Raw genomic sequence first — 115343 nt, 5'->3', positions numbered from 1 at the left:
GGACCATCTCTCCGTCTATTATGTGCATTGGATGATGACCGGCATAGCCGGTCTCAGTCTTCTGGTGTACGTCGTGAAGATACGTGCCAACCTCTCCTCCCGGCATGGGGGCCTCACCGCCGCCGATGCGGGTGAGGCACCGGCCGAACCCTCCCCGCTCACCTTCTAAGCGGGGGACATGCCAAAAAAACCTTCACAACCACGCATCTGCGTCTGGTTGTGGAGGTTTTTTGGATGCTGCGGCCTGCTCCCAGGCCGCCATAACTCAGCGGCCGCGCCGGCCGCCGCTGCGGCCTTGCCCGCGACCGCCGCTCTGCGCACTGCGGCCTTGTCCGCCGCGGCTCTCGCGGCGCTCGCCGCCCTGCGCGCTGCGGCCTTGTCCGCCGCGGCCGCGCGGGCCGTTCCCGCCCCGTGCCGGCCGGCGGGAATCCTTCCCGTCCGCTGCGGCCGGACGGGATGTGCGCCGCGGTGCTTCGTCCGCGGCCTCACGCCCTTGCTGACCGTACTGGGTACGGTTCAGCGATTGGCCGGTGGCCTGCTCGATCTTCTGCAGGCCAATCCGGTCGCGCGGTGAAGCAAAGGTCACCGCGAGCCCTTTGCCGCCCGCGCGGCCTGTGCGGCCGATGCGGTGGATGTAGCTCTCCGCGTCCAGCGGCATGTCATAGTTGAAGACGTGGGTCACGCCTTCAACGTCCAGGCCGCGAGCGGCTACATCCGTAGCGACGAGAAGCTGCAGCTTCGCTTCGCGGAAGGCCTTCATGACCTGCTCCCGCTTGTTCTGGGACAGGTCCCCGTGCAGCTCGGCGCTCTCGTAGCCGGCTTCCTGCAGCGCTTCATTCAGATCGGCTGCCCGGCGCTTGGTACGGCAGAAGATAATCGCCAGGTACGGGCGGTATTTCTCAATGTGCTCCTTCAGCGCAGCCTGCTTATTGCGGTCAGATACCTCAACCACGATCTGGCGGATATGATCGACCGGGATCGATGAGGATGCCTTGACCTTCACATCCTGCGGCTCCAGCATGTAATTGCGGGCCAGGTTGCGGATCGCGGGCGGCATCGTTGCCGAGAACAGCATTGTCTGGCGGCGGTACGGCAGCTCGCTGATCAGTCGCTCTACTTCCTCAAGAAAGCCCATATGCAGCATCTGGTCAGCTTCATCCAGAACCAGCATTTTCACCCGGTCCAGCTTCAGGGTGCCGCGGCGCACATGATCCAGCAGACGGCCAGGTGTACCAATAATCAGCTGCGCTCCGCCTTCCAGCTTGCGCATCTGCTTGTCCACATCCTGTCCGCCATAAACGGCGAGCAGCCGGATGCCTTCCGTGGTGGCAGCCAGCTTATTGGCTTCCTCTGTAATCTGCAGGGCCAGTTCCCGGGTTGGCGCGATCACAAGCGCCTGCGGGTACAGCTCCTCGCGTCTCAGCTTATGCAGAATCGGCAGCATGAACGCCAGCGTTTTACCTGTTCCTGTCTGCGCTTCGGCAATGACGTCCTTGCCATCCATCAGCAGCGGTATCGACTGCTCCTGAACCGGTGTCGGCACAGCAATCCCTTGTTCCTTCAGCGCCTTCACCCAATGCGGATTAACGCCCAATGTTGAAAAATCCTTCAATCTCTTCACTTCTTCCTATGCTTTTTTATATGATGATGGAATTAGCATTCCACATTCTATCCCTGTACCACTCGCTAAAAACTCTTAAGGTATTCCGGACAGATTGACTTATAGTGGCAGGGATAAGCAGCATCACTGCATATAAGATTCCCTCCGGCCAAAGCTCACTTAAGTATACGCGAAGCCGACCCTCTTTCCAAACCTTAAAAAACAGGCACGGGACCGTCCCGCGCCTGTTTTCCTAACCCGGCATGCACGTCTCCTTCTAGTGGCCTGATGATCCGGACGTGCCGATCCGGTTCAGCAGCGAGCTGCTTTCATCATTCAGCCCGCGAAGAACCGCCTTTTTGCCGTTACGTTCATATTTATCAACAACTTTATGAATCGCAGTGACTGCCGAGTGATCCCAGATATGTGAATGGCTGAAGTCGATGATCACTTCCTCCGGATCCTCGTTGACCGAGAACTGCTCCGTAAAATGCGTGGTGGAGCCAAAAAACATCTGCCCGGACACGTGGTACACCTTGCTCGCTTTCTCCTGTTCTGTCGTCACCTTGATCTTGGCCATCTTCCAGCCAAAATGCAGCGCGCTTAGCAGCACACCGACCATAACCCCTTTGGACAGGTCGTTGGTATACACCACGATAACGACCGTGACCACCATAATCATCGCTTCAGCCCGCGGAATTTTGTGCAGGTTCATGACTGATTTCCAGTCAAACGTACCCATCGATACCATGAACATGACGCCGACCAGCGCAGCCATCGGCACAGACTTGACGACACCTCCCAGAACCAGCAGCAGGAATGCCAGGAACACACCTGCCGTGAACGTGGACAATCTGCCCCTTCCGCCAGACTTCACGTTAATGACAGACTGTCCGATCATCGCACAGCCGCCCATCCCGCCGAAAAACCCGTTCACGAAGTTGGCAATCCCCTGACCTCGCACTTCACGGTTCTTGTTGCTTCTTGTCTCCGTGGCTTCATCCACAATCGTGGCTGTCATCAAGGATTCCAGCAGGCCGACCAGAGCCATGGTGAAGGAATACGGGAAAATGATCGACAGTGTCTTCCAGCTCCATTCAATCTGCGGCAGATGGAACATCGGCAGAGAGCTCTCCAGGTGGCCCATGTCCCCTACCGTTTTCAGATTAAGATTCAGCAGCAGACTGAGGACGGTCATAATAATGATCGCTACCAGCGGGGAAGGTACCGCCTTCGTAAACCTCGGCAGAATATAGATAATCGCCAGTGTTCCCGCTACCATCGCGTACATCACCCAATTGGCCCCCTGGAAGTGAACCAGCTGCGCCATAAAGATAAGAATCGCCAGCGCGTTCACGAAGCCGGTCATGACCGACTGCGGGACGAAGCTGATAAACCGCCCGACCTTGAATATGCCCAAAATAAATTGAATAATTCCCGTCAAAACGGTCGCAGCGAACAGGTACTCAACGCCATGGTCCTTGACGAGCCCAACCATTAAGACGGCCATGGCTCCGGTGGCTGCCGAGATCATGCCCGGCCGCCCCCCAGCAATAGAGATCACGATTGCAATCGTGATGGAAGCATACAGTCCCACCATCGGATCTACTCCAGCGATAATAGAAAATGCGATGGCTTCGGGAATGAGAGCCAAAGCTACCGTAATGCCTGCCAGTATGTCGCCCCGGATGTTACCGAGCCATTGTTGTCTGAGATTCATAATGTAGTATGAAATCCTCCTTCTGTATCCATATGTAATATAGATTCATCCAACCGCCGACGAAGACGTCCGGAATTCCCTTAATCTGTCAGGCTGTCCATAAACCGCAGAAAAAATAAAGATACGCATCACCCCGATCCTGCCTGGGCAGGGTCCGTATCCGGTCTGATGTCTCTCGCATCCTAATCTGGCTTTTTGTTAAAATCATGACTCCTCCCTCTCAGAGGAATCTCCCGTTGTACACTGGAGATATATTATACCTAAGGCACAGCATGAGCACAATCCTTATTTTCAACAGCATCGGCCGGTTTCATGAAATGCTCCTTGCCTATGCAGGGAACCTGCGTGGAGTATTCATGAAGGCATAACAAACAGCCCCCAGAAGAAGGCGGAGAGTAGGAGAATCTCACGCCTGTTCAGGGGGCTCGCAGGAAATGCTGCTGCTTATTCGGGGAACCAGACCACCTCTCCACGCTGACCGTCAGGATCCCAGTAGTGGAAGAATCGAACCCCCGTTTCATTATGTATTTCAGATACCGTAACCTGCTGTTCTTTCATGATCCGGTGAGATGCCTCAATGTCAGGCGTATAGAAGTTAAACGCAGGATGAGAGTGCGGCTCCGTTTCACTGCTCTGGTACAATGTTAAGGCAGCCGTGCCAGGACCGGAGCGGGCAAAACGGAATCCCACATAAGATCCATCCTCACTGCGGTAAATCAACTCCAGATCAAACAGGGAGGCATACCATGCGGCAGACCGGGTTACATCGCGTACCGGAACGAATACGGTATCAATCCGCGCAGCCGGGACCTTGCTTTGACTAACTGGTTCACTCATCAACAATCTCTCCTTTGGGATGGGATATGTTTTCATTATAAATAACGCAGCAATCTGGTGATTGGCGCAGGTGAACCGCTTTTAATTTTGGAGGATGGCTCGAAACGTTGCACATCTCGCCGCAGTATCTGGTCAGCAAAAAAGCGGCAGCCCTATGGCTGCCGCTTGATACAGGCTTCAAAACCTGCCTGATTTGAATATGGAATATAACAGGAACGCCACCATCAGAATAGCAACGACAAAACCGATCTCAATCACAGGAATATCCCACAGCATCGTGGATTGATGGGTTAATGACGATCCAATGATCAGACCGACCATAATGATGCTGAATGCGAGCAGCACGATACTGAAGGACAGCCGGTTGCTGATCTGGTCAAGTCTGCGCAGCAGTGATTCAAGCTCAGGTACGGTAACCTCAACCTTAAGCTTTCCCTTGCTGATGACTGACGCTAGATGACGCGCCTGTCCGGGCAGCTCCAGCAGCGTCTCCGCCAGCTCGGCTGCTCCGCCGACCAGCTTGCCGCGAATCCGGCTGCGGCTGAAGCGCTCCCGGAGCAGCTTGCGGCCAAAAGGTTCTGCCATGCTGATGATGCTAAGTTCCGGGTCCAGACTCTCGATCACCCCTTCCATCGTCAGCAGGGCTTTACCGAGCAGTACGATATCGGGAGAGATCGAAATGTTATGCTTCTGCGCCACCGAGAACAGATCGTTAAGCGCGCTCGCCACACTGACCTGCGAGAACGGCACATCCCCGTATTCATCTCGCAGCCGCTCCAGATCGTTTCGCAGAGCACTCATATCTATATCGTCCGGCACCAGGCCAAGACGCTGGATGGCCCGGATCATCCCCTCTGTATTCCTGCGCATCAGGGAGATGATCAGTGAAGAGAGGTGGGTCTTCATCTCCTCACTCAATCGGCCGGCCATCCCGAAATCCAGATAAACGAGACTGCCGTTCTTGGATATCATCAGATTGCCCGGATGAGGATCTGCATGAAAGAATCCGCCAATAAACATCTGCTGCAGCATGCTGTTCACCAGCCGCTCTGCGATTTCCTTGAAATCATGCCCGGAGCGTCTCAACTCCTCCCTCTGGTTCAGCGTGATTCCTTGGACATATTCCATGGTCAGCACCCGTGCTGAGGTATGCTCCCAATAAATTTTGGGGATGACAATCTTGCGGTCCTCTGTGAACTGCTGGGCAATCTTCTCCGAATTACGTCCTTCATGGCTGTAGTCCAGCTCCTGAAGAAGTGACTTGGCCAGCTCCTCGACCATTTCCTGCAGTCTGTAGCGCTGAACCCATTCCCATCTTCTCCCGGCGAGTGCTGTCAGATCCCGCAGAATGTCCAGGTCGCGGCGGATAACCCGCTGCACACCCGGCCTTTGAATCTTGATGGCGACAGCCTCACCGCTCTTCAGCTGGCCCAGATGGACCTGGCCGATCGAAGCGGCCGCAACCGGCGTATCATCAAAGCGTGCAAGGACATCTTCGAGTCCAGCGCCGAGCTCCTGCTCCAGAATGCCGCGAGCGGTACTGGGTGAGAATGGCGGCACACGGTCCTGCAGCTTCACCAGCTCCTCAATGATGGGCTGGGGCAGCAGGTCCGCACGGGTGCTCGCCAGCTGTCCCAGCTTCACGAAGGCAGGCCCGAGATCCTCCAGAACGAGCCGGATCCGCTCGCCCAGCGTCTTGGTCTCCGGTGTTTCCCGTGTTACCCATCTCTTCGGCAGCGCCAGCACCTGGAAGAGACCCATTTCTTCGACCATATAACCAAAGCCATGACGCACCAGCGCCATGGCAATCTCTCTATACCGGCCGGCTTGTTTTATGCGAACGGCCATTTATTCAGGCTGTACCCGTTCCGGTTCATTCCTTGCAGGCTCCATATTGGCATGTTCCCGCTCGGCCGGTTCCGGTTGGCGCTGATTTTTCTCTAATTCCTCTACCTTGTTCTCAAGCACGGCAATCCGCTGCTCCAGACTGGCGACATCCGTCTCGGACGGCACGTCCAGCTCCTGCAGGATCCGGCGCACCTGCTCGCGGAACAATGACTTCATCTGCGTCTGTTCCTCTTCTCCACGCTCAACCAGCCGTTCCACGAATGCCTTGGATTCCGAAGGTGCGAGCTCTCCGCGCTTCACCAGATCGTCCACGGCTTTCTCGACCTTTTCTTTGCTAACAACAGTGAGGCCCCATCCTAACGAGATTGCTTTTTTAAACAAATCGCTCATGATTTCTTCCTCCTCTTGCCTGGATTCCCTACATTATACCCTGTTTTGGAGCCATGGAGAAATCGCAGGCATTCTGCTGCGCTTATGAAACGCCGGCGCTGCTCCGGCTTATCCCGGAAAGCGCCCTGCCCAGCGGGCAGCCTGCAGCAGCAGACGACGCACCGCTGGGTGTTGGAAGGATGCTACATGATGGCCCGGCATCAGATATACGACCCGTCCGAGCCCATAGGACTGAGCCCATGCTGCCGGGAAGGTCCCTTCTTCGTCACGGTATTCCATCAGGATCGTGCGCTCTCCGAACAGCTCAAATTCAAACCGGTAGGGTTCTTCCTCCAGCGTAAACGCCTCAATTCCTTCCATCACCGGGTGATCCGGCTCCTTGACCGTAAAATCAAGCGGTGCATAAGGCGGATGCCCTTTAAATTTGGCCCCGATCATCTGGGCGATTTCATAACGGTTCTGCATGGAAATGGCATTGTGCATCACAACCAGGCCGCCGCCGCTGCTCACATAGGACAGCAGTCCGGCCGTCTGTCTGGGCGAGACCGGCTCGCGCCACTCATCCAGGTAAGAAATGCAAAGGTCAAACGCCCCCAGATTTTCCAGCAGCAGCATTTTCCGGTTCTCGCTGCAGGATACCGTGCTCCAGTCGCTCAGAATGTGGCTGATCTCAGCATCCACGCCCTGAAGCGGATGGAAATCGGGATGCGTATAGTCGCCGAGCAGCAGTGTTTTTTTCTTATGATCCATGGTTCAGCGAATCCTCCTCTTCAATTGCATATTAGGGTTCGACAGGGAGTGCTACCACGGCAGTGAATTGCCCTCGTAATCAACAAATACCGGTTTGTCACCTCTGTAATCGGCATGCCGCTCAATCTGGCCTATAATATAATGGGCCGCTTCATCGGGCGTCAACTGGCCATGCTTGTCAAGCACTCCGCGCATATAGGTTTTCATATGGCCCGGATGGATGACCATCACCTGGCCTCCGTCTTTAACAATTCCGTTGTGAACAAGATGGGATTGCATATTCAGGGCCGATTTGGACATGCAGTAGGCAAACCAGCCATCACGCCCACACTGTCCGGTACTTCCGGCTTCCGAAGAGATGTTAACAATCAGCTTGCGCTCGCCCTTCATAATCAGCGGCAATAGCGCCTGGGTCATCCGCAGAGGTCCCAGCGTGTTTACATTATACACTTCGGCCATATTATCAAAATTGAGCTCCCCATAGATATGATCCCCAATTTCACCCAGTACAGCCGCATTATTAATCAGCATGTCCAGATCGCTGGTCATTCCTTTGATTGTATTGACTACCTCGTTTACAGATTCATCATCACCGATATCCAGCTCCATTTTGACGAGACGGTCCGGGTACATCTGACACAGACGCTTGACTCCGTCCGAACGATTCATGTCCAGCCCTGCCGCAACAACCCGGCAGCCCATTTCAAGCCACTTTCTCGTCAGGCTGAGTCCAAGCCCCCTTGCTGCCCCTGTAATGCATACTGTTCGATCCATAATGGCTCCTCCTCCCGGTTATGGCCAGAATCCACACCGGTCACAGTTTTTTTACCCTAGTCCTATATAAAACATTCAACACCCACGTGAAAAAAACCTTGCACCGGGTAAACATTTTGACGATAAACGAAAATATGGCTGCAAAAACGAAAGGATCTCCTAATGTTTTGGATGCGCTTACAAGAAATGGATTAAGCTATTTTAAAATATGCAAAACCTCATGAATTTCGTGTATATTTTCCTGATTTTGGCCGATGTAATTTTACAATTTTATGGTATACTTTTACAAACTTTATTGAAATGGGGAGGTTTCAGGCTATGAAAAGGACAGGGATGACGCGGCCGCTGGACAGCCTTGGACGAATTGTGCTTCCTAAAGAAATGCGCATGACCATGGAGATTGAAATCGGTGATCCCCTCGAATTTTTTATTGAGGGCAAGACGCTGATGCTGCGCAAATACAAGTCAACCAACTGTATTTTCTGCGGCTCCATTCAGACCGACACCTATTTCAAGGAGCAGTTTATCTGTTCTGACTGCGCCGAAGAAATGAAGGAAGCCAAGTTCGTTCCGCTCGAAATGACCAAGCCTTCCGAAGTGGAGCAGCAGACACCTCCCAAGAAGGTGTACCGCCGTACAGATGATATTCTGGGACAGATGAAAACCCTTATGGAGGAACATCCTCATTCATCCCAAAAGCAGCTGGCTGCGATGCTCGGGATCAGCCAGGGCCGGGTATCGCAGCTAAAGAAGCTAATGTAGTCCCCAGGCCGCCGGCTGTGCCCGCCGCATCTGTCTGGTGAACGTCCTCCTCTCAGAACCAGCAGACCATTGGCTCCTGTCAGGAGGGGTACCCGTTCACCGGCACAGATTGGCCCAACTGCTGCAGCAGCAGCTCCGGATCATCGGATGCCAGAATCAGATCCATACTTCCCGAAGGGGTGAACCCTTCTTCAATACTGTGTCTCATCATCGCCAGCAGCGGATCGTAGTACCCATTCATGTTCAGCAGCCCGATAGGCTTGCGGTGGATACCGATCTGCGCCCAGCACAGCACCTCGAACAGCTCCTCAAATGTGCCCAATCCGCCGGGCAGCGCGATGAATGCATCTGCACTTCGACCCATCTTGGCCTTCCGTTCATGCATATCCGCCACTTCGATAAACTCTGTCAGACCGGGGTGTACAATCTCAGCCAGAAACAACGAAGTCGGCATAATTCCGGTCACCTGTCCGCCATGAGCCAGCACAGCATTCGCCGTCTCCCCCATCAATCCCAGCTTGGATCCGCCGTATACCAGACGCAGTTCCTGCTCCGCCATCAGTCTGCCCAGCCGCGCAGCACTTTCTATATATATTGTTGACGTCCCTGTCCGGGAGGCCGCGAATACACAAATTGATTTCATAATGATCCCCTCCTTATTATCATCTTTCCAACCAAATAAAGCCTTGGCAAGGCGATCATCGCCGCAGCCTAAGGCTTTATTCTCTTCTCTAGGCCAGACCATACCCGTTTACGGCTTCAGTGCCGGCAAAATACCGCCCTAACTCGACCATCATGCTGCCCATACGCTCCTCGCCGGGGACGACAATACGTTTGATACCTTCTTCAAGCATCCCATTAGCCGTCACTTTACCGACAGCTGCAGCGATAATCTGATTCTCCAGTGCAGCCAGCATCGCTTCCTTTTTCCCTTGGGAGGCAGCATACTCTGCCAGAAAGCGAATTTGCGGTGCACTTGTGAAGGTAACCGCATCAATCTGGCCCTCCAGAATGTCATTCAGCAAAGCAGCCAGATCCTGTTCCTCAGGCGGAACGTGCCGGTAAGGAAGCACCTGTCTGACCGCAGCTCCCTGCTCCTGCAGCCAGGAGACGAGCAGTGGTGCCGCATCGCCATGCAGCTGCAGGATGACATCCTTCCCTCTCATATCATACGGTGCGAATGAGCGAATCAGACCTGCCGAACTGCCGTCATCGTCCCGTACATCCGGAATGATGCCGCGCTTCTTCAAGGCGTTGACCGTTTTGTAGCCGCGTGCTGCTACAGACCCGCGGGACAGCAGCGACTCCAGCTGTGCGCCAATACCCATCTCGGCACTCATGTCTAGAATGGCCTCGAGACCGATCCCCGTCGTCAGTATGGTCCAATCGGGCGGCTGTTCCACCCAGCTCTTCAGGCTGCTTCTGAGCTCCTGATCATCGAGAAATACAGTGCCCTGAGCAGGACGCAGCACCGGTGTCCCTCCCATTTTCTCCACCAGCTTGGACATTTCTGCCGCCTTGCGCGGGCCGGTAATTGCAATTTTTTTACCTGCCATATGCTGTGCCAATCTGTCATCCCCTTTGCTACGAACCTTCTTGTCCCCAGTATAGCGTCTGTCTGCAGACAGGGGAAGGGTTAATCAGCTGGCCGGGGCCTTGTGGCGGGGGTGAAGGAACAGAAACAGCAGCAGCGGAAGCAGGACATGAAAAAGGAGTACGAACAGCGTCCAGGTCCGGCTGAAATGAAAAAGCTGCATCACATTTTTGTAACAGCAGAACGAGCAGACAAATCCCATCAGCCCAAGCGGAGAGGCCATGACCTGTCCGGAGATTCCGGGGAGCAGGCGCTTCAGGGCTACGCAAAGTACGTAAAGATCAAAACCGACCTTCGTAATAAACACGGGGGAAGTAATCGCACTGATTATCAAATCAAACCGGTCCAGAAAATCGGTCAGCTGCAGCTGACGGGACAGCTCATAGGAAGGATAGAGCAGCCGGCTCGTGATCGGAATACCGAGCTCCATCAGGGTAAGCATCAACAGCAGGACCAGCAGCGCCGTCCCCAGCGCCAGTCCGCCCCAGCCGGCTTTGCGGCTGTAAGCATTTCCCGACAGCACAAAGGGAAGCATAATCATATCACCAGCATAGGCAAACAGATTCCAGCTGCCCTCCCCGATCCCCTGCCAATTCAAATGATTGAACGGCTTGATCAACCCGAGGTCCATCGTCCGGCCCAGCACGACAGGCATGGTCAGCAGCACGAAGATCAGCACAGGCATATAAATTTCAACCATACCGATCAGACTTCGCAGTCCACCTTTGACCATGAACACCGTTGTAAATGCAAAACAACCCGCCACAATGACCATTGGCGTTGTCGGCAGCAGGGTCACATTCACATAATCGGTCAACATCCGCAGGTCCCTGCCAAGGATAAATAAGGTGAATATCATGTACAGCACAATGATCACCCGCCCGACCAGCGGAAACCGTCCGGACATGATCTGGAATACGTCCTGCCCGGGAAAACGGCGATGCACAGCCGACAGCAGCCAGACCGACATACCCAGGAGCAGGATGACAGGCACATAACTTAAATAGGCGTGCTGTCTGGCACTTTCGGCAATCTGTGCGTGAGCATGAATCAGCGTTATGGTCGACTCCATCATGGCTCCCAGCAGGACGACCTGCCGATTGGTAATGCGGTCCATGGCCTTCCTCCTCACTTGTTTTTGTCACACACGTCGCCGGAAGTTCCCCCTTCGAGCAAACCTCTTAACGAGACGGCGGTAAAATACCAGACAATGCGCGCTCGATCAACTGGGAGGGATGCATCGCTTCCGTCATCTCCGAACAGTAGATCCAGATGGCTAGACTGACTGTCAGGATCATATACAGCATCCACCGGTTTACTCGGGGCAGCCGGCGGACCGCTCCGTTCTCCCATAGCAGAATGATAATAACGGCCACCCCTACCACGAACATTTTAAGGCTCATCATATCGGATCTGATCCTCCCGTTTGCCTAACGGTTTTGATACCGTTCCCAGGTTCTCAATATGAATCAGTGTCTTGACGTCCACATCGACTTCAGGATACATTTGATCCCATTTACTGCGGAATTTCTGCCATGCCTCGGGATGCTTCGTATATATCATATTGCCCATGCCGAGAACATCGGACTTGTACGTCTTCTGGATCAGCCGGACGCTCTTCTCCACATCCTCTTTCAACTGGGCTGCAGTCTGTTGTTCCAGCCAGGACATGCTTTTATCCCGGGTTAGACTCATGGCGGATTCGTTCTCCACTACACTCCCGCGGCAGTCGATCCGGATTGTCATCCGAATCCGGTCTCCCTGGATATGCGGAATCAGCTTCGCATGATTGTCATACAGCATGACCGATATTTTTCCACTTCCATCCGGCGGGGTAACCAGAATTTCCTGGTTTCTGGACTGATTCATGGCCATCACCAGCGCCTTGGCCTGATTGCCGCGGACTGCCCCTGTCATCCGGTCTCCATGAAAGACCGCCAGACCCTCAATGGCAATCGTGGACTGGGTATTGCTCCACCCCTGCGGAACATTACTTGTAAGTCCCACCAGGGGAACCGCACTATCGACGCCTTCCTCAATCAACGTGTGAATCATGGACTTAACTGAGCGCGGCTTCTTCATATACTCGTGACTAAGTTCCCGCACCATCTCCGACGGAAATTTCTCGATCGGCGCATCTGCCTGTATCACCTTGTAGGCTGGTCCCGATGTAACGACAAGCAGGGAGGAGAGCCGGTTCTGAGGCATTCGCACCAGCACATCCATCATCTGCGATACGCCGCTGCGGGCCAAGTCTTCCCCGATCAGCAGCATCCGGCGGTGCGAGTAATGCAGCATCCGCGAGAGGCTGCGCTGCTCGCTGATTTGAGAAGCACGTATCGTTTCCCCGTAACGGGATTCAAGGTACCAGGACTTGTCACCGCTTGTGCCGCCGCCTCCCCCTTCACTGCCCGCACCGCCAAGCTGACTTGGCATCGCAATCTGCAGGGTCGTCCGGTAACCATTTGCCTCTTTATCTACGGCAGATCCCATAACAAAAGCTACATCATTGACCTCACGACGATCCCAGCATCCGCCCAGTACCAACGGAAGTAAAAGCAGGCCTGCAGCCACACTTACCCTGCGCATCTTACCATCCCTTCTCCTTATCCGCTGTTCCGTTCATATCCTGACGCATGCGTTTGCGGTCCTGATGAGACAGCCAGGATGGCCTGCGGTTCATGCTCCACCAAGGTACGCGGGAGAAAATATCTTTCTGGTCATTCCTGGAATAAGGACTTACCCCTGTCAGGTAAGGAACGCCAAACGATGTAAGCTTCGTCAGATGTACCGAGATCAGGACCGTACCGATCACAATGCCAAACAAACCCAATGCTCCAGCTGCCAGCATGAGCGGGAATCGCAGCATCCGGATCGTGATCGCAAAGTTAAAGCGGGGAATCGTAAACGAAGCAATCCCCGTCATGGATACGATAATGACCATCGGCGCCGATACAATCCCGGCCTGTACCGCAGCCTGACCGATGACCAAAGCCCCCAGAATGCTGACCGCCTGGCCCACGGTCTTGGGCAGCCGGATCCCTGCTTCGCGAAGCGCCTCGAAAGCGATCTCCATCAGAAGGGCCTCGACCAATGCGGGAAAAGGAATTGCTTCACGTGCAGCCGCGATGCTGAGGATCAGGGTAGACGGAAGCATATCCTGATGATACGTAGTTACTGCAATATATAAAGAAGGCAGGAAGAGAGCCATCAGCATACAAAACATCCGGACCCACCGGATCAGGTTACTAATAAAAAATCGTTCATAATAATCCTCGCTCGCCTGCATCATCTGCCACATCGTGATCGGACCAATCAGAGCGAACGGAGAGCCGTCTACAAATATAGCGAACCGACCCTCTAACAGGTGACCTGTGACCGTGTCGGGTCTTTCCGTATACTCCATCTGAGGAAACGGGGAAAAGGGATGATCTTCAATCAACTCTTCGATATACCCGGTCTCCAGCACGCCGTCGATTTTGATTGCCTTCAGACGCTCCTTTACGTCGGCAATCAGCTTCGGATCTGCGATCTCTTCGATGTAAGCGAGTACAACACTCGTCTTTGTTTCTTCGCCGACAGTCAGGCTGTACATCTTGAGCAGCGGCGTTTTGAGCTTAAAGCGTACCAATGCCGTGTTCACCCGAATTTGTTCCGTGAAACCCTCACGCGGTCCACGGATCACCGACTCGGTTGTAGGTTCTTCCACACCGCGGCGGACGCCGCCTTTTACACTGAAAGCATAGGCGCTGGCTGACTCTTCAACGAGCAGAATCGCGTTGGCGTCCAGCACCGCCTCCGTGATTCCTCCCCAATTGTCGATACGCTTGACCTGGGTGAGGGAGACCCGTGTCTCATCAAGCGTACCGAGATAGGCATCCCGCTCGTGCATTTCAGCCCGCAGCAGACCGACGATCACCGGCCGAAGAATATGATCCTGCAGGTCTTCGGATTTGACGGTTCCTTCAATATAGACCAGCAGTGCTCTCTGCTCCGGGGTAATTGCCATCTCCCGGTACACCATATCCGAGCAATCTTTGAAGATGGACTGCAGTACATCATGGTTATCCTTCAACCGGCTGCTGAGCGGCTGTTCCGGCATATCCGGAGAAGGCAGAGCCAGTGGCTTGCTCCCGGAGGCCGGATGGTTGACTGGGCGTTTGCTCCAGGGAAAACGGGCTTTACCCATTTTTGCTCCTCCTCTCGCTCATACGCTCTTGAGACCGTACAGTCAGTCTGCACCAGCTGAAGTAAAATTATGTACAGTAGCCATTGCACACAAAAAAGCCCTGCACTGGCAGGGCTCTTGATTCTTCTATCATCCGGCTTGTTCATCGTTATACTTACTGCTGCAGGCTAGTCAGCCCAGTAATCAGCCGGGTTGTATTCAATCTCAGAAACTGCAGTCAAGCTGAGCACATCCTGTGCCGGGTCATGCATTACCTGTTCCGGATCAATATAATACCAGTGTTTGATGATCGGGCTGCCTTCCGTCTGGACAAAGCGAAAGACATTCAATTCCGCCTTCCATCGAACGATATCCCCAGCCACAGCTGTACCCAATCCGCTGACGGTAATCTCAAATGCGGTTCCGTTCTTACGGAAGAGGTATTGCCAGCCCTGATCCTGTCTGCTATCAGCAAGCATCCGTCCGGTTACAGCGTGTTTGATCAGCAGTGTCTCATGGTGTGCCATCATTCATTCCTCCTTCTCACTCCGGCAGATCGACCAGCATGAAGAAAACCGGCTGGCCGGCTGTAAGCCCCAACTGCTCTTCCGCTTCAATCCGGGCCGTATCCCGGGTATTCAGCTCTTGTCCATGAACCATTAGAGACCCTTCGATGACAAACAGAAATACTTTACGTTCGGCAGTCTGGGTAAAATGCAGAGTCTCTCCCGACTGAAGCCGGCTGAGATAGACCGTCATATCCTGATGAATGAAAGCCTGACCCTCTCCTCCTTGTGGTGTCACTACTGGGAGAAGCTGTCCGGCCAATAGATCCGTGTCATACGTAATGGCTTCATAGGACGGCTTCAGCCCACGGGTATGCGGCGTAAACCACAGCTGCAGGAGGTTGACCTCCTCCTCGTCAGAAGCATTATGCTCGGTATGGATGACGCCACTGCCTGCTGACATGCGCTGAATACCGCCATACGTGCTGACCGCCACATTTCCCATGCTGTCCTCGTGGCGGAGTGCGCCGGAGAGTACAATGGAGATGATCTCCATGTCACTGTGAGGGTGTGCCCCGAACCCGCGCCCTGGAGCAATAAAATCATCATTACAGACACGCATCGGGCCAAAAGCCATATTGCTCTCGTCCTGATATTCGCCAAAGGCAAAGCTGTGGCTGCCGCGCAGCCAGCCCCGGTCGAAGCTGAAGCGCTCTGCTGCCGGATAAATGGTAAGCATGTCCATCCCCCTCTCTACTTATCTTATGTTACCAAAAGTAATTTACATACAAAAATTCATAAATTCAATTTCATTGTAACCGATGACTATACAAATGAAAAGTGCCCGGATTGTCATCATTGACGATCCGGGCACCAAACAGTGCATGGATTAACAATTAATCTTATTATTCAAGCTGAAACTGGCTGACGACCTGCTTCAGCTGATCAGCCATCCTGTTCAGCTCGGCAGCCGCAGAAGAGATTTCTTCAATTGAAGCCAGCTGCTCCTGCGCTGCTGCCGAGATTGATTCTGTATTCTCGGCCGATTGCGCGGATACACTGGAGACCTCAGACATGATCTCCACGACAGAAGCTGCGCGTTCAGCCATCATGCGGGCAGCTTCGGTGACCGAAGCCGAGGTGTGTCTTGCCTCAAGCACCGTCTCCGAAATAACGGAGAACGACTGCCCTGACACCTCGATTGTGTTGATCCCGCTGGCAACACGATTTTTGGCCGTCTGCATAGCTTGCTGGGCCGAAGAGGTCTCCTGCTGGATGCGCTGAATCTGGTCCTGGATGTGCTGGGCTGACTTGGCGGATTCCTCCGCCAGTTTGCGTACCTCGGTCGCTACCACAGCAAAGCCCTTGCCATGGTCACCTGCACGCGCCGCTTCAATAGAGGCATTCAGTGCCAGCAGATTGGTCTGCTTCGCAATGCCGGCGATAACGCCCACGACACCTCCGATTTCCTCCGAACGCTCCTTGAGTACGTCTACGATGCTTCCAAGTTCATTCACCGTACGATCAATCTCATGAATTTGGCGCACGGTATCAGCCGCAGCCTCATTCCCCTTCTCCGCTGATGAAGCCGCCTCTTCCATCTGACCGGACATTTGCTCCAAGCGGCCGGACATCTGATTCACATCACTGGAAACAGCCTGAATATGATGCATACCCTGTCCCACACTGCGCACTTGATGCTCGGTGCCCGAAGCCACCTCCTGAATGGAGTTGGTCACATGCTCGATCGCACGGGTAGTCTGGTCTGCCCCTGCTGCCAGCTGCTCTGCAGAACCCGAAATCTGCATCGTCGCTTCCTGGATGCCCATAATCATGGCACGCAGATTATCCACCATACGTTGGAAGTAGCGGGCCAGATCGCCGAGCTCGTCCTTACGGCTGGTATCAATGTTCTCCGCCAGATTACCACGGCTGATCCGCTTCGCCGTTCCCTGCAGCTGAAGCAGCGGACGGGTGATGGATCGGGTGATGAAATAAATAGCCACAATTGCTAAGAGCAGGGAAGCTCCCAAGACAATGAACGTAGTCATCCGGATAGTGGCTGTTGCATGGGTTACTTCATCCTGGAACATGGTCCCGGCGATTTTCCAGCCTGTCTTGGCATTCGTTACATAGGTCAACTTCTTCGCTTTATCCTCCAGCATGTAATTGAACTGTCCCTGCTCAGCCGTGTACATCTTCTGGACAAAGTCTTCCTTCGATTCGGTTCCCGGCTTGACCGTCGGATGAACAATATATTTTTGGGTATGATCCAGCATCATCACATAACCCTCGCGGCCGATCTGCAGCGCAGCCATCTCACGTACATTATCCAGATTCAGCGAGATTCCGAGTACCCCGGACTGATCTGGAAGCTGCTGGGATACGACCACAACCGGGATACCTTTGGAATTGATGTTCACCGAGGAAACGAGCGGCTTGCCCGGCTGCTTCAATGCATTCACGTACCATTCACGTGTACGCGGGTCGTAGCCGTTCTCATTGGCTTTGGGAACACCGCGGATCATCGTTCCGTCCGGGGTTCCTATAAAGATATCAACAGAATCCGGGTGAAGCCCTATATATTGTTTGAGCTTGGGCACAATCTGAGGACTATCTTTGCCCTCAATCATACTTCCGTTCAGCTGTTTCACAAAGTAGTCCACATCATTCAGCTTGCTGCCTACGAACGTATCAATGATGGTATTTACCGTTCTCACACTTTCACTGGCACTGGCCATCAGCTGTGCCTCGGCTTCTTTTTTGGAAAATTCATAGGTAACTGTCCCAATGACAAGGCTCGGTATGAGCAGAATCAGCAGGAATGAAATCAGCAGCTTTTTTCTTACAGTAAGGGTGAAAAATGCTCTCTTTTTACTTTTTCCCTTTTTGGTCATAGATGTTGATCCTCCCCAGTCTTTTGTACGGAATAACCGTATTCACTTTCCCCCGGCAAGCTGCAGCATTGATATAAACAGGTACATGTAACGTTGCGTGTATATGTATGCTTGCCCTTATGACATATATCGGCAGAAAAACGCTGTAATCACAGTCTTTGACCAAAAATTTATACCGAAAACGCTTTAAAATGACAGTCCAATTTATTCCATCCTCGCTACTCAAAAAGCCCCTCCTTTATAGGAGAGGCTTCATACACACCATGGTATGGCATTTCACATATATGCAAAAGAAACGTCAGACGGGACTGCGTTCCGCAGGGGCAGCTTTACGGCGGCCGGAACGGGAGAACAGGCTGTCCAGGGCCAGCAAAGAACTTCCTGTCAGCAGCAGCTGAACGGCCGCGGCGAGCAGCAGCAATTCATACTCCATACCTCCAACTATGGGAGCTCCGCTCTTGGCAGTCAGCAGAACGCCCGCCATAATGACCGCCAAAGCCAAACCTGCAATCCGTGTGCCTAATCCCAGGATTAATGCAATCCCGCCAGCCAGTTCAATAATGGCGACCACGGGAGCTAGTATACCCGGCAAGCCGATGCTTTCGAAGAAGCCTGACGTATTGCCGATTCCTCCCTGAAACTTCTGCCATCCATGCAGAGCGAACAGAAGTCCGGCAATGACACGGACAATCAGAATACCGATTTCACGCGTTTTGATCATGATGAATTCCTCCTATAACTTTTATTTTTAGTTTCATCAGTGAATTCATTCAAAACACTACATAATGTAGTTTAAAACTTCAGGCAAAGCACCCGTGCATGACGGGTGTCTGCTCTTCCGTCGACCGGCTACAGCAAAGCCAAGGCAAACAGTAGTGTCAGGCCGAGAATCATATGTCCTGATACCATGACAGAGGTCAGGGGCAGCTTAATCGCCGGATCCTTATGGGGATCCAGAATCCGGGAAATTCTGTAGTTGATGGAGGTCTCGGCAAAAGACGAATATGCCGTGGATGCCCGGAAAGCACGGGAAGGCGGATTGCGCAGCAGCTTAAGAAGCGCACTGCCGATCCCCGCCGGAGATCCCGTCCGCGTAATGGCTTCATTATCAGCCAGCACCTCACGGGCGGTCTTGTAATGCTTCAAAATATGACCCAGCACCGGCACATACCATATCGCAGAAGAAACAAGGCTGATCAGCCACGTCTTCAGCGGATCATAATGCCGCATATGGTGGGCTTCATGATAGACAACAGCAGCTTCCTCCTGCTTGTCCAGCATAGCCAGCAGGCCGGAGGAAAGGACAATATGAGGATTCAGCATGCCAATGGTAAATGCATAAGTCTCCTCATAATCAATCACGATAATCCTGTTTCCCAGCTCAGCATACCGCCGGTTCAGCTTTGCAGACAGCATATTGTTCTTCATCACGCTCAGCCTGGCCATAGCCTGTCGTGTAGCCAAAATCTGGCGGATCCCTTTGATCAACAGCAGGCCAAATGTATACAGGACCAGTCCGTCCAGCGCATAGATTACATATTCGATGCCGAGGGAACGAAGCATGTACCTGCAAATCTGGAATACGTTAAAGGATAAGTCTATGCCGAACAGCATGTGGGCCGTATACATCCCCATCTGGAGCAGAATAAGCCCGGAAATCCCGACACCTGCGGCAAACAGCAGTCTGGACCGATTCTTCCACATAGCTACATCCCTTTTTTCCACTGTTCGATTTTGTATTCCAGCCTTTTAATCAAATCAGGGTCGGCATCTTCCAGCGCATCCAGCATGTGATTCACGGCCAGCGTTCCGAATTCTTCGACCAGTTCATGGCTGAGTTCCTTCGATTGCGAATGCATGAATTCCTCCCTGCTCTCCACGGCACGGTAGATCGAAGTGCGGCCGCGCAGACGTTTGACCAGCAGCCCCTTCTCGACCAGACGGTTCATTACCGTCATGACCGTGTTGAAATTAATATCCTTGTCATGCTCCAGCGCTGTCTGTACTTCCTTGATGCTCCGGTCCGGATGGGCCCATATATCATCCATAATGCGGGCTTCCAGCGGACCGAAAAAGCGGTTCAAGCCTCTTTCGCCAACCTTGAAGTTCTGAATTTTCATGGAGTTACACCTCACACTACCGATTGTAGTGGATAAACCCTGACGCCGTCAAATGCCTCTTTCATAGAGAAGGGCGTTGAACGCAAAAAAGCCAGCCCGGTAGCTCCCGGGCCGGCCCTCATGACCTAAACGATTAGCGCTTGTTGTACGTGCGATCCGTGCGTGATCCATACACGCCATCCTCGGCGAGACCCGGATCATTCAGCGAATCTGCCTCCTCGGCATCTACGCTATAATTGCGTGGACGGCCGGTTGCCGGATCCAATGTCTTGTCAAAGGCTCCGTCACCGGAGACGGCAGGGGAACCGCTGCGGTCAATACGTGCTTCTTCGCGTCTTACGGTATCCTGAACTTCCTGCGTACCCTGAACCGTACGCTTGTGCGCCTCAACTTCGCCTGTCACCACATTATGCTTGGTGACATCCACCTGCTCCTCACTTACCGGAATGCGGATCGTCTCATCACGGCCAATCGGCTCGTTGGTATCCACATCGTTAACGGCTCTGCGCTCAATGACAATCTCTTCATGACTGACCGGCACCTGAATGTTCTTCTGCTCTTCCACAACTTCCTTGCGAAGCTCAACCTCGCCTGTCTGAACCTGGTTCTTGCTGATGTCCAGCTTCTCCTCATGGAGCTTCAGCTTCGCATCGCGGTCCACGTCGGTGTCCAATGTGTTCGCTGTATCCATGGTGTTCGGTGTACGGTCGACCTCACGGTCGAGCGTTGTGTCCATACTGCTCAGGCCTGCACCGGATCTTGCCGTGTGATCAACAGGCGCTGCCACACCGCGTACATCGGTATCCGTATCATCATTATAGTACTCTGTATTCACGGCATGGTTGGAGCGGAACGCATCGTAGATGCGGCTGCGCTGTGATTCGTCGCCATCAACCAATACAAGAATTTTACCCTCATTAACATTGTTGTCATAGGTTTTGGCTTCATCCTCAGGAATACCGAACCCGATCAGGCCGCCTACCAGACCGCCTGCACCTGCGCCGACCGCTGCACCCGTCAATGTGGCTGCGATTGGTCCTGCTGCGATAATCGGACCGATACCTGGAATGGCCAGTGCACCGATACCTGCGAGCAGTCCAGCTACACCGCCCAGAATACCTCCAGTCGCTGCGCCTGATGCCAATCCTTCCGGTGCCTTCGTACCGGTCTCCTCGCTAATAGCTGTAACGTCCTTACGATCTTTGGCAATCACGGAGATATCTTCTGTTCTAAAACCTTGGCTTTTTAAATTTTCAATCGCATTCGATGCATCTGTCTCCGTATTAAAAACGCCTACCAGTTTCTTATTCATGATGATACCCTCCTCGAAATGGTTGTTAGTTATCGTGGTTATCGTGGTTATCGTTGTTAGCCTTGCCTGCACTACTCTTACCCTTATGATTTTGATCCTAAACGACAATCTTGCGTAAATGCGCAAAACAATAAACTCAAAAGACTTCAAAAAAGAGACCCCGCCGCCCTTTACAGGAACGGAGAGGTCTCTCATTAATTTTTGATTAGGATTTCATAAATCCGCTAATATCAATCCCTAGACCTGCTGCCAATCTGCCGCCCAGCTGCAGATCAGCTCGGATAAAGTTGCAGACCGCGCGCAGTTGGATTTGTTCGGGTACCTGCCGCAGATCATTCAGCAGATTGCCAAGCAGATTCTCCTGCTGCTCCTGGCTGTAAGAGCGGTGCTGCTCCCCGGCCTGGGTGAAGTCATCCGGCTTCTCGATCTTCTCCCGTGTAATGTAGCCTGAAACCGGAATACGGCTATCACGGTACTGCTGATCCTCCTGCGGGGTGCCCGCCAGACTGTTCGGCTCATAGTTCACTGGTGACGGATTCTGTCTTGTGTTCATTGCACCGTCCCGCTGGTAATTGCGCACGGGTGCATAGGGGCAGTTGATTGGCAGCTGCAAATAATTGGTGCCCAGACGGTGACGCTGTGTATCCGGATAAGAGAAAAGGCGCCCCTGCAAAAGTTTGTCTTCCGAAGGCTCGATGCCCGGGACCACGGCACTCGGCGAGAAGGCTGACTGTTCGGTCTCCGCGAAGAAGTTCTCCGGATTCCGGTTCAATGTCATCGTGCCAATGATATGGAACGGCAGCCGGTCTTCCGGCCAGGTTTTCGTCGGGTCCAGAGGGTCGAAGCTGAAGCTGTCCATATCCTCCGCGTCCAGCAGCTGAACCTTCAACTGCCACTGCGGGAATTTGCCTTCGGCAATATGCGTGTGCAAATCACGGGTAGCATGGTTAAAATCAGCTCCCTGTACGTCAGCCGCTTCGGCACGTGTCAGATTACGAACACCCTGCATGGATTCCCATTTATATTTAATATAAGTCACTTTACCTTCACTGTTGATCCACTTGAAAGCATGAACACTGAACCCATCCATCTCCCGGTAGTTAGCGGGCGTACCATGGTCCGAAAACAGCCAGGTCAGCATATGGGTGGATTCCGGCGACAAGGTCATAAAATCCCAATAACGGGCTGGGTCCTGAATGTTCGTATCAGGAGCCGGCTTCAGTGAATGCACCATATCCGGGAACTTCATTGCGTCGCGGATGAAGAAGACCGGCAGGTGGTTGCCGACAATATCATAGTTGCCTTCCTGGGTATAGAATTTCACCGCAAATCCTCGTGGATCGCGCGCTGTCTCCGGTGAACCCACACCGTGAATAACGGTTGAGAATCGGACAAAGACCGGTGTCTCCTGACCCGCCTCCTGAAGAAATCCAGCCTTGGTGTATTCACGCATGCTGTTCTCCACGCGAAATACGCCGTGAGCACCTGCACCTCTGGCATGTACCACTCGTTCTGGTATACGCTCACGGTCAAAATGAGCGAGCTTCTCCAGCAGGTGGTAGTCCTCCAGCAATGTAGGTCCGCGCTGTCCAGCCGTTCTGGAATTTTGATTATCCCCAACCGGAGTGCCCTGATTCGTCGTCAAACGATGATCCATATTAAATATCCATCCTTTCGTTGATCGGCCTGAATTATGATAACCATATATTATACATATATTTAGACTGGATCTAAATTTATGTTTTTATATTATCATTCCTTACGAATACCAGCATGAGCATTACATGAGTTTTCAATGAATGAAACATGACCGTTTGATGAGCAGAACCTGAGCTAACTTCAAATAAAGTTTGAGGTGAACTTGATCCTGCTGTTCTGCATTCCCTGCTGTTCTGCATACCATGGCGTGTTTTGTTCAGGGATTTGTCACGAAGTCGGCATTCACTGTGGAACAGGTCATAGTACAATAGAGTCAGAAATCATCTTGGGAGGTAGAAACATGAGCGGCATAGGATTTATTATTTTCATCACAGTAGTTGCTTTGGTTGGTTTTGCCGGTGTTACTTGGTGGTTTGCCCAGGTTGCCCGCGACGAGGAAGCTATCGAACACTAAATAGATTCAGGGCATGTACACGATGTGCCCCTCATTACAAAGCGTTGCCTTCGGCTTCAGAAGACGACGCTTTTTTGCTTGCCATTTTTCAGTGAAAAATAAAAAAAAGAGCAGGGTTAGTCCGCCAGGCGGTACCCCACTCCTCTTACTGTTGTTATATACTTCGGCGCGGCTGCATTGTCTCCCAGCTTCTTGCGCAGGCTTTTCACATGAACATCCACGACGTTGCTGCCCCCCATAAACTGGGTATCCCAGATATCGCTCAGCATGGCCTCACGGGACACGACTTTGCCCCGGCTGTCCACCAGCATCAGCAGCAGGTCATATTCTGTCTTCGTAAGACTCAGCAGGTTCTCTCCTTGACGGACCATCATCCGGCCGCGGTCGATCCACAAATCCTTAAAGACGGTACGCTCACTGTCGATCATGGATGCCGGACGGCGTTCCATCATCCGCTGCACCCGGTACAGCACTTCAGCGGATGCCGCAGGCCATACCAGAACATCTTCTCTGGGTCCGGCTCCGCCGCCCTGCGGCATGCAAGGCTCTTTCACCAGAAAAAGACAAGGTACATCTTCAGCACCGCCTGCAGCAAGCCGACTCTTCAGCTCTGCGAATTCACTGTCACTGCGGGCAGATGTCATATCGTAGATCAGCAGCTCACCGCGCAGCTGAGCCTGCACTTCCGGCTCCCAACGGTGAAAAACAAGAACATCGTAGCAGCCGTCTGACAACGTGCGTACAAGATCCGTCACAGCACCGGGAATCGGGCTAACGAGAATCACACGTCTCGTAACAGGACAGGTATCTACCAGCCGCAGCGGTTCCCTCTCCGGAGCTGGGGCCGGCGAAGCAAAACGTGTCCGCAGGCTGTCCGGAATTGAGGCTCGGCTAATGCTGTATTTTACTTGATTCGTTTGGCTTGACATGCCCGGCACACTCCTCCGAATACGACATGGGCATGATTGATGGAATACCCGGTCTCCTGTGTGACCTGCTCCATCCAATCCTGCGGAACATCCGACATCACCTCATCTACACTGCCGCAAACCTGGCAGATAATATGCTGGTGATCATCCATCCGGGCATCGTAGCGGCTTGCCGCTTCGCCCAGTTTCAATTCCTGAATCAATTCCTTGTCCGTCAAATAACGGAGCGAGTTATACACCGTGCCATATGCTAGATTATGCCCCTGCTCCACCAGCCGGTTCATAACATCGGCCGCAGTCGGATGGTCATGAGAATTCCGGACCACATCATACACGGCTTGACGTTGGGATGTTAAATTTAAAGCTCTCACACTCAGGACTCCTTTTATCATAGTTGTATATCGAATGGCCAGGAGCCATTAACTGAATTTTATTTTGATTTAGATTAAGTATAAATCTTATTACACTCATCGTCAATGCCTGCCGGATAATATGTCTCGTAAAGTACCACACTGTGTACAACGGGGATCTGCATTCATGCTCACAGGATTGGAGACTTTCCCGAACATATTATCAAGGTGAAAGGGTGCTGACTGAATGAAAGTGACGCTGATCTTTATCTTGTTATTCACACTGATGCTGGGGATCAACTATATTCTGGATCTTGTTTTTGGGGTGTCCTCCCCGCTCAAATTCTTTGATATTAACCATTATGTGATGCGGCCTTCAGAAGAAATCGGACTTACTGCTTTTCTGCTTGTAATCATCGTTCAGGTCACTTCAAGACATATTAAAAAGGCGCTCCAGGCCGTCTATCATGCCTGGTTACGCCTGATTACGCCTCCCTCGTCTCTCCCTTCTTCTGCGCAGCAGACCGGCGATCAGCAGCAGAAACGGGAATAGGTAGACAAACAGCGGATGTACATACAGAATGGCCAGCTTGCCGAATTGAAGATGCTTCACGAAGCTCTCCGCCATGATGAATGACCAGATCAAAACAATGAATCCCATAGGAAAGAGCAGCTTCTTATACGGGATGCGAAAGATGTCTGAGGCTGCCAGCAGTGCAGCACAATAGAACAGGGATATTTTGAAAAAGGCGCCAATCATCAAGGTCATCAGCACGAGCACATCCAGCCGCTGGATAAATTCAGATACCTGAACCTTGCCAATGGTCGTAAGAAGTGGAAACACAGACCCTTCGACAATGTTATAGCCCAGCGTGGCAATATTCATAACTGTGGTATCACTCAATACCAATCCGCTCAGAATGATGGCCAGGATGCCCAGCCGCCGGCCCTTGTCAGGACTGGCCATGAATGGAATCAGCATGGTGAAACAGATCATTTCCCCGAACGGAAATACCAGTGTCTCCTGAAAAACCCCTCTCCAGATCGGTCCCCATCCCTGCTGCAAGACAGGCAGGATCCGTTCCAGCTCCAAGGAACCAGATGCAACTAACAAGCTGTTGCTGAGTATTCCGATACCCAGCATCACCGCCATAAAAACCAATGCCGTTCTTGCCAGCACCTCAATACCGTGATGAAGAACATAGATGACTATCAAAATCATGAATATGCTGATGACTAAAAAAGGAGTATGCGGAAGGGTGCTGATTGCAATCAGATTCGTGGCATCCCTCACATTCCGGCCCGCGATATACATAAAATAAATCAGATACATCACGCCAACCATTGTACCCAGAAAGCGGCCAAGCAGAATGCGGGCGTATACCGTCAGAGGGTCACGGGGATACCATTTGGCCAGTGTCCCATATCCGAAGAAGAGCATGGCTCCACCCACCATAGCAATGAAGATGGATATCCAGGCATCTTTGCGGGCCTCAATCCCGATATTAACGACTAGCGCTGTCCCCATTTCAAATAACATCATCATAGAGAGCATCTGGCCGGCACTAACCTTATCCCTGTTCATCCCGCTTCAGCTCCTTTTTCCGGGGTTTGACCAGCGCAACAACAACCAGCAGCAGAGGGATACATACAGAGAATACCGGGAAAATAGTCACCAACACCGCTTTGCCTTCTTCGTGATGCTCCTGAAAGCTCCCGGCAATAGTTAGTGAAGCGATCAGCAGGATAAATGCAAACGGCAGAATCAGCCTCTTGACCGGAATGTGAAACAATTCGGAAGCCGCCAGCAGTGCGGCCTGATAATAGATTGAAATTTTGAAGCACATGCCGATGACCGCCGTCATGATAAAAACCACGTCCAGCCTTTCAATGAAGTTTTGAATGCGAATGAGCGATATCACTGTCTGCAGCGGAAAGTCCGACCGCATCCTTAGATCCGGGCCAATGACCGTTATGGTAATAAATACAGTAACTACAAGCATCAATCCAGCCAGTACAACGGCCGTGATCCCAATTCCTGTGCCAGCCGCCTTTCCCGTCAAATAAGGGAGCAGCATGACAAAACAAATAGTCTCACCGAAAGGAAACATCCATACCTCCTGATATACCGCCTGCAGGACAGGCTTCCAGCCCTGGCCCAATATGGGCTGTATGAAGGACAAGTGAATGACGCCTGAAAAGGTCAGTAAACCCAGACTGACGGCTCCTAGTATGATAATAAGAACCAGGAACAGCATCGCCGTCCTTCCGAGCACCTCAATACCCAGATAAAGGACGTAGGCTACCGTTAAAATCATAATCATATTCACAACCCCGATCGGGGTACGGGTCAATGCCTTCATCGCGATTAATGCTCCATTATCCCGGAGATCCCGGGAAGCACCGTAGAGGAAGAACAGCAGGTAGAGAAATCCAAGCGCTTTTCCAAGATAGGATCCCAGCAGGAGCTTCGCATAACCTAAAAGTGTATATCCCGGAAAACGCGAATGCAGGAATCCATACATAAGGAAAATCAAAACCCCTGGAATAATCCCTAGCAAATTGGCTATCCAGGCATCCTGCCGCGATGCGTCCGCCTGGCTGATTACCAGTGAGGTGCCCAGCACAAGCATCATGATTAAGGCCAGCATCTCAAGAGAGCTGAGCTTGATTTTATCCATATCACACCCTCCTACTCCTGCTGTACACGGTTATACGGGTTATTTCGAGACTCGGTATGAACCAGAAAGGCATTGACATGATACTGGACATCCAGCTCCGGAAACAGCTGCGGCCACTCCTTGGACAGCTTCTTCCACTCTCTGGAATGCCCCCGTGCAATAGCCTGTCCAAAGTCCAGAACATCTGTATTCGCCTCCTGGGCAGCATGAACGGTGGCCTTCAGGATCTCTACCGTCTTCTCGGCCCAGGACCGCTGCAGAGAATCCAGAACCTTCGAATCTCTAAGGGCAAGCGCACAGTTGGACTCTCCGACGGACCCTTTTTCTTTGACATAAATGTGCATCACAGGCTTTCCGTTCACAAATTCAGCTTTTACCCTGCTCTTGATATAATAAGTCGAGATGATAACCCCCTCCCGCTTGCGGCCGCAGGAGAGCGACGTAACGGTGCTCTTGACCTTGTTGTTAATCATAGAGAGACCGATGGCCTCTTCGCCGTCCATCCATCCGGCCAGCCGGCTGTCCCGGAAAATCGCCATACCATTAGCCAGCAGCGTAGCTTTGGGTTCAATGGACTCGACGTTGGACTTGCCTGATGCCTCTTTCAAATCGCCTTCTACCGCAATACCACTGACAACCGGACCTCCGCCTTTAACCAGAAGCCCCCGGATAACAGCATCAATAGGCGTTGTATAATTCTCACCCAGCTGCCGTTCCGACACCTCCATCTTATCGGTAATATCATTAGCAGGAATGCGCCCCACCGAAGTCATCGTCTTCAGCACATCTTTCGCTTTCTCCCCGCGGGCAATCATCATATCCATCGTAATCCGTGTTTCGGGGTCCCGCTCCAGGAAATCGATAAAGTCTGCGATGCTCTTACGGGCCAGGTCTTCGCTGATGACTACGGTCCGGACATGTGCTAGCGATATCTGACGGGGCACCTTGCGCGCGATCCGGCGCAGTGCTTCCATAATGGTATCTCCCTCTTCACTGTACAAAACGACCGGTGTCGTCCCGCGCCCTTTGGCACCGGCGATCTCATCCGCGATCACGACCTGAATCGATACTTCATACCGGTCCGGCTGATCATCCGCATCTATCCCGATGGCTCCAATAACTGCCCGCTGATTCAACTCGCGCGCATCCCAGCAGCCTGACAGCAGCAGGCAGGTGAGAGTGCATATTAGTAACACATATAACATTCTCATCCTTATGAGTCTCCTTGGTTTGAAGAAGGCTGTGATTCCGAATCCGGCTGACTCCGGCTGTCCTGCTGTTGATTGCTGCTGCCCGTCGAGTCAGCCTGTCCGGACGTGCCGGCACCGCTGGATGAACCCCCTGCTTGCTGGCCTGATCCGGATGCCTCCCTCTCCACCTCTCTCTTTATTTTGCTGGCCACGAGACGAGGCCGGTTGCGCATCGCCCAAGTCGGGAAACGCAGAACGGTATCCTTGTGGACCTCTGCCACAAACGGGCTGAAGGGCATCATGTATGGAACCCCGAAGGAGCGGAGGCTGTTCATATGTGCGACCATGGCAATCAAACCGAGTGTAACGCCGTACAAACCGAAGACGGCGGCCAGTACCATGAACATGAACCGGAACAGCCTTCCTGCTACAGACATGTCATAGGATGGCAGGGCAAAGCTTGCAATCCCGGTCAGCGCGACCACAATCGTCAGCAGCGGAGTCACGATACCTGCGTCCACAGCCGCCTGCCCCAAGACTAATGCACCTACAATCGACACGGTCTGTCCGACCGCACGTGGCATGCGCACACCCGCTTCGCGTAGAATTTCGAAGGCAATCTCCAGCAGCATCGCTTCAATGAACGCAGGAAACGGAACCGTCTCCCGCTGGGCGAGCAGGCTGATGAGCAGCGGTGTGGGTATCATTTCATAATGGTAGGTCGTAAGCGCGATATAGAGTGAAGGTCCGAGTACCAGAATAATGAAGCTCATATACCGAATCAGCCGCATGAAAATAGCAATGGCAAAGCGTTCGGCATAGTCCGCTGTGCTCTTGAAGAAATGGGCAAATCCGGTCGGGACAACCAGCACAAAAGGCGAACCATCTACGATGAGGACAACCCGGCCTTCGATCAGGGAGTAGGCAGCAGCATCCGGGCGTTCTGTATTATAGACAGTTGGAAAAGGCGTAAAGGACTGGTCTTCAATCATCTCTTCAATCTGCCCGGAGTCAAATACGGCATCAATCCCGATACGCTCGATACGTTTACGTGCCTCATCCACGATCTTGGCATCGGCGATCCCCTCTACGTATACCATCAGCAGGCCGGTTCTTGACTCGAAGCCCACCTGAAACATTTCTGTACGCAGGGCAGCATTGCGGATCCGGCGGCGTATAAGGGAAATATTGGTGAAGATAGACTCTACAAAGCTGTCCTTTGGCCCGCGGATGACCAGTTGCGTGGTCGGTTCTGCAACAGACCGTTCCGGAACGCCAAAGGTGGAGCAGCCGATCACTTTCTTGATTCCATCCAGAAATACAAGTGTCTGCCCATTAAGCAGCGCATTCATCATGGCCTTCCAGTCCTCATGAATCTGGGTGTGACCAATTGCCAGCGCCTGAGCCTGCATATGACGGAACATCTGCTCCGCATCATCTGCCTGTTCTCCGGCAGTATGTCCCGGAATTCCGAGCAGGGAGTGAACGACCGATCGATCTACATAATCCTGTTTGGCCATGCTCTCCAAAAAAATAACCGCTGCCGGATAACTGGAGGGACTGCCGACCTGGAGACGGCGTATCACGACATCCTGACTGCCGCCCGTATAATTTTGAATACGCTGCAGCATTTCCTCCAAATTAGCTGTCATTTCAGCAGCAGAACCGGATGGTCCCTGCCCTTTGCCCCCTGCACTGCTCGAAGAACGCCTGCTGCCAATAGAACGATAGCGGATCATGGTGTACCTCCTTCCGATGCCTAGTCCGATATTCCAGTATTTGCGTCGGGCCCCTTTTTAATGCATCACAGGCAGATGGATAGAGGGCTGGGTAAGCCTACAGGAAAGAGAAGCATGCCAAAAAAGGCGGCGCGCCGGATGAACTCCGGCTGCGCCGCCTATCTATACTGAAATGAAATTAAGGTTTATACATCACTGCAATGCGGGCCCGGCCCATATTGCCGACGAGGTCTACTGCTTCCACGGTAAACGTGTTCGTTCCTTTGTCCAGCTGGAAGGCCTGTGTGAACGCACCATCTTTAACAGCCAGCCGGACAGCTGAATGTCCGCTCTGTTTAACTGTAACGATCCCGTCCTTCAAGAGCTCATTCACATTGCCGGAAAGGATAAAGCTGCCCGTCTTCACCCGTCCACTCTTCTGATGAAGGGTAATGGAAGGGGCCTTGCGGTCCTTCATCGGGTTATTGGTGCTGCCCCCCCTGATATTTCCGATCACAATCCCCAGACCGTTCGTACCGACATAGACACGGCCATAGACTCTCGGGTCGCCGGTTATTGTCGTATTCGCAGCGCCAAACTGGTGCTGGTCATCATTGATGCGGACCCAGCTGGAACCCCCATTATCGGAACGGTAGACACCATATTGTCCGTTGATTTTGCCATAGCTGTAGAGAGCCGGGTAAGCCTGGCCCGGCGCTGCCTTACCGAACCCGACCGTAGCTGCTTCACTGACATTGCTCAGCTTTGTGAAGGTTTTGCCGGAATCGGTAGAATGCCAGAGTCCATATGCGTTTTCCTTATGGCTGTTGTCCACCGCTGATCCCAGCCAGATATCGCCTTCTTTTCCCGGCACAGCCTTAAAGTTACTGGTCAACGACTGCGGCAGGCCACCTGCCTGCGAAGCCGAGAATGTGGCGCCTCTGTCCGTACTGATATAGAACTTGCCTTCATGGAAAGCATACAATTGGTTCGGATTAACACGGTCGGCTGATACTCTCGATTGTGCAGGCACGCCTTGGGATGGAGTCCAGGTCATCCCAAGGTCTCTGGAATAGCTCACAGGGCGGTCGCTGCCTTTGGGACTCCATACAATGGTGGAGCCATCTGCAGAAACAGCCACGGAACCGCCTTCGGTTTTATCATCCTTGGAAGCAGCCCAGGCGTTACTTCCCGGCTTCCAGGTCCTTCCGTTATCGGTTGAAATGCCGATGCGGGCAGCTTCCCCTTCCCCGTTGCCAACCCGTACTACAATGTTCGGGTTGCTCTCGGCAAAGTCGATATCCGTGCTTGTCCCGATGGTTGGATTCGTCATCATGGACGGTGCCTTGTTCAGATCCTCATGCCGGAAGCCGCCGATGTCACCCATCGCACTGAGCAAGGGAGCACCGGAAGATGGGCTGATCAAGCCAAGAACAGCAGTCTCCTCAATCCCTTCGGCTGCAACGGAGATGTTCACCTTCTCATTACGATCAAGCGCCGTCAGATTGGAGGAACCGTACAGTGTAGCCCCGGTGCCGTACAGCATCCGGTCCGAGTTAAACGGATCAATCTCTATGTCACCGATCATCCAGCCCAGCTTAGGGGAAGTCTCCGGCAAAGATTTCGTTTCGCCCCAATCCAGCCACGGAGCGAGGGAGTAATCCATCGTATAGTTGTTCTCACGGCTGGGATTCTTGGAATAATCAAGGGTCCAGAACGGCTTCCATGTCTTGCCGCCATCCGTACTGCGGTAGATGTAATCATCCGGCCACCATTTGTTCATCGTCGCTACCATCAGCGTATCCGGATGCTGAGCATCGACAGCCAGTCCGCCATACGGATTCTCGGTATTGCCAGTCGGACTGATGTCCGTCCACTCTCCGGTCTTTGTATTGAGCTTCCACACGGAACCCTTCCCGCCGGAATAAGGCCCGATAAATTCGTTATAAGTCACATAGAGATTGCCGTTCGAGGCGAGCGTACCATGATGAGGAACAAAGCCATGGTCAGGCTGGCCCGCAACCGGTGCCCATGTTTTGCCTCCATCTGTACTCTTATAGATGCTCTTATTGGTGTCCGCTACACCAACGTAGATCGTCTGGGTAGATTTTCCCTTCCTGCCTGTTGCAGGATCGAAGGTAACCCATACGACACCGGCAATATCGCCATAGTCATCTTTGACATTGCCTGCTGCGGTGAAGCTGGGAACTCTCTTCCATGTCTTCCCATAATCGTCACTCTTCCATAAGCCGTTGCCACTACGGGTACCCAAATACAGGATTCGGTTATCATTCGGGTCGACGGCCAGACGCTCGCCCATGGAGCGGCCAGGCATGTTCCCGCCCAGCTTGAAAGGAAGCTCTGTCCGCTTCCATGTATCCCCCTTGTCGGTAGAGCGCAGCAGTACGCCGTTCATGTCCGTCCAATCGTTCGTGTAGGTGCCTGAGGCGATATAGACACGGTTAGGATCTACCGGATCGGTGGCAAGACTTTCAACACCAAGCATATTCCATTCATCAAAAGCCACCGAATTCAGCAGCTGTTTCCACGTCTTTGCAGCAGGATCCCAACGATAAGCGCCTCCCATGTCCGTACGGGCATAAACCAGATCTTTTTGCTTAGCGTTATAGACAATACCAGGGATAAAACCACCGCCAACCACCTTGGCACGGCCCCAATCATAAGCCTGGCTCTGCACCTTCTGGACCGCTTGGCTTGCTGCCGGCTTGTTTGCGGATGCCGCCTTGGCATGCAGCGGGGATGCGGCTGGAACGGCAAGGGCCGTCACCAGCGCAATACTCATGAACTTTTTGAACATTTCATTCCCTCCTCAGGCTGTGATATATGAAACCTCCAAACTAATTGTTAACGCTTACAATCTTATTCGCCAAATATTGTAAACGTTTTCGGTACAGGAGGATACCTTGACTTTTAGTGATAAATTCATGTGAATATTAGATAAATATACATTCATCACGAACAGGCAGTCCCTTAGGAGGAACTGCCTGCTGCCAACATGGTAACCGATTCTAGGATAAAATGCCTTCGATCCGCTCCAGGGCATCTGCCGGCAGTTCTACCCCCGAAGCCCCGATATTTTCGCTGATCTGCTCCGGACGGCTTGCACCAACCAGTGCGCTGGAGACATTCGGCTGACGGAGAATCCAGGCCAGTGCCAGCTGTCCGACTTTCAGATCCAGCTCATCCGCTATCTGGGCCAGCTGCTGTACCGTGTGAATGGTCTCTTCGTTAATTCTGCCCTCTTTCCAGCCCAGCTTGGCCGCCCGGCTGTCTGCGGGAATGTCCTCGAGAGAGCTGTATTTGCCTGTCAGAAGTCCCTGTGCGAGCGGCGAATAAACGACCTGCCCAATGCCCTTGCGTTCTCCAAGCGGGATAATCTCCTTCTCGATGTAACGTTCGAACATATTATAGATTGGCTGGTTGACCACGATCCGGTCCAGCAGATAGCGGTCTGCCACGGCCAGCGCCGCCTCCATCTGGGCAGCAGTCCACTGGCTGACCCCGATATATAGTGCCTTTCCCTGGCGCACCAGATCATCGAGTGCCCGCAGTGTCTCCTCCAGCGGTGTCTCCTCATGAAAACGGTGGCAGTAATAGATATCAACATACTCCACACCCAGCCTTCTCAGACTGGCATGAGCCTGTTCGGTAATGTGCTTTCGCGACAGGCCTTGATCATTGGGACCGTCACCCATTTTGCCGAACACCTTGGTTGCCAGCACATAGGACTCTCTGGGATATGCCTTAAGCGTCCTCCCAAGCAGTTCCTCTGCCGCACCTCTTTCATACACATTGGCCGTATCAAAAAAGTTAATCCCCTGATCATACGCCGTCTCAATCGAGTTCACTGCATTCTCCTGCTCCACATACCCGCCATACGTCAGCCAGCTTCCCAGACTGATTTCACTGACTTTCAACCCGCTGCCACCGAGTCTCCGGTATTTCATCTTGCAGTTCCTCCTTCAGGATACATCGCCTCTGCCGCTTCCGCTCCTTGCAGTGCAGTCAGCCCAGGGCCTGTATGTATGAATTGTGAATGATTGCTCTTTTATTGTAACGCCTTCAACCTGTCATGGAAAATAAAAAGGGTTCCCCCCGGGGAACCCTCCATATTCAATCTTAATCAACTACCGGCATCCAGCCTGGCGTATTCACCAGCGCACCCCAGAGTACGTCAGGGATAACCAGTTCCTCCTGGGCCTGCTTCGAGATCGTTGTGCGGATTGAATCTTCCTTGCCGTTCTCCGCCTTCTGCACCCATTCCGGATCCATCAGCAGCGGACGGCCCAGTGCGACCAGCGGAACACCGGTTTCCAATGCCTTCACAGCTTCTTCCGGCGTATCGAGAGAGCCTACACCAATTACGGTTACACGGCTGCCGACCTTCTCATGAATCAGTACTGTACGGGATTCCGTCTGGCTGCGGTCACGGAACGAACCACCAAAGAAGTGGTTCACCGAAATATGCAGGTAGTCCATCTCCTGATCGGCCAGGCGGTCTACCAGCTGCAGCGTATCCTCGAACGTGATACCAGGCTCATGACCTTCCTCCGGAGACAGGCGGTAGCCAAGAATAAACGGACGGCGGGCATGCTTTGCGATCGCCTCTTTAACCGAATTTACCACCGCCAGCGGGAAGGCCATACGTTTTTCCAGCGTCCCGCCCCAAGCATCATCACGCCGGTTGGCATGCGGAGAGAAAAACTGCTGGAGCAGATAGCCGTTCGCGCCATGGATCTCAACACCGTCGTAACCCGCTTCGATGGCTCGGCGTGTAGCTTCCCCGTAAGCAGCAATGACACGCTGGATATCTTCTTCCGTCATTTCACGGGGTACAGGCGCATTCTCCTGCTCGGCAGGTACTGCGCTCGCACTAAGCGGTGTGCCATCTGGAATCTGATCCACCGGAGACAGACGTCCGCCGTGATAAATCTGGAGAATCGCCTTGGCACCTTCGGCATGAATGGTATCTGCCAGGCGGCGCAAGCTTGGAATCATCTCATCGGTATCCGCACCGAACTCGCCGTAGAATCCTTTGCCGTCCAGGGTTACATATACGCATGCCGTCACAACGGCACCTACACCGCCGCTGCGCACACGGTAATAAGCCAGCTCTTCGTCACTGACCTCACCGTTCTGATGGGAAGCAAAGTTAGTCATGGGAGCCATAAGCACTCTGTTCTTGACCGTTACACCGGAACGAAATGTGAAAGGCTCGAACAGCGGTTGGAATCTGGAATTCATAATTAATCTCTCCTTTATCTCTAAGTCATCTATGTCTTTTATGAGTTTCGTTCACCATGGAAACAGCCAAGCCGCTCACAGGTGCACAAAAAATACTGTGGTCATAACAACCACAGTATAATTACCGCAGACCTTAAAGTCAACATGGAATCCTCACGGTCCAGTTATAACTCCTCGACTGCTTACTTCAATTGTTTATATACCCGTTCAGACAGAGATGACAACGTATAGGAGCTCCACAGCTCCATCATAACCCGTTCACTCTCCTCCAATACATCGGATACCAGATGATTAACCTCCGTGCTGAACGGACTCTCCTCGGTATTCGTCTGAAGAATACCCGGGCATATCGAAGCATCCATGCCAACCGCCTGATAAATATCAGCAAGTGTAATCTCCGTGCCCGGACGGGTCAGATAATAGCCGCCATCCCGGCCTTCACGGGCTGCGATGAGTCCGGCCTGTACCAGGCGTGTCAGCACACGCCGTACAAGGGTTACCTCACAATGAATGCGTCCCGCAATCTCACCGCTGGCGCACAACTCCCCATTTCTTTCCAGATAAATCAGTGCCTGCAGAGCAATACCCAGCCATCTGGGCGTTACCGCGCGGGTCTTCTTAGCCATATTCAAATCAAGACACCTCTGTTGATCGCACTCCTGCCGCTGTTGCTGCCGGATGCTCTAATGTCTGCATTGTACGTGAACATCCGGCGAAGTTCAAGGCCTATCGGGCGGCCCGTTGTCTTTCTTGCAGCTGAATGGGACATGGCGCAGCCGAAACCGTTTATAATTTTTAATACAAAAACGATACATACAAATGATTGATCCTTTGATATACGGTTATCAATACTGCCGACGGTTAAGTATAGCAAATAATGATACCAAGCTTAGGTCTAACTCTCATTCCGACTATAAGCAGGAGGTAATTGTTATGTTTTTCCATGTAAAACAGACACAATATAAGTGTTCTCCGGTTATGCCGGATCCATTGTATGCGAAGAAATTGCAAGAAGTGCTTGGCGGTCAATACGGTGAGATGTCCGTGATGATGCAGTACCTGTTCCAGGGCTTCAACAGCCGTGCGGAGAAAAAGTACAAAGATATGCTGCTTGATATCGGCACCGAGGAAATCAGCCACGTAGAAATGCTGTGCACTATGATTTCGCAGCTGCTGGACGGTGCTCCTCTGGACCAGCAGGAGGAGGCCGCCAAGGATCCGCTGATCGAGGCAGCTCTCGGCGGAATCAACCCGCAGCATCTGATCGTCTCCGGGCTGGGCGCTGCGCCAACGGATAGCACGGGTTATCCGTTGAACTCCCGTTATATGGTATCCAGCGGCAATCTGCTGGCCGACTTCCGTGCCAATCTGAATGCTGAGTCCCAAGGACGCCTGCAGGTGGTCCGTCTTTATGAGCAGACGACAGATCCGGGTGTCCGTGATATGCTGTCCTTCATGATTGCAAGGGATACCATGCACCAGAACCAATGGCTGGCAGCGATCGCTGAAATTGAACAGCAGGAAGGTGTGCTGGTACCATCCAGCTTCCATGTGGAGCTGGAAGATCAGGCCATTGCGCATCAATTCATGAACTACTCTGAAGGCGAAGAGAGCAGTTCCGGCTCCTGGGCGAACGGACCGAGCCCGGATGGCCGCGGCAATCTGGAATATGTGGCCAATCCCAAAGCTTACGGCCCAGAGCCTTCGCTCCGTCCTGCACCGGATGCCATGCATTCCCGGCTTGGAATGAAGCCAACGCTCAGCAATCCCAAAGGGTGTCTTGAAGCCTGAAGAGGCGGCAGGGCACCCTTTTGCTATGCCCGATATCTGGACCAACCGCCAGCAGCTATCCGAGCTGTATGCAGTGCGGCCGGCGCCTTTTGCTGCAGCCTTCTACTATAATGGTGGGAATTATCCTGACTACGGGTTTGCCGCATCCGGGACTGTGGTAATAATGGATGACTGGAAGACTGCTGCCTGGATTTCACATCGAAGTGAATTAAAAGTTATAAATCCATTCATAGGAGGTTCCTGCTGATGTCCACCACTAATCGTTATTCCGAGCTTCCACAATTTCCGGAATCCATCTGGCGTGCCACGACCGAATTCCCGCCGTTCGAGAGACTGGCTGAAGACATTCAATCCGAAGTGACTGTTGTAGGAGCCGGAATTGCTGGCATAACGACCGCTTATTTGCTGGCGCAGGCCGGCAAGGATGTCGTCGTCCTCGAGGCGGGATCGATCCTTGATGGTACTACAGGTCATACCACGGCCAAAATTACTTCACAGCACGGCGTTATCTATGATGAGCTGCTTCGACATTTCGGCGAAGAGCAAGCCCGCCAGTATTACGAAGCCAACGAAGGAGCACTCCATTTTATCCGCAATCTGGTGAAGAGGCATGGAATCGACTGCCAGCTGAAGGATGAGGATGCCTATGTCTATGTACAGGAGGAGAAGAACCGCAAACAGCTGGAGGATGAGTTCAAGGCCTACGAGAAACTTGGTATTCCGGGCGAGTGGGTTGACCGCATCCCACTGCCGGTGATGTCCCATGGAGCTATCCGTCTTGGAGGACAAGCTCAGTTTCATCCGCTGGAGTATCTTAAATTTATGGTTCATGAACTGCAGCGCATGGGCGTACGCATCTACGAGCACACCACAGCAGATAAGATCGAGGAGCATGACGATCATGTGCGGGTGACAGTACAGCGCGGCTACCACAATATTGATAGTCAACACGTGGTCAGTACATCGCATTTCCCGTTCTATGATCCGGCCATGTACTTCGCCCGTCTGCATGCTGAACGCTCCTACGCCATTGCAATTAAACCCGAAACAACCTATGCGGGCGGCATGTACATCACTGCCGATACCCCGGACCGCTCTTTCCGCTCTGTCCTGCTGGACGGCGAGGAGCTCGTGATTGTCGGCGGCGAGAATCATAAGACAGGCCAAGGCATCTGTACGTTCGGACACTATGAGCGGCTGGAGGCATTTGCCGGACAGACGCTGGGTATCCGCCAGGCCCCTTACCGATGGTCGGCACAAGACCTGATTACTTTGGATAAAGTTCCTTATATCGGACAAATCAGCGGCGGCAAGGACCGCGTGTTTGTGGCTACTGGTTTTGCCAAATGGGGAATGACGCACGGGACCCTTGCCGGACAGATGCTGTCCTCGCAGATTCTAGGTCAGGACAATCCATATACGGATTTGTTCACCCCGTCACGTTTCAAGGCCTCACCAAGCATCAAGAACTTTGTTGTCCAGAATGCCAATGTCGCCAAAGAGCTGATCAGCGGCAAAGTCGATATTGTGCATACGCATGTTGACGACCTTGGACCGGATGAAGGCGCCATTGTCCGCCATGACGGCCGAAAAGCCGGAGCCTACCGCGATAAGGAAGGTAACCTTCATCTCGTGGATGCCACCTGCACCCATATGGGATGTGAAGTCGAATGGAATAACGGTGAGCGGTCCTGGGACTGCCCTTGTCACGGTTCCCGTTTCGGCTACGATGGCCATGTCATCGAGGGACCTGCCAAAAAGGATTTGGACAAGCTGAGCCAGTGAGCATACGCTGTTATAAAATCTCAACAGACTAAAAAGCGGCTGGTATCCGTCCACACGGAGATCAGCCGCTTTCTTCTTGCCCGCTATGAATTAGAACTCTGCTCAAATTCAGATTCTTCAATCACTTTGCGGAATTGAAAGTAATAGGAGATGCGCAGCATCGATCGGATGAACATCTGGATGCTGCCCAGAATGAAGAGGCAGGTTCCCGCCATCTTATACTGAGGATAGAACAAAAAAAGACTCCCCGCGATAAACAGCAGAGCGGTGGAAATTTCGCTGACAATATGGGCCGTTTCATAGCGGTCCTTGACTGACATTTTTTTACCTTTTCGCCGCTCCCTTACCGGCCTGCGCACACAGCGCTCCGTGTTCGAGGATGAGCCTGCTGCCCGGTGCAGGTGTAACTTCATATTAAATCCCTCCTCTCTGCCACTTACCCTTGTCATAAATACTGAATCTGTTTTACCGCATTCTATGGTTAGAAATGATTACCATTCAGTGATTGAGATACGGATTCAGGAGTGCTATATTCTAAACATTAGTGGTACCCTGTATCCGCTGCTCCGCAGACTTGTAGCCGATGGCTGCTGTACAACCTACCTGCAGGAATCCCCGGAAGGACCGCCGCGCAAGTTTTACCGCATAACCCCTGTAGGTGAAGCCTATATGAAGGAACAGCTGCAGGTATGGAATCAATTCGTATACAGTGTTGCCCATTTGATTGAGGAAGGGCATATTCACTGGAACATGAGCTGCAGCCGCGGCCGCTATCGGAACATGAAGAGCTGTCAACTGACGATGTACTGCACTTTGTGTTCGGTCTTCAGCAGAGGAAGACTGAACAGGATATCGCCCGGGAATCCGGAAATCGTCTACTTGGTTGTTTCACCGGTCCTGGGAACGGTTGATTGGTTTAACAGACCGTTTCACAGTACCTCTCCTTTGCGGCCTGCGGAGCAGGAATGCTGTTCATTTTCCGAATGTGCAGCTTGGACTTATCAATACATCCGGTGGAACATCTCCACCGTGAAAGGACGTTAATTCATGTCTAAAAAATGGTTTCTTCTCGCCGCACTGCTGATTCTGATCGGTGCTGGCGGTGCAGCCGTCTTCGGTTTTGGTTCGCAAGAAGGTGATGACTATGAGCAGAAGTGGACGTTCAGCAGTCAGGAACTGCGATCCCTCTTGATCGAGAACGCCGGCTCGGCCCGGATTGAGTTTGCCCCTTCCAGCAATAGCGAAGGATCTGTTCTTGTAAAGGGAAAATGGAGTAAGGATGACATAGAGCGTATGAAAGAAACAGCTCTGGAGAACGGGCAGCTGGATCTGGATATTTCGAAGAAGCAGGGCTTCCGCCTTTTCTCTATTTTTAACAAGGATTACACCCAGAAGGTAACGGTGTCGCTCCCGCAAAACAGTGAGCTGGAGCGTCTGGCCATCAAGGGTACTTCTGGAGATATTGCACTGGCGGACACCCAGGCCCGTAATATGTCCATCCAGCTGACCTCTGGCACCATGGACCTGTCCTCTTTGACAGCGGATCAGCTTGACCTCAGCATTACATCCGGTGATATCAACGCACAGAACATCAAAGCTAATGTAACCGCCAACGCTTCTTCCGGACAGATCAAGATGAACGAATTAAACGGTAGTGCCACGGTGAAGCTGACTTCGGGCGATGTGGATATTCGGCAGAAAACGGCCGCAGGGGTCGATATTACGTGCTCGTCCGGTAATGTAAATGTCCAAGTCGCAGCAGACTTTAAAGGAAGCTATGATGCCCGTGCCACAGCCGGCGAAGTCAGCATACCCGAATCTGTCGGGGAATCCAAGGATATCATCAAAATCCGTACCACCTCCGGGGACATCAACGTGAATCATCCCTAACGGGTGCGGCTTCTGGTTTGGATCGTTTGTCCAAGTCTGTTATAATCCTGACAGCAAGCCAATCAACAATTGCACCATACTACGTGTATGACAACCATTCCAGTACAAAGGAGATTTCAGCATGGAATTGAAGAATAAGACAGCTATCATAACAGGAGCAGGCAAGGGCATCGGCAAAGCGATCGCCGAATCCCTCGCCAAGGAAGGCGTGAGCCTCGGTCTGATCGCACGTACTCTCTCTGATCTGGAGGAGCTCCAGCGCACACTCGGTGACACCTACGGTGTCAAAGTCGTTAGTGCCGTCGCCGACATCTCCGACCGCACCCAGGCGGAAGCAGCCATCGCTTCACTTGAGCTGGAGCTGGGTGCGATTGATATCCTGATCAACAATGCAGGTACTGCCCAGTTCGGCACTCTTCTTGAAATGGACCCTGAACAGTGGGAACGCATTCTGAACGTTAACGTGATGGGGACCTATTATGTTACCCGCGCCGTGCTGCCAAGCATGATCGCCCAGAACAGCGGAAGTATCATTAACGTGTCTTCCACTGCAGGTGAGCGCGGATTTGCTACCGGCTCGGCTTATTGTGCGTCCAAATTTGCCGTCCTTGGCATGACCGAATCCCTGATGCAGGAAGTTCGTAAATCGAACATCCGTGTCACAGCTCTGACGCCAAGCACCGTCAATACAGAACTATCTGTTAATGCGGGGCTTAAGATTGGCGATGAAGACCGCATGATGCAGCCTGAAGACGTAGCCGAATTGGCTCTCGCTGCCCTGAAGCTGCCGCCGCGTGTATTTGTCAAAGCAGCCGGCATCTGGACCACGAACCCGCAGTAACGATCATGTCTGCCCGTAGCCTGATACCTGAGTTCATAGGTATCGGGCTCTTTATATTGCTTTCAGAAGACACCGCTCATGGAACAATAACGTCCGGAACATACTAATCTGGTCGAACCAGAATATTCTGGCTCAAGGAAGATATGACGGAGAAAGCGGTGAATATAAATATGGATTTGCAGAACGGCAAGCTGTATTGGCCGAGTACAGTGAATCAGGTTCCCGGTTACCCTGCCCTGGAGGAGGATCTGGAATGTGAAGTGCTCATTATCGGCGCAGGAACAGCTGGTGCACAGTGTGCCGCATACCTCGTCCAGCAGGGGATCAAGCCTGTAGTCGTGGACAAACGCCGGGTTAGCGAAGGCAGCACGGCAACCAATACCGCCCTGATTCAGTATGCTGGTGAGAAGAGTTTTGTTTCTCTGGCACATACCTTCGGTGAGGAGGCGGCCGTACGGCATCTCAAGCTGTGCGAAGCGGCCATTAACGAGATCGAAGCTTCCTGCTGGCGCATACCAGGGCAAGCCCAGTTTGTTCGTCGCGAAAGCCTCTACTATGCCAGCTATGACGAGGATATCCGCGCTCTGGATGAGGAGTATGCGATGTTAACCAAGCATGGATTCAAGGTCGAGCGTTGGGATGCAGACCGTATCGCGCTGCACTATCCTTTCCGCAAGGCCGGGGCTCTTTATTACTACGATGATGCGGAGATGAATCCGGTGCAGTATGTGTACGGTCTGCTGGAGCTGGCAGCTGCAGGCGGGGCGCGCATTTATGAGAATACCGAGATTACCGGCAGAGCTTTCGAAGAGGAGCATGCCCTCTTCTATACCCATGAGCGCCGCCAGATCCGTGCCAGACATGTCATTATTGCTGCGGGATATGAAGACCTGGAGTTCAAAGGTGAGAAGAATGCCGTGATCTCTAGCTCCTATGCAGTTGTAACTTCCCCAGTCAATGACTTCTCCTCCTGGTATCAGCGTGCACTGATCTGGGAGACAGCCCGTCCTTACATCTACATGCGGACCACACAGGACAACCGGGTCATTATCGGCGGTTTGGATAAGGATACAGCCGATGAGCGGATTCGTGATAAGAGAACCCTTCACAGCAAGGACCGGCTGATTGAAGAATTTAACAAGCTGTTCCCGGACATCGAGGTCAAAGCCGATTACTACCTGGGCGCATTCTATGGCGGCACCCATGACGGGCTGCCGATGATCGGCCGTTATCCGCAGTATCCGCGCTGCTATACACTGATGGGCTACGGTGACAACGGCACTGTCTATAACCAGGTACTGGCCAGGCTTGTATGTGATGATATTCTGGGCAAGAACTGTGCTGACATGGAACTATACCTGCAGAATCGTCCGTTACTGAACCGCTGAGGACGGTAAATATAAAATAAAGGGACCCTCAGGGCTCCCTTTATTTTGCTGTCATTATAGAAAAAGAGCCTTTCGGCTCTTTCTGATAGATTCAAGCGATATCCGACTGTACCTGTTCCCGGTAAGCAGCCAGCGACTCATCGATAATGGTTGATATAAAAACAGCGTCAATCTCAGGTATCAATTGCAGCGCGTAATTCCATGCATTCTCTTCGATCTGTAACGCAATCCGGCTTCGCTCTGCGGGCATCATCGAGGACTCCATGGCTTCACACAAGGAACCCAGCTCCATGTCGGCGGCATGGCCGATCTCATGGGCGGCGATCACTGCAAAATAATCCTCCGCGCGCTCCAGTGTCCCGAACAGCTGCAGACATTGGTCGAGAATAACCTCGGTATACAAAGTAATCGTATGGGAGTTCATCCCGTATTTGCCCCCGACCAGCCGGCCTCCAGGAAATACGGATTCCAGCTGCACGGAGACTCCGATATTTGCACGCTCCAGCAGTTCATTAATAATCCGTGTGGCGGTAAAGCTATCCAATCGTTCCGTAGCTCCTTTGCTAATCTAATTATTGTACAAATTATATGCCTCTGACATAAATATGCAATATATTCTTCACATATTCACGAAAATGTCACTCAAGACAGCCGGTTCCCGTCAGCCTCACCTATCCGCGCACCTTGACGGCTAAAACGCCGTTCCAGGCGATCCTGCAGAATGGTCAGCAGCGTGGAGAAGATGAGATAAATCAGCGCCACCTCGCAGTACATCAATAGCGGCTCATAGGTAAATGCTGTGATCTGCTGCGATTTGCGGAACAGCTCTGTTACCGTGATCGTAGCCGCCAGGGAGGTATCCTTCACCAGGCTGATAAAAGCATTAAACATCGGTGGCACCGAGACATTCACCGCCTGTGGAATAACCACCCAGCGCAGCACCTGGCTGCGCCGCATCCCGCTTGCGTAAGCAGCCTCCCACTGCCCGTCCGGTATGGACAGGATTGCCGCCCGGACAATCTCCGAACCGTAAGCACCTACGCTCAAGCTGAACCCGATAACCGCCGCGGTAAACGGATCGAGTGTAACACCGATGCTGGGAAGGCCATAAAAAATGACAAACAGCTGTACGATTAAAGGGGTGCCCCGGATCAACCAGACATAGAAACGAAACACCATCGAGAGCGGCCCCCATCGTGAAATCCGGCTGATGGCCGTGACAAGAGCGAGGACTAATCCAATAGCATAGGAGACTAGCGTTAAAGGTACGGTATATTCCAGCCCGGCCTGTAAAAGAGGCCAAAAGGAGTCGGTGAAGATGCCTATCAGACGCTCGGTCCGGTCGCTCATCCGCCTGCCCCCCTTTTACTTCGATACATCCTGGTTGAAGTAGGCTTTGGAGATTTTTAGATAGGTCCCGTCGCTCTTCATGTCCGCCAGCGCCTGATTAACAGCTTTCACCAGCTCAGTGCTGCCCTTCTTAAAGAGAGCCGCACTTTGGGACGCGTTCTCGGTCTCAGCCACGACCTTGAGGGGCAGATCCGGACGCTGCTTTTTGGCATCCAGATAGGAAAGATTGTCGTTAATCGTTGCATCAATACGTCTGGAGGTCAGCAGGTCAATGGCCTGGTTGAAGCCATCTACCGCTACAATCTCGGCTCCGTTCTTCTCCGCGATATCTCTCAGGTTGCTGGTCAGCGACTGCCCGGACTTTTTGCCTTTCAGATCGGCCAGCTTACGGATATCCTGATTATCCTGACGAACGATGAGCACGGCCTTCGAGACGATATACGGATCGGAGAAGTCATACTTCTGCTTCCGGTCCTCTCGGATCGAAACTTCATTGAAGACAGTATCAAACCGTGCGGCATCAAGGCCCGCCAGCATCCCGTCCCACTGGGTTTCGATGAATTCAGCCTTCGCCCCCAGCCGTTTGGCCACTTCCTGAGCGATATCCACGTCAAAACCAGTCAGCTTCCCGCTCGCATCGTGATACGTAAAAGGCGCATAAGTACCTTCTGTGCCGACACGCAGAACTCCGGACTGCTTCACCTGCTCCAGCTGTCCTGAAGACCCTGAGGGGGCCGCAGCGTTACCGTTGTTCCCTGCCAGCGAACCGGATTTACTGCCGCAGGCAGTCAGGACGAGCAGCAGAACAGCCAGAGCCATGACCGGGTGCATTATCCGGGCTGATTGAACATATCGTTTCATGATGAGTCACTCCTTGTAGGTGTTCGGTAACATCCTTTCATGGATTGTTATCCCTGGTCGTTAGGATGCCCCGAGTCCTGCAAGGGTCATGCAAAATTCCGATACCTGTAAGTCAAAGATCAGGCCCTGATTTTGCCGACTGCCGTCTCCAGCGTGGAAGACATCGCACTGAGTTCTTCAGAGGAAGCGGCCAGCGTTTCGATCTCTACCATAACTTGACTGCAGCTTTGCAATACTTCTTCTGACCGGGAGCGGGCTCCCTCCACCATTCCCTCCAGCTGCCGAACGGCATCGCGGATGTGCCTGGACTGCTCCGCCTTGCGGACATTCGTCTCGGCGATTACGCTGATATGTACAGCTGTCTTCTTTACCGCCGTCTCAATTGCCTCCAGAGCACTGTTCGCATGGACTGCAGCAGCCGTTCCAAAGTCTGCCTGTTCCACGCTGCTTCGCACCTGCCGCACTGATTGCTCAATAGTATCTGTGATCCGGTTCACACGTTCGGATACGGCAGCTGCCTCCTGGTTCGCCTGCTCAGCAAGCTTACGCACCTCGGCTGCTACAACGCCAAAACCCTGCCCCATTTGCCCAGCCCGGGCTGCCTCAATCGAGGCGTTCAAAGCAAGCAGGTTAGTGGATGATGCAATCTCCGTAATGGTCTTCGCAATGTCCTGAATCTGGCGGGAATCCTCGTGCAGCTTCATGATGAGCTTTTCAGTCTCAAGGGCACTGTCGCGTATCATTTGGATCGAGCCTAGGCTTTCTCTGACCGTATCCCGGCCTTCTGCAGCCGTCTTCAACGTCCGTTCGGAATCAGACACCGCTTGCTGGGCTTTCTGCAGCGACTCTTCAACCATCTCGCCAAGGTGCTGGATCGCTGAGGCCGACTCCTGCAGGAACCGGCTGCCTTCTTCTGCCGATTGGTGCACCTCACGATTATTACCGGTTACCGCCGTGAAGGAACGGTTTACCTGCTCCAGCGAGCTTGAAATATGCTCGGAGGAGGCGGCAACCTGGTTAGCTGAGGCATAGATATTCTCATGCAGCTCCTTCACAATCGTTCGCAGGCTCCCTGTCATATCACTCATGGCACCGGTCAACCGTCCAATCTCATCACGGGAATGATACACGGGCAGTGTCACATGCATGTTTCCCTGGGCAATCTCCGCTGCGGCCGAGGCAAGCAGCTTCAGCGGCTTTACTCCCCGGGTCACGACCAGCAGCATCACGGCCAGCAGAATAATCAGTTCACCTGCACAGAAAAGAACAATCCGGTTGCGATAGCTGCTGATCGCCTCTTCGTAAGGCGCGTTTGGCACACCTACATACCAGATCCCAATCACTTTTCCTGCAGTATCTTTAATCGGCTCATAAGCCGCTTGGTTAATCTGGCCCACGACATTCGCTTCCCCGATGTACAGCTTGCCCTCGTGAAGTGTCGCAGCTGCCACCTTATCGGACACCTTTGTCCCTACAGCACGGCTGCCGTCCGCCTTGGTAACATTCGTAGCAATCCGGGTATCGCCCATGAAGATAGTTACCGTATCGCCCGTGCGTTTTCCAAACTCATCAATTACACTATAATTGTCATTCATAATTGTACTGCCTTTGAGCAGCTTCCCATCCTGAATGGACCAGTCGCCGGGTACAGCAGCGTCCAGGAGCATCTCTCCTGATTGAAGATCACTATGCAGTTTGGCATGAGCTGCATTCAGAATATCCCTTTCCGCACGACTGACCGCGTACCACCCCAGCAGGCAGCTCCCGACGACCATAATAATACTGATCACAAGCATCAGTTTCATCTTGAATCCCAGCTGAATCCTTCTCATTCCATCCCTGTCCTTCATCCGTCAAAATAGATATAAGCTCCAACGCAAAAGATCCGTATGACAGAAACACAGCATCGTCTAAAGTTCGGCTGACAACGGGTTTACGTCATACGGAATATCTCCACATTATGAACTCTCACCTTATTTATTTCGGCATGGACATTTCAAATTTGTAGTATTATTTCACGGTTTCTCATTTTTTCTGAATTTTTCATATTAGTGAAAGATGGTTGTTCATCCGGAGTTCTTATTCATGAAAAGGGCAGCCCGCCGGTTTGGTTCCCGCTGACTTCGGCTTCTCTTCCCGGTACATTTTCTTCTGGGCAAAAAGGTTCGGCTTGACTACCACATTCCGGTACGGGCGGTGAAAAATATGTGTGGTCGCCGGCGATACCGGTGGAATCAGCCAGGTCCAATCCCCGGTCAAGGGGCGTCCTGCCTGCTGCTCGCGCTCCTCGAACCTCTTGAACTGGGAGGCCGCCGTATGGTGGTCCACAATGCTGACCCCATCGCGCTTGAACGAATACAGGACGGCTGCATTCAGCTCAATCAGAGCCCGGTCCTTCCATAACGTGGTCTCACTGGACGTATCCAACCCCATTAACTCGGCCACACGGGGCAGCATATTGTACCGGTAGTCATCGGCCAGATTGCGTGCTCCGATCTCTGTCTCCATGTACCAGCCGTTAAAGGGCGCTGCCGTATAGACCACACCGCCAATCTCAAGCCGCATGTCCGAGATGATCGGCACCGCATACCAGCGCAGGCCGAGATCACGGAATCCCGGCAGATCAGGGTGCTCCAGCTGTACTTCCTTTACTGCTCCGCCGGGGAGCGGATAGAGCTGCGGGTGTCCGCCAGCCGGCTGAATGACCAGAGGGAGAATATCGAATGGAGTTCCCTCACCCTGCCAGCCCAAATCCGTACATACTTTGGTGAATTCTACAGACAGGGGATCGCCGACGATCCCCTCTGCGGTTTCATAACCGGCATACCGGATCAGCTGGTGGTTCCAGATACGCGGTCCCGGTTGATCCGGACGTTCCGGACGATACACGCTCATACTGGGAATGATTTTTCCGTCATTGGTAGCCTGCCGGATATGCTCAAACAGACTTTCTGCCATCCCTTCCGCCTGGTTGACATCGCGCAAATCGTGCACACGAAGCTTGTCCCAGAACAGACGTCCGATACAGCGATTGCTGTTGCGCCAAGCCATACGGGCTCCGTGCTCCAGTTCTTCAAAGGTATGGACATAGGTGCCCGTACTGAAAACTTCCTGCCCGATGTCATTCAGCCTGGCCTCTGCCTTGTCCCGGCTGTAGCCCAGCTCTTCGTATGCCTGATATATAAAATGCTCGGCGTCCGCCAAAAGCTGATCGATCTGCTGCCCGTTTTGTTGAGTTTGCTCGATATGATTTTCCAATTCCTGCACCCCGATATCATGGCACCTGTTCTGCCTTCTAGAATGCACTAATTATAAGCTTCTGCTAAGACTGAACCAAGAGAATGGCTCCATTGTTCACCTGATCTCCAAAATCTGTCCATTCCCTTCCATATTAGGAGGCCTGCAGAATTCTATAATTCCCTTCAACCACAAACAAGCCGCCAGCCCACAGGGCCAGCCGGCTTGTCCATCATTCAGTGATTGACATACAAACTACACATTAACGACCCAGAAAAGCATTCAGCATCCAGCGGTGTTTATCCAGACCTTTACGAATGCCTGTCAGCAGATCAGCCGTACCTGCATCATCCGCTGTCTCTGCGGCTTCAATCCCGTTATCCAGCTCAGAGGAAAGTTTGCCGAAGTCATCAATAACAGCCTTAACCATCTGTTCGGCAGACAGGCTGCCGCCGGCCTCCTCGATGACGGACAGCTTCAGATGTTCAGATAGCGTCGCAGCCGGACGGCCTCCGATCGCAAGCAGACGCTCCGCTACTGTATCCAGCTGCTCCGCAGCTTCATCATACAGCTCTTCAAATTTGGCGTGAAGGGTAAAGAACTGGGGACCTTTCACATACCAATGAAAGTTATGCAGCTTAGTGTACAGAATAGAGAAGCTGGCAATTTGACGGTTCAGCGATTCCTGCAGCTGGACGGATGTAGTGTTTACGGTTTGCGTACTCATGTGATATTCCTCTTTTCTATAAAATGTATGGATTTGCAATTGGCGCAGTAGAATCTGAGTAAGTAATTTAATTTTATTTAATTTAATTTAGACTTAATCTAAATCTTGTTTTAATTATAACACAATTAAGCCAAGTTGCAACCCTCTTTGACTGCGATTTTACCGGCCACTCTGATCCATACATTAGCGAATATAGAATTCCCCCTGTTTCGTGGAATATACGCAAAATTTGTCCACAAGCCGGCGGATTGGTTCGGTCAAAAAAGATACCCACAACGCTTTGGGGGCGTTGTGGGTATCTTTGATAGGATGACAGCTTTGCTTAGTAGCGCTTCGGTGCCGCCTTCTTCGCCAGATCTGTCATGTAGCCAAAGAACGCATCCGGATCGGTATCATACACCAGATTAACCGGACGGCCCTCCGGCTGTGCTACCGTACGGCCCTGGCTCGGCCCATCTGGGATGACTGTACAGTGGACCACCTTCTGCTGCACGAGTTCTGGGCTTCCTACGGAAGCTGTTGTCAGCACATCCCACAGATAGTAGGTCGAATTGGTCTCGCTGTACACCAGCGGCGGGCAGCCGGCATAACAGTTGCCGAGGAAATCCACCCCTTCATAATTGCGCTGCGAAGCCCACAGAGCACGAACAGCCGGCGTCAGAGGCACCTTGTTCGTGCTCTCCAGAGCGACCAGATCAATCTCAATGCCACTCTGCCACACGCGGTATGCGGCTTCCGGGTCCCAAAATACATTCCATTCTGCCGTACCATCATGCTCTGGCTCTTCCACGTTGCCTTTCTCGAATGTACCGCCCATCCAGACCAGCTTCGCAATTTTCTCTTCGATCGCAGGCTGCTCGTCCAATGCGCGGGCCAAGTCGGTGAGCGGACCTGTGAACAGCAGTACGGTCTTCTCCTCCACAGCCTGCAGGCACTGGATCAAATGCTGATGTGCAGGCAGTGATGACAATGGGGCTTCCATGCTGCCGGACTCGTTCAGAATCGGCAGGGCGTCCACATAAAAAGAATGAATACGCCAAGCCGCAGGGAATGGATTCTTACCGCGGGAGTTGGACTTCGCGACCTCAACGCTATAGCTGCCAAAACGGTCGATAATCTTGCGGCTGGCATCAGTGGCCGGTTCCAGATATCCGTCCGCCGGAATAACCGAAACACCCGTCAGTTCGACGTTCTCCATCTGCAGCAGCATGAACAGGGATACCAGGTCATCTACACCGCCATCGTGGTTAAAATACACTTTAGTTTTACTCATCATCTTCTTCCTTCCTCATCGCCATGCGCAGCACAGCTGCCTTCTAATGGTGTTATCTTCCTTATTATGGCCTATGCAGACCCCGGGCGTAAATGCCTGCCGTTTAACCGAAATCGCCAGTCTGCCATTTCCTCCTATATAAAAGGCCTCTGCATCCGAAGGATGCAGAGGCCTTTGCAGTGCCGTGTATACTAGGAATCCAGTGAAGCCGGGGTCTTCTGCCCGGCCGGTTCAATGTCAGCCACTTCCACATGCTTAGCGGGCCAGAAAGCCCAGCGTCCGAGCAGGGTGGTGATGGCTGGAACGAGGAACGGACGCACAATGAAGGTGTCGAGCAGTACACCGGCGGCGGTAATGATCCCGAACTGGACCAGCACCTGAATCGGCAGGGTCGCCAGTACCGCAAAGGTACCTGCCAGGATCAGTCCCGCCGAAGTGATAACCGAACTTGTCTCACCGACACCCTCCTTAATCGCCTGCTTCAGCGGCATCTTCTTGCGTTTACTCCATATGCTGGAGATCATAAAGATATTATAATCCTCACCCAATGCTACCAGGAACACAAAGGAATACAGTGGAATTGCCCCCTGGATAGCGTCTCCGCCCAGTCCGTAGTGAACAATAAGCCAGCCCAGCCCCAAGGCCGAGAAGAAGGATAGGACAACGGTAGCAATTAGATAAACGGTGGCTACAATAGACCGCAGATATACCAGCAGCAGCAGCGTTATCAGTCCGATTACGACCGGTATAATGATCTTGTCATCACGGTCGCCCGTCTGCTTATTATCATACTGGTCGACCGTCTGTCCGCTGATCCATACCTTGTCGGCCGCATTAGCAACACCGGCCTGCTCCAGGACTTGACCTGCAGCCTCCTTCAGATCCGGGATGTGGTTCATCGCTTCCATGGAATATGGATTCATACGGAGCTCCACATCCACCGCTGAAATCTGCTTGTTCTCAAAGCCCTGCTGCGGATCCGATACCTGATCAACATAATCCAGCTTTTGCATGGCTGTTTTCAGATCCACGTTCTTGCCTTCGGTATCCACCATAATCTTGACCGGCGCCAACTCCCCTTCCGAGAACTGTTCACCAATCGTTGCGAACCCTTCGCGTGAAGGCATGTCTTTGGGAAATGAGGACAGAATATCATACGTAAATTTAATCTGTGTCGAGAATGAAGCGAGCACTCCGAGCAGAATGACGGCGACGCCCAGGACAGCCCATGGCTTTGTTACGACAATGCGGCCGATCCAGCTCTCCTTCCGGGGTTTAGGCTGAGGTACCGGTTTGTTCTTCGCTTTGGCACGCTCTACCTGCATATCATACGTACGCGGGATAAACGGGAAGAACGAGACCCGCCCGAAAATGGAGAGCAGTGCCGGAACCAGAGTGAGACTGGCGATACCCATAATGAAAATCGACAGACTGAACGGTATTGCAAAGCGGTGATAAGAGCCTGTCTCGGCAAGCAGCAGCGCAAGCAGGGAAATCACTACGGTGAAACCGCTCATGGCAATGGCCCCGGATGATCCGGAGATCGCCTGGAAGAGCGCCTTCCATTTGCTCTTCTCTACATGCAGCAGCTGACGGAAATGCGAGATCAGGAACAGACAGTAATCTGTACCTGCACCGAACAGCAGAACTGTCATAATCGAGATGCTCTGCTGGTCAATTGTAATCCAGCCCTGCTGTGCCATGAAGCCGAGGATCGGACCGACGACCATATAGGCGAAACCGACCGCAATCAACGGGATCAGTGCAAGGACCGGTGAACGGTAGATCAGCAGCAGGAAGATAAGGACCAGCAGTACGGTAGCAATCAGCAGCGAGACATCCGCATTCTGGAACAGCCCGGTGGCATCAATCGAGATGCCTACCGGCCCGGTCACCCGAGCGGTCAGATTGTTGGAATCGTTGGCTTCCGCGAATACATCGCTCCCGAACTCCGTCTTGGCCTGCTTCTGCAGCTCGTCAACCCCTTGCTTGAGCTCCTCGGTCTCGGCAGAGCTGTCAAAGAAGACAGGGGTAACCAGCGTGCTGCCGTCTTCCGACAGCTGTGCTTTGAGCGCCTGTACTGGCATTTTATGATAAGGTGCCACGAAGGTCTGCTCCGGCAGCGGCTGACTCTCCCAGGCAGCGGTCAGCTTCTGGATGTGAACCAGATCCTCATCTGCTAACCCCTGGTCCTTATGCCACACCAGCAGGGCGGGTACTCCCGCGGCATTCGGGAATTCCTTCGCTGCAAGGGCTTCAGCTTGCACGGAAGGCTTGTCATCAGGCAGGTTGGGGGCATTCCCGACCTCCTGTGAATTGACAGACGGCCATACAAGATTAAGGATAACGGCAGCGACAATCCAGATTAGCAGCGTCACCCACCGCCCTGTCTTACCGGCGACCCAGCGTCCCAGCAATGGGCCTTTGTGTGATGAATCCGACATATTTCTCCTCCTTCAATGATGTCCAAAACGGTATAATCAGTGGAAATGAACCGTGGGTCATATTATAATCGAGTTAATTATATATACCGGAAGGTTAATTATGCAAACCTTTTTTATCAATACACTAAATTTATGTAATTATTAAGATAAAGGTGGCCCAAACATCATGACCCGTTCCCACTCATCCCAACCATCCAGATTACCTGGCAGACCCAAGGCTGACGCCGGCGCTGCGCCGGTGAATGAGCAAATTTTGATCATTGCCTCACGTATGTTCATGGAGACAGGCTATGAGCCGATATCCCTCCAGCAGATCGCCCGTGCCTGCGGCGTGACTAAGGCAACAATCTATTACTATTTTGATGGTAAGTCTGATCTGTTCACCGCAGCGGTTACCCGGATGCTGCAGATCAGCCGCGATATGACCCAACAGTTCCTGCGTGCTCCAGGGCCGCTGCGCAGCAGGCTGGAGAAAATCGCCGAGGCAAAAATCCGCAACAGCCATGCCGATATGGATACCATGATGCGCAATTCGGAGACCTTCCTCAGCCCCGAGCAGCGTCATACCATACTCGAAGCCGAGGAGAATATTCACCGTACACTTGCCGAATCCTTTGATCTCGCTATGCAGCAGGGAGAGCTGCGCCGCGGCAATCCGTTGATGCTGGCGCATGCCTTCTCCTCCTTGCTGATGCTGGGCAATCGCAGCATAGCACGAGAATGGCATGACAGCACAGAGCAGTTAGGCCAGGAACTGGTCCACCTTTTCCTCAGTGGTGCCGGCCGTCATTAGCTCGTGCCGGCCGTCAGGAATTTCAGCTTTCGCTCCAGAATGCCCAGCTGCAGCGGGGTCTCCAGATAAATTTCGCCATCGGTATCCGCTCTGCGAGTACCCTCCACCGTCAATTCCAGCCGGGAAGCTTGTATATAGATGATGCTGTCATTCTTCGGCGTCCATTCGCCATGAGGCTTGCGTGTCAGCAGTTCACGCAGCAGGGGAAGGCCTGCCTCTCGGATGACCAGGATATCCAGCAGCCCGTCACACATAGAGTCTTCGGCAAACGGCAGCTGGTTGGTTCCGAGGTAGCGTCCATTCGCGGCATAGATCATAACCGCCTCCCCCTTCATGGTCTCCCCGTCTGCTGTCAGCATGTAACGGAATGGCTCTGCACTGCGGATCGTCTGAAGTGTGCTGATAAAGTAACTGATTTTGCCCAACGTGCCTTTCAGATCCGGATTAATATTCTCGGAAGTCTCCGTAATCAGCCCTACCCCGCAAAAGTTCGTAAATACCCTGTCATTGACCATGCCGAGATCAATCTCCCTGATATGCTCCTCCAGGAGGACGGCTGCCGCTTCAGCAGGATCAGGCGGGAGTCCCAGCGTGCGGGCAAAGTCGTTACAGGTTCCGCCTGGCAGAACCCCGACCACCGGCGGATTGTCCAGGACAGCCAACCCATTAATACATTCATGCACCGTACCGTCGCCTCCCAGAATCAACACCGCATCATACTGTTCACCTCGTTCCCTGCATATCCTTTCCCCTTCACCCGGCTCATCCAGCTTATAAAGTGTCAGCTCGCGGATGCCTGCCGACAGCGTACCTGCCACGCTCTCCAGCGTCTTGCTGTTGCCTGTACTTCCGGCCTTAGCGTTATACAGCAGCAGTGCCTTTGCAACCATACGGCATTCCTCCATCTTTTTATTTTCCTTATCAGGGTTCTGCCCTTCTTTTACCCGAAAACCATCCCTTTGATCCTTAGCTGCCTGCCGGCGCATCTGTCCAGGCCGGAGCGTTGATACTGATAAAAATGGTGTAATAAGAAGTAGAACCTGTACAGCAGGATGAAAGGAGTGTTTCTCATGGAACAGATGCCACGCACGATCGAGGAGCTGGAGGCAATTCGGAATCAATGCCGGGCTATGGTTAACAAACGGGCTTTTGCCAGTGGAGGGACCTCGCTCGTTCCGCTCCCCGGAACAGATATTGTAGCCGATGTCAGCATTCTGATGGAGCTGCTGCCTAATATCAACTCCCGGTTCGGCTTATCGGACAAGCAGCTGGAGGGACTGGATCCAGAGACCAAAGCGATGGTATACGGCTTCATTACGTCCATCGGCAGCAAAATGATCGGCAGACTTGTCACACGGGAGGCGGTCCTGCAGCTGCTGCGCAAGATCGGCATCCGGATTGCAACCAAGCAGGCTGCCAAATTTATGCCGATCCTGGGACAAGGGGTCGCTGCGGTGCTGGGCTACAGCGCCATGCGCACGATCGGTTATAAGCATATCGAGCAGTGCTATAGCGTCGCGAAGCAGCTGTTGGAACAGCGTTCCCGCCTATCCGGTTCGGCAGGACCGGCAGCAGACGCCGGCTTACCGGTTCCCGAGCAGCCGACCCAAGCATATATGCCCAAAGGTGATACCCCTGTGGCGGCTCTGCCCGAAGGACAGCACGGGAGACACCATCGGTAAGCCAATGATAGCGCTGCTTAGGCAGGCGCAACTATTCATAAGACGGACAACGTTGTCCGTCTTATTCTTCGTGCGTAATTGCCCTAGCGGCGTAACACCCGCTCAGCATGGCTGACATCGTGCCTGGACCGGGAAATACATTCTCCCCCGCATAATAATAATGCGGCAGGGAAGACCGGCTGCCCTGGGGCCGCAGCAGGGAATTGTGAACGGTCAGCGGACTGCCCCCGACAGCGGCTTTGCCGATAAAGCGACGGTAGGTCCGCGGCGTGCCTGTACTGGAAGACAGCAGCCGCTGGAACAGGGTTGGAAGCACCCGTTCCGCCTGCTCCATTATATATTTCTCCGCAGCGGCCTTGCGTTCTTCGTACACCTCCCGGCCCGGCTCAAGCCAGCGGCTGATCTCTGTATGAACCGAGGCGGTCATCATCAGTTCGCCCTCGATCGGCTGCAGCTTGCTGTCGAGCGCAGGCTGCAGGGTGATGTAGACCGGGCCGTGCGCATCACCGAAGAGCAGCTCGTGCTCTTCCTCCGGGGCGATCTGCCAGGCGAACGGCAGATCGGTCCCGCCTCCCCGGCGCACGGTTTCTCCGGCGATCGCCGCAGCTACCAGAGCGTCAATCCGCAGCGCTCCCCATACATTCTGCTCCGGCGCCCGCTGCTGTATTGCCTCCCGCTCTTCCTCCAGCAAAGGAGTCCCTGCAGCGTTAACGACCGCATCGAACCGGAAGCTGCCCCGCTTCGCAGCCACCTCCCACTGCTTCCTGTCCGGGTCATAAGACAGTCTCTCCACCGCTGAGCCAAGCATGACATTGCCGCCGTGTTCTGTCACATGGCGGCAGAGCGCTACGGCCAAGCCCCCGAGCCCGCCCTCGACAGCGAAGCTGCCGCGGCGATAGATATCCAGCGCCACGCTGGATGGCAGCAGAGCGGCCGCCGTGGCATCCGTCTGCGCCGCGTCGATCAGCTGCACATTCAGCAGCTGGCGCAGATTCTCATCGGCGGTAAGGCCGTACCGCCGCAGCAGCCCTTCCACGGTCCGCAGTCCGTGCGGGACCAGCTTCAGCATGCGCAGCGGATGGCTGAGCGCAAGACGGGGCAGGCTGCCGAGATCGTACAGCCGCGCCGGCGGCAGCGCTGGCCGCGCTGCATTGACGAGCAGCACGGTATCCGCGATCCGTGCCAGGTGATGCCAGAACGCCAGGACAGCCTGACGGCGTTCAGGGAAGAACTCCGCGAGCTCGGCTTCCCACCGCTCGCGTTCCCGGTACAGCGCGACAGTACCCGCGCTGAGCACGATGTCCATCGGGTAATCAAGCCGATGGAAGGGGACCTGGACGCCAAGCTCGTCCAGCAGCCTGCGGAGCGAGCCGTCCGGCTCCAGCCCGAAGGCGATGGTTGCGCCGGTGGGATAGGCCCGGCCCTTCCGGAGGTAATATCCGGCGCTGCCCCCGGGGTAGTGAGCTTTGTCCAACACGGTTACCCGGTAGCCCGCCCGGATTAGATAAGCGGCAGCGGTCAGTCCTGCGACCCCTGCTCCAATAATACCGATCGTTTTCTGCATGCCTTCCTCCTGATCCCGGCCCTGCTGCATACGTGAAGCCGTATAGAATAGTATGTGATATCGTCTCCGATGGTTTACGATGATAAGCTAGATTACCCATGATACAGGACCCATGCACCTTACGCCGGCTCGGGTGCCGGGGAATCCGGCTTCCTCCTTTGTGTTTTTACGCCAAAAGGCATTCCACCCTGCGCCAATACGCGGAATGAAATGCCTGAAGAATAGTTGAATTCCTGGTTTACCCTGCCTGCACGGTGCTGTCCGAAAACTGGCTGTTGTATAGATCGGCATAGAAGCCCCGACGTTCCAGCAGCTCTTCGTGCGTGCCCTGCTCAATAACAGTACCTTTATTCATTACCAGGATCAGATCTGCTCCTTTAATTGTAGAGAGCCTGTGGGCAATGACAAAGCTGGTCCGGTTTTGCATCAGCCGGTTCATTGCCTCCTGAATATGAATTTCGGTCCGGGTATCCACGCTGCTCGTTGCTTCATCAAGAATAAGGATCGCCGGATCTGCCAGGATGGCCCTGGCGATCGTCAGCAGCTGCTTTTGCCCCTGTGAAATATTAGAAGCTTCCTCATTCAGCACCGTGTTATAGCCATCTGGCAGTGTACGAATGAAGTGATCCGCATGGGCAGCCTCTGCGGCCCGTATAATTTCTTCCTCCGTTGCACTTTCCCGGCCATAAGCGATGTTATCGTGGATCGTACCGTTGAAGAGCCACGTATCCTGCAGCACCATGCCGAACAGGCTGTGCAGATCGCTGCGCTTCATATTCGCAATGTTAACGCCGTCAACCGTAATCTCACCGCCCTGCAGTTCATAGAAGCGCATCAGGAGGTTGATCAATGTTGTTTTACCAGCACCTGTTGGTCCTACAATGGCAACCATCTGGCCAGGTCTCACATTGACGTTCATGTCTTCGATCAGCGTCTCACCTTCCTTGTAGCCGAACTGGACATGATGGAACCCGACCGCACCCGCTGGCGAAGTCAGCCGGGCCGGAGAAGATACTTCCGCCACTTCCTCCTCTTCATCCAGCAGCTCGAAAACCCGCTCAGCCGAAGCGATCGTCGATTGAATGATATTCGAGATGTTCGCGGCCTGTGTAATCGGCTGACCAAACTGCCGCGAATATTGGATAAAGGCCTGGATGTCCCCGACCGTAATTCGGCCCCGGGTCACGAAGATCCCGCCAACTACACAGATCAAGACATAACCCAGGTTATTTACAAAGTTCATCAGCGGCATAATCGTACCGGAGATAAACTGCGCCCGCCAGCCGGAATGGTAGAGTTCTTCATTGATTCGTTCAAACTCGGCTTCCGACTTGACTTCATGGCCGAACGCCTTAACGACTTTATGTCCGGTATACATTTCTTCAACATGTCCATTCAGTTCACCCAGAGCCGTCTGCTGTCCCTTGAAATGAACCTGAGAACGTTTGGCCACCATGATCGTTACGATTAGGCTCAACGGCAGGGTGAACAGCGCAATCAGCGTCATCAGCGGACTGATCGTCAGCATCATCACAATAACACCGATAATCGTCACCACAGACGTAATCATCTGGGTCAAACTTTGCTGCAGCGTCGTGCTGATATTGTCCACATCATTGGTCGCCCGGCTGAGAATTTCCCCATGGGTGCGGGAATCAAAGTACTTGAGCGGCAGGCGTGTCAGCTTGTCGTTGATCTGGGTACGCATGTCATAGACCACTTTTTGCGCTACCCCAGCCATCAGATACTGCATCACATAGCTGAACAGTGAACTCAGCAGGTACAGACCAATTAGGATATAAATAATCTGGGCAATTCCCTGGAAATCAATATGAGCTCCCGGAACTTTCTTCATAATGCCAAAAATGCCTTCAAAAAGCTTATCCGTCGCCTTACCCATCACTTTCGGACTGACAATAGAGAAAATCGTACTGAGTATCGCTGTAACGAATACAGCAATCAACTGATTGCGCTTCGGCTGCAGATACCCGGTCAGTCTCCGCAGCGTGCCCTTGAAGTCCTTCGGTTTCTCACCCTTCATTCCCATTCTGCCGGGCCCCATGCCGCCCGGAGGTCCCATCCCGCCTCCTGGCCGGCCGCTTCGGCGGGAACCTGTATGACTTGGCTGCTCACTCATGCAATCTCCTCCTCCGACAGCTGGGATGATACGATCTCCCGGTATACTTCATTGCTTTCAAGCAGTTCCCGATGCGTCCCTATACCGGCGATCCGTCCTTCATCCAGTACAATGATACGGTCAGCATCCATGACGGTGCTTACACGCTGGGCGACAATAATGACGGTAGCCTGCTGGGTCTCTCCCTTCAAAGCCGCACGCAGCTTCGCATCGGTCTTGAAGTCCAGCGCCGAGAAGCTGTCATCGAACAAATAGATGCCCGGCTTGCGGACAAGTGCACGCGCGATGGACAAGCGCTGTTTCTGACCGCCGGATACATTACTGCCGCCCTGGGCAATAGCGGAATTGAAACCGTCCTTCATCGAGGCAATAAAGTCGGTGGCCTGTGCTACGTCAGCCGCATGCCGAATCTCCTCATCGGATGCATCTTCCTTGCCGTACCGGATATTCTCGGCAATGGAACCTGTGAAGAGCACCGCCTGCTGCGGCACATAACCAATTTTGGCCCGCAGGTCCTCCTGTGTTATCGAAGATACCTTCCGGCCGTCTACCAGAATCTCTCCCTCGCTCACATCGTAGAAACGCGGAATGAGATTCAGCAGCGTTGATTTGCCTGAACCGGTACCGCCGATAATGGCCGTAATCTCCCCGGGACCCGCAGCAAAGCTGATCCCCGATATAGCCGGCTTCTCGGCGCCCGGGTAGCTGAAGGAGACATCATGGAACTCAACATACCCTGCTGTTGGCGTTTCCTCCGTCTCATCCATTTGGTCCGCGACCTCATCTTGCTCTGCATCCTCGTATTGTCCCGCTTTCTCTACCAGTTCCTCTCCATTCACCTGCAGCGGGTCAACGATGACCGGCTTCATATCGAGCACCTCGTTAATCCGGGATGCGGAAGCAGAGGCCCGCGGAACCAGAACGAAGATCATGGACAGCATAATGAACGAGAACATAATCTGCATAGCGTATTGGATAAATGCGATCAGGTCGCCAACCTGCATGTATCCATCACGGATACGCAGACCTCCGAACCATACGATCGCAATGGTCGAGAAGTTCATGACCAGCATCATAACCGGCATGAGGGCTGCCATAATCTTGTTGACACGGATCGCCGTGTCGGTCAGATCCGTATTGGCAGCTGTAAAACGAACACGCTCATGCTCGGTCCGGTTGAAGGATCGAATGACGCGGATTCCAGTAAGCTGCTCCCGCAGCACGAGATTTAATTTGTCCAGCTTGACCTGCATCGCCTTGAAGAGCGGAATTCCCTTAGCCGCTACAATCCAGATGGCTATCGCAAGCACAGGCAGTGCCACCACCAGCACCAATGTCAGCTTGGCATCCTTCGACAGTGCCATAATAATGCCGCCGATGCTCATGAGCGGCGCCATGATCATCATGCGCAGCATCATCACGAGTACCTGCTGGACCTGGTTAACATCATTCGTAGTCCGGGTGATCAATGAGGCCGTGCCGATCTGGTCAAACTCCTGCAGTGAGAAGCGCTCGACATGTCCGAAGATCCGGCTGCGCAGCCCGCGCCCGAAGCCTGTAGCTACCTTGGCCGAGAAAAAACTGGCCGCAATGGAGCACAGTACACCTCCAGCCGAGACCAGCAGCATGAAACCGCCGATTCGCCAGATATAAGGAACATCCCCTTTGACAATGCCCTTATCCACGATGTTCGACATCAATGTGGGCAGAAACAGCTCGCCCAGCGTTTGAAAAAAGACAAGAATCAGTACCAGTGCAATCATGCCTTTGTAAGGAGAGAGCATCCGGAATAATTTGGTCATGGTTCATCACCCTCATCTGTTGAATGTTCTTGGTTATCTTTCATTTCCTTTAGATACTGAAAGGACTTGCCCAGCAGTTCAATCAGCTGCAGCGTATCTTCCTCTCCAAGTCTCTGAACCAATCCGTCAAAGGTGCTGTGAATACGTTCGTGGATCCGTTTCAGCAGTTGTTCGCCTTCCGGCGTCAGCGTAATGCGAACTACTCTGCGGTCTTCCGCATCATGCCGGCGCTCGACCAGACCATCGTTCTCCAGCCCGCGGATCACAGGTGTAATGGTCGGAGATTTGACGCGCATCCGCTGGCTAATCTCTGATACCTTCAGCCCCGGACCGCCGCTCTCCATATGTTTCTTGACCGACATTAGCACCATCACTTCGCTTGGTGTCCTTCCTTCCGCCTGCCATCCGCGCAGCGGCACACGCTTGAACTGCATAAACGCATACAACAGCCTCTGGGCAGGTGAGTCACCCGATTTCATTGGCAGCCTCCTTCATCCCACGGCAATAAGCCGATTGTTATAAATTTAAAATAGTTAGTCATACAATTAAATAGGTAACCTAATTATAATTCCGTCCTGATGTGCAAGTCAATCCTGTATCTGCAGCTGCAAAACACAAGTCAAAAAGCCGATCCCCGCTCTGCGGTAGAACCGCTGCAGGGAATCGGCTGTATGGAATTTAATTCTTTCTCATTTGCTGCTCGTGGAAGCTTAGACATGGACTGCACAGCGAAACCCAAAGCAGCAGGCACTCAGGACAGGGTCAGCCCCTCTTCGGATATAGGGCAGGGATTGATCAGCAGTTTCCCCGTACAGGCCGCCGCGCAGCACCTTCTCGTTGCCAGAAGCAGGGCCTCCTGCGGCTTGATTCCGTTCCGTCTCATGGTCTTGGAGCGGCTCCAGCCAATCAATGCACCATTCCCACAGAGTATCAGCCATATGATACAGCCCATACCCGTTCGGAACGAATGAGCGCACCGGCGAGGTTGCCGGGTACATTATCCCTCTGGCCGGCTCTGCATTGACTCGGTCTGGGCTTCCTTCCACAGGCAGGGAGGAGACCGGTGAGCAATGCTGCATCAGATCCCTTCCGCCCCGGGCAGCATACTCCCACTCGGCTTCCGTTGGAAGACGTTTACCTGCCCAGCTGCAGTAAGCTGCAGCATCTACCCACGATACATGAACGACCGGATGATCCATTCTGCCGGACAGATCGGTGTCTGGGCCGTAGGGATGCCGCCAATCTGCACCGGCTACAGCCATCCAGGTCCCGTCCTCTCCTTCATGCAGCACATGGGCAGGCTCTGCTGAAACAGCCAGCGACTGATGGACCCAGGAAGATCCCTTCTCTTCCGCTTCCGTTACATAACCCGTATCCTCGGTAAATTCGAGAAATTGTGCATTCGACACAGCACAAGTGTCAATATAGAACGGTTTTATTGTTACCGCTTTCATAACCGGCGGGTGTAATGGCTGCCGTGTCCGGCTATGTGCTCCCGTCATTACAAATTGGCCGCCGGACAGATATACCATACCGTCATACTGGACCATTCGCTTGGCTGCAGGCCACCGCATGAGCCACTCCGGCCGGGCATCGGGGAGAGCGGGCTCCACTGCAGGCGGAATGCCCAGCAGTTCATCCATATCCGTCCTTATCCATGCGCCGTTCCTTGTGAACCCTGCCCCTTCCGGGGATAACGCGCTGCCGAAGTCCGTACCCATACTCATCCCTCCCGGTCTATTCTAAGAAAGCCCCCTTAACCGCCGACAGCCTGCCGGTGGTCTCGGAGGCTCTTTTAACCTTATTCTGGACCCGACGTCTTCATCCTGATGATGCAGACATACACTCATGTTTTTCAACACGACGACTATGCAAATTGTATTATATACAAATTTAAAAGACCGCATTCTCTCCGTCAAGGGACAATCGGCTTACTTCAGCAGCTTTTTTGCAGCGCACGGATTCTTTAGATCGGAATACTTACCCGGAACTCAGTCCCCTGCTCACTGCTCTCCAGTTGAATACTGCCCTTATATTTGGCTAGAACCCCGCGGATAATAGACAGCCCCAGCCCGGAATGTCCCGTGTCTCCTTTGGTACTGAACCCGCTCTCGAAGATCTTCTCCCTCAGCTCGGGCGGAATGGGCAAGCCATTATTGAACACTTTGAAAATCAGCCTTCCCTTCTCATAATTCCCGGTTACACGCACGATCTTGTCTGCGACATCGGATTGCAGCAGCGCATCAAAGGCGTTATCAATCAGGTTGCTGAGTATTCGCACGAGCTCCGTTGATTTCACGGTTCCCAGCTCCAGCTGCTTCAGGTTCATGATGTCATGCTCAAAAGTTATTCGTTTCTCAACCGCCTGTGTATACTTGGCCTGTATCAGCGCGGACAGAGCAGGGACATTAATATTGATCATTTCACCCAGGACACGGGATTCTCCGCTCAGCTCCCGGGTATATTTCTCCAGCTCGTCATACTGCTTCAGGGCAACCAGCAAATTGATAGTGGTTAAGTGATTGTTAAAATCATGGCGCTGCTCACGGATGGAACGGAACAGGGAATCAATATTCTCGACATACAGATCCTGTACGCTGCGCGCCGCCCGTTCGGTCATTCGGCGAATCCACGCCAACCCGGCCAGCATGGCCGCCAGCAGCACAACGGTTACGATGCCGATGATGACAGAAATTTGCACCAGCTGTACCCGGAGCGCCGATTGAAGTCCTGACAGATCGGACACCAGGCCAATAACGACAGGGTATTCCGTTTGGGCATTCATATACGTCTTCAGGACGGGTTTGCCATTCATCTCTGTCTCATAATATGTATTCGTACCCAGGTCGACAGCCTGCCGGACATAGGATCTGTCCTCACGGTCCTTGTAATCATAAGAGCCAAAAAGCACTTCCCGGTCCCGGTACCAGGTAACGCCGGAGTTAATATTCGGTTTCTTCTCATTCAGAAAAATCGGACTGTTAAACACTGTAATTTCCAGCGTGTGGCTGTCCTGATTGTTCTCAATAATCCGTCGGATGACTGCGTTGGCGCCCGTCGTTTCCTGATAAGTCCTGAAGGTCGTATCATGGATATACGGATCAATAATATAGTTGGTCGTCCCGTCGTGGTAATATCCCCACTTGTCTACATTTCTCATATTCGTTGCAGAGGTGTTTAGCGGACCGCTCCAGTAGTGCGGTAAAGCGAGACCCGACTTGACAGTAACCTCCTTGCCATCCAGCAGCTGGTTAAAGGCTTCGAACCAATCATTCGTCCAATCCTTCGTACTCATGCCAATTTCTTTGGGATCAGAGGATTTATAGCCGATAATATCGTCGCCTTCGCGCTTCATCAGCGTAATATGATCGACACCGATTTTAGCGCTCAGCACCTTTAATTCATCATTGGTTACCTTCTCGATATCCGGGTCCAGCTGAGCCTGGGCTGCGACAGCGGCTGCACGCAGATAGACCGCCAATCCGTCTTCGAACTGCTTTTCCCCTTTGAGCGACAGCTCCAGGGATATTTTAATCTCATCGCCAATCAGTCTCATCTTCTCATTCTGGGCTTCAATCAGCGCTGAACGCGCAGAGAAGTAATACACCGTATTGACTACCAGCAGAACAGCCAGCATGAGGGATACGACGAGAATCGTCACTTTGGCACGACTTGCGTGAGCCGTCTGACTTCGGTTCATGCTCAGCCATTCCTCCAATATAAGCTTCTTTCGCAATCCTTACCATCATACCATTTTCACAGCGGAGAAAGTGACAAAATCATAAAAATTTCGCCTTCATTCGACACCTTTTCTTTCTTATAACATACTTTAAACACTCCCTGCCGCACAATCAGCAGAAGGCTGTTTCCCAACACAAAAAAACTGCTGCTCTGGTAAAAGAAGCAGCAGTTCAATCTGTGTATTCAGGACCTGTATGTTAGATTTTCTGTTCGTCTCCGACCAGTCCAAGCGCTTTGTTCCGCTCCTTGAACCGTTCATTATGAGAAGAGACGTACCCTACCTTATCTGCCTTCGGGTCGATTCTTAACTTCGCATTGTTCACCGCATTGATCCCGTCTGTAAAAGATCCTGCAATGAGCCGTACTTTGTTCGGGTATTGCGCAAGATCACCTGCGGCAAATATGCCCGGAATATTGGACTCCATCTTCTCATCCACGACGACATGGCCCTCGTTCATTTCCAGTCCCCACTGCTTCAGCGCATCCAGATCTGCGCGCATGCCGTGGTTTACAATAACATCATCCACCGGCAGCCGGATCGATTCTCCTGTCTCCAGATGGGCAATCGTCACCTCTTCAATACAGGAGCCGCAGCCATGCAGCTCAGCAATGCCGCACAGCGTACACACGTCCACACGGGACTGCCTCATCTGGGCAACATGCCGCTCATGCCCCCCGAATTCTTCACGCCGGTGCACGACGGTCACACTTGCCGCAATCGGTTCAAGGGCATTGGCCCAGTCTACCGCCGAGTTCCCGCCGCCGGAGATGACCACGCGTCTTCCCCGGAATATCTCCAGCTCCTGGACGGTATAATGCAGGTTCGTCACCTCATAGCGGTCCGCCCCTTCAATCTCAAGCTTTGCCATTTTGGGAACACCATACCCCATACAGAGAATAGCGGTTTTGGTATAATGGCGTTCACCTGTTGCTGCAGTAAGAATGAAGTTACCATTGTCCAGCCTTTCCAGTCCGGTAATTTGCTGATTAAAGACCAGATCAGGTTCGAATGTCTGTGCCTGCTGGATGAGCTGCTGCATGAGCTGCGCTCCTGTAACAGGGGTCAGCCCTCCCACATCCCAGATGATTTTCTCAGGATAATAATGAATTCGTCCGCCCAGCTCGGGGTTGAATTCAATCACCTTCGTCTTCAGATCGCGCATGCCGCTGTAAAAGGCCGTATACATCCCCGCCGGTCCGCCGCCAATAATCGTCACGTCATACAGTTCCAGATCCTCAAACATGCTGTTAGCTCCCATCCATATATACTCTCAGTCTCATTCATCTGCATTATCGTTATGTAAGGGGGTTTGGAAAAACTCCCGAAAGCTTGTTTTTAGTTTGATAATGATAATTACTCTCATTTATTATAACAGTTCCTCCGCATTTCTCAACCCTTCCAATTCGGCAAACCTGCGATTTATACCAAAGCAGGCCCCGGCCAAGGAGATTTCTCCCCGAACCGGAGCCTGCTCTGGATTGGCTGCCTTAGAGATCTGCGTTCAGATCTATCGCCTGTTCAAGCTCATCATCGTCTGAACGGATACCTGCCGTCAATAAGGTATACTCCTGCCAGGCCTCCGGCAGAAGCTGCGCATAAGGCAGCTGCAGGAAGCGGTCATCCACCAGCACCAGCACCCCGGTGTCTGTCTCGGTCCGGATGAGCCTGCCGCCGGCCTGCTGCACTTTGTTCATCCCGGGGTACACATAGGCATAATTAAAGCCGCTGCGGCCTGTATCGCTGAAATAGTCACGCAGAATATTACGTTCGACCCCGATCTGCGGCATCCCTACTCCTACAATTACCACACCGTTCAGCCGGTTACCGGGCAGATCAACGCCCTCGGCGAAAATGCCGCCAAGCACAGCAAAGCCGATTAAAGGCTGTGCGGGCTCAGGCTGAAAAGCAGCAAGGAAGGCATCCCGTTCCTCCTCGCTCATCTGCCCGCTCTGTACGAGGATATCGGCATCCGGCTGAAGCAGGACGAACGCTTCGTATACTTCCCGCAGGTAGGCATGGGAAGGAAGAAACACGAGCAGATTGCCGCCATTCTCCTCAGCCAGTCCCAGCAGCATCCGGGCGATCGGTCCTTTGGAACGCTCCCGGTCACGGTAGCGGATCGATAAAGGCATCAGCCGCACGTCCAGCTGCTCCTTATGAAAAGGCGATGCCACCTGCAGCGTATAATCGTCCTCTGTAGCGCCCAGCATATCCCGGTAATAATGAAGGGGAGACAGGGTTGCCGAGAAGAAAACCGTACTACGGAAGCCTTGTGCAGCCTGCCGCAGCAGTTGGGACGGGTCTCTGCACAGCATCTTCAGCCGCAGCTCACTGCGGGATGCTTCAGCATAGGTGACGTAGCGCTCATCATACAGCCGGGCAATGCGCTGAAAGTTCTGGGCCATGAAATAGGTATCGAGCAGCTCCGCATATTCAGCTCCCGCCTCGTGCGGATGGAGCAGTTCCTCTTCTGCCGCCGCAGTGAACGGCTCCAGCAGTTCGAGCAGGGCAGCGGGAGCCCCTTCCCAGAGGCTGAAGCCCACGTCACTGCTCTGCTTGCGCAGGTCCAGCATATGGGCATTAATAGCTCCTGCCGTTTGCGCAACAGCCGGGTTCAAGGTCTTGAAGCTGCGTTTAAGATTCAGGAACTGCGACTTGGACAGCTCGGACGAGAACATCTCCCGGGCGCGATCCACCAGGTTGTGTGCCTCGTCCACGAGCAGGACACTGCGGCTGCGGACAGCTTCCGGAATCCGCTTCAGTGAGATACGCGGATCAAAGATGTAGTTGTAATCACAAATCACGGCATCAGCGGCGTAAGCCGCGTCAAGGGAGAATTCGAACGGGCAGACCTGATGGCGGCGGGCATACTGTTCGATCACTGAACGAGTGATGAGCGTCTCATGACCCAGCAGGTCCAGCAGGGCATCATTAATCCGGTCATAGTAGCCCTCACACATGCTGCATTCACCGCTGTCGCATCCCTGTTCCTCCTTGAAGCAGATTTTATCCTTTGCCGTTAGAGTGACGACATGCGCATGCATTCCCTGTGAAGCCATCAAGGAGAACGCTTCTTCCGCAGCCGTCCGAGTCGTCGTTCGGGCTGTCAGATAGTAAATACGCCGTACATCACCATTCTCCATGGCCTTCATGACTGGAAAGAGGGTGGAGATCGTCTTGCCAATCCCGGTCGGTGCTTGCGCCAGAAGCTGCTGCCCTTCCGCTACTGTCTTGTATACTGCACCTGCCAGATGGCGCTGACCGGCACGGTAAGACGGGAAAGGGAACTGGAGACCGGCCAGACTTTCCGTGCGCCTGCGTTCATGTTCCTGCATTAACCTGGCATAAGGGGCATATGCCTTCAGAATCTGATGCACATAGTCCTCCAGCTGATTATAATCCATGGTGCGCTGGAGTCTCCGCTCTTCTCCGGAATTTACCTGGACGTAAGTCAGCTGAATATGCATCACCGACTGCTGCCGCTCCCGCGCAATCATGTATCCATAAATGACAGCCTGAGCCCAGTGCACCTCATATCCGTTCTCCAGGCTATCCAGACTTAATGCGGTTGATTTGATTTCATCCACCATCAGCTCTCCGTCCCTGTCAATCAGACCGTCACAGCGGCCTTCAATGGCGAAGATGAGCTCTTCATATACCAGCTCTGCCTTGAGCAGCAGCTCTCTCTGGTCCTGCTCGCCATACGTCTGCTGGATACGCTGGTGTATCCGTGTTCCTTCCTGCATGCTGCTGTTCGTGCGGAAGCCGGCCTGAATGCTGCCGCTGCGGTAGACATACTCGACCAGAGGTCTGACCGAGATTTGAATGGTATACGTCAATACGATCACCCGTTCCGGTTTGATAACTTCACTTTACCATGTTTATGCAGCACAAAAAAGGCACTGCGGATTTGCAGTACCTTTCCCTCTGTTCTATTGTAATCCCCCGCGTGTAATCCTCCGCGATTCACGTCAATGAGCCGGCAGTTGATCCTCCAAGTGCTGATAAATTCTCAGCGGAACCGTAAAGCACAGGCGGATTCGTTCGTCTTCAATAGGCTCGACTTCGATGTTCCCGCCCAGCATGGTTACAAGCTGCTTGCTGATATACAAGCCGGGACCAATCCATGTGCCCCGATCTTTGGCGGAGAGATGGTGAACCTCATTAAACGCATCCATCAGCTGGGCTATGGTCTGGCTTTTCTTAACTGAATCGTGGTGAACCAGCGTAAAACAAAGCTCGGCAATGTCGGAAGAGGGATGTACTTCCTGCACAACTTCAATGGTCATATGGCGGGTCTCCATAATATGCACGACGTAGCCCAGCAGTTTGCTGATAACCCATTCCAGCTTACCGGCATCTCCAATCAGAACGGTGGATATCTCCTCTTGGACGCTTAAAGAGATTTCTGACGCCGATTGATCAAGACGCAATTGCATCTGGGCAATCACATTGTTTATCATAAAGCGAAGGTCAAAGGGTTCTTCTTCGATCTGCACAGAGCCGGAGTCAAGCTGGCTGTAATAGACAACATCGTTAATCAGTTCCATCAGGGATTGATTGCTGGTCTTAATAACATCGACGTAATTGCGCTGCTCTTCGGTCAGCTCCGATTCCTGAAGCAGATCGGTCATGCCCATGATGCCGGTCAGCGGCATCATGATTTCGTGTCCCATCAGCGAGAGAAGATCCTGATTACGTTCAGCCGTTCGTTCCAGCCGGCTGTTCATCTCGGTCATCTCCTCCTGCCGGGCCTGCAGCGTCTTGACCGCCTGCTCCAATTCCGCTGCATACCCGAGGAACAGTGCCATAGACTGCAGAACCTCGATTTCCTCATCACTATAGCTGTAAGAGGGATCGTCCAAGGCGCAGATCGTCCCGCACCATGATCCATCTTCGGTTCTGACTGGAACCCCGATGAAGGAGCGGTCTCCGAGCTCCCGAGTCACATTCCAACTGCTAACGATAGGATGGGAAGCCGTGCTGGGGATGATCAGATGCCCTTCACCCTGCTCCAGGACAAGGCTGCAGTAGGTCAACGAGAACGGGAGCTCGTCTCCTTCCTGAATGACGGGTTCATCACGGTTGAATACTTTCATCATTCGGTTGGTTACTCCGTCATTATGAGCGATAAAAACGGTATCTGCCTGCAAAACCCCGCTCAGCACGGACAGCACATGCTCAGCTGCCTGATGCAGACCGGGAACGTTGCCCAAGGCTTTCGATTGAATGTCTGCCATTGTATGAATCGCCTCATTCTGTTCCTGATTAACTAGCTATAATAAAAAAAGTGCGGGCTATTCACCCACACTTACGACAGTTTCGGCGTATGTTTATGGTTATGTTACTACAGCAGAAAGCCGCAGCAAACCTTATACAAAAGTATAACCTTTTCCAGCGTCCCCGTCAATTGAACCTAACGTCAACGTTAATGCCCTTTGGACCGGATCGGAGGGAGTTTTCCTTCTGCTCTGTCTCAAAGCTGCTGCTGCGCCACAGCACGTAATCAGGATAGTCTGTAATAATCCCATCCACCCGGTAGGCGAGTAAAAGCTCAGCCTGATTCGGTTCCCTAACCGTCCAAACCATCGTTTTCAGATGATACTGGCGGATCTTGCGGATGGCCTCCTCGGTCACAAGCGCAAGATGCGGATTAACATACTCTACCGTACGAGCCAGCCTTCTCAATCGGTCACTGTCCAAATCACGGTCATCGTAGGTGAGCAGTCCCACAGGAATAAAAGGAAGAAACTGTTTGAAGCGGACCAGACTCTCCAGATCAAATGATTGAACGATGACCGGCGGAGCACCGCTGCGGGTTAATCCGTGAACTTCCAGCTCCTGCGCGAGCCTCTGTTCAATTCCGGGGTACAGTGACGGCTCCTTGATTTCAATTAGGTATCCCACACCTGTTCGTGCGTACCTCGTCAGGAAATCGGTGAGTGACAAAATGCGCTGTCCCCGGTAATCCGGACCATACCAGCTGCCTGCATCCAGAGCCTGAAGCTCACGCAGAGTCATATCCCTGACCTCTCCTTTGCCGTTCGTCGTGCGATCCACGCTCAGGTCATGAATCACGACAAGCTCTCCGTCCCGGCTGAGCTGGACGTCCAGCTCCAGCAGATCAGCCTTCATGTGAACGGCCATATCAAAGGCTGCTGCGGTGTTCTCCGGGGCATAACCTGCTGCTCCGCGATGTGCAATCGTCCATATGGCTGCCGTATCTGCCCCCGCTGCTCCGGCAGTTACAGCAGCCCCAATCGCTGCGGCCATCAGCAGTGAAGTTACCTTCTGATTCATGGCTTCTCACTCCTCTGCATATGTCTTCACGGTATCTGAATTCACTATGTCAGCATATTCCCGACTATAATGGGAAAGTGTCATAGCTTTTCGTAAATATCTACAGTTATTTGTTATAATTTAAACCCGTGATATCTGCCTTCATGACTCCGGGAAGACTTTACCGGCAGTTGGTGGGCCCGATGATTTGGGTATACAATACATATGAGTGCCGAACCTCGGCAAATGGCGCTGTCCCTCATGATAACCCATCCGGGTCTTGCCTATTCCAGATTCTGCTGAAGGAGGCTTTACCATGTTTGTTTATTTTGTCAATGAAGCGATTCCGGCTGCGCTGGGTGCGGAGCCCCATCTGACCCTGCGTGATGACGGCAAAGAATACTATCTCTTCGAGACGACGGACTCCTATCAATTGGAGACGACGGATACACCGTCCTACGAAGCCATTGATGCCTTCGGGTCACTTGCTGGAGGAGCACACGCTGTTATGAATAACATTCCAGTCCGTGAAGAAGGCCGTCCCGCCTTCGAGGAACGTTTCTTGAATCGGGCACGCAAGGTGGAAGAGGAGCCAGGATTTATCGGCATTCGGGTGCTGCGTCCACTGAACAGTGATACCTATGTTATCCTTACAATCTGGGAGACGGAGGAGCATTTCAAGAGCTGGCAGCAATCGCAGGCCTACAGCCATGCCCACCGCAAACGGGAACAGCCTGAGGGTCTTACGCAATCCAAGCCGGACATTTTCCCGCGTCCGTCTTTCGTGACTACGTATAAAATTCTATGATTTACAGCAAAACAAAGCAGCCTGATCTCTAAGAGATCAGGCTGCTTTTGTATATCGTTATTGGGCTAGCCGGCTGATTGCATGGAACGCAGCCAGCCGTCAAGCTGTTCAGGCGGCATGGGTCTGGCGTAGAAGAATCCCTGCATAACCCTGCAGCCTCTCGAGAGCAGAAAATCAATCTGCTCCCGTGTCTCCACGCCTTCAGCGACCACATCCAGATCCAGATTATTGGCAATAGCAATAATATTACTGATAATTGCCTGCTTCTTGGGCAGATTACTGTGACGTATAAAAATTTGGTCAATTTTCAGGATATCAATCGGCATTTCATCCAGCGTACCCAGTGAGGAATAACCGGTGCCGAAATCATCCAGGGATATACGCACGCCCAGCTCGCGAATGGCTCTCAGCTGCGCACTTGTATCCTCCATATTCATCATCGCGATCGATTCTGTAATTTCAAGCTCAAGGAAGGCCGGATTCAGACCGGCCTTGTGAAGCGCCTGACTCACAACCGTATACAGCGAGCCGCTCTCGAATACCCGGGCCGACATATTCGCGGAGATAATGGTGTGCAGGGACTCCGTCTCCTGCCACTGTTTCCCCTGTCTGCACACCTCCTCCAGCAGCCAGTGAGTGATAGGAACGATCAATCCTGTCTCCTCGGCAATCGGGATGAATTCGGCTGGTGAGATCCTCCCCAGCTCCGGATGCTGCCAGCGCAGCAGAGCTTCCAGCCCAACGAGCCTGCCCTGCTGTGAATCCCATTTGGGCTGGTACTCCAGAACGAACTCACGCTGCTGGAGTGCCTTGCGAAGGTCCTTCTCCAGCTCCATACGCCGCACCTGCTGCCGGTCCATCTCCGGATCGAACAGACTGCAGCAGTTTTTGCCCAGGGCCTTCGCATGATACATGGCCATATCGGCAGCACGCATCAGGGCAGAGCGATTGCGGCCATGCAGCGGGGCCAGGCTGATGCCAATGCTGACCGTCACATACAGCTCATTCCCCTGCACCCGGTAAGGACGCTTGAGTTCATGGAGCACTTTCTCAGACAGCGCGAGCGCCTCGTCCGCAGCCAGATGAAGGCCGGCGACCAGGAACTCGTCACCCCCTAACCGGAAGAGTGCATGTCTGTCCTCCGTGCTGGTTCGGAGCTGACCGGCAATGAGCTTCAGCAGCTCATCCCCGATGTCATGGCCCAGCGTATCGTTGATCGATTTGAACCCGTCCACATCAATGAACAGCACCACACCCTGCTCATAGGTAAATTCGTGGTCAAAGAAACGGTTTAATCCCAGGCGGTTCGGCAGCAGGGTCAACGGATCACTGTATGCCATCCGTTCATACAGCCTCCGCTCCGCATACACGGATACCCAGGAAGCGGCAATAACGACGATAACGGTCAAAATAATACCGCCGAGGAGAATGATCTGAGGGCCTTGTTCCTCATGCATCGCCATCCCGCCGTGATTGCTGTACAACTGTGTAGCGGACATGCCCGTGTAATGCATACCGCTGACGGCTGCGCCCATGATGACGGCACAAAGCAGTTTCCAGCGGGCGAACTCAGGAGAACTGCGGAATTTGCGGAACAAGGAAAGAGCTGTATATGATGCGCCCAAAGCGATCAGCACCGACAGCAAGACTCGCCAAGGGTCATATTCAATATGGGCTTCCGTCTGCAATGCGTGCATGCCAATATAATGCATACCGGTAACACCACTGCCCATGACCAGTCCTGCCAGTACACGCCGAGTCAAGCCCAGAGTGTCAGTATAGGAGATACGGAAGGCAATCCACGAAGCCAGAATCACAACAACCGCTGATAAAGCGGTCCACAGAAGATGAAAAGAATAGGCCATTCCCAAATGAAAGGCCAGCATGCCAGTAAAATGCATGGACCACACCCCGCAGCCCAGAACGATGCTGCCTGACCAGAGCCAGACAGACCTTCCGGCACGCCCCGGCTTGGAGCCTTTACTGATTAGGGTTAGAGACGAATAGGAAGCTGCTACTGCAATCAACAGGGATAAAGCGACAATCCAGCCAATATAGTGCACATAAATTTCTGTCATAGGTTGTCCTTTCAGCCAGTCAGGCCTGTGAGTGGATATATTGTCCTTTTATTAAATCGGTGTGAAGCAGCCAAAATATTACCCCACATGTTCTGTACAGGCAGAGACTGCAACAATCTCCCGAGTTTTGACATGGTTTGCAGCCGCATAGGATAATAAGAAGATAGCCTTCTTGCTGAAAAAACAGCTTAACTCAATCGTACCCGGGCGGGTATGCATGGAAAAGGAAGTGGAGGAAGTTGTCACGCGATCAAATTAAAACTTTTGTCAGCATTCCCTTTGTGTGGTTCACTCTCCTGCTGCTGCTTAAGAGCTATCTGGCCTGGTCTGTGTTGTTCGACGGCAGTTCCCCCTGGAAACCGCTGCTGACCGAGATTCCCTGGATCTGGCTCTTTTTTTGTCTGATTGAATGGCTCGCCGGCAGACGCAGGATGATTTATTACATGATCTTGAATTTACTGCTGACCGGTATTTTCTTTGCCGCCATTATGTACTACAAATATTACGGCGTTATTGTTACTTATCATGCACTAGCCCAGGTCAATCAGGCAACTGCCGTTAAGAGCAGCATGTTCTCCCTGCTTGATCCGTACTATTTATTTATTTTCACTGATATTGTCGTCATTGCCGGCATGTGTTTCTCCCGCAGACAGCGCAGCCGCCTCATGAATCTGCCCGCAGCAAAAAGCCGCAGATGGTCCATGCCTGTCCTGCTAGGAATCTCCCTTACGGTCTGCTTGTTTAATGTATGGCCAAACCGTGCCAGTATGAATGAACTTACTCAAGCCAGCCACATGGGGATTCTTGGTTATGAGGCTTATACGATGCTGGCAGACGATAATCCGGCACCGGTTCCAGCAGCACAGATCACACAGCAGGCGATTCATACCTTAAAACAGATTCCATCACAGGATTCGAATGCCTACACAGCCCTTGCAAAAGGCAGGAACGTTGTTGTCATCCAACTGGAATCATTTCAAAATTTTCTGCTCGGACTGAAGATTGATGGCAAGGAAATCACACCTAATCTGAATGCTCTTGCCAAACAAAGCTTGTATTTTCCGAACTTTTATCAGCAAGTTGGTCAGGGCAATACATCAGATGCCGAGTTTGTAGTGAATACCTCCTTCTATATTCCGCCGGACGGTGCAGCGACCCAGGTCTACGCGCACAAGGAATTGCCCAGTCTGCCCAAACTTCTGGCAGCTAACGGATATCAGACCGCTACCTTCCATACGAACAAGGTGACCTTCTGGAACCGTGACCAGCTGTACAAAGCTGTAGGCTTTGGACATGTGTATGATTCCTCCTACTTTGGAACAGAAGATCCTGTCGCCTTCGGCGCTTCGGATGAGGTGCTCTATGCCAAAACGGCACAGAAAATGTCAGAGCTGTCGAAGAGCGGGCAGCCCTTCTATGCGCAGATTATTTCTATGTCCGCTCACCATCCCTATCATTTGCCGGAGCGCAAGTACAAGATGACGCTGCCCGGCCGCTATGAGGATACACTGGTGGGCGACTATATTCGCTCCCAGAATTATGCCGATCAGGCGCTCGGCCTGTTCATCAAAGATTTGAAGAACCGCGGCCTCTGGGATCAGAGCCTGATTGTGGTTTACGGGGACCATCTCGGACTGCCGATCTACTCGCTTAATGGGAAGGATCGGGAGCTGATGAAAGAGATTTACGGAAGAGACTATACCAACGCGGATATGATCAACATTCCGCTGCTTGCGGCCGTTCCGGGAGCGGTTAAACCTCTGGAAGTGGTGCAGACTGGCGGCCAGGTGGATGTGCTGCCGACCATCGCCAACCTGGTTGGCATACCACTGGATGGACAGATTCATTTTGGACAGGATCTGCTCAGCGGCTTCAGCAATCTGCTGCCTCAGCGCTATTATCTGCCTTCAGGGTCCCTGCTCAACAGCAGTGCTCTATTCATTCCGGGGGATGGCTTCGAGGATGGCCTGCAGCAGCCGCTCTACGCATTCACCTCGGGGGACGCATCCGTTCAGGCTGTGATGTCCGGAACAGGAGCTGACGATGAGGAAACAGGCCAAGAGGCCGCCATACCCGCTCCACGCACTGCGGATCCGCAGAGCAGCGTCAGCGAAAGCGACTATGAACGTGCGCTCCGGCTGCTTCACCTGTCCGACAGCTATGTCAGTCAGCTGCCTGAGCGCAAGCGATGAACGATTCCAAAAAAAATTTTTGCTTCAAAAAGCAGGAATTTGACGATTTATTAATGAATGAAGATAAAGAAAAATGGTAGAATAGTCGATAAATAGAGTAGATGGTTGATCCTAGTCTCTCGTCGATGGTCGCGAATACATGAGGAGGTGGGCTTGTGAACCTCAAAGAAATTGAAAAGCTGATGGAACAGGAACGTCGGGAACTGAATCGCATGGCAGATCAGCATGGTCTGAAAGATGGACGGGTCTTGGACAAGTCTTCACAGCTTGATCGCATCATAGATATATACAGCCGCATTAAGAGATCCGCATTACAGAGCAACTAACACATTCGACAACAGCCGCTCCCCCTTCGGGAGCGGCTTCTTTGCGCGGCGCTCCGGCAGCTGTGCCGCTAGCTCGGTCTGCGGTTCTGGCGGAGCAGCCTTTGGGTAAAGGCAATCCATTCCCTGGCGGCAAAGGATAGATAACGGTCTTTACGCCAAATCATCCCAAGCTGCCAGGGAATGGACGGCTCCATCAGCCGGATGACCCGGACCCGATCCGGATCCATCTCCCGGCAGATGGTCTCCGGCAGGAGAGCAACCCCCAGCTTGGCCGCTACCATTTCGCTGATCAGGTCCCACTGGGAGCTTTCATATACCACATGCGGCTGGAAGCCGGCACTTACACACTCGGCGATGATCCGGTCATGCAGCGTGAAGTCTTCCCGGAACAGAACGAATGAGTCCTGGGCAAGCTCATGCAGCGCAACTTCCTCCCGCCCGGCAAGCGGATGTGTCGGATGAACGATCAGCTTCAAAATCTCATCCACAAAAGAGTAGCAGCCGAAGATTCCCTCATCGGTCGGCAGTACAACGACCCCGATATCCAGTGCACCGCTGGCCACGTCTACCTCTACCTTTTTGGCTCCATCCTCAAACAGCTGAATGGTAACCTCCGGATATGCCTTATGGAATTCACCGATCACCATGGGAAAGAAGCTGGAACCCACCATAGGAGGCAGTCCGATCCGGATATGCCCTTTTTTGATATTCATCAGATCACCCAGCTCTGACGACAGGTTCTGAAAAGATTTCACGATCTGCTGGGCCTGCTCTTCAATGACAATCCCGGCATCCGTCAGCTCCACCCGCTTGCCCACCCGGGCAAACAGAGTTACGCCCAATTCTTCTTCGAGGCTTTTGATTGTCTTGCTGATCGTCGGCTGTGTAATAAACAGCTGCTGGGCTGCTTTCGTAAAGCTCCTGGATCGGGCAACCTCCAAAAAATACTGTAAATGCCGGATATCCATCGTCCGTTCCTCCCGCTCTTTTATCCATAGCCAAATGGAATAGTGATGATTCTATTTATTCATTTTACCCATGAAAGAAACAGGTGTAAAATTTTCATATCGAGATGAAAACAGTAAATCATTTTCGCATAGATGACGTGAGCCACTGACACCAAGAGCTATTACGAAAGGAGATCATCCAGAATGGCCCGTGTAATTAAAGGGATTCTGCAAATTGCTGTACTTATGGCTTTTTCCTATATTATGAACCTGGGCGCAAGCGCACTGCACCTGCCTGTACCTGGCAGCATTATCGGAATTGTCATTCTGTTCGCACTGCTGCAGCTGAAATGGATACGATTAAGCTGGATTGAGATCGGCGCCGGATGGCTGCTCGCGGAGCTGCTGCTCTTCTTTATTCCGTCCGCAGTCGGGATCATGAACTACTTTCCAATGATGGAGCATGACGGTCTGCGCATTTTGTTCGTTGTGCTGTTAAGCACGTTTCTGGTTATGGCCGCAACCGGCCTCATTGCCACGGTAATCGCCAAAAGAAAGGAGCATCATACCTCATGATTGGATTTCTCTGCCTGCTGCTGACACTTGGCATCTACTGGATGGCCAAACGCATGTACCGTACGCTGCCCAAGGTATATCTGTCGCCGCTGCTGATCACTCCGATTGTGGTCGTGATTATACTGCTGGTCGCCGGTATTCCTTATGCTTCTTACCAGGAAGGCGGTAAGTGGCTGACGCTGCTTCTGCAGCCGGCAACAGTTGCTTTTGCCGTTCCGCTATACAAATACTATAACGTTCTCAAGAAACATGCCGGCGAAATTATCGTCAGTGTCCTGTCCGGCTCGGTTGTAGCCATCACCTCAACGGCGCTGCTGGCCCGCTGGATGCATCTGGATGATTCCCTGATGAACAGCATCGTTCCGCGCTCGATCACCACACCGATTGCGATGAATGTATCGCAGGTGATCGGCGGGGTTCCGACGATTACAGCCATCTTCGTCATTATTACCGGCTTATCCGGCATTCTAATCGGCCCCGTGATCTTGAGACTGTTCCGCATTGAAGGCGAAATCGCCCGCGGCGTACTGTTCGGTACCAGCGCCCATGGTACCGGAACCTCCAAGGCCTTCGAGCTTAGCTCGCTTACCGGGACGATCTCCAGCATTTCCATGATCCTGGCTGCCTTGTTTACACTTATAGCCGCACCGCTGATGATGGGCCTGATGGGTCACTGATCAACAAAAAAAGCTTTTGTCCTACAGACAGAAGCTTTTTTTGATATGTATATTTATACAAAAATACCATCATCAAACCGCAGGTGCCATTAAATAAACAGGTTACTTTTCGAAAGCAAATAATGATTCCCTATTCGCTCTACAGCCAGTATAATAATCATAGCAGGCATCAGAACAAAGCATACATGATGATGCGGATCATATAGGATACACACAATTGTAACGAGAGAGGTGATCGCCATGACCATGATTCCACAGAAGAAGGAGCGCTGTCCAATCACGGCGGCGATGGATATTCTGGGCAAAAAGTGGGTGGTTCTCATCATGTATCGGCTGCTGTCCGGTCCCAAACGGTTTACCGAGTTGGAAGCCGAGATGGAGATCAGCGGCCGATTGCTCTCCGAGCGCCTGAAGGAGCTGGAGGCTGAAGAGATTGTCACCCGCCACATGTATCCGGAAATTCCGCCCCGCGTTGAATACGAACTCACCGAGAAGGGCCGAGCTATTGAGCCCCTCGTGCAGGATATATACGACTGGTCTGTACGCTGGCATGTTCAATCGCCTCAGAAGCAGAATGAGTGCTGATTAATCTATCCATATCCCCACACCCCCTGAACCAGGTTCAGGGGGTGTTGTTCGCATTAAATGGTCTGAACGGCCTGTGTCTTCACATCTTCCGGAACAACAGCCTCCAGCAGGTACCGCTCCAGCTCCTCTTTGTAACCTTGTGTCTGAACAGCATTCCACCCCAGATGAGCCGCCATGAACGCAATGACCGGCTCCTTCCAGGTCCGAACCCAATCGATGCGAAAGAAAAGTGCTCCTGTACGGCGAATGAAGAAATCTGCAGGCGTTACCGCCATCTCTTCCTCCATGGCGTAGAGCAGCGGAATACGTACGGACTCGGGCAGCCGATCATCAGCCGCCGAGGGACCGGGGTCTGCCGACTGGCTGAGCCGGTTGAACAGGCGGGTCACATTCGATCCGTAAAAGCATGCCCACGCTCTGGCCTGTTCCTCCGCGAGACCGCGACGCACTCCCTCCCGCGTCATCGAAGAAATAAATTCCTTGAATCCTTGCGAGCCGCCGACGCTGCCGCCCGAAATCGGATGCCTGCGGGTCACACACGGGCCGGACTGGATACCGTACTCCCGTTTCAGCCGCTCTGCTGCCAAATCCATGACCATCTCGGCCATCTTGCGATACCCTGTCAGCTTGCCGCCGGCAATGGTAATCAATCCGGAAGGCGATTGCCAGATCTCGTCTTTGCGGGAGATTTCCGAGGGACCCTTTCCTTCTTCATGGATCAGTGGACGGACGCCTGCCCAGCTGGATTCTACATCCTTTTCAGTTAATCTCACATCCGGGAACATATAATGAACAGCGTCCAGGATGTATTGACGGTCGGCCGAGGTCATCCGCGGGTGCCGCTGATCTCCGGTGTAGACGGTGTCCGTTGTACCGACATAGGTCTTTCCATCCCTTGGAATCGCAAAAACCATGCGTCCGTCCGGCGTATCAAAATATACCGCCTGGCGGAGCGGGAAGATGCTCTGATCAATAACCAGATGCACGCCTTTCGTCAGCTGGAGTGTCTTACCTTTACGGGAGCCGTCCAGCTTGCGCAGATCATCCACCCAGGGGCCTGTGGCATTAATAACAAGATTGGCACGGATGGTGTTCTGCCTGCCGCTCAGCAGATCATTCGCAACCACGCCGGTAATACGGCCTTCCTGATAGAGAAGCTTACCTGCCGTTGCGTAATTCAGGATAACCGCCCCCTGCGCAGCTGCTTCCTTGATCACTTCCAAGGTCAGTCTCGCATCGTCCGTGCGGTATTCCACGTATGACCCGCCGCCCTTCAGTTTATCCCTCTTCAACAGCGGCTCTTTCTTCAGCGTCTCCTCCGCGCTGAGCATACGCCGCCGTTCGCTCAGCTTCACACCTGCAAGCCGGTCGTAGACGAGCAGCCCGAGCGCGGTGCTGAAGCGGCCGAAGGTACCACCCTGATGGAAGGGCAGCAGCATCCGTTCCGGTGTCGTAACATGGGGACCATTCTCATAGACGACAGCACGCTCCCGGCCTACCTCTGCCACCATCCCGACCTCCAGCTGCTTCAGGTAACGCAGTCCGCCATGAACCAGCTTGGTGGAGCGGCTGGAGGTGCCGGCTGCAAAATCCTGCATCTCCACCAGAGCTACTTTTAATCCCCGGGCAGCTGCATCCAAGGCAATCCCAGCACCGGTTATTCCTCCGCCGATCACAAGAATATCAAAGGTCTCCCGTTCGATATGATCCCACATTTCTTGGCGTGTACGTCCTGCAAATCCTGCATTCATCTTTCTCATCCTCTCTCCTGCTTGCTTCTCTATCATGATTGACCACTTACAGATCAAATAAAAAAGAGACCACGAATGTACACTGCAGCGCAAGCGCTGAGTGAATCGCAGTCTCTCCGGATCTCCTGACAAGTAAGCAGCCGCCAGGGGCAGCATACCTACGTATGAACTTGACATTATCGTAACATACAACGCTCAGGCGGAAAAGGGAATATACAAAATTTGAAATTTAGTTTCAACCGCATATAACATCGCAAAAGGACTGGCTGACAAGGCTATTTAAAGGCCATCGCTGCCTGCACTGCTTTCTGCCAGCCGCTGTACAGAGCATCGCTTTCCTCTTGGCTCATGGCTGGCGTAAATTCACGCTCAACATGTGTATGCCCGCAAATCTCATCTAAGCCGCTCCAATAACCTACGGCAAGACCCGCCAAATAAGCTGCACCCAGCGCTGTCGTCTCGTGAATGCGAGGACGTTCTACCGGCACGCCGAGAAGATCGGATTGGAACTGCATCAGGAAATTGTTCATCACCGCCCCGCCATCCACACGCAGGGACTGCACCGGCATACCGGTATCAATCTCCATTGCACTCAGCACATCACGGGTCTGGTAAGCCAGCGCCTCCAGGGCAGCGCGGATAAAATGCTCCTTCGTTGTGCCTCGGGTCAAGCCGAACACAGCTCCCCGAACATCACTGTCCCAATAAGGACTGCCCAGCCCGACAAAAGCGGGTACCAGGTAAACCCCTTCCGTTGACGTCACTCTAGACGCATAGGCTTCACTGTCCTTCGATTCCCGGAACATGCGCAGTCCATCCCGCAGCCACTGAATCGCTGATCCCGCTACGAAAATACTGCCCTCCAGCGCATATTGAACCTTGCCGTCCAGCCCCCAAGCAATTGTAGTGATCAGGCCATGATCCGATACAACCGGTGTCTCTCCGGTATTCATCAGCATAAAGCAGCCGGTACCATAGGTATTCTTGATCATTCCCTTATGAATGCAAGCCTGGCCGAAAAGGGCTGCCTGCTGGTCCCCCGCTGCACCGGCAATCGGCACCTCCTGGCCGAAGAAATGGTAGCTCGCCGTTCTGCCATAGACTTCCGAGGAAGGCCGGACTTCCGGCAGCATGGCCTCAGGCACATCGAGAATGCCCAGCAGCTCACGGTCCCAGGACAATTCATGAATGTTATACATCAGGGTCCTCGCCGCATTGGAGTAGTCAGTCACATGAACCTTGCCGCCGCTCAGTTTCCAGATCAGCCACGTATCAATCGTCCCGAACAGCAGCTCACCCCGTTCGGCGCGTTCCCGCGCACCTTCAACGTGATCGAGAATCCATTTGACCTTGGTCCCGGAAAAATAAGGATCGATCAGCAGGCCTGTTTTGCTGCGGAACAGGTCGTCCAGACCCTGCTGTTTCAAATTCTCGCAAATATCCGCTGTCTGACGGGACTGCCATACCAGTGCATGATAGATCGGACGGCCGGTCTGACGGTCCCAGACGACCGTCGTCTCGCGCTGATTAGTAATGCCGATACCCGCAATCTGCTGGGCCCGGACGCCCGATTCGGTCAGGCAGGAAGCCATAACGGCAAGCACCGAACTCCAGATTTCATTGGCATTATGTTCGACCCAGCCGGGATGGGGGAAATACTGCGGAAATTCATGCTGTGCCGTATACACAATCTCGCCCTGCTTATTAAATAAAATGGCCCGCGAACTCGTAGTCCCCTGGTCCAATGAGAGAATATATTGCTCCGTCATGGCGGTTCACTCCTCCTCTGTCTGTAATGTATCCGTTTACTTTCAAGATACCACAATTGAGGATACTCTCACCAGCATCAGAATCTAGGCAAATTGCCTGAACAATTCCTTATTTGACGTGGTCACTGCAGCCGCTCCTGCATTCAGGGCAGCCTCCACATCAGCCGATGTCCGGATCAGTCCGCCTGCAAGCACCGGAATTCCTGTCCGTGCATAAACCTCCTCGATCATATGCGGGATAACGCCGGGCAGCACCTCGATATAATCCGGCCGGGTCTTCTCAATCAGGGCATAACTTTTCTCCATCGCGATCGTATCCAGCAGGAACATCCGTTGAATCGCGATGATCCCTTTCTGCCTGGCTCTCTGAATTACACCAGCACGTGTGGAAATCAGGCCATATGGACGGATCTCCTGGCACAGATATTCAGCTGCGTATTCGTCGTTCTTCAGACCCTGTACCAGATCAGCATGGAGAAACATCTGCTTGTTCCGGCCCCGGGCAAGCTCATAAATGCTGCGCAGCTGAGCCACATGCGTATCCAGAAAAATGCCGTAGGTGTAGGTGCTGTCGAGCAGCCGCTCAAACTGCTTCATGTTCTTGGCTGCCGGCAGGATCCGCTGACCTCCAAAATGTTTCATTTTCTGCTCCATGTAATGCCTCAGCCTCCAATATGCAGTTTCAATCAGAATGTGTCTATTCTTAACTATTTGGGCAGAAGGGTTCCATATACCGTTCCATTCATGGCATCCACAAACCGGATATCGCGGCGTGACCGGGCCTGAACCGGTAAGTATCTGAGCTGATAATGAGGGGACCGACCGCAGCCGGGGTAATTCAGCTCCCATTCCAGCTGGACATCAAGCTGCTCCGCTGCGGCTGCCGCTGCCGCCTCAGCCGTAATCCGGGGAACCGCGGAGATCCTGGTCAGCTCATGCAGATCGAAATCCGGCCCAAGATAATGGCAGACCTCCCCGGTAGCCGCATGGACACCTACCGTGATCTGCTCCATATACAGCGGAATTCCCTGAACAGCAAACCGGATGTGGAAAACATAGCGCTTGTCCTGCCGGTCCTCTTCGGACTCATCGTTATGGAGATCACCTATGTCTATTTCTGACAGATCGAGAAGCACATGAGCTTCGGGCAGGACGGCAAGCAAAAATGCCACCGCTTTGGTCATAGCCTCTTCCCGGCTTAAGCGAAGCTCCCCCGCCTGCTCCTCGAACGTCATAAAAGACTGAAGCCGCCCGCTGGCCTTCCAGAACCGTGCCTTGATTGTTCCGGCAGTACGCTCCCGCAGGTAAGCTTCAGCAGAGATTCCCGTGCTCTTATGCGATGGTACCGCTGTGGCTGGGTCAGCGCTTAATTCGCCTGTTTGACCTTCCCGCCGGCGCCACACCCTGCCAATGATTCCAGCCTCAAGCTCCATGCTGCGCAGCAGCTCATAATCTCCTGGGCGAATACCAAGCAGCATCTCGGGCGAGTCCCGCTCCACCTGCTCCATGTGTATGGCATCTCTCTTCACCAGCTCACGGAGAGGGACCCATCTGCTCTGTTCCTCCTGATCCTCAACCGCCTCCGCGTCTTCAAGAACAGGGCCGCTCCGACGCTGACTGCCGGTAACCGCATCCAGGGATATCAGCCAGGCAGAAGGTGCATAGACAAGATACACGCCCTCAGCCGGGACATCATACAATGATGGTGTCAGATGCGCAAAACACAGCGACCAGCCGCCAAGACAGCGTATCGCTTGATCTCTGGCTTGTTCACGGTCCAGTATACGCTCAGGAATGAAGGGATGTCCCACTCCCCCGCGGTAATGGTAATCTGTTATTTGTCCATTGCGGCTCACCGTTACCGAGAACCCGCTTCTGGGCAGCGGCAGCTCCAGCGCCTCCTGCATGCGATTATAGTGAATCGTGTCACCTTCATCCTGTCTCGTTGTATATGTAAAAACATCAACCGCTGCAGACGCATGAGTCCGGACAAAGTTCAGGATGCATTGTTCCAGATATTCGTCCGGCAGCGCCGGTTCCTTCTCCCGGTCCCACTCCAGATCCCGGGTCCATCGAATCAGTTCCCCTTCCGGTCCGAGTTCAACCGCGGCACCAGCCTCCTCACCCCGTACGGGATCGATCCAGGCAAACACGGCTGCAGCCTTCTCCGGTGTTCCCGCTTCCGGATAATCCTCAATAACAAGCTGGTAATACTCCGGCACCCCGGCCAATCGGACGGCCCTTGCTTTTAACTCCTGCCGGTCCAACATCTGTGCCTCAACCCCCTTCTTCTCCATAAGTCTGCTTCTAACAAGGTTCGCCGTCCAGTCCCCTCACTCCTACCCTTCCGGCTAAATACACCCGACATGAACTCCTCTGGAGCCTATAGCCAGAAAGACAGTAAGGACGACAGCCGATGGAGAGAATCTGTAAGATATTGGTATAATTTAGACAGACAGAGACACCGTGGACAAGGCTGCTGGTACTGTCTGGAAGGGGGTGACCCCTTTGATGATCCTTGATTTGCTTCTCAAACTATTGGATGGACTTGTCAAAATTGTTGCTGTCTTAACCGGTCTGTATGCACTGCGAACTAGCTGGAAAGCAGCGAGGAAAAAGAAAAAACACCGGAAATAACTGCACAGGGCAATATCCGGTGTTCGCCATATTCATTAGATCCGGCCGCCAGCATCTGCGGTCTCTGTCTCAGCCGGGATGCTGACCCATCACGGCTGTTTTGTATTGTATACAGAGCTGGAGAAAAAGGTGCCCTCATTTCATAACAAACAGCACGAACTCCTGACGTCAAGCCGGGAGTCCGTGCTGTTAATACAGTTAATAAGGCCTTAGCGTCTGCAGCTTCAGGCCTGCTTCAATCTGCGCGGAGGCGGCGGTACCGGGCAGTCCAGGCGGTACAGGCTTCGGTAGCGCGGGTAGCGCTCCATCAGCCAGTCATGCGGCCCCTGCATAGCGATCCGTCCCTGTTCCATGAAAACGATCTGGTCCATCGCCTCCATGCCGGCCAGGTGATGCGTGACCCAGATCAAAGTCCGGTCCCCGATCGTCTCCAGCACCGTCGCCAGCAAATCCCGTTCTGTCCGTGGATCAAGTCCTGCGGTAGGCTCATCCAGAATAATCACCGGCGTATCCTGGAGCAGGATGCGGGCCAGCGCAATCCGCTGGCGTTCACCGCCGGAAAAGCGCAGTCCGGCCTCCTGAACCGGCGTGTCATACCCCTGCGGGAGCGACTCAATCAGGGCGTCCAGACGGGCCCGGCGGGCCGCCTCACGAATGTCCTCCAATGTGGCATCCGGCCTTCCCAGGCGGATGTTGTTGGCTACGCTGGTATCGAACAGATACGGGTTCTGATTCAGCACCGCAATCAGCTGTGGCATGGCATCCCCGATCTGATGAGCATCCACACCATTCAGAGTGACTTGGCCCTGAAGCGGCACCTGAACGCCTTGAATCAGCTTGAGCAGGGTTGACTTGCCGGCTCCGCTGCGGCCCAGAACAGCCGTGCGTGAGCCGGGCAGCAGCTTCAGCGAGATTCCCGCCACTGCAAGCGGCGGCTGCGGCCCGCTGTCTGCATTCATATAGCTCGACGAGACATTGGTCAGTGCAATGGTCACCGCGCCGTCAGCCCGAAGCCGGGCTGCTGTTCTGAACCGGTGTTCCTCTTCCTCCGACAGTGTACCGCTGTCATTCTCTTCCCCTCCCGGTACGGCATCCAGGCGCCGGAATGATTCCTGATACAGCGGCAGCCGTTCAACCGCCTCCGCCACCGGCAGGAAGGCATCCATCAAGGGCAGGATGACGAGCACGAAGGCTGCCAGCAGTGTCGGCTGCATGTGGCCGTCTTCGACTTGGTGCCCTGCCCAGACGAGGGTCGTGATCATCACCAGCCCGACCAGCAGCTGGCCCAGCAGGCTGCGCCAGCGCAGCCACCGGTTGAGGCAGCGCTCCAGCCGCTCGGTTTCCCGCTCCTGTGCTTCATAACGGGAGGTGAATTCCGCAGTGCGCCCGCTGATCAGCCAGTCACCCAGTCCAAGGACGGCATCGGTCAAGGTGCGGTACAGCACACTGCGCTGCTGCTTGATCTTCAGCTGCTGGGAACGAGTGACCCGCAGAGACAGCCAGGGTAAGCCAACGAGCAGCAGCAGGAGATAGAGACCGGTCATCAGCGCAAAGGAGGCATCGAACCAGCCAAGCCCGGCGATGGCTGCCGTGTAGATCACCAGCGCGGTGACCGCCGGAAAGAGCGTGCGCAGGAACACATCCTGCAGCCGCTCCACATCTTCGGCGAGCAGGCCCAGCAGCTCACCGGTCTCATAGCGCTGGCGCAGCTGAAGCGCATGCGGCTCCAGCCTGCGGTACAGCCTCACCCGCATGCGTGAAAGGATCTGCAGCACCGTGTCATGTCCTGCCAGACGCTCGGCATACCGGAGTGCCGCACGCCCGATTCCAAAGGTGCGAACCCCGACAATCGGCACATAGACCATCAGGATGTTCTCAGGTCTCAAGGCAGACTTGGAGATCAGATACCCCGAGGTGAACATCAGTGCAGCTGCGAACATCGCAGCCAGAACGCCCAGCAGGGCGATACCCGCAATCCGTCCGCGAAGCTGCATTAGGTAGGGCCGAATCCATCCTTTCCGTCTCACACGACAACCTCCCATTGTGACCTTAACAGTTCATAATAAGCCCCCTGGCGGTCTAACAGTTCCGCGTGGGTCCCGCTTTCCACCAATTTCCCTTGCTCCATGATTAAAATGTGATCCATATCCGGCATCCAGTGCAGCCGGTGGGTCGCCAGAAACACTAGTCTGCCCTTGAAAAGCCGCAGCATCGTCTGCTTGAGCTCATACTCTGTTTCGATATCCAGATGCGCGGTGGGCTCATCAAGCAGCAGCACCGGACGGCCGCTCAAGAAAGCACGAGCCAGCGCGACCCGATGCTCCTGCCCGCCGCTCAGCTGACGGCCGCCTGCTCCGATCTGTGTATGGATGCCCTGGGGCAGCTCGGCCACCAGCTCCTGAAGGGCAACCGCTTGTACAGCGGCCTCAACTTCCCGGTCTGTCGCATCGGGTGTATAGAACCGGATATTGTCGGCAAGCGAGGCGCTGAACAGATAAGGCGCCTGTGGAATGTAGGCGATCTGGCTGCGCCACGCCTTTGTGCAGAGCAGATCGGCGCCGCTGCAGCCGTCGATCGCGATGTCGCCGTACGTGGGCTTCAGGAAGCCGCCCAGCACGTCGATGAGAGTAGACTTGCCGGCGCCGCTGGCCCCGGCAATACCGATCATTCGCATCCCTTCGACCTGAAGGGATACGTCCTCGAGCGATGCCGGCCCCTCCGCCTCATGGCGCAGGCCGATGCCGCTCAAGCGCAAGCGGCTGCGGCGCGTCCAGCTCGCAGCCTTCTCGCCGCAGACAGCCTGCAGTCCGCGGTTGGCAGAGGCGGAGACTCCAGCTTCTGCGAGCGGCGGCTGCTGCAGGATGGCCTGGATCGCCTCACCCGCTTCCTTGCCTTCCAGGGTCGCATGATAATCTGCGCCCACCATGCGGATCGGCAGGAAATACTCCGGTGCCAGAATCAGCACCGTCAATGCCGTCACCAACTCGATTTCACCATGGATCAGCCTCATGCCAAGGCCAACTGCAACCATGGCTACTCCCAGCATGGTGAAGAAGTCCAGCGCGAACGAAGACATGAAAGCTACGCGCAGCGTCTTCATCGTGGCACGCCGGTAGCGACCACTGACCTGCTCAACAGCCCGCGCATGACCGCGGCTACGTCCCAGCAGCTTCAGTGTCTCCAGACCACGCATCGCATCGACAAAATGGTTCGAAAGCGCGCGGTATGCCGAAAACTGGTGTTCCATTTGTTTCTTCGCGGCTAGGCCAACAAGGATCATGAAGACAATCAGGATCGGCAGCATGATCAGCAGAATGACCGCCGACATCATATCCTGCAGCAGGATATACAGCAGAATCAACGCTGGTGTGGCTCCTGCAGCCGGCATCCGCGGGATGACCTTCTCCAGATAAATGCGGTATTTCTGGATGCCCTCCCTCACCAGGGTGACGACATGGCCGGTCCCCGAAGAGCGGGCGAACCTTGGACCCAGCTCCATCAGTCGGTCCATAAACCCGCGGCGCAGGTCTGCCCCTGCCTGTTCCGCATATTCCGATGCGATCTGCTGCTGCAGCAGGTCAAAGCCGTATCTGGCCAGAAACATGACGGCGAACAGCCCGATCCGGCCGGCCTGCTCCTGCAGCGGAGCGCCGGCGAACAGGGCCGAAATCACCTCGGCCAGCCATTTGGCCTGCATAATAATAGCCATGCTCTGGAGAAGGGTCAGCAGCGTAACGGCCGCCAGGACAGGAAGGATTCCCTTCATCCGCATCAGTCCGCGTCCCATATCAGTATTCCAGGTGGCTTTTCTCGTGCAGCCGCTTATGGAAGACGAAATAGCTCCAGATCTGATAACCGAGCACAAATGGCAGCAGCGAGAGTGCCACAATCGTCATCACTTTAAGTGAATAATGACCCGAAGAGGCATTGTAGACGGTCAGGTCAAACATGCTGCCCAGCGAGCTGACCATGACCCGCGGGAACAGACCGATGAACACCGAGCCGATAGCGATGGCGATCACGGCACCTGTCATGCCAAAAGCCCAGCCGTCCCGGCGCTTAGAGGCAAAATAGCCAGCCAGCACGAATGCGACTACGCCGATTATTCCGGCCGCTGTGAGCATACCCCCGCGCACTTCAAACACATCCGTCATGAAGTAAGTCATCACGCCGAACACAAGCAGCAGAGCTGCCAGCGGAACCAGCAGCCGGGCTGCCATCCGGCGTGCAGACTCCTGCAGCTCCCCGGTCGTGCGCAGCACGGTGAAGAGCTGTCCGTGCACCAGGCACAGGAGTGTTACGGTCAGACCGCCGACAACCGTGTACAAGTTCACGACATCGAAGAAGCCGGCATGCATATTCATCGACTGATCAATCGGCATCCCCTTCATGAGCGTGGCAAAGACAACCCCTAGCAGGAATGGAGGCAGGAAACTGCTGACCGGGATGACGATATCCCATACTTTGCGCCATGTGGCACTTTCTACTTTGCCCCTGAACTCAAAAGCTACTCCGCGGCCGATCAGTGCCAGCAGCAGGACCACGAGCGGCAGATAAAATCCGCTGAACAATGTAGCATACCAATGCGGGAAGGCTGCAAACATGGCACCCCCGGCTGTAATCAGCCACACTTCATTACCGTCCCAGAACGGGCCGATCGAATTGATCAGCATCCGTTTTTGGGTATCATTGCGGGCAATCAATGCGGTTGACATGCCGACACCGAAGTCAAAGCCTTCGAGAAAGAAGAATCCGATAAACAAGACACCGACCAGTACAAACCACAACTCACTTAGCAGCATGGTATACCTCCTCCAGATGGAAAGGGTCCCGGACCTGCTGCTCGGCAGGAACCTCCGGATGAAGACCTTTCTTGATCGTTTTTACAAACAGATAAACCAGCACAATGCCAAGCACGGTGTAAGCCGCAGTGAATGTAATCGTGGACAGGAGAATCTCCCAGGCACTCACATTCGGGGATACGGCATCCTCGGTCCGCATCAGGCCGAATACGGTCCACGGCTGCCGGCCGACCTCGGTCATCACCCAGCCCGCTGTATTTGCAATGAACGGCAGACCAATACCCCAGACTACAGCGCGCAGATACCAGGGTTTCGCCTGATCGAGCTTGCGGCGCAGCGCCAGATACATACCGTAGGCGCCCAGCAGCACGCTGACGGAGCCGGCGACAATCATGATGCGGAAGCTCCAGAACGTGGTGCGTACCGGCGGAATATAGTTGCCCGGACCATACTTTTGCTCATACTCGGTCTGCAGCTCGTTGATGCCCTTCACTTCACCCGAGAACTTGCTGTAGGACAGATAGCTGAGCAGGCCCGGAATTTGAATTTCCCAGCTGTTCTCCTTTTTCTCCGGATCAATAAATGCAATCAGGTTCCATGCAGCCGGATCGCCGCTTTTTCCCCATTGTCCTTCACTGGCTGCCATTTTCATCGGCTGGGTTTTAACCAGGTACTGTGCCTGAAAGTGTCCGGAAAAGGCTACACCCAGGAACGTAATCACCAGGCCGGCGGCCGCCATTTTAAACATCGTGCCAAAGGCTTCGCCATCCCGCTTCTTCAGCATCTGCCAGGCACTGATCCCTGCGATCAGAGCAGCCCCCGTCATCAGCGCGCCGAAGATCGTATGCGGGAATTCCACCAGCACCTGTCCGTTCGTAATCAGCGCCAGAAAGTCGTTCATCTCCGCCCGGCCATTCTGCATGCCAAACCCGACGGGGTGCTGCATGAACGAATTCGCGACCAGAATCCAGAATGCGGAGAACAGGGTCCCGATAAAGACCAGCCAGATCGTCAGTGCGTGCACTTTTTTGGACAGCCGCTCCCAGCCGAAGATCCAGATCCCCAGAAACGTCGATTCCAGGAAGAAGGCCAGAAGGGCTTCCACCGCCAGCGGTGCCCCGAACACGTCTCCCACAAAACGTGAATAATCAGACCAGTTCATGCCGAACTGGAATTCCTGAAGAATACCTGTGACAACACCTACCGCGAAGTTGATCAGAAACAGCTTGCCCCAGAACTTCGCCATTTTCTTGTAAATCTCTTTGCCTTTGGCGACATACATAGTCTCGATGATAGCAATAAAAAGTGCCAAGCTAATGGAGACCGGTACGAATAAGAAGTGAAAAATCGTCGTAGCCGCGTATTGAATACGTGACAGCCAAAGCGGATCCATAACACTAACCCCTTCTTTCCTCAAGTTCATATCTCTGTCCGTATTGTTACAGATTTGAAGGGCTGGACAATGTGATGTTTATCACAACTAAAGCCGGATTCCGGGAAAAAGTGAAGGAGATCACAAAATATTTACTATCGGTGCCACGAAAAGTCATAGGAGACACTCATGTAATTGACTAATCAGTCCGGTACGGATACGATACGTTTCATACACACTCTACTCTGAACCTACGGTTGAGGCTGCCGCCAGCAGCACCTGCATTGTAGGAGAAAGGTCGAACAATAATGGGAAGAAGCAAGGAATTTGATGAGGCTGCGGTGCTGCGTAAAGCGATGGAAGTGTTCGGACAATATGGCTATGACGGCACTTCGCTGCCGCAGCTGTTATCCGGGCTCGGGATCGCTCGTCAGAGCCTGTACGATACCTATGGGACGAAAAGGGATCTGTTTATATCGGCAGTCAAGCATTATACGAATGAGAAAAGTGAGAGCGTCATAACACTGCTGCAGGATCACCCGTCGGTGAAGGAGGCGGCAGCCGCTATTTTCCATGAAGGAGCTGCGGTTCTTAAGGATGAACGGCGGCGCAACGAGTGCTTTATTATCCATAGTGCTATGGACCGTGTGCCTCACGATGAGGAGATTGCTGCCTTCTTCAATGAGGATCTCGAGCGTCTGGGACGGGCCTTCGAGGCAGCATTGCTGCGGGGACAGGAACAAGGAGAAATCGCTGACAGCCTGAATGTGAAGGCCTTAAGCGATTATCTTGTCCATGCCCGGTACGCGCTCATTTCTACTGCTAAAATGACAAGCGCCCCCGCTGTGCTCGATCATATTGTCGATACCATACTTCTGCTGCTTGACCGCTAGAGAGACGGAAGCCGCATGCCAATAAGCTCACCAGATGCCGAAGAGCCAATTCTGGTGAGCTTATTCTTGTAAACTTGTTCACGATTTATCAGTTAAGCAATCTTATATCCATTTTTCTGCGTTCTGCTGAACGAATCGCTCAAAGGATACAGGGGCTTCTCCGGTGACTTGCAGGACTGTATCCGCGGTCTGATCCTCACTGCCTTCAAGCCGGATTCTATGCTCCAACCCCAGCATCATGTTCGCGTACGCCTCAGTCATTCCTGCGCGGATCATTCCTTCAAGAAATTCCTGGTCGGTCAGATGCACATGCTCGACTGTCCGTCCGAGGGCATCTCCAATGATGCGGGCAGCATCACCATACGTGATGGCCTGCGGGCCAGTGATGATTAATTCCCTTTGCAGCGGATGAGCAGCGGTCAGTGCCTGAACGGCAACAGCAGCAATATCGTCAGCGCTGACAAAACCGATGCGGCCGTCTCCGGCAGCACTGTACAGGCGTCCTTCCTGCAGAATACTGGCCCGATAAGGCCCCTCCGAGAAATTCTCCATAAAATAAGATGGCCGTAGTATCGTCCACTCTGGGGCATGATTTATCAGCAGCTTATGCACTTCCCCCATGACCGGCCCATCTGCGTCAATTGAAGCACTTCCTAGAAAGACGAAGCGCCGGACTCCTGCCTTAACGGCTTTCTCCACAAATGGGCCCATGACCTCAGCCGGATGCATATCCATAAGAGGAGCAACAAGGTACACGCTATCGGCCCCTTCCAGAGCAGCTGAATGTGTCGCAGGATCATACCAGTCAAAGCCAATCTCATCCGGAAGCTCCGGATTGGCACGTCTCACGGCCTTGCGCACCTGTGCGCCCAGCTGTTCCATACGCTCTGTGATCCGCCTGCCTGTTTTACCGTTCGATGCCGTAACCAATGTCCGTCTGAACTCACTCATCGGCGAACAGACCGACCCAACTTTCCAGTTCTCCTGCCAGCAATGTTTCCATAAACTGCTTCATGATTTTCTCTGCCTGTGCTTGGGCAGTAGAATTCCTTTCCATTTCCTTCTTCTCTTTTGGTTGGTGCATCATGTTCTTCCACCTTCCCTTTTTAGACCATTTGGTCTGAAATGTGCGAACAAAAGGGCTCCCTTTTACCTAAGGTTGCCCGTATGCCTTGCTGTGTACAGCATATCAATTCCAGACCAAACAGTCAAGAAAAGAAATAAACACCCTGAAACATCGTCAGGATGCGTATTTCGGCACTATACCAAATTCATAGATCTCGGTGAATCCATGCCGGCGAGCAGCTCCTTCACCGGCCGCGTCCAGCTTGCCTTATCCGCCCCTGTATAGAATCCTGCCTGCGCGCGCAGCGGATCCCCCGCATAAAATCGCTCATACAGCTCATGCCGTGAACCGAACGGACTGCCAAGAAGATCCCATGCCAGCTTGAACAGCTTGACCTTCTCCTCGGCAGCGACCGATGCACCGCCGTAATATTTGCCGATCAGCCCGCCGATCGGGCCATACAGATCATCCAGGGTCGAAGGGACCTGGATGAAGCCGCCAGCACCAATAAGCTGCAGCACTTCCAACGCCCGCGGGTAATATTTCGTCCCCAGTAGGCGGGCGGTCTCGAGCGGCCGCAGCGATGGGGTCCAGATACCGGCACTGCTGCCGGATGCACCCGCTTCTGAAGCAATAAGCAGCGCCTGAATCGTCTCGACCTGCACCATCAGCTCGCCCAGCTTCTCTTGCACATGCAGAAACCCTTCCGCGCCGATTGCCTCGGCCACCGCCATGGCAAGACCCGCGACAAATTCAAGCTTCGCCTGCAGCCGTACCACCGTCTGGTGGAAGGCCAGGGCATTAGCTGTCGGATTGCAGCGGAATCTCCATACTGCCTCGGGATCACGATGAATCAGCACACGTTCCCAGGGAACCAGTACATCGTCAAAGATCAGCACCGCATCCATCTCATCATACCGCGCGCTGAGCGGCTGTTCCCGATCGTTCCCCGCGGCAAACGAATCCCGGCATACCATGTGCAGCCCCGGCAGATTAGCCGGTACGATCATGGCATGGGCATGTCCTGGTTTATCTTCGGCTACCTTGTGGAACGGGAAGACGAGAAAATCGTGACAGTACGGGGCGCCGGTTGCAATCATCTTGGCCCCGCGCAGGACCAGTCCTTCTTCATTCTCGCTTACTACATGCAGTACATGCTCCGCCAGATGCTCATCCTCCAGTCCCTTGGAGCGGTCGATCTGCGGATCTCGCAGCGCGGTGGTCATGAAGAGGTCCCGGTCCCGGGCTTCTCTGTAATAGCTCTCCATTTTCCCGGCAAAGTGGGGCACGCCCCGTCCGATCTCCTCCCGGTCGCCATACCAGCCTGTTACACGCGATCTGGCATAATCGGATAACCGGCTCATCGCTCCATATGTATCCCCGGCCCATACCGCAAAGGCATGCCGTCGCTGCTCCAGCTGGGCCGCATCTCTCGGCAGCAGAAACGAGCTGTGTGCATACCGGCCGCCGTCTTCCGGTATATAACCGACCTTCTGCTGGTGATCGGGATGATCCAGCATATCGAACAATCTGCCAATGGTTGAGAGCGTTCCCTCAAAGGCCGGATGAAGGCCCACATTCTCTACTCGTTCTCCCTGCAGCCACACGTTTCTTCCATCCATAAGGCTCTCTACAAATGCTTGTCCTCTCGTCTTGCCGCTCATTGGCCACGCTCCCCCATTCATTTGTCAGGCAGATTATACATCCCCGGACAGTACAGAAGCAAAATTTTGGAAACCGGATTATTTCGCACCGTTTATTCCGGGTATACATGTATTAAACCTGAATCCCCTTCGATGAACGAATACAATTCCGCACAAAGGAGAAGATGGCATGGTACAGAAATTTAATTATGATCTGGACTACAAGCAGTTGAACCTTCGTCAGCACCCTGAATGGTATGGCGTCGGCAAAGGAGAGCAGGGCGTACTGCTGGTTGAGCCTTACAAAAGTGAAATTCTGCCGCATTGGCGTTTCAAAACACCCCCGGTTGCCCGCGAATCCTCGGAGCGTATTTACCGGATGTTTCTGGATTACAAGGAGCAGCGCGACTTCGTCGGCATGGATATGGCACGCAAATTTCTGCAGATGGGCTATACACGCGCACGCCGCTACACGAATCACAAGGGAGGCCGCAAATACGCTGAAGACGGCTCTGTACTCCCCTATCAGAATGATCCGGTTAAGGCCGAAGCGGCAGCCATTTTCAAGAAGAAGTGGGAGGAGGCCAAGTCAGACCCGGAATATCAGCAGATGAAGAAGGAGCATGAATCCCGTTATCCCTCACCTTCCTGAACAGGAGGAATCCGTTAACCGCACCGGGAATACAATAACGAGTGATTCATATATGACAAGATTCAGTCATCCATAAGCCGGTGTTTACTATTTGCTGGAGGTCCTGTAAATGAGAAAAAAATCTTCCCCTTGGGCGCTGGTTGCAGCGACAGCTCCTTTGTTATGCATCCTTCCCGTTGTCCTGTCCAGTCCAACCCTTTCTGATTTCACCAAAGGCTTAACCGGCGGGTTGTTCGTGACTCTCGCCGCATCCAGTCTGATCCTGGCCGTCCTGAAGCGGCGCGGTATGGAGCTGACAGGCTGTGGACGAAAGGACAGCCAATAAACAACCCATAACACAAAAGGCACTGTATCCGGCTAATGCGGATACAGTGCCTTTTGGCTGTAAATATAAGATAATGGCTCAGACCGGCAAGACCGGCAATCAAGATACTTCACGAAGAGCACGGCTCAGCATAGCTGTGTAAGCTTTCGCACCCGTTCGGTTCAAGTGCACCCCGTCACCCGCAAAGTAGGCATTCTTGCCTGCACTCGTGGAGAACCAGTCGACCACCTGAATACGCGGGTCCTTGGCCGCCGCCCGGTTCAGGGAACGGTTCACCGCCGTCTCCCAAGGCCGCGCCACTCTAGTGTTCACGAATATAATCTTCTTGGCGCCGCTTAACGAATCCAGCAGCCGGTCCAGCTGCCGGCTTGTAAAGGAACCATTGGTTCCTAGCTCTATGACCACATATTGGCCGAGCTGGCCCTGCTGCTTCAGCTGGTCCAGCACCCCAGGAGCCTCAGACATCTGTCGTCCTACCTTGCCGTCAATGACGGCATCCGGCAGCACCTCCTCCAGATCTTCCTTGACATCGAGCATAACCGAATCGCCAATGACCGTAATCCCCTGCCCCCCGCTCTTCAGCGGTTTCGAATCCGACTGGGGAGACGCCGTCTGTTTGGACGGCTGGCCGCCAGCATGAGCAGGATTTCCGGAAGCGGGCCCTGCTGTAGAAGGCAACTGCAGTTTACCACCCGGAGCGGACGCCGTGCTTGTCTTGCCCGCCGCAGGATTCTTCGCTGTCACCTGGCCGCTCTGACTGCTCTGTTCGCTCTGGCCGGATACCGCCGGACCAGCTTGGGCTGGGCCCACCTGCTCATTTCCACCTGTCAGAAGATGCAGAGTGCCAGCTCCCGTGATAAGGATGACAGCAGCAGCACTACCTGCATACAGAGACTTACGATTGCGGACCGTCGCTGACCGCATCCGCCGCCAGGTTGGAACAAACCCGTCACGGCGGATCGGTTGTTCGAGATATCGATAGGATAACCCCGCGAGCAGCAGGCTGAGCCCAACCTGAAGCACTACACGCTGCCAGGAGACTCCATTCGTATCGATCTGAGGAGTGGACAATGTAATTACAGGATAATGCCACAGGTAAAGGCCATATGAACGCTCTCCGATCCAGCGCAGCGGCTTCGCAGCCATCATCCAGCCCAGCCGGCAGGCCGGGTGCACCAACACTGCCACAAGGACGGCCGTCACCAGCGAGAACAGCACCAGACCGCCCCGGTACAGGAACGGATCATATTCGTTTGTGTACCAGCAGCCGGCGGCCAGCAGAAGAAGAGCGGTGACTCCTGTGCCGTTCAGCAGTCTGGAAGCCTGCCTGGAAACGCCGCTCTTGAGCTTGGCACTTGGCCATACTACGGCAAGCGCAGCCCCAATGAGCAGCCCGAACAGACGGGTATCCGTTCCGTAGTAGACCCGGCTCGGGTCCGCATCCGGGTTATACAGCATAATCATGAGCAGCGCGGATGCGGCAGCCAGGCTCATCAGCCAGCTGGCCAGTGTCCGGCGACCGTGGATAAACTTCAAACCAAGCGCAAGGACGAGCGGCCAGAACAGGTAGAACTGCTCCTCTACGGCCAGCGACCAGAGATGCCCGAGCGGCGATGGCGGTCCAAAGCTCTCAAAATAGGACACTTTATGTAAAACAAACCACCAGTTACTCATATAGAGCAGCGCTGCCGGAACGTCCCCGCCCAGCGAAGCCAGCCGGGAATGGTCAAAGAGGAGCGCATACACGCTGACGACAGCCACCATCGTAACCATGGCTGGCAGCAGCCGCCTTGCCCGGCGCAGCCAAAAGTCCTGCATCAGGAAGCAGCCGCGCGCCTCCCGTTGGCCTGCAAGAATATCAGTGATCAGATAACCGGATAGGGTGAAGAACATGCCTACGCCAAGCAGTCCCCCAGGCAGCCAATCCGGATTGAGATGATAGATGATAACGGTCATAACGGCAACAGCACGCAGGCCGTCCAGTTCATGAACATAGCGTCTTGGCCTTATTACCTTCTTATTCCATATTTTTTTATCCATGCTGCAGCCCTGCTGGCAGGCTGTCGAAATAGATGAATTTCATGTACAGAATCATAATGCTGCCCTTTCTATAGTCACACTAAGATGATATTTTTTCCTTAACGATAAATTCTAGTTTAGCAGAAATGTTCATCTATTAGTAACTTTAGGGTTACAGTTCGGTTACGAACCAAACCCCGCTCCAGGAGCGGGGTTCATGGTCATCTATGATTCCTTGCTGCAGTCATTTGTTATCCGTAGTCTCTTTCTTCCCTTGGCTCAGGAATGCTTTTAGCAGCGGCGGTGCTACCAGCGTCGTGACAATAACAGCAATGACTACAGAAGTGAAATATTCCTGTGCCAGCAGCTTGGATTCCAGACCAGCAGCAGCGATAATCAGAGCCACCTCGCCCCGCGAGATCATGCCTGATCCAATCGCGAACGATGAACGGGTGTTGAATCCGGTCAGGCGGGCACCCAGTGCGCCTCCCAGCAGCTTCGTGACCACGGCAGCCAGTGTCAGCACAACTACAAAACCGATCTGCGACAGCACTCCGTCGAAAGAGACATTCAGGCCGATACTGACAAAAAAGACCGGTACAAACACGGCGTAAGCGATCGGTTCGATTTTGTGTTCTACCTTGTCACGTACATCCGTCTGTGAAATCGCCAGACCCGCTGCGAATGCACCGATAATTCCTGCCATACCCATGATCTCTGCAAAATAGGAGAAGCCCAGGCAGACGACCAGCGCAGTAGTAACCACCGGCTCGGTCACCTTCATCTTGCCCAGCAGCTTCATGAACCATGGCACGATCAGCCATCCTGCAGCTGCTACAGCCACGAAGAAAATCGCTTTTTTGCCAATCAGCAGCCCTATGGAGGTCTCGGTATCTCCACCGAGCAGACTCATCATGACGGCAAGCAGAATGACGACCAGCACGTCGTCCACGACGGCTGCGCCCAGAATCGTTGTACCCTCCCTTGAGTTCAGTCGATCCATATCTTTAAGCACTTGTACTGAAATACTGACAGATGTCGCACTGAAGACGACGCCCATGAACAGCGCAAAGCTCGTATCCAGCCCGAATGCAGCCGCCGCGCCATACCCTCCGATAAACGGAAGAATAATACCGCCTATGGCTACTGCGAAGGCAGACTTCCAATTCCGTTTTAACTGATCCAGATCTGTCTCCAGACCTGCCAGGAACATCAGCAGCAGCACCCCGATTTCAGATAAATAGTGCACAAATTCATCATTTTGCACCCATCCCAGTACTGCTGGTCCCAGAATAATGCCGATTAGCAGCTTCCCCAGTACAGAAGGTTGACCAAGGCGTACGGACAGGTCGCCTGCCACCTTCGTGAAGAACAGAATGAGGGCCAGTGTCCAGATAAAAGTCATACCATCTCCCCTTTTCAAATTATCATCTGCCTTAATACGCCTAAATACGCACAAAAAAACATGGAGGGCCCTTGGTGACAGAGCTCCTCCATGTTTCTTTAGCCGTGCGTATGCAGTTACTAACAGTATATTATATATACCTTCACAAAGCAAGTCTGAAACATGCCTCTATAACGATCCGTCTGGAGCAGGAACTCCGTTGCGGGCCATAAGCTGCATCAGTTTATGCTCTGTCATCGAATCAGGAACCGGTGTATAGATACTGCAGCGCAGATCACTGCCCCCGTGCACTTGAAGCGAGGTCAGCTCGAACAGCATTTTGCCGGCCTTCGCATGACGAAATTCGATGACCACTTCCGGGGCGGAGCTTACCTTGGCCTGTTCCCACAGCCGGTTAAAGTCGCTATCTCTTGCCTTCATCTCTTCCAGAAAGAGATTATACCATTCGTCCTCCACATACTGCCCGTAATAAGCCCGGAAGATCGCCAGAAACCCTCCGACGAAGTCCTCCCAATTGACGGCCAGCCTCCGGAACTCTTTACGCATGAACAACAGCGATATCATATTCCGTTCCTGCTGGGGAATGGTTTCGAAATCCAGAAACACCCGTCTGGCTGCTTCGTTCCAGCCTACGATTTGGCATCTTCGGTCCGATATGATGGTGGGACAATTGTTCAGCTCCAGCAGTATTTTTTGCAGCGATGGGCTGATCTGCAGCGGTTCTTCCAGAGGGGTACGGACCACCGTGCTGACATCGAAAGCGAGAGAATTCAGATATTTATGTTCATCAACGGTCAGCCTCAGGGCACGGGCGATCTGATCCAATACGGACTGGGACACCCGAATATCGCGGCCCTGTTCCAGCCAGGTATACCAGGTCGTACTTACCCCCGCCAGCTGTGCCACCTCCTCCCGGCGAAGCCCCGGTGTCCGCCTTCTAGTACCTGCCGGAAGACCGGCCTCCTGCGGTGTAATGCGGGCCCGCTGATTTTTGAGAAACTGGGACAGCACTTTCCGCCTTTCCTGCTCGTTCATGAAGCCTGCCTCCATTCTGCACAGCTTATCGTAGTAGTCATTATACCAGTATAATCTACAACTTGTAATAGGATAATGCCCGTGACAAGATGAGAGGGCAGCAGTGAGATCATGCCCTGCTCTTTGAACATATCTTCAGGAATATCGAAATGAGGAGGCTTTATATATGGAACGTGTAGTTATTACCGGAATGGGGATTATATCGCCGTTAGGTCACCAGGTTGACGGCTTCTGGGACCAGCTGGCTGCCGGTCGATCCGGTATTTCCCGTCTTGGTGAATCCCGGGATAGCCCTATTCATATACCAGAAACGTCAGCTTACCAGACACGGATTGCCGGAAGGGTGTACGGTTTTGACGGGGAAGCCCGCTTCGGGCGTAAGGAGGCGCGCCGGATGGACCGGTTCAGCCAGTTCGCCATGGCAGCAGCTGAACAGGCTGTGGGGGACGCCGCCCTTCAGCTGGACCGCATCGACCTGGAACGGGCCGGTGTCTATGTCGGTTCAGGCATCGGCGGCATCCGGACGCTGATGGACCAGCAGCAGGTACTGCTGGAGCGTGGTCCCGGCAGGATCAGTCCAACTCTGGTGCCCATGATGATCTCCAATATGGCAGCCGCCATGATCAGCATCCGCTTTGGCTTTCAGGGCGCCACACTGTCGCCTGTCACCGCCTGCTCAATCGGCAACACGGCCATTGGCGAAGCCTATCGGGCTATCAAGCTGGGTGCGGCTGATATGATTCTTGCTGGTGGCACTGAGGCGGCTATTACAGAGCTTTCGCTTGCAAGTTTCGGCAATGCTACGGCGCTTTCTACCCGCAATGGGGAGCCAGCCAGGGCCAGCCGCCCTTTTGATGCAGACCGCGACGGATTTGTTATGGCCGAGGGCGCGGGAATCCTTGTGCTGGAATCCCTCTCCCATGCCCAAGCCAGAGATGCCAAAATCTACGCTGAAGTCATTGGCTATGGGGCGAGTTCAGATGCTTATCATATGGTAGCAACACATCCCGAGGGCCGAGGGGCCTATCTCGCTATGAAGGCAGCAGTGACAGACGCAGGAATTCAGCCCGGCGATATAGATGTCATCAGTGCGCATGCAACCAGTACAGAAGCAGGGGACCGCTCCGAGACTTTGGCCATCAAGCAGCTGTTTGGAGATGACGCTTACCGCGTCCCGGTAACCGCTAATAAATCAATGACGGGCCATATGTTCGGTGCTGCAGGCGGAGCCGAAGCTATTGCACTCGTCAAGAGTATGCAGGAAGGGCTCATTCCGCCGACGATTAACCTGGATACGCGGGACCCGGACTGTGATCTGGATTATGTGCCGAATATAGCCAGACCTGCTTCCCTTTCCATCGGCATGTCTAATTCCTTTGGCTTTGGCGGCCATAATGCTGTCATTGTTTTACGTAAATGGGCCGAATAAGCAGGCATTAAAAAAAGCCGCAACTGTGTCAGTTGCGGCTTCATTGTGTAATAGTTATAGAGCAGGTGCCGGTGCAGCTGCAGGTTCATGATGCTCTTCGGTCTCGATAAGCTCATGTTTCTCCCAAGCCCGGCTGCGCCAGCGGAAGTACATGATCACTGCCCGTGTCCATTCGTCTGCTGCAATAGCAAGCCAGACACCGGCAAGCCCCATATGAAGCTTGAACACCAGCAGGAAGCCCAGCGGCAGGCTCATGCAGACCATAGAAATCAGTCCCATGTATACCGGGAATTTCGCATCGCCTGCCGCTCGCAGGGATCCGATAATCACGATATTGCAGGTCCGTCCGGTCTCCAGCAGGATGCTGAGCAGAATGACCTGTGCGCCCATCTGTACGATAAGCGGATTATCCGTGAACACGCTCATCAGCGGCACACGGAACAGGATGATAATCAGGTCAATAACAATGGTCGCTGCCAATGCCCACTTCACGCTGCTGAATACCCGTTTGTATGCATCTTCCTTGCGTCTAGCACCCACCAGCCGGCCAACGATAATGGATGTACCCATCCCGATCGCCATGCTGAACAGGTAGATATAGCTTGAAATATTACCAGCATACTGCCGGGTAGCCATCGCTTCTGCACCCAGGTACGTTACATACAGGGTAAATACCAGCTGGCAGGATTGATAGACGACCGATTCCAGCGCAGACGGAATGCCGATACGCAGGATTTTGCCGATGAATTTCCGGGACAGATTGATATAATAGCTGAATTCCACGCGGACTTCCATGACCCGGTACAGCAGCCAGAGGAAGACAAGCAGGCAGATCAGGCGGCTTCCGACCGTCGAAATGGCTGCCCCCTCCACACCGAGCTTAGGCAGGCCGAAATGGCCAAAAATCAGTGCGTAGTTCCCGACAACGTGAATCACGTTCATCAGAACAGAGACATACATCGTTTCTTTCGTAAAACCATGGGTCCGGATGGTGGCAGCCAGCGCGTTAATCAGTGCCTGCAGGAAAATCCCGCCACCGACAATACTTATATAAGACTGGGCATAATCGTAAATGGTGCCCTGCACATGCAGCAGGTCCAGCAGATGTCCCCCGAACAGCAGGAAGCCTGTGCTCAGGATCAGACCTACAATCAGGTTCAGCGTAATCGCGTTACCCGTTACCTGGGCCGCCTCACTCAGTTTCTTCGAACCAATGTACTGTGCAACCACAATAGCGGCGCCATTTCCGATCACCTCCAGTACGAGGATTGCAATTGAAATAATTTGATTAGCCGCTCCGACCCCGGATACCGCATTATCGGACACCGAGCTGAGCATGAACGTATCCACGCTCCCCATCAACATAAACAAGAAGAGTTCCAGAAAAATAGGCCAGGTCAGCCGAATCAGATTCAGTTCCTTCGCTTCCGACCGCAGGGACTCTTTGGTTGAGGATATAGCTGTCATTCTCTCACCTTTCTCCGTGTAGGCTGTAATTCTTAGGGTATGTTAGCACAGCCAGTTTGAAAATGCAGTAGTTTCTGTGAAAAAAAATGAAAGTTTTTTGAAATCCCATAAATTAGTAAATATCCTTCTTTTCATTTCATACGCTTACAAGTCCAGTATACAAACGTTTGGAGCGTTTGGCTCTGTACGTTTTTGATGTCTATGAACAAAAAGGCCTCGCAGCATCTATCAACTTGATAGATGCTGCGAGGCTTTTTGTGCTGATTTGAGAAGGGTTGACTTTAACTTATCCTTTCACGGAGCCTGCCGCGATTCCTTCCACGATGCGGTTGCTCAGGATCAGAAAGGCAATCAGAATCGGCAGAATGCTGATCATCAGGGTGGCGCCAATGGCTCCCCAGTCCGTCGTATACTGCCCGATAAAGTTCTGAACCCCTACGGTCAGGGTTTTAAAGTGGTCAGCACTGATAAAGGTATTCACGAAGATAAATTCATTCCAGTCATAAATCATGTTAATGATGGCCGTCGTAGCAATAACCGAGGCGGTCATCGGCAGAACGATCTGGAAGAAGATCCGGTTCACTGAACAGCCGTCCATGACAGCCGCTTCCTCAACCTCCCGTGGAAGTGCGTAATAGAAGCCCAGCAGGATCATAATCGTAATCGGCATGTTGAAGGCAATATACGATAAGATGACGGACAAAGGATGATCTGTCAGATGCAGCTTCAGGAACAGGCTGAACAGCGGGATCAGGGTGGAATGCACGGGAATCATCAGGCCCACCATGAATAGTCCCAGCACCAGGGATTGCCCTTTCCAGCGCATGCGGGTGATCGCAAAGGTAACCAGACTGGCGAACAGGACAGTAAATACAACAGAAACGACCACCCGACTACGGAGCGAGGTGACGATAGAATGAGCCAAGCCGCTGATACTAGCAATCATTAAAGCGTTTACATTTATGGGAGTCAGCAGCTCTTTGTTGACTGGTTAAACTAACGACTACAAAATAGCACAGTTCCTGGTGTTAATCAATCACCACATTATGCTGAGTATAATAAGCAGCTTCCCCCACCTCCCCGGCCGAGCATATTAAAAAGCGGCCGGGTCAAAGCCCGGCCGCTCAAACTATTTATTTGACTGATCCCTGCGTCACACCGTTGATAATCCACTTCTGTGCGAACAGGTAAATAATAATCATCGGCAGGAGTGCCATTAGATACGAAGCAAACGCCAGGTTGAAGTCGGTATTGAACTGTCCCTGGAATACATACTGCACCAGCGGCAGCGTATACCGTTCCGGATCACTGATAATAATCAGCGGCAGCAGGAAATCATTGTACGCGGCAAGGCAGGTCAGTATTCCGACCGTTGCACTGATCGGTGCCATCAGCGGGAAAATAATCCGCCAGAATGTTCCCCAGGTCGTGGCTCCGTCTACGGTCGCGGCTTCCTCGAGCGCTACCGGAATAGAGCGGATATAACCGACATACACGAATACATTAAACGCCAGACCATACACCGTATGCAGCAGGATTAACCCCCACAAATTCGTCATATGCAGTGCAGAAGTCAGTTTGACAATCGGCAGCATAATGATCGGAAACGGGATGAACATTGCACTGATAAAATAGAAATACAGCCCCTTGAAAAACTTGCGGTCCATATTACGTGAAATGGCATAAGCGACAAGGGAGTTTGTCAACAGCGTCAGGACTACGGTACAGACCGTTACAAGAACACTATTACCCAGCGCCTGGAAGAAGTTCGTGACTTTGATGGCATTACTGAAATTCTCCCAGTGGAATTCGGTTGGAAAAGCGAACACCGATTGCCGCATCTGTTCAGGATTTTTGAGCGCAATTGTAATGGTCATATACAAAGGGAACAGAATGAAAAGGGTGCCGAGCGTAACCAGCACGAGTACTGGCCAGTTGGTACGTGTGCGGCTTCTCATCACATGTCCACCTCTCTTTTCTGTAAAAATTTAAGCTGCAGGATCGAAATGACAGCGATCACGATAAAATAAATGACCGAGTTCGCGGACTGATACGCGAACTCTCCGCCTTGGAATCCGCCGGTATAGATCAGGTGAGAAATGGATTGCGTCGCACGCCCCGGACCTCCGTTGGTCAAGGCTACGATCTGGTCGAACACCATCAGGGAGTTCTTCATCGCAAGCACCATGTTAATCGTAAAGAACGGCGCGATCAGGGGGAACGTAATGCTCCAGAACTCCCGCCAGCGGCTGGCACCGTCCAGATTGGAGGCTTCGTAGAGACTGGTAGGAATGGTCTGCAGACCAGCTAGGTACAGAATCGTATTGAGCGCAATGCTCTGCCAGATCATGACGATGGCTACCCCGATCCAGGCCAGGCCCTCGCTGCCCAGAATGTTCGTCGACAGGGAATCGATCCCCAGCTTTTGTCCCCAAATCGTAAACACGTTAGAGAACAGGTAGTTGAATATGTAACCGACGATCAGGACGCTCAGAATATTCGGCAGGAAATAAATACCGCGAAAAAAGTTGCGGAACTTGATCTTGGCATTCAGACCAAGCGCGATGATCAGACTGAGGACATTCGTCAGAAGAGTCACCACAATCGCCAGCTTAAACGTAAACCAGTAGGCATTGCCCACATTGTTATCCTTGAACAGATTGATATAGTTTTTGATCCCGACAAAATCATAATTTTTACCGAAGCCATTCCAGTTCGTAAACGAATAGTAAATCCCCTGCAGCGCAGGCAGCGTCATGAACACAAAGAACAGTATAACGGCAGGTACGGTCATCCAGTAGAAGGCCGTAAGACGCTTATTCATGGTTCTTCCTCCTTCTTGGAACATCAGGGATACCGGCTGCAGCCGGCCCCCGCTGTAAGTAATTATAGTTTATGAACAGCCCCGTCTCCCCACCAGGTTAACGGCGGTCGGCCACCTTGTCCCACTCGCGGTCAAGCGTTTTGAGATAGCTGTCAATATCCCCGTTCTGCAGAAACGACTGTACGATCGAGTTCAGCTGCACAGCAGCAGGAATGTAGTGGTCGGCAAAATCAATGACTTTACCCTGCTGCAGATACGGCTGCAGCTCGGCCACGGCCGGGTCATCCTGCTTCACACCCTTAACGGCGGAGAACAGGGTCTGTTCCTTGATGTACTGCCCGATATTCTCCGGTTCCGTCAGGAATGCGATAAATTCCTCAGCTTCCTTCTTGTGCGGTGTCTCTGACGAAATGGTCAGGAGGGTATCCACCCCGTTAATCAGCTTGTTATTGGCCGCATCATTGCTGGCCGGGAACGGGAAGAAGCCGATCTGTACATCCGGGTTCGCTTTGCGGATCTCCGGAATGGCCCAGGTACCCTGGATATACATAAAGGCGTCTCCATTCGCAAAAGCACGGTTGCCATCCGAATAAGCTTTACCAAAATTGTCGTTATGGCCATACTTCATCAGTTCCAGCTGCTTCTCCGCCACTTCGCGGTATTTCTCCTGGAATGTCACCTGATTCTCCCGGCGCTGCAGGAAGAAATCGATACCGACCAGATTCGGTCCCAGGGCATTAAACGGAAGGTTTGTCTGCCAGTCATCCTTATACGTGAAATAAAATGGAATTTTACCGGCTTCCTTGATTTTCCGGGCTGTGGCAATCAGCTCATCCCATGTCTTGGGTACCGTTAGACCCATCTGCTTGAACAGCGTTTTGTTATACATAATGCCGTTGGCATTGGTAGCATAAGGGACACCATTGACTCCCTCGGTACCAGCAACGTCCTGCAGCATTTTGACATAGTTATCATCTATGTTGCTCAGCAGCGGAGTACCCTCGAAGTCAGCAAAAATTCCGCTTTGAGCCAGAATGGAATATGTATCTGTTGCACCCATACCGATCACATCGGGAATGTCATTCTTGACGACCCGGGTGAGCAGCACCGTCTCAGCGTCCGGCGGATTAACCTGGGTCACCTGAACATCCGGATGCTGTTCATTGAATTTGGCAATCAATTTGTCGAAGGACCCTTTGGCCTCCGGTTTGTTCTGGAAGAACTCGATCTTCACCTTGCCATCAGCTGTCTCGTCCTGCCGTCCGCAGGCACTCAGCAGCAGTGCTGCTGTGAGGCAGATGGTGATTGCTTTGCCCCATTTACCTAATCGAATCATCCCTCACAACCCCCTAAAACGTTTTCTGTAACGGCTTACATAAACACCTTGCAAAACGGTCTCCCCTGCAGGTTCTCAACCAACCTACAGCATGTTTCCAGCTCCACGGATGAAGTCGCTCCAATCTTATGCTGCAGCTATTATTATTTATTATTAGAAATTTACCCAGACGGATCGAAGAAGAAACGCCGTTGAAGCCATCCTCCGACAGCATATGGCATCTCTCGACCGCAAACGACAAGCACTTCGGACGCTGCTCCAAGGCAAAAAACGCCTGCACCAAAGGTGGAGACGTTTTTTATTTAGAGACTGCCTGTATTCTATTTATCAGGGATGTCTGTATACTCCGGATAGGCCTCGAAGGCTGTAGATGTCGCCTGCAGTCCCTGCCCGCCCCTGCCGTAGCGAAGCGTCAGATCTCCGACATATTCAGTATTCCCAATACTCCCCGCAGCAGTGGCTGCCAGTTTGCCGTTCTTGACGGCGTAACGCACAACGCCTCCAAAGCCCAAGTGATCCATCACCGTATTCCGTTCACGATCCGGGTAGATCAGCTTCACCTGTCCCGGCGTTTTCCCCTGCCAGTTCACCGTAATGCTGATATCTTTCCCCTCCTGCACCGCGCTTGATTTCACCAGCCGGTTGGCTTCGCTCTCCGCCGGAGCTACCTTCACTACCGTCCAATCCTCCGGGTTCACTACGCGCACCTCATCCTGGTACATTCCGGTTCCATAACCCAGTGTCCAGATAACGACTGCTTCACGCTTCCCATCCCCGTTCACGTCACTGTAATACAGTTGGACGGGATACGATCCGAACACTGGCGCTTTCCAGTCAAACGTATGCCGCCTGCCATTCACTTCAAGGATCATGCCCTCGTAACGACTTGTATTCTTCAATGCCGCATACAGCTTCACATTGGCTTGTCCCGCAGCAGTGGCAATCGGCTCTTTCGGTACTCTTACCGTGGTGGTCACATCTCCTGAATCAATCGTTATCACGTTACGTGTCTTATCCAGTAATGCGCCAGCTCCTGTCAGGCTGTTGAAAGCATCCAGTGTCACATACAATCGTCCCTGGTGCAGGACGGCAGGAGCCGTCAGTGTGCTGTACGGGGCCTGTCCATTACGAATAACGGAGCTGCCTGCAGCCAGGGTATACACAGATCCATCCTTGCTCGTCAGGTTCAGCTTCTTGGTCTGATTGTTCCATTTTAACGAGATGGGGTAATATTCCTCCACCACTCTGATCGGGACATATACCCGGTTATTTTTAATAAAAGGTGCCGCTTGTGTCTTCGCCTGCTCACCATCTACAATCAGCTTGATGTTTGACGCCGCATCGGCTGCCTTCGGCGCGCCCGCAATCATTCCAGCTGCCAGCACGGCCGCCATTACAGCAGCAGTCAGCCTGTTTCGTCTCATGTTTCGTCCTCCCTTACATTCATTCCCATGTTCAACTGCACTTTAAATTCCATTCTCTGTTTTATTATACATAGAAATCCCAGCAGACAGGTTACGGTCCGGTAACGAAAAAAAGACAAGCCTGCCGAAAGCAGACTTGTCTGTATGTGTTCTATTTTTAGTTGATGGCCTTCAATACCTCGAGCAGCATGGACTTAAACTGATCACGGTCCACAGCCTCACATACCCGCACATTACGCGTACGCTCCAACCGATTATTGATATCAACCAGACTGTAGCCACGTGTCAGTTCACCTGCTGTCTCCACGTCCACGTGATACATGCCGGATTGGGTCATCAGTTCTTCGTTCGCCGCTACGGCCATCAGCAGGGTATCCGGATGCGTCGTGCCGGGCAGTCGATGTACTTCCTTGTTGAACTGCATGACGACCTTGTTAATATCCCGGAAAAAGCGTGCCCCGGCTGTTCCCAGCTGCTCGATATCCGCATGATCGTTGTCATCCATCACCGAATAGCGTGTACACATCTCCCAGCCGACCATCGTCAGCGGGATACCGGAGTGCAGAACGATACGGGCCGCTTCTGGATCCACCCAGAAGTTATACTCTGCCGCAGGTGTAATATTGCCCAGCGCATTGTTCGTACCGCCCATAATGTAGATATGTGGAATGAGCGGGATAATTGAAGGGTCCTTCTGGATCGCCATAGCAATGTTGGTTAACGGTGCAATGGCAAGCAGCGAAATCTGGCCGGGCTCCTCGTGAATCCTGCGGATAAGAAAATCCACCGCGTGTCCTTCCTCCGGACGCTGAATGGCTTGCGGGAAATTCGCTCCGCCCATGCCGTCCGATCCGTGTACATCTTCCACCGTGCGGTGCTGCTGGCTGCCCAGGGCCAGGAACGGCCGCTCGCAGCCTTTATACACAGGTACCTTGCCGCCATGACCGGCGACCTGAATCGTGTAGAGTGCATTCTCCACTTCCTGATCAAACTGGACGTTGCCCCCCGTGATCATGATGCCCTCTACCTGGAAATAATGCAGTGCCGTCAGAATCGCGATCGTATCATCGCCGGCGGTATCCGTATCAATTATTACTTTGCGTGCTGTCATGCCTTGCTTCCCCCATTCAGTCTGCTCCTCTCAGCCGGTCCAGATGGCCGGGAGTCTTATGATGTCGTCTCTTTATTGAAGCACTAACGGGAGGCTGTGGCAAGGCAGTCCCTGGAAACTGCAGAGCGCGTGCGCCGGAATGATCTATTCCAGCTCCATCCACTCCTCCAGCAGCCGGTCCAGCTCCTGCTGCAGCGCCTCGCGGGCCTCCCACTGCGCCTGCAGGAGCGCCGCCGCTTCGCCGGCGCTGCTGAGCCGCTGCAGCTCATAATCGGCTGCAGCCAGCTCCGCCTCGAGCGCGGCCATCCGCCGCTCGAGCTGCTCGCGCAAGCGCCCGGCTGACGGGCGCGGGGCGCTCACGGGTGCCGCCTGGCGGGCGGCACCGCTGCCCCTGCCGGCGGCCGAGCTCGGCTCTGCGGCCCGCCGGCTGTCCGGACCGCCGGTGGACGGTCCGGCCGCAGCAGCGACGGCAGCACGACGCCGCCGCTGCTCCCTATACTCGTCGAAATTGCCGAGATAGGAATGCACCCTGCCGCCCTCCAGTTCCCACACCCGCTGGGCCAGCCGGTTCATGAAATACCGGTCGTGCGAGATGGCGAGGATCGTGCCCGGGAACTCCTCCAGCGCCTCTTCCAGCGCTTCGCGCGAGGCGATGTCGAGATGGTTCGTCGGCTCATCCAACAGCAGCAGGTTCGGCTTCCGCCTTACCAGCAGAGCCAGACGAAGCCGGGACCACTCGCCTCCGGACAGCTGGCCAACCCGCTTGAATACATCGGCACCATAGAACAGGTAACGGGCCAGCACCCCGCGGGCTTCGCCTTCCTCCATGCCTGCTTCCGTGCGGTAATACTCAAGGACGGTCATCGTGCCGTCAGCAGCGGGGGCCTGCTGGGCCAGATACCCGATGTCCAGTCTCGTGCCCAGCTGCAGCTCGCCGCCATCTGCCTGCTCTTCGCCAAGGATAAGCTTGAAGAGCGTCGTTTTGCCTGAACCGTTATCCCCAAGCAGAACCACCTTCTCGCCGTATTGCAGATGACCTTCCGCCCCGCTTAAAATCATACGCTCTCCGAAGGTCTTATACAGCTGCTCGAAGGACAGCACTCGGCGTCCGGACCGGTCCAGCGGGCTCATATTGAAGTCTGCACTGCGCCGCTCCAGCACCGGCTTCTTCACCTGCTCCATCCGCTCCAGCGCCTTGCGCATGGAGGCTGCGCGCTTGAAGAACTTCTCGTTGGAGCCGATACGTCCCCATTCTTCCAGCTGACGGATGGTTTCCTTCATCTTGCGGATGACCTTCTGCTGCTCCTGGTAATCCGCAAACTGCTGCAGCAGACGTTCTTCTTTCTCTCGGAGGTACCCGCTGTAATTCGTTGGGTAGTGATGAGCCTCCCCATCTTCCAGCTCCATGATGCGCGACACTACCCGATCCAGGAAGTAGCGGTCATGCGAGACGATGAGACAAGCTCCGGTATAGGACTGAAGAAAGTGCTCCAGCCACTCCATTCCCTTCAGATCGAGATGGTTCGTCGGTTCGTCCAGCAGCAGCAGCTCAGGCTGCTGAATGAGCTGTGAAGCCAGCGCAATCCGCGTCTTCTCTCCGCCGGACAGATGCCGGAACGGCTGAGCATAAGAAGCCTTCGGAATTTGCAGGCCGTCGGCAATCTGGTCAATCCGGGCATCCATCTCATAGCCGCCCTCCCGCTCGAATTGTTCCTGCAGACGGGCATATGCATCCAGTATGGAATTCAGCGCGTCTGCATCACCGGCAGCTGCCGGATCCGCCATCTGCTGCTCAAGCCCTGTCATTTCTTCCCGGCATACCGCCAAATGGCGGAATCCGCAGGCGAGCGCCTCATGCACTGTACCTTCATCAAATTCAGCCGGAATCTGCGGCAAGTATCCGACCTGGATATCCTTCTTGACGGTCAGCATCCCTTCGTCTGGCTGGGTATGCCGGGCAATCAGCTGCAGCAGCGTTGACTTGCCGCTTCCGTTGCGGCCGATCAATCCGATGCGCTCCCCTTCATGGACTTCAAAGCTCACCTGATCCAAAATCAGGTTGGCTGCGTGGTATTTTCTAATATGTTGACCGTTAACAATAATCATCTTGTCGCTCGCTCCTCTTTGTCGAGAAGACCCGGCCTTATGAACGCAAAAAAGAGCCGCGGCAACAAGCCTGCGACCCTCCGGAACATACATAGATCCGTTGAGATTAAGGTAGGCGTCTTCTCGCATGTGGTGTAACCGTATAATCAAAAATGGACAGACTTCTCCCGTTGTCGGCAAAAGCATGAACAATGCCAGCCATAGCGATTGGAAGCTGGCTAATACGGTCGTTCACCTTCTGAGAATTCACTTACCTTCACCTCCTTTTACAAATTTGTTCCATAATATCACAGCAGCTGATAGGCTGGCAACTGCCTCCTTTCAAATACCGATCCTAGCGGGAGGACGAGAAGATCCTGGCAATGAAGAACCTCAAGCTAAATTTATGATCCAATTATTTATATTTTTATATTTTTCACCCCATTTTTTCTCCTTATACTACGTTTGTAAGCGCTCTATATTATCTGACCTATGATCGATGTCTCTGCTTCCATTCGCTTTCAACCGCTCATGATTAGGGAGGTGAAGCCCTTTTTACAAGCTGTGCTGATCAAATGAAGGAAGTTCTGTGAAATAGACGATGGAATGCTGCACCCTATTGCTAAGGAGGAAGAATACATGAAATTTAGAAGAGGATTATGTGCAGCTGCGCTGCTTGGCCTTCTGACGGTTATGTTCCCCGGCCAGCCTGCGAGTGCAGCTCCAAATTGGAACCTGGTATGGAGTGACGAATTTAACGGAACCTCGTTGAACCGGTCCAACTGGACTGCGGAGATCGGAACGGGCAGCAGCGGATGGGGCAATCATGAACTCCAATACTATACCGACCGTACCCAGAATCTGCAGGTAACCGGAGGAAACCTGGTTATCACCGCTCGCAAGGAGCCTTATGGCGGCATGAATTATACTTCTGCCCGGATCAAGACACAGGGACTGCAGAACTTTACCTACGGCAAAGTGGAAGCGCGCATTAAGCTGCCCTCCGGTCAAGGGTTATGGCCGGCCTTCTGGATGCTGGGCAGCAACATCAATAGTGTAGGCTGGCCGAAGAGCGGAGAAATTGATATTATGGAACGGGTCAACAACAACTCCTACGTGAATGGTACGGTCCATTGGGATGCAGGCGGGCACGCTGACTATGGTCGCACATCCGGGAGCCTGGATTTCTCTCAATATCATGTCTACAGCATCGAGTGGGACGCCAAGTATATCCGCTGGTTTGTCGATGGTCAATTGTTTAACGAATTTTATATCGAGAATGGAACAGGCAATACAGAGGAATTCCAGAAGCCTTTCTTCCTGCTGCTGAACATGGCTGTTGGAGGCAGCTGGCCTGGAGCTCCTGATAACTCGACGCCATTTCCATCGCAAATGCTGGTTGACTATGTACGAGTGTATAAAAACACCAATTAATTAAATTCAGGATTACAACCTCCTACTTATAGCTGGAGCATGACAGAGGTGCATCTCTTGATGTGCCTCTTCATGCTGCAGGCGAATCCTGTACAAAAAACACCGGTTCTCCGGTTGGCCGGAAAGCCGGTGCTGCATCGTTTACTTCTCTTCGGTTGTTGCTGTTGTTTCTTTCTTGCCGGCCTTGAAATCACCGGTTGTATTCTGCAGCAAGGGCAGCATCCGCGTCTCCAAAACCATCTTGGATGAACATAACGGACAGGCGGGATCATGCTCAAACGTAAAATCACTGCGCATCCATCCATTGCAGTCATCACTGCTGCAAGACCATACCTTGGTGTTCTCTTCAGGAATTGCCTCTGTTACTTGACGTCGGTACATGCTTACTGCCTCCTCATCTTCATCTTCGATCTTGACAAGAAAGAACGGCCGGCTCTGCGTTAGCAGAAGTCACCGTTCTCACATAATGAAACAAAAACCGCCCTTAACCTCGTTAAGAGCAGTTCTTATGCTTAGTAAACTTTAACTACGTTCTCAGCTTGAGGACCGCGGTTGCCTTCAACGATGTTGAACTCAACTTTTTGGCCTTCGTCCAAAGTTTTGAAGCCTTCGCCAGTGATTGCGCTGAAGTGTACGAATACATCGCTTCCGCCTTCAACTTCGATAAAACCGAAGCCTTTCTCAGCGTTGAACCATTTAACTGTTCCAGTTTGCATTTGTTATTCCCTCCTGTACTGGTATTAATATGCTCCTTTTTCTATAAAAAAAATTCACACATTGGAAAAAGTTCCATTCAAATCAATGATACCCTTTCCAATATGTGAACCGGCGTTTACTCATTGACTTCATTGTAACACATAACCGCTTCCAAATCAAGAATAACCAAAAAATGTAACCCCAGAAATTCCCATCCCCTTGGCAGCACAGCCTGTCTGATAAATCCGGACAGACCGTTGTGCCAAGCCGATGATTTACCTTTATCCATTATATCCACGATCAGCCGGAAATAGACATCTCATTTTCCCTGTCTTCCCAAGACAATCCTCCGCCAAACGCATATTTCCAGTACAGAAGGTTCACAGCCAGAAGCAGAGCCAAGCTGATCCAGCTGCCGTAAGGTACCAACAGTACACAGATCAGGTGAGCACCCGCCAGCCCCAACAATAGAATGAGAAGCAGGAGCGTCTTCCAACCGCCGGCAGGATTGATATTGGCATACTTCTCAGCGAAAGGCAGGGCCCTTCCCATCATACGGCTGCTGATTAACGTATATATGCAGCCAGACAGCCAAATGGCGATCAGATCAGGCAGAACGTTCAATCCTAGCAGCACGATCATCAGCACAGCCATACTCACAAAAGCAGGCAGCATGATCCGGATCAGCATTGCCTTGAATATCCCCTTGTAGATCAATCCCCGGCTCTGCAGCGGCACGGCCTCGTACAGCCAAGCTGCTTTGGGTTTGTCCGTGTATCGCAGCATTGCGACGACGTTTGGCACAGCTGACAGCATGAAATAGGTTAAAAACACCCACAGACTGGAGATATCACTCCATGTCCCTC

Annotated in this window: 98 protein-coding genes and 3 pseudogenes (2 of these 101 only partly in view); 22 read left to right on the top strand and 79 right to left on the bottom strand. The window is 53.2% G+C overall.

The genetic code is table 11. The annotated features are described in order from the left end of the window. Positions 1-169: the 3' end of an MFS transporter gene (locus Q5741_RS08530; RefSeq protein WP_305023649.1), read on the top strand. It extends 1067 nt beyond the left edge of the window; the window shows 169 of its 1236 coding nt (coding positions 1068-1236); its start codon lies off the left edge, out of view; it ends in the stop codon at positions 167-169. Positions 170-265: 96 nt separating this feature from the next. Here the strand turns inward: Q5741_RS08530 and Q5741_RS08525 are convergent, their stop codons facing one another. The 7 genes from Q5741_RS08525 to Q5741_RS08495 form a co-directional block, all read right to left on the bottom strand. After that, a complete protein-coding gene (locus tag Q5741_RS08525; RefSeq protein WP_305023648.1) occupies positions 266-1612 on the bottom strand; it encodes a DEAD/DEAH box helicase in 1347 nt (448 codons plus the stop codon). A gap of 265 nt (positions 1613-1877) precedes the next feature. Then, a complete protein-coding gene (locus tag Q5741_RS08520; RefSeq protein WP_305023647.1) occupies positions 1878-3320 on the bottom strand; it encodes a SulP family inorganic anion transporter in 1443 nt (480 codons plus the stop codon). Positions 3321-3764: 444 nt separating this feature from the next. After that, positions 3765-4157: a VOC family protein gene (locus tag Q5741_RS08515; RefSeq protein WP_305023646.1), complete on the bottom strand. Its 393-nt coding sequence runs from the start codon at positions 4155-4157 to the stop codon at positions 3765-3767. A 177-nt stretch (positions 4158-4334) separates the two neighbouring features. Next, positions 4335-6005, bottom strand: a complete 1671-nt coding sequence (locus tag Q5741_RS08510; RefSeq protein WP_305023645.1) for an ABC1 kinase family protein — start codon at positions 6003-6005, stop codon at positions 4335-4337. Beyond that, positions 6006-6395 carry a phasin family protein gene (locus Q5741_RS08505; protein WP_305023644.1) on the bottom strand — a complete coding sequence of 130 codons (390 nt, stop codon included), beginning with the start codon at positions 6393-6395 and terminating at the stop codon, positions 6006-6008. 108 nt (positions 6396-6503) lie between these two features. Further along, entirely contained in the window at positions 6504-7145 is a 642-nt protein-coding gene (locus Q5741_RS08500; protein WP_305023643.1) for a ThuA domain-containing protein, read from the bottom strand. A gap of 51 nt (positions 7146-7196) precedes the next feature. Further along, positions 7197-7919, bottom strand: a complete 723-nt coding sequence (locus Q5741_RS08495) for an SDR family NAD(P)-dependent oxidoreductase (RefSeq protein WP_305023642.1) — start codon at positions 7917-7919, stop codon at positions 7197-7199. A 318-nt stretch (positions 7920-8237) separates the two neighbouring features. Between Q5741_RS08495 and Q5741_RS08490 the strand changes: the two genes are divergently transcribed. After that, positions 8238-8681, top strand: a complete 444-nt coding sequence (locus Q5741_RS08490) for an AbrB/MazE/SpoVT family DNA-binding domain-containing protein (protein WP_305023641.1) — start codon at positions 8238-8240, stop codon at positions 8679-8681. A gap of 79 nt (positions 8682-8760) precedes the next feature. Here Q5741_RS08490 and Q5741_RS08485 read toward each other — a convergent pair whose 3' ends face one another. The 16 genes from Q5741_RS08485 to Q5741_RS08410 all read right to left on the bottom strand — a co-directional run bounded on the left by Q5741_RS08485 (position 8761) and on the right by Q5741_RS08410 (position 24691). Next, a complete protein-coding gene (locus Q5741_RS08485; protein ID WP_305023640.1) occupies positions 8761-9324 on the bottom strand; it encodes an LOG family protein in 564 nt (187 codons plus the stop codon). Positions 9325-9412: 88 nt separating this feature from the next. Next, on the bottom strand, positions 9413-10249 hold the full coding sequence (locus Q5741_RS08480) for a uroporphyrinogen-III synthase (protein ID WP_305023639.1): 837 nt from the start codon (positions 10247-10249) through the stop codon (positions 9413-9415). Positions 10250-10321: 72 nt separating this feature from the next. Then, positions 10322-11392: a GerAB/ArcD/ProY family transporter gene (locus Q5741_RS08475; protein ID WP_305023638.1), complete on the bottom strand. Its 1071-nt coding sequence runs from the start codon at positions 11390-11392 to the stop codon at positions 10322-10324. 64 nt (positions 11393-11456) lie between these two features. Then, the gene (locus Q5741_RS08470; protein ID WP_305023637.1) at positions 11457-11681 is read right to left on the bottom strand and encodes a hypothetical protein; all 225 of its coding nucleotides are present in this window, start codon (positions 11679-11681) and stop codon (positions 11457-11459) included. Continuing rightward, entirely contained in the window at positions 11668-12864 is a 1197-nt protein-coding gene (locus Q5741_RS08465) for a Ger(x)C family spore germination protein (protein ID WP_305023636.1), read from the bottom strand. The genes Q5741_RS08470 and Q5741_RS08465 overlap by 14 nt, the downstream gene beginning before the upstream one ends. A 1-nt stretch (position 12865) precedes the next feature. Continuing rightward, complete coding sequence (locus tag Q5741_RS08460; RefSeq protein ID WP_407074334.1) at positions 12866-14464, bottom strand: spore germination protein; 1599 nt, start codon at positions 14462-14464, stop codon at positions 12866-12868. A gap of 167 nt (positions 14465-14631) precedes the next feature. Beyond that, complete coding sequence (locus Q5741_RS08455; protein ID WP_305023635.1) at positions 14632-14970, bottom strand: hypothetical protein; 339 nt, start codon at positions 14968-14970, stop codon at positions 14632-14634. Between the two features lie 16 nt (positions 14971-14986). Beyond that, entirely contained in the window at positions 14987-15688 is a 702-nt protein-coding gene (locus tag Q5741_RS08450; RefSeq protein ID WP_305023634.1) for a pirin family protein, read from the bottom strand. Between the two features lie 166 nt (positions 15689-15854). Beyond that, positions 15855-17846, bottom strand: a complete 1992-nt coding sequence (locus Q5741_RS08445; RefSeq protein ID WP_305023633.1) for a methyl-accepting chemotaxis protein — start codon at positions 17844-17846, stop codon at positions 15855-15857. A gap of 298 nt (positions 17847-18144) precedes the next feature. Continuing rightward, positions 18145-18567: a DoxX family protein gene (locus Q5741_RS08440; protein ID WP_305023632.1), complete on the bottom strand. Its 423-nt coding sequence runs from the start codon at positions 18565-18567 to the stop codon at positions 18145-18147. 128 nt (positions 18568-18695) lie between these two features. Then, positions 18696-19550, bottom strand: a complete 855-nt coding sequence (locus tag Q5741_RS08435; protein WP_305023631.1) for a M56 family metallopeptidase — start codon at positions 19548-19550, stop codon at positions 18696-18698. Positions 19551-19552: 2 nt separating this feature from the next. After that, positions 19553-19966: a BlaI/MecI/CopY family transcriptional regulator gene (locus Q5741_RS08430; protein ID WP_305023630.1), complete on the bottom strand. Its 414-nt coding sequence runs from the start codon at positions 19964-19966 to the stop codon at positions 19553-19555. A gap of 133 nt (positions 19967-20099) precedes the next feature. Further along, positions 20100-21278 carry a YsnF/AvaK domain-containing protein gene (locus Q5741_RS08425; RefSeq protein WP_305023629.1) on the bottom strand — a complete coding sequence of 393 codons (1179 nt, stop codon included), beginning with the start codon at positions 21276-21278 and terminating at the stop codon, positions 20100-20102. Positions 21279-21483: 205 nt separating this feature from the next. Next, positions 21484-22935 (bottom strand): catalase, encoded by a 1452-nt coding sequence (locus tag Q5741_RS08420; RefSeq protein WP_305023628.1) that lies wholly within the window; start codon positions 22933-22935, stop codon positions 21484-21486. A 572-nt stretch (positions 22936-23507) separates the two neighbouring features. After that, positions 23508-24320: a response regulator transcription factor gene (locus Q5741_RS08415; protein WP_305023627.1), complete on the bottom strand. Its 813-nt coding sequence runs from the start codon at positions 24318-24320 to the stop codon at positions 23508-23510. After that, complete coding sequence (locus Q5741_RS08410; RefSeq protein ID WP_305023626.1) at positions 24296-24691, bottom strand: Fur family transcriptional regulator; 396 nt, start codon at positions 24689-24691, stop codon at positions 24296-24298. The genes Q5741_RS08415 and Q5741_RS08410 overlap by 25 nt, the downstream gene beginning before the upstream one ends. A gap of 226 nt (positions 24692-24917) precedes the next feature. Here Q5741_RS08410 and Q5741_RS08405 point away from each other — a divergent pair, with 226 nt between their 5' ends. Further along, positions 24918-25223 carry a hypothetical protein gene (locus tag Q5741_RS08405; RefSeq protein WP_305023625.1) on the top strand — a complete coding sequence of 102 codons (306 nt, stop codon included), beginning with the start codon at positions 24918-24920 and terminating at the stop codon, positions 25221-25223. Here Q5741_RS08405 and Q5741_RS08400 read toward each other — a convergent pair. From Q5741_RS08400 to Q5741_RS08365, 8 genes are all read right to left on the bottom strand, one after another. Further along, on the bottom strand, positions 25146-26255 hold the full coding sequence (locus tag Q5741_RS08400; RefSeq protein ID WP_305023624.1) for a GerAB/ArcD/ProY family transporter: 1110 nt from the start codon (positions 26253-26255) through the stop codon (positions 25146-25148). The two genes, Q5741_RS08405 and Q5741_RS08400, sit on opposite strands and share 78 nt — an antisense overlap. Beyond that, entirely contained in the window at positions 26242-27351 is a 1110-nt protein-coding gene (locus Q5741_RS08395; protein ID WP_305023623.1) for a GerAB/ArcD/ProY family transporter, read from the bottom strand. The genes Q5741_RS08400 and Q5741_RS08395 overlap by 14 nt, the downstream gene beginning before the upstream one ends. Before the next feature lie 11 nt (positions 27352-27362). Continuing rightward, positions 27363-28562: a Ger(x)C family spore germination protein gene (locus Q5741_RS08390; protein WP_305023622.1), complete on the bottom strand. Its 1200-nt coding sequence runs from the start codon at positions 28560-28562 to the stop codon at positions 27363-27365. 2 nt (positions 28563-28564) lie between these two features. Next, positions 28565-30280 (bottom strand): spore germination protein, encoded by a 1716-nt coding sequence (locus tag Q5741_RS08385; RefSeq protein ID WP_305023621.1) that lies wholly within the window; start codon positions 30278-30280, stop codon positions 28565-28567. Positions 30281-30458: 178 nt separating this feature from the next. Beyond that, positions 30459-33077, bottom strand: a complete 2619-nt coding sequence (locus Q5741_RS08380; protein WP_305023620.1) for a WD40/YVTN/BNR-like repeat-containing protein — start codon at positions 33075-33077, stop codon at positions 30459-30461. A 211-nt stretch (positions 33078-33288) separates the two neighbouring features. Beyond that, the gene (locus Q5741_RS08375) at positions 33289-34227 is read right to left on the bottom strand and encodes an aldo/keto reductase family protein (RefSeq protein ID WP_305023619.1); all 939 of its coding nucleotides are present in this window, start codon (positions 34225-34227) and stop codon (positions 33289-33291) included. Positions 34228-34399: 172 nt separating this feature from the next. Then, on the bottom strand, positions 34400-35524 hold the full coding sequence (locus tag Q5741_RS08370) for an NADH-dependent flavin oxidoreductase (RefSeq protein WP_305023618.1): 1125 nt from the start codon (positions 35522-35524) through the stop codon (positions 34400-34402). A gap of 182 nt (positions 35525-35706) precedes the next feature. Further along, positions 35707-36156 (bottom strand): Rrf2 family transcriptional regulator, encoded by a 450-nt coding sequence (locus tag Q5741_RS08365; RefSeq protein WP_305023617.1) that lies wholly within the window; start codon positions 36154-36156, stop codon positions 35707-35709. A 301-nt stretch (positions 36157-36457) separates the two neighbouring features. Between Q5741_RS08365 and Q5741_RS08360 the strand changes: the two genes are divergently transcribed. Then, positions 36458-37315 carry a manganese catalase family protein gene (locus tag Q5741_RS08360; protein WP_305023616.1) on the top strand — a complete coding sequence of 286 codons (858 nt, stop codon included), beginning with the start codon at positions 36458-36460 and terminating at the stop codon, positions 37313-37315. A gap of 246 nt (positions 37316-37561) precedes the next feature. Further along, entirely contained in the window at positions 37562-39100 is a 1539-nt protein-coding gene (locus Q5741_RS08355; RefSeq protein ID WP_305023615.1) for an FAD-dependent oxidoreductase, read from the top strand. Positions 39101-39183: 83 nt separating this feature from the next. Here Q5741_RS08355 and Q5741_RS08350 read toward each other — a convergent pair whose 3' ends face one another. Further along, positions 39184-39513 (bottom strand): YrhK family protein, encoded by a 330-nt coding sequence (locus Q5741_RS08350; protein ID WP_305023614.1) that lies wholly within the window; start codon positions 39511-39513, stop codon positions 39184-39186. A gap of 64 nt (positions 39514-39577) precedes the next feature. On the opposite strand from Q5741_RS08350, the pseudogene Q5741_RS08345 reads away from it, so the two are divergent. From Q5741_RS08345 to Q5741_RS08330, 4 genes and pseudogenes are all read left to right on the top strand, one after another. Next, positions 39578-39838 (top strand): annotated as a pseudogene (locus tag Q5741_RS08345) (PadR family transcriptional regulator); the annotation flags it as partial. A gap of 309 nt (positions 39839-40147) precedes the next feature. Then, complete coding sequence (locus Q5741_RS08340) at positions 40148-40990, top strand: DUF4097 family beta strand repeat-containing protein (RefSeq protein WP_305023613.1); 843 nt, start codon at positions 40148-40150, stop codon at positions 40988-40990. A gap of 121 nt (positions 40991-41111) precedes the next feature. Continuing rightward, positions 41112-41831: a 3-ketoacyl-ACP reductase gene (locus Q5741_RS08335; RefSeq protein ID WP_305023612.1), complete on the top strand. Its 720-nt coding sequence runs from the start codon at positions 41112-41114 to the stop codon at positions 41829-41831. Positions 41832-42001: 170 nt separating this feature from the next. Further along, positions 42002-43219, top strand: a complete 1218-nt coding sequence (locus tag Q5741_RS08330) for an NAD(P)/FAD-dependent oxidoreductase (RefSeq protein WP_305023611.1) — start codon at positions 42002-42004, stop codon at positions 43217-43219. Between the two features lie 91 nt (positions 43220-43310). Here Q5741_RS08330 and Q5741_RS08325 read toward each other — a convergent pair whose 3' ends face one another. The 8 genes from Q5741_RS08325 to Q5741_RS08290 form a co-directional block, all read right to left on the bottom strand. Further along, positions 43311-43763, bottom strand: a complete 453-nt coding sequence (locus Q5741_RS08325; RefSeq protein WP_305023610.1) for a hypothetical protein — start codon at positions 43761-43763, stop codon at positions 43311-43313. A gap of 98 nt (positions 43764-43861) precedes the next feature. Beyond that, positions 43862-44569, bottom strand: coding sequence for an amino acid ABC transporter permease (locus Q5741_RS08320; RefSeq protein ID WP_305023609.1), 708 nt, complete (start codon positions 44567-44569; stop codon positions 43862-43864). Positions 44570-44584: 15 nt separating this feature from the next. Further along, positions 44585-45430, bottom strand: a complete 846-nt coding sequence (locus Q5741_RS08315) for an amino acid ABC transporter substrate-binding protein (RefSeq protein WP_305023608.1) — start codon at positions 45428-45430, stop codon at positions 44585-44587. A gap of 119 nt (positions 45431-45549) precedes the next feature. Further along, positions 45550-47262 carry a methyl-accepting chemotaxis protein gene (locus Q5741_RS08310; RefSeq protein ID WP_305023607.1) on the bottom strand — a complete coding sequence of 571 codons (1713 nt, stop codon included), beginning with the start codon at positions 47260-47262 and terminating at the stop codon, positions 45550-45552. 247 nt (positions 47263-47509) lie between these two features. Next, positions 47510-48646 carry a nitric oxide synthase oxygenase gene (locus Q5741_RS08305; RefSeq protein ID WP_407074337.1) on the bottom strand — a complete coding sequence of 379 codons (1137 nt, stop codon included), beginning with the start codon at positions 48644-48646 and terminating at the stop codon, positions 47510-47512. A gap of 283 nt (positions 48647-48929) precedes the next feature. After that, complete coding sequence (locus Q5741_RS08300) at positions 48930-49394, bottom strand: Dps family protein (protein WP_305023606.1); 465 nt, start codon at positions 49392-49394, stop codon at positions 48930-48932. A 322-nt stretch (positions 49395-49716) separates the two neighbouring features. Continuing rightward, positions 49717-50667 carry a nucleoside hydrolase gene (locus tag Q5741_RS08295; RefSeq protein WP_305023605.1) on the bottom strand — a complete coding sequence of 317 codons (951 nt, stop codon included), beginning with the start codon at positions 50665-50667 and terminating at the stop codon, positions 49717-49719. 191 nt (positions 50668-50858) lie between these two features. After that, complete coding sequence (locus tag Q5741_RS08290) at positions 50859-53111, bottom strand: MMPL family transporter (RefSeq protein ID WP_305023604.1); 2253 nt, start codon at positions 53109-53111, stop codon at positions 50859-50861. A 166-nt stretch (positions 53112-53277) separates the two neighbouring features. On the opposite strand from Q5741_RS08290, the gene Q5741_RS08285 reads away from it, so the two are divergent. Beyond that, entirely contained in the window at positions 53278-53904 is a 627-nt protein-coding gene (locus Q5741_RS08285; RefSeq protein WP_305023603.1) for a TetR/AcrR family transcriptional regulator, read from the top strand. Here Q5741_RS08285 and Q5741_RS08280 read toward each other — a convergent pair. After that, entirely contained in the window at positions 53901-54794 is an 894-nt protein-coding gene (locus Q5741_RS08280) for a diacylglycerol/lipid kinase family protein (RefSeq protein ID WP_305023602.1), read from the bottom strand. The two genes, Q5741_RS08285 and Q5741_RS08280, sit on opposite strands and share 4 nt — an antisense overlap. A 180-nt stretch (positions 54795-54974) precedes the next feature. Here Q5741_RS08280 and Q5741_RS08275 point away from each other — a divergent pair, with 180 nt between their 5' ends. Then, positions 54975-55586, top strand: coding sequence for a hypothetical protein (locus Q5741_RS08275; protein ID WP_305023601.1), 612 nt, complete (start codon positions 54975-54977; stop codon positions 55584-55586). Between the two features lie 61 nt (positions 55587-55647). Here Q5741_RS08275 and Q5741_RS08270 read toward each other — a convergent pair whose 3' ends face one another. From Q5741_RS08270 to Q5741_RS08225, 10 genes are all read right to left on the bottom strand, one after another. Next, positions 55648-57150 carry a phytoene desaturase family protein gene (locus tag Q5741_RS08270; RefSeq protein ID WP_305023600.1) on the bottom strand — a complete coding sequence of 501 codons (1503 nt, stop codon included), beginning with the start codon at positions 57148-57150 and terminating at the stop codon, positions 55648-55650. Positions 57151-57388: 238 nt separating this feature from the next. Next, complete coding sequence (locus tag Q5741_RS08265) at positions 57389-59287, bottom strand: ABC transporter ATP-binding protein (RefSeq protein ID WP_305023599.1); 1899 nt, start codon at positions 59285-59287, stop codon at positions 57389-57391. Further along, positions 59284-61089, bottom strand: a complete 1806-nt coding sequence (locus Q5741_RS08260; RefSeq protein WP_305023598.1) for an ABC transporter ATP-binding protein — start codon at positions 61087-61089, stop codon at positions 59284-59286. The genes Q5741_RS08265 and Q5741_RS08260 overlap by 4 nt, the downstream gene beginning before the upstream one ends. Next, positions 61086-61568: a MarR family winged helix-turn-helix transcriptional regulator gene (locus Q5741_RS08255; protein ID WP_305023597.1), complete on the bottom strand. Its 483-nt coding sequence runs from the start codon at positions 61566-61568 to the stop codon at positions 61086-61088. The genes Q5741_RS08260 and Q5741_RS08255 overlap by 4 nt, the downstream gene beginning before the upstream one ends. Positions 61569-61799: 231 nt before the next feature. Beyond that, entirely contained in the window at positions 61800-62810 is a 1011-nt protein-coding gene (locus tag Q5741_RS08250) for a formylglycine-generating enzyme family protein (protein ID WP_305023596.1), read from the bottom strand. Positions 62811-63055: 245 nt separating this feature from the next. Next, a complete protein-coding gene (locus Q5741_RS08245; RefSeq protein ID WP_305023595.1) occupies positions 63056-64789 on the bottom strand; it encodes a sensor histidine kinase in 1734 nt (577 codons plus the stop codon). A 238-nt stretch (positions 64790-65027) separates the two neighbouring features. Continuing rightward, positions 65028-66074 (bottom strand): NAD(P)/FAD-dependent oxidoreductase, encoded by a 1047-nt coding sequence (locus tag Q5741_RS08240; protein WP_305023594.1) that lies wholly within the window; start codon positions 66072-66074, stop codon positions 65028-65030. A 244-nt stretch (positions 66075-66318) separates the two neighbouring features. After that, positions 66319-68670: a helicase C-terminal domain-containing protein gene (locus Q5741_RS08235; RefSeq protein ID WP_305023819.1), complete on the bottom strand. Its 2352-nt coding sequence runs from the start codon at positions 68668-68670 to the stop codon at positions 66319-66321. 132 nt (positions 68671-68802) lie between these two features. Continuing rightward, the gene (locus tag Q5741_RS08230) at positions 68803-70071 is read right to left on the bottom strand and encodes a GAF domain-containing sensor histidine kinase (protein WP_305023593.1); all 1269 of its coding nucleotides are present in this window, start codon (positions 70069-70071) and stop codon (positions 68803-68805) included. Positions 70072-70237: 166 nt separating this feature from the next. Then, entirely contained in the window at positions 70238-71131 is an 894-nt protein-coding gene (locus Q5741_RS08225) for a glycerophosphodiester phosphodiesterase (RefSeq protein ID WP_305023592.1), read from the bottom strand. 295 nt (positions 71132-71426) lie between these two features. On the opposite strand from Q5741_RS08225, the gene Q5741_RS08220 reads away from it, so the two are divergent. Beyond that, positions 71427-71918, top strand: a complete 492-nt coding sequence (locus Q5741_RS08220) for an antibiotic biosynthesis monooxygenase family protein (RefSeq protein WP_305023591.1) — start codon at positions 71427-71429, stop codon at positions 71916-71918. 65 nt (positions 71919-71983) lie between these two features. On the opposite strand, the gene Q5741_RS08215 is transcribed toward Q5741_RS08220, so the two are convergent. Next, the gene (locus Q5741_RS08215; protein ID WP_305023590.1) at positions 71984-73996 is read right to left on the bottom strand and encodes a putative bifunctional diguanylate cyclase/phosphodiesterase; all 2013 of its coding nucleotides are present in this window, start codon (positions 73994-73996) and stop codon (positions 71984-71986) included. Positions 73997-74235: 239 nt separating this feature from the next. Between Q5741_RS08215 and Q5741_RS08210 the strand changes: the two genes are divergently transcribed. Both Q5741_RS08210 and Q5741_RS08205 read left to right on the top strand, forming a co-directional pair. Next, positions 74236-76188, top strand: coding sequence for an LTA synthase family protein (locus Q5741_RS08210; RefSeq protein WP_305023589.1), 1953 nt, complete (start codon positions 74236-74238; stop codon positions 76186-76188). 155 nt (positions 76189-76343) lie between these two features. Beyond that, positions 76344-76514 (top strand): aspartyl-phosphate phosphatase Spo0E family protein, encoded by a 171-nt coding sequence (locus tag Q5741_RS08205; RefSeq protein ID WP_305023588.1) that lies wholly within the window; start codon positions 76344-76346, stop codon positions 76512-76514. A gap of 68 nt (positions 76515-76582) precedes the next feature. Here Q5741_RS08205 and cidR read toward each other — a convergent pair whose 3' ends face one another. Next, positions 76583-77482: a cidABC operon transcriptional activator CidR gene (gene cidR, locus Q5741_RS08200; protein ID WP_305023587.1), complete on the bottom strand. Its 900-nt coding sequence runs from the start codon at positions 77480-77482 to the stop codon at positions 76583-76585. Between the two features lie 183 nt (positions 77483-77665). Between cidR and Q5741_RS08195 the strand changes: the two genes are divergently transcribed. The 3 genes from Q5741_RS08195 (at position 77666) to Q5741_RS08185 (ending at position 79299) form a co-directional block, all read left to right on the top strand. Then, a complete protein-coding gene (locus tag Q5741_RS08195; RefSeq protein WP_305023586.1) occupies positions 77666-78037 on the top strand; it encodes a CidA/LrgA family protein in 372 nt (123 codons plus the stop codon). Next, the gene (locus Q5741_RS08190; protein ID WP_305023585.1) at positions 78034-78714 is read left to right on the top strand and encodes a CidB/LrgB family autolysis modulator; all 681 of its coding nucleotides are present in this window, start codon (positions 78034-78036) and stop codon (positions 78712-78714) included. Before Q5741_RS08195 ends, Q5741_RS08190 begins: the two co-directional genes overlap by 4 nt. Positions 78715-78954: 240 nt before the next feature. Beyond that, complete coding sequence (locus tag Q5741_RS08185; protein ID WP_305023584.1) at positions 78955-79299, top strand: winged helix-turn-helix transcriptional regulator; 345 nt, start codon at positions 78955-78957, stop codon at positions 79297-79299. A gap of 56 nt (positions 79300-79355) precedes the next feature. On the opposite strand, the gene Q5741_RS08180 is transcribed toward Q5741_RS08185, so the two are convergent. The 8 genes from Q5741_RS08180 to Q5741_RS08145 form a co-directional block, all read right to left on the bottom strand. After that, positions 79356-81053, bottom strand: coding sequence for a glycerol-3-phosphate dehydrogenase/oxidase (locus Q5741_RS08180; RefSeq protein ID WP_407074336.1), 1698 nt, complete (start codon positions 81051-81053; stop codon positions 79356-79358). A 275-nt stretch (positions 81054-81328) separates the two neighbouring features. Further along, complete coding sequence (gene glpK, locus Q5741_RS08175; protein WP_305023583.1) at positions 81329-82822, bottom strand: glycerol kinase GlpK; 1494 nt, start codon at positions 82820-82822, stop codon at positions 81329-81331. Positions 82823-82906: 84 nt separating this feature from the next. Further along, on the bottom strand, positions 82907-83476 hold the full coding sequence (locus Q5741_RS08170) for a glycerol-3-phosphate responsive antiterminator (RefSeq protein ID WP_305023582.1): 570 nt from the start codon (positions 83474-83476) through the stop codon (positions 82907-82909). A 53-nt stretch (positions 83477-83529) separates the two neighbouring features. Then, complete coding sequence (locus tag Q5741_RS08165; protein ID WP_305023581.1) at positions 83530-85119, bottom strand: YcdB/YcdC domain-containing protein; 1590 nt, start codon at positions 85117-85119, stop codon at positions 83530-83532. Positions 85120-85683: 564 nt separating this feature from the next. Next, positions 85684-87486: a thiol reductant ABC exporter subunit CydC gene (cydC, locus tag Q5741_RS08160; RefSeq protein ID WP_305023580.1), complete on the bottom strand. Its 1803-nt coding sequence runs from the start codon at positions 87484-87486 to the stop codon at positions 85684-85686. Continuing rightward, positions 87483-89246 carry a thiol reductant ABC exporter subunit CydD gene (gene cydD, locus Q5741_RS08155; protein ID WP_305023579.1) on the bottom strand — a complete coding sequence of 588 codons (1764 nt, stop codon included), beginning with the start codon at positions 89244-89246 and terminating at the stop codon, positions 87483-87485. Before cydD ends, cydC begins: the two co-directional genes overlap by 4 nt. A 1-nt stretch (position 89247) precedes the next feature. After that, entirely contained in the window at positions 89248-90261 is a 1014-nt protein-coding gene (gene cydB, locus Q5741_RS08150; RefSeq protein WP_305023578.1) for a cytochrome d ubiquinol oxidase subunit II, read from the bottom strand. Beyond that, positions 90248-91654: a cytochrome ubiquinol oxidase subunit I gene (locus tag Q5741_RS08145; protein ID WP_305023577.1), complete on the bottom strand. Its 1407-nt coding sequence runs from the start codon at positions 91652-91654 to the stop codon at positions 90248-90250. The genes cydB and Q5741_RS08145 overlap by 14 nt, the downstream gene beginning before the upstream one ends. Positions 91655-91941: 287 nt before the next feature. Here Q5741_RS08145 and Q5741_RS08140 point away from each other — a divergent pair, with 287 nt between their 5' ends. Next, entirely contained in the window at positions 91942-92526 is a 585-nt protein-coding gene (locus Q5741_RS08140; protein ID WP_305023576.1) for a TetR/AcrR family transcriptional regulator, read from the top strand. Between the two features lie 102 nt (positions 92527-92628). On the opposite strand, the gene Q5741_RS08135 is transcribed toward Q5741_RS08140, so the two are convergent. The 3 genes from Q5741_RS08135 to Q5741_RS08125 all read right to left on the bottom strand — a co-directional run bounded on the left by Q5741_RS08135 (position 92629) and on the right by Q5741_RS08125 (position 95256). Continuing rightward, a complete protein-coding gene (locus Q5741_RS08135; RefSeq protein ID WP_305023575.1) occupies positions 92629-93477 on the bottom strand; it encodes an NAD(P)H-binding protein in 849 nt (282 codons plus the stop codon). After that, positions 93470-93610 carry a hypothetical protein gene (locus Q5741_RS08130; protein WP_305023574.1) on the bottom strand — a complete coding sequence of 47 codons (141 nt, stop codon included), beginning with the start codon at positions 93608-93610 and terminating at the stop codon, positions 93470-93472. Before Q5741_RS08130 ends, Q5741_RS08135 begins: the two co-directional genes overlap by 8 nt. A 176-nt stretch (positions 93611-93786) precedes the next feature. Then, entirely contained in the window at positions 93787-95256 is a 1470-nt protein-coding gene (locus tag Q5741_RS08125; RefSeq protein ID WP_305023573.1) for a 4-hydroxyphenylacetate 3-hydroxylase family protein, read from the bottom strand. A 169-nt stretch (positions 95257-95425) separates the two neighbouring features. Here Q5741_RS08125 and Q5741_RS08120 point away from each other — a divergent pair, with 169 nt between their 5' ends. Together Q5741_RS08120 and Q5741_RS08115 are read left to right on the top strand one after the other, a co-directional pair. Then, positions 95426-95887 carry a DUF4385 domain-containing protein gene (locus Q5741_RS08120; protein WP_305023572.1) on the top strand — a complete coding sequence of 154 codons (462 nt, stop codon included), beginning with the start codon at positions 95426-95428 and terminating at the stop codon, positions 95885-95887. 109 nt (positions 95888-95996) lie between these two features. Next, entirely contained in the window at positions 95997-96212 is a 216-nt protein-coding gene (locus tag Q5741_RS08115) for a hypothetical protein (RefSeq protein ID WP_305023571.1), read from the top strand. 99 nt (positions 96213-96311) lie between these two features. Here the strand turns inward: Q5741_RS08115 and Q5741_RS08110 are convergent, their stop codons facing one another. The 3 genes from Q5741_RS08110 to Q5741_RS08100 all read right to left on the bottom strand — a co-directional run bounded on the left by Q5741_RS08110 (position 96312) and on the right by Q5741_RS08100 (position 100671). Continuing rightward, positions 96312-98252 carry an acyltransferase family protein gene (locus tag Q5741_RS08110; RefSeq protein ID WP_305023570.1) on the bottom strand — a complete coding sequence of 647 codons (1941 nt, stop codon included), beginning with the start codon at positions 98250-98252 and terminating at the stop codon, positions 96312-96314. A 223-nt stretch (positions 98253-98475) separates the two neighbouring features. Beyond that, on the bottom strand, positions 98476-99636 hold the full coding sequence (locus tag Q5741_RS08105) for a cation:proton antiporter (protein ID WP_305023569.1): 1161 nt from the start codon (positions 99634-99636) through the stop codon (positions 98476-98478). A 168-nt stretch (positions 99637-99804) separates the two neighbouring features. Beyond that, on the bottom strand, positions 99805-100671 hold the full coding sequence (locus Q5741_RS08100; protein ID WP_305023568.1) for a helix-turn-helix transcriptional regulator: 867 nt from the start codon (positions 100669-100671) through the stop codon (positions 99805-99807). A gap of 166 nt (positions 100672-100837) precedes the next feature. Between Q5741_RS08100 and fabF the strand changes: the two genes are divergently transcribed. Next, complete coding sequence (gene fabF, locus Q5741_RS08095) at positions 100838-102100, top strand: beta-ketoacyl-ACP synthase II (protein WP_305023567.1); 1263 nt, start codon at positions 100838-100840, stop codon at positions 102098-102100. Between the two features lie 54 nt (positions 102101-102154). Here fabF and Q5741_RS08090 read toward each other — a convergent pair whose 3' ends face one another. From Q5741_RS08090 to Q5741_RS08050, 9 genes and pseudogenes are all read right to left on the bottom strand, one after another. Beyond that, entirely contained in the window at positions 102155-103567 is a 1413-nt protein-coding gene (locus Q5741_RS08090; RefSeq protein ID WP_305023566.1) for an MATE family efflux transporter, read from the bottom strand. Between the two features lie 286 nt (positions 103568-103853). Then, positions 103854-104453 (bottom strand): annotated as a pseudogene (locus Q5741_RS08085) (carbohydrate ABC transporter permease); the annotation flags it as partial. Positions 104454-104700: 247 nt separating this feature from the next. After that, positions 104701-105525, bottom strand: coding sequence for a carbohydrate ABC transporter permease (locus Q5741_RS08080; protein ID WP_305023565.1), 825 nt, complete (start codon positions 105523-105525; stop codon positions 104701-104703). Next, the gene (locus tag Q5741_RS08075; RefSeq protein WP_305023564.1) at positions 105525-106391 is read right to left on the bottom strand and encodes a carbohydrate ABC transporter permease; all 867 of its coding nucleotides are present in this window, start codon (positions 106389-106391) and stop codon (positions 105525-105527) included. The genes Q5741_RS08080 and Q5741_RS08075 overlap by 1 nt, the downstream gene beginning before the upstream one ends. 97 nt (positions 106392-106488) lie before the next feature. Then, positions 106489-107727, bottom strand: coding sequence for an ABC transporter substrate-binding protein (locus Q5741_RS08070; protein ID WP_305023563.1), 1239 nt, complete (start codon positions 107725-107727; stop codon positions 106489-106491). Between the two features lie 320 nt (positions 107728-108047). Continuing rightward, the gene (locus Q5741_RS08065) at positions 108048-109151 is read right to left on the bottom strand and encodes a stalk domain-containing protein (protein WP_305023562.1); all 1104 of its coding nucleotides are present in this window, start codon (positions 109149-109151) and stop codon (positions 108048-108050) included. Between the two features lie 157 nt (positions 109152-109308). Beyond that, positions 109309-110262, bottom strand: a complete 954-nt coding sequence (locus tag Q5741_RS08060) for a nucleoside hydrolase (RefSeq protein WP_305023561.1) — start codon at positions 110260-110262, stop codon at positions 109309-109311. 144 nt (positions 110263-110406) lie between these two features. After that, positions 110407-112368: a ribosomal protection-like ABC-F family protein gene (gene abc-f, locus Q5741_RS08055; protein ID WP_305023560.1), complete on the bottom strand. Its 1962-nt coding sequence runs from the start codon at positions 112366-112368 to the stop codon at positions 110407-110409. A 106-nt stretch (positions 112369-112474) separates the two neighbouring features. Next, the gene (locus tag Q5741_RS08050) at positions 112475-112618 is read right to left on the bottom strand and encodes an RAxF-45 family protein (RefSeq protein WP_305023559.1); all 144 of its coding nucleotides are present in this window, start codon (positions 112616-112618) and stop codon (positions 112475-112477) included. 368 nt (positions 112619-112986) lie between these two features. Here Q5741_RS08050 and Q5741_RS08045 point away from each other — a divergent pair. After that, a pseudogene (locus Q5741_RS08045) lies at positions 112987-113772 on the top strand (glycoside hydrolase family 16 protein); the annotation flags it as partial. A 150-nt stretch (positions 113773-113922) separates the two neighbouring features. On the opposite strand, the gene Q5741_RS08040 reads toward Q5741_RS08045, so the two are convergent. The 3 genes from Q5741_RS08040 to Q5741_RS08030 form a co-directional block, all read right to left on the bottom strand. Further along, entirely contained in the window at positions 113923-114162 is a 240-nt protein-coding gene (locus Q5741_RS08040) for a cold-shock protein (RefSeq protein ID WP_305023558.1), read from the bottom strand. Between the two features lie 131 nt (positions 114163-114293). Further along, positions 114294-114497, bottom strand: coding sequence for a cold-shock protein (locus tag Q5741_RS08035; protein WP_305023557.1), 204 nt, complete (start codon positions 114495-114497; stop codon positions 114294-114296). A gap of 280 nt (positions 114498-114777) precedes the next feature. Beyond that, a protein-coding gene (locus Q5741_RS08030; RefSeq protein ID WP_305023556.1) for a hypothetical protein crosses the window boundary here: on the bottom strand, positions 114778-115343 show its 3' end. The gene runs 1108 nt beyond the window's last position; only the last 566 of its 1674 coding nucleotides appear in the window; its start codon lies off the right edge, out of view — the gene reads right to left on this strand; its stop codon occupies positions 114778-114780.

Source organism: Paenibacillus lacisoli (assembly GCF_030580655.1).
Classification (GTDB): domain Bacteria; phylum Bacillota; class Bacilli; order Paenibacillales; family Paenibacillaceae; genus Paenibacillus; species Paenibacillus lacisoli.
Note: the sequence above shows the minus strand (reverse complement) of the source record. Positions and strands in the feature narration are given on the sequence as shown.

Excerpts from the sequence above, each read along its gene's own strand:
- Q5741_RS08360 (WP_305023616.1), top strand. The coding sequence starts at position 36,458 with ATGTTTTTCCATGTAAAACAGACACAATATAAGTGTTCTCCGGTTATG.
- Q5741_RS08495 (WP_305023642.1), bottom strand. The coding sequence starts at position 7,919 with ATGGATCGAACAGTATGCATTACAGGGGCAGCAAGGGGGCTTGGACTC.
- Q5741_RS08375 (WP_305023619.1), bottom strand. The coding sequence starts at position 34,227 with ATGAAATACCGGAGACTCGGTGGCAGCGGGTTGAAAGTCAGTGAAATC.
- Q5741_RS08370 (WP_305023618.1), bottom strand. The coding sequence starts at position 35,524 with ATGAATTCCAGATTCCAACCGCTGTTCGAGCCTTTCACATTTCGTTCC.
- Q5741_RS08100 (WP_305023568.1), bottom strand. The coding sequence starts at position 100,671 with ATGAACGAGCAGGAAAGGCGGAAAGTGCTGTCCCAGTTTCTCAAAAAT.
- Q5741_RS08230 (WP_305023593.1), bottom strand. The coding sequence starts at position 70,071 with ATGGCAGACATTCAATCGAAAGCCTTGGGCAACGTTCCCGGTCTGCAT.
- Q5741_RS08135 (WP_305023575.1), bottom strand. The coding sequence starts at position 93,477 with ATGAGTGAGTTCAGACGGACATTGGTTACGGCATCGAACGGTAAAACA.
- Q5741_RS08350 (WP_305023614.1), bottom strand. The coding sequence starts at position 39,513 with ATGAAGTTACACCTGCACCGGGCAGCAGGCTCATCCTCGAACACGGAG.
- Q5741_RS08260 (WP_305023598.1), bottom strand. The coding sequence starts at position 61,089 with ATGACCAAATTATTCCGGATGCTCTCTCCTTACAAAGGCATGATTGCA.
- Q5741_RS08165 (WP_305023581.1), bottom strand. The coding sequence starts at position 85,119 with ATGGAGAAGAAGGGGGTTGAGGCACAGATGTTGGACCGGCAGGAGTTA.
- Q5741_RS08140 (WP_305023576.1), top strand. The coding sequence starts at position 91,942 with ATGGGAAGAAGCAAGGAATTTGATGAGGCTGCGGTGCTGCGTAAAGCG.
- Q5741_RS08475 (WP_305023638.1), bottom strand. The coding sequence starts at position 11,392 with ATGGACCGCATTACCAATCGGCAGGTCGTCCTGCTGGGAGCCATGATG.
- Q5741_RS08440 (WP_305023632.1), bottom strand. The coding sequence starts at position 18,567 with ATGATCAAAACGCGTGAAATCGGTATTCTGATTGTCCGTGTCATTGCC.
- Q5741_RS08515 (WP_305023646.1), bottom strand. The coding sequence starts at position 4,157 with ATGAGTGAACCAGTTAGTCAAAGCAAGGTCCCGGCTGCGCGGATTGAT.
- Q5741_RS08400 (WP_305023624.1), bottom strand. The coding sequence starts at position 26,255 with ATGAACAGGGATAAGGTTAGTGCCGGCCAGATGCTCTCTATGATGATG.
- Q5741_RS08435 (WP_305023631.1), bottom strand. The coding sequence starts at position 19,550 with ATGTGGAAGAATCGGTCCAGACTGCTGTTTGCCGCAGGTGTCGGGATT.
- Q5741_RS08505 (WP_305023644.1), bottom strand. The coding sequence starts at position 6,395 with ATGAGCGATTTGTTTAAAAAAGCAATCTCGTTAGGATGGGGCCTCACT.
- Q5741_RS08225 (WP_305023592.1), bottom strand. The coding sequence starts at position 71,131 with ATGAATCAGAAGGTAACTTCACTGCTGATGGCCGCAGCGATTGGGGCT.
- Q5741_RS08125 (WP_305023573.1), bottom strand. The coding sequence starts at position 95,256 with ATGAGCGGCAAGACGAGAGGACAAGCATTTGTAGAGAGCCTTATGGAT.
- Q5741_RS08040 (WP_305023558.1), bottom strand. The coding sequence starts at position 114,162 with ATGTACCGACGTCAAGTAACAGAGGCAATTCCTGAAGAGAACACCAAG.
- Q5741_RS08190 (WP_305023585.1), top strand. The coding sequence starts at position 78,034 with ATGATTGGATTTCTCTGCCTGCTGCTGACACTTGGCATCTACTGGATG.
- Q5741_RS08300 (WP_305023606.1), bottom strand. The coding sequence starts at position 49,394 with ATGAGTACGCAAACCGTAAACACTACATCCGTCCAGCTGCAGGAATCG.
- Q5741_RS08420 (WP_305023628.1), bottom strand. The coding sequence starts at position 22,935 with ATGGATCATCGTTTGACGACGAATCAGGGCACTCCGGTTGGGGATAAT.
- Q5741_RS08380 (WP_305023620.1), bottom strand. The coding sequence starts at position 33,077 with ATGTTCAAAAAGTTCATGAGTATTGCGCTGGTGACGGCCCTTGCCGTT.
- Q5741_RS08450 (WP_305023634.1), bottom strand. The coding sequence starts at position 15,688 with ATGCTTACCATTTATCCGGCAGCAGAGCGCTTCAGCTTCGACCGGGGC.
- Q5741_RS08455 (WP_305023635.1), bottom strand. The coding sequence starts at position 14,970 with ATGGCACACCATGAGACACTGCTGATCAAACACGCTGTAACCGGACGG.
- Q5741_RS08275 (WP_305023601.1), top strand. The coding sequence starts at position 54,975 with ATGGAACAGATGCCACGCACGATCGAGGAGCTGGAGGCAATTCGGAAT.
- Q5741_RS08195 (WP_305023586.1), top strand. The coding sequence starts at position 77,666 with ATGGCCCGTGTAATTAAAGGGATTCTGCAAATTGCTGTACTTATGGCT.
- Q5741_RS08090 (WP_305023566.1), bottom strand. The coding sequence starts at position 103,567 with ATGACAGCTATATCCTCAACCAAAGAGTCCCTGCGGTCGGAAGCGAAG.
- Q5741_RS08500 (WP_305023643.1), bottom strand. The coding sequence starts at position 7,145 with ATGGATCATAAGAAAAAAACACTGCTGCTCGGCGACTATACGCATCCC.
- Q5741_RS08115 (WP_305023571.1), top strand. The coding sequence starts at position 95,997 with ATGAGAAAAAAATCTTCCCCTTGGGCGCTGGTTGCAGCGACAGCTCCT.
- fabF (WP_305023567.1), top strand. The coding sequence starts at position 100,838 with ATGGAACGTGTAGTTATTACCGGAATGGGGATTATATCGCCGTTAGGT.
- Q5741_RS08465 (WP_305023636.1), bottom strand. The coding sequence starts at position 12,864 with ATGCGCAGGGTAAGTGTGGCTGCAGGCCTGCTTTTACTTCCGTTGGTA.
- Q5741_RS08340 (WP_305023613.1), top strand. The coding sequence starts at position 40,148 with ATGTCTAAAAAATGGTTTCTTCTCGCCGCACTGCTGATTCTGATCGGT.
- Q5741_RS08320 (WP_305023609.1), bottom strand. The coding sequence starts at position 44,569 with ATGAGCGACCGGACCGAGCGTCTGATAGGCATCTTCACCGACTCCTTT.
- Q5741_RS08405 (WP_305023625.1), top strand. The coding sequence starts at position 24,918 with ATGAAAGTGACGCTGATCTTTATCTTGTTATTCACACTGATGCTGGGG.
- Q5741_RS08290 (WP_305023604.1), bottom strand. The coding sequence starts at position 53,111 with ATGTCGGATTCATCACACAAAGGCCCATTGCTGGGACGCTGGGTCGCC.
- Q5741_RS08355 (WP_305023615.1), top strand. The coding sequence starts at position 37,562 with ATGTCCACCACTAATCGTTATTCCGAGCTTCCACAATTTCCGGAATCC.
- Q5741_RS08285 (WP_305023603.1), top strand. The coding sequence starts at position 53,278 with ATGACCCGTTCCCACTCATCCCAACCATCCAGATTACCTGGCAGACCC.
- Q5741_RS08415 (WP_305023627.1), bottom strand. The coding sequence starts at position 24,320 with ATGTCAAGCCAAACGAATCAAGTAAAATACAGCATTAGCCGAGCCTCA.
- Q5741_RS08255 (WP_305023597.1), bottom strand. The coding sequence starts at position 61,568 with ATGAAATCGGGTGACTCACCTGCCCAGAGGCTGTTGTATGCGTTTATG.
- Q5741_RS08080 (WP_305023565.1), bottom strand. The coding sequence starts at position 105,525 with ATGAGAAGCCGCACACGTACCAACTGGCCAGTACTCGTGCTGGTTACG.
- Q5741_RS08145 (WP_305023577.1), bottom strand. The coding sequence starts at position 91,654 with ATGGATCCGCTTTGGCTGTCACGTATTCAATACGCGGCTACGACGATT.
- Q5741_RS08280 (WP_305023602.1), bottom strand. The coding sequence starts at position 54,794 with ATGGTTGCAAAGGCACTGCTGCTGTATAACGCTAAGGCCGGAAGTACA.
- Q5741_RS08310 (WP_305023607.1), bottom strand. The coding sequence starts at position 47,262 with ATGAGAAGGATTCAGCTGGGATTCAAGATGAAACTGATGCTTGTGATC.
- cidR (WP_305023587.1), bottom strand. The coding sequence starts at position 77,482 with ATGGATATCCGGCATTTACAGTATTTTTTGGAGGTTGCCCGATCCAGG.
- Q5741_RS08185 (WP_305023584.1), top strand. The coding sequence starts at position 78,955 with ATGACCATGATTCCACAGAAGAAGGAGCGCTGTCCAATCACGGCGGCG.
- Q5741_RS08315 (WP_305023608.1), bottom strand. The coding sequence starts at position 45,430 with ATGAAACGATATGTTCAATCAGCCCGGATAATGCACCCGGTCATGGCT.
- Q5741_RS08470 (WP_305023637.1), bottom strand. The coding sequence starts at position 11,681 with ATGATGAGCCTTAAAATGTTCGTGGTAGGGGTGGCCGTTATTATCATT.
- cydB (WP_305023578.1), bottom strand. The coding sequence starts at position 90,261 with ATGCTGCTAAGTGAGTTGTGGTTTGTACTGGTCGGTGTCTTGTTTATC.
- cydD (WP_305023579.1), bottom strand. The coding sequence starts at position 89,246 with ATGGGACGCGGACTGATGCGGATGAAGGGAATCCTTCCTGTCCTGGCG.
- Q5741_RS08105 (WP_305023569.1), bottom strand. The coding sequence starts at position 99,636 with ATGACTTTTATCTGGACACTGGCCCTCATTCTGTTCTTCACGAAGGTG.
- Q5741_RS08265 (WP_305023599.1), bottom strand. The coding sequence starts at position 59,287 with ATGAGTGAGCAGCCAAGTCATACAGGTTCCCGCCGAAGCGGCCGGCCA.
- Q5741_RS08075 (WP_305023564.1), bottom strand. The coding sequence starts at position 106,391 with ATGAATAAGCGTCTTACGGCCTTCTACTGGATGACCGTACCTGCCGTT.
- Q5741_RS08120 (WP_305023572.1), top strand. The coding sequence starts at position 95,426 with ATGGTACAGAAATTTAATTATGATCTGGACTACAAGCAGTTGAACCTT.
- Q5741_RS08035 (WP_305023557.1), bottom strand. The coding sequence starts at position 114,497 with ATGCAAACTGGAACAGTTAAATGGTTCAACGCTGAGAAAGGCTTCGGT.
- Q5741_RS08060 (WP_305023561.1), bottom strand. The coding sequence starts at position 110,262 with ATGACAGCACGCAAAGTAATAATTGATACGGATACCGCCGGCGATGAT.
- glpK (WP_305023583.1), bottom strand. The coding sequence starts at position 82,822 with ATGACGGAGCAATATATTCTCTCATTGGACCAGGGGACTACGAGTTCG.
- Q5741_RS08295 (WP_305023605.1), bottom strand. The coding sequence starts at position 50,667 with ATGAGTAAAACTAAAGTGTATTTTAACCACGATGGCGGTGTAGATGAC.
- Q5741_RS08130 (WP_305023574.1), bottom strand. The coding sequence starts at position 93,610 with ATGCACCAACCAAAAGAGAAGAAGGAAATGGAAAGGAATTCTACTGCC.
- Q5741_RS08065 (WP_305023562.1), bottom strand. The coding sequence starts at position 109,151 with ATGAGACGAAACAGGCTGACTGCTGCTGTAATGGCGGCCGTGCTGGCA.
- Q5741_RS08385 (WP_305023621.1), bottom strand. The coding sequence starts at position 30,280 with ATGATCCGCTATCGTTCTATTGGCAGCAGGCGTTCTTCGAGCAGTGCA.
- Q5741_RS08240 (WP_305023594.1), bottom strand. The coding sequence starts at position 66,074 with ATGTTTGAGGATCTGGAACTGTATGACGTGACGATTATTGGCGGCGGA.
- Q5741_RS08245 (WP_305023595.1), bottom strand. The coding sequence starts at position 64,789 with ATGAACCGAAGTCAGACGGCTCACGCAAGTCGTGCCAAAGTGACGATT.
- Q5741_RS08335 (WP_305023612.1), top strand. The coding sequence starts at position 41,112 with ATGGAATTGAAGAATAAGACAGCTATCATAACAGGAGCAGGCAAGGGC.
- Q5741_RS08215 (WP_305023590.1), bottom strand. The coding sequence starts at position 73,996 with ATGACAGAAATTTATGTGCACTATATTGGCTGGATTGTCGCTTTATCC.
- Q5741_RS08390 (WP_305023622.1), bottom strand. The coding sequence starts at position 28,562 with ATGAGAATGTTATATGTGTTACTAATATGCACTCTCACCTGCCTGCTG.
- Q5741_RS08485 (WP_305023640.1), bottom strand. The coding sequence starts at position 9,324 with ATGAAATCAATTTGTGTATTCGCGGCCTCCCGGACAGGGACGTCAACA.
- Q5741_RS08250 (WP_305023596.1), bottom strand. The coding sequence starts at position 62,810 with ATGGGTACGGACTTCGGCAGCGCGTTATCCCCGGAAGGGGCAGGGTTC.
- Q5741_RS08270 (WP_305023600.1), bottom strand. The coding sequence starts at position 57,150 with ATGCAGAAAACGATCGGTATTATTGGAGCAGGGGTCGCAGGACTGACC.
- Q5741_RS08070 (WP_305023563.1), bottom strand. The coding sequence starts at position 107,727 with ATGATTCGATTAGGTAAATGGGGCAAAGCAATCACCATCTGCCTCACA.
- Q5741_RS08395 (WP_305023623.1), bottom strand. The coding sequence starts at position 27,351 with ATGGATAAAATCAAGCTCAGCTCTCTTGAGATGCTGGCCTTAATCATG.
- Q5741_RS08460 (WP_407074334.1), bottom strand. The coding sequence starts at position 14,464 with ATGGGTAAAGCCCGTTTTCCCTGGAGCAAACGCCCAGTCAACCATCCG.
- abc-f (WP_305023560.1), bottom strand. The coding sequence starts at position 112,368 with ATGATTATTGTTAACGGTCAACATATTAGAAAATACCACGCAGCCAAC.
- Q5741_RS08490 (WP_305023641.1), top strand. The coding sequence starts at position 8,238 with ATGAAAAGGACAGGGATGACGCGGCCGCTGGACAGCCTTGGACGAATT.
- Q5741_RS08510 (WP_305023645.1), bottom strand. The coding sequence starts at position 6,005 with ATGGCCGTTCGCATAAAACAAGCCGGCCGGTATAGAGAGATTGCCATG.
- Q5741_RS08220 (WP_305023591.1), top strand. The coding sequence starts at position 71,427 with ATGTTTGTTTATTTTGTCAATGAAGCGATTCCGGCTGCGCTGGGTGCG.
- Q5741_RS08330 (WP_305023611.1), top strand. The coding sequence starts at position 42,002 with ATGGATTTGCAGAACGGCAAGCTGTATTGGCCGAGTACAGTGAATCAG.
- Q5741_RS08425 (WP_305023629.1), bottom strand. The coding sequence starts at position 21,278 with ATGAATAAGAAACTGGTAGGCGTTTTTAATACGGAGACAGATGCATCG.
- Q5741_RS08445 (WP_305023633.1), bottom strand. The coding sequence starts at position 17,846 with ATGACCAAAAAGGGAAAAAGTAAAAAGAGAGCATTTTTCACCCTTACT.
- Q5741_RS08180 (WP_407074336.1), bottom strand. The coding sequence starts at position 81,053 with ATGAATGCAGGATTTGCAGGACGTACACGCCAAGAAATGTGGGATCAT.
- Q5741_RS08430 (WP_305023630.1), bottom strand. The coding sequence starts at position 19,966 with ATGAAAATTCAGAACTTCAAGGTTGGCGAAAGAGGCTTGAACCGCTTT.
- Q5741_RS08170 (WP_305023582.1), bottom strand. The coding sequence starts at position 83,476 with ATGGAGCAGAAAATGAAACATTTTGGAGGTCAGCGGATCCTGCCGGCA.
- Q5741_RS08110 (WP_305023570.1), bottom strand. The coding sequence starts at position 98,252 with ATGGATAAAAAAATATGGAATAAGAAGGTAATAAGGCCAAGACGCTAT.
- Q5741_RS08520 (WP_305023647.1), bottom strand. The coding sequence starts at position 3,320 with ATGAATCTCAGACAACAATGGCTCGGTAACATCCGGGGCGACATACTG.